This window comes from Microbulbifer litoralis (assembly GCF_023634065.1).
GTDB lineage: Bacteria > Pseudomonadota > Gammaproteobacteria > Pseudomonadales > Cellvibrionaceae > Microbulbifer > Microbulbifer litoralis.
The window spans coordinates 57,672-170,599 of record NZ_JALKCV010000012.1; the positions used below are offsets into that span (position 1 = coordinate 57,672).

Consider the following 112,928-nt stretch of genomic DNA (forward strand, 5'->3'; position numbering starts at 1 on the left):
ACACACCGTAGCGGAAGGCGTTCACCATATAGAGTACCGGATTCAGCTTGGACAACCCCTGGAAGAACGGCGACAGCAACTCGATGGAATAGAAAACGCCGCCGAGATAGGTCAGTGGTGTCAGCACGAATGTGGGGATGATCGAGATATCGTCAAAGCTGTTGGCATAGATCGCGTTGATAAAGCCCGCCAGGGAAAACAGCACCGCCGCCAGGAATACAATGGAAACGGTCAGGCCGATATGCTGAACCGTCAGGTTGGTAAAAAAGAGCGCGATCAGTGTTACCACGAACCCCACAATCAGGCCCCGCGCCACACCGCCCAGCACATAGCCGGCCATGATGATCCAATTGGGCGTGGGCGAGACCAGCAGCTCCTCGACATTGCGCTGGAACTTCGCGCTATAGAATGAAGACGCCACATTGGAGTAGGAGTTGGTGATCACCGCCATCATGATCAGCCCCGGCACGACAAACTCCATATAGGAGAAGCCGCCCATCTGGCCGATACGGCTGCCGATCAGCGAACCGAAAATGACGAAATAGAGCGACATGGTGATTACCGGCGGCACCAGTGTCTGCGGCCAGATGCGGGTGAAGCGGCGCACTTCACGGCGCAGGATGGTGGAGAAGGATGTCCAGATAGCGTCGGTGTTCACTGCTCGTCTCCCTCTGCGTCACGTTCATCCGCCAGCAGGGAGACGAACAGCTCCTCCAGGCGATTGGCGCGGTTGCGCATGCTGGTTACGGTGATTTCCTGCGCGGCCAGGCTGGTGAACAGGTCCGTCAATGACTGGCCCTTCTCCACCGTCACCTCCAGGCTGTGTTCGTCCAGCAGGCGGCCGTCGAAGTCGCCCAGGTCCGGGCAATCTTCCAGGGTGTTCGCGGTATCGAGAATAAAGACCTCGCGGCTCAGGGTTTTCAGCAGCGACTTGATGGAGGTGTTCTCGACGATATCGCCCTTGTCGATGATGGCGATATTGCGGCACAGGCTCTCCGCCTCTTCCAGGTAGTGGGTGGTCAGGATAATCGTGGTGCCCTGGCGGTTGATCTCCTCGAGGAAGGTCCACATGGAGCGGCGCAGCTCGATATCCACGCCGGCGGTGGGCTCATCCAGGATCAGCAGCCTGGGTTCGTGGATCAGCGCGCGGGCGATCATCAACCGGCGCTTCATGCCGCCGGACAGCATGCGCGCCTGCACATTGCGCTTGTCCCACAGCCCCAGCTGTTTCAGGTATTTTTCCGTGCGCTCTTCCGCCAGGTTGCGCGGCATGCCGTAGAAACCGCCCTGGGTGCAGACGATGTCGTACACCTTTTCAAACTGGCTGAAGTTGAACTCCTGCGGCACGACCCCCAGCATCTGTTTGGCTGCCGGGAAATTGCTGTCGATATCGATTCCGAAGATGGACACACTGCCGCCGGTTTTGCGCACCAGGGAGCAGATGATGCCGATGGTGGTGGACTTGCCGGCGCCGTTGGGGCCCAACAGGGCGAAGAAGTCCCCGGGCTGTACCTCGAAGCTGATGCCTTTCAGGGCCCGGAAGCCGTTGTCGTAGGTTTTTTCCAGATTCTGGATGGAGAGCGCTGCGGTCATTACTGCCTCCTGATACTGAGGGCGCTATTCAACTCGCTCGGCGGGGATATTTCAACCGGATGGACTGCAGGGAATGGAGCAGCCCCACGGGTAGCCCGGATGAAACGCAGCAGAATCCGGGAAGATCACTGCGGAAAATAAAAAAGCCGCTCGATGAGCGGCTTTTTTATTCTGGAGCGGGAAACCGGGTTCGAACCGGCGACCTCAACCTTGGCAAGGTTGCGCTCTACCAACTGAGCTATTCCCGCTTTTCTGGCAAGCCCGGCAGCGCAACGCTGCCGGGCTGTATTGGCATCCCCAAGGGGAGTCGAACCCCTGTTACCGCCGTGAAAGGGCGGTGTCCTAGGCCTCTAGACGATGGGGACAGAAAACTTGCACTTGGCCCCGATGAACCAATGCTGCCACACTGCCGGTGGCATCGCCAGTGGAAATTCCCCTGGCAACTCCCTGTAGTGCGCTTTCGCAGGCCTGTCTGCGCGCTCTACAAGAAGTAGAAACTGGAGCGGGAAACCGGGTTCGAACCGGCGACCTCAACCTTGGCAAGGTTGCGCTCTACCAACTGAGCTATTCCCGCAGTGGCGTCCCCTAGGGGAGTCGAACCCCTGTTACCGCCGTGAAAGGGCGGTGTCCTAGGCCTCTAGACGAAGGGGACCCCGGACTTCCCCCTGATCGCTGCGGCGCTTTGTTTTGCGCTCTGCGTCAGAAGTGGGGCGCATTCTATGTAGCACCCGGGGGGCTGTCAACACTTCGTTGAAAACTTTTTACGGTTTTTTTTCTTTTTAAGTCAGGCACTTACGAAATCCGGGGCGCCGCGGTGCGCGGCCGCTACTCCACCTCCTCGGCCCGCGCGCCGAGGTCGCCGAGGAATTCGCGGATTCGCTCCGCATTGGTGCCCAGGTCGCCCTTGCCCACCCGGGAACTGGAACGGATATCCACCCTGGCGCCGTCGCCCTCGGCCTGCACCCGCACCACCACGTCGCTGCTGAGGCCCAGCAGCGGGGTCCGGTCCACCGCCTCCAGGCGACCGCGCTCCGGGTCCTCGGCCACTATCCGCCAACCCAGCTCCCGGGCCACCTCCGCCGCCAGCTCGGTGGCACGGCTCACGGGCATGGACAACACCAGCGGTCGGATATCGTCGTACATATCGGCGTCGCGCTGCTGCCGCGCCACCGCCTCCCCCGCGTACTCGGCGCTGTTGTCGTCCCTGTGCCGCAGGGACAGTACCGCCCGGTATTGCGGCGGATCCTTCAGGTCGGTGGAGATATCGCTGATCGGCGGCGCATTCAGGTTGCCCTGCCCCATGGTCATCAGCGGTACCGCCACCGGTACCAGCCCCAGCACCGTGGCCCAGAGCGCCGCCCGGCGGGCATCCGCGTGGCGCTTCACCAGCCCCCAGATAAACACCGGCATACTCAGCAGCACCACGCCGAGCATCGCCAGGCCCGCAAGGCGGAACACCTGGAATACCGGGCCGAAATGCACCAGTTGCAGCCGCACTGCCAGCGCGGCGCAGAATATGATGGCCAGCAGCAACCACTGCGCCCGCACCAGCCAGCGGCTCCAGTGGACTGCGGCCCCGCTTTGCATCATTGTGCTCCCTGATCGCCCTCTTCCGGGTCCAGCTTTACGGATAGTGAATTAACACAGTAGCGCAATCCTGTCTCGGTGGGGCCGTCGGGGAAAACGTGCCCCAGGTGGCAGCCACAATTGGCACAGAGGATTTCCGTGCGGCGCATGCCCAGGCTGTTGTCCGGCTTCTCCTCCACGGCACTCTCGCGCGCCACCGTATCGAAACTGGGCCAGCCACAGCCCGACTCGAATTTGGAATCGGACTGGAACAACACTTCGCCACAGCAGCGGCAGCGGTAGGAGCCGTCCTCGAAGACATCCCAGTACTCGCCGCTGAAAGGGCGCTCGGTGCCCGCCTCCCGGCAAACCTGGAATTCTTCCGGGGTCAGCTTATCGCGCCAGTAGTTATCGTCTTTTTCTTTTGACATACTCTTGCTCCTTAATTTAAACGCCACCCTGTGGAAGCGGACCGGACCTGCACCCGGCGCTCCCGCGGTGCCCCAGGATTCACACCATGAAGGACATTCTCAAGTCGGAAAAACTCCACGGCGTCTGCTATGAAATCCGCGGCCCGGTCATGGCACAGGCCGCGCGTATGGAAGAGGAAGGCCACCGTATTCTCAAGCTGAATATCGGCAACCCGGCCCCCTTCGGCTTCGGCGCCCCCGACGAGATCATCCAGGATGTCATTCACAACCTGTCCCACGCCCAGGGCTATGTGGAATCCAAGGGCCTGTTCGCTGCGCGCAAGGCCATTATGCAGGAGTCGCAGACACTGGGCATTCCCGGCGTCGATATCGATGATATCTACCTCGGCAACGGCGTTTCCGAACTGATTGCGATGGCCACCCAGGCGCTGCTGAACACCGGCGACGAAGTGCTGCTGCCGATGCCCAACTACCCGCTGTGGACGGCGGCCACCAACCTCACCGGCGGCCACCCGGTCATGTACCGCTGTGACGAAGAGGCCGGCTGGCTGCCGGATATCGACGATATCAAGGCCAGGATCACGCCGCGCACCCGCGGTATCGTCGTGATCAACCCCAACAACCCCACCGGTGCCGTCTACCCCCGCGCGCTGCTGGAGGAGATCGTGGAGGTCGCGCGCCAGCACGACCTGGTGATCTTTGCCGACGAGATCTACAGCAAGATCCTCTACGACGATGCCGAGTTCACCCCCATGGCAAAGCTGGCCGAGGACGTGCTCTGCCTGAGTTTCAACGGCCTGTCCAAATCCTACCGACTGGCGGGGTTCCGCTCCGGCTGGATGACCGTGACCGGCGCCAAGCACCGCGCCAGGGGCTTTATCGAGGGCATGGAGATACTGTCGTCGATGCGCCTGTGCAGCAATGTGCCGGCCATGTTCGCGGTGCAGACGGCACTCGGCGGCTACCAGAGTATCCAGGACCTGGTGCTTCCCGGCGGGCGCCTGCGCCAGCAGCGCGACCTGGCCCACCGCATGCTGAACGACATCCCCGGTGTCAGCTGCGTCAAACCCCAGGGCGCCATCTACCTGTTCCCCAAACTGAACCTGGACCACCACAAAATACGGGACGACGAGCAGCTGGTGCTGGACTTCCTGCGCCAGGAGAAAGTGTTGCTGGTACACGGCCGCGGCTTCCACTGGGATGCGCCGGACCATATGCGCATCGTCTTCCTGCCGCGGGAAGACGACCTGTCCCACGCCATCGGCCGCCTGGGGCACTTCCTGGAGCGCTACTCCCAATAACGCCCAATAGAGAAAGCGATAAAAAATACCGTAAGCCGTATCATGCTCGACGATCTGCATATCCACGATTTTTACCGCGACGCCGGCAGGACCCTGCTGGCGCTGTTCAACCAGTTCCCGGCACCGGCCACCGTCTACGTGGAGGATATCGCCGGCCCGGACACCCCGGACGAATTCGGCCTGCACTCCCCGCGCCACCTGGCCTGCCTGGGCGCCATGAGCTGGCTGAAACAGTGCGGCTATATTCACTTCACCCAACTGGTGCGCCAGGAGGCGGTGGAGGAAGCGGCGCTGAGCCACCGCAGTTTTCTACTGCTGATCGCCAAGACCGAATCCGGGCACAGCAATGCGCAGCTGCTGGACGAGACAGTGCGCGGCGGTTCCTCACCGCAGATACAGGAATTGATGGAGCGGCTGATGCGGGAATTCGCGGCGCTGTAACCTCTGCCGATCCCCGAGGCACCCGGAGATTACCGGCGAAAACTCACATGCAGCATTTTCAGCGCCGCATCCGGATCCCGGTCCGGGAAATCCGGGCTCTGCGGCAACCGCGCCACCACCCTGAAGCCGCCATCCGCCCCCTCGATCAACGCGCGAAAATGCGCCTCGCTGTGCGCCGGTGAGTTCATCACCATCAGCAGTTCCGCCTCGTCCGCCAGGCACCGCGGCAGCAACTGCAACAATTTGCCGTAATTCTCACTGACATCGAAGCGTCCCTTCTGTCGCGTGGGCGGGTCGACCACCGCCAGCTGGAAAGGACCGCGGCGGTCGAAGCGGCCGAAATCGCGCAGCGCATCCAGTTTCAGGAACTTGATGCCCTTCAGGGGCAGGCTGTTGAAGGTATGGTTTTCGCGACCGCGGTTGAGCACGCCGCGATTGACATCGACATTGATAATGTCCAGCTCGCCGGCGGCGCGGGCGATGGCCGAGAAGGCGCAGGTAAACGCAAACAGGTTCAACAGTTTCAGGTTTTCCGTACCCGCGTGGGCCCGCACCTGCGCCTCCAGCCAGCGGCGCCCGGGTTCGATATCCAGGAAGAAACCCACATTCTGGCGCTCGAATGTCAGGGGGAAACGCAGTGCACCGCGGCGCGCCACCGGCGCCGCCACCGGCTGGCCGCAGGGCCACTCGATCGGCGCGCCCTGCCGGTAGCGTCGCTGGGCGGCAATACCGAGATAGCCGCGAGGCTCCGCCAGCCGCCAGAGCTGCTCGCAGAGTGCATCCTCACCCTCGTGCTCCGCGAAGAAAGTCACCAGCAGCACGGGATAGAACCGGTCCACACAGACCTGTTCCAATCCTTCGTATGTGCGGCCACGGCCGTGAAACAGGCGGCGGCTGTCGCTGCTGCCGTCACCGAGTTTTGCTTCCACCTGCGCCAGCAGGGAGTTCCAGTTCATCATGCCATTCCAAATTTGCGCACACTACGGCGTGTCGCCATTGCTGAGCGGGTAGAGAATCTCGTCCCGGTAACCGGTGACCACGCGGATAAAACCGCTCCACTGCGCATCCAGTTCCGCATCGCCGCTGTCCACCAGCAGCGGCCGGCCGCCGAGTTCGGTGATTTTGGTCTTGGTGGCGATGACGACCAGGTTGTCCCGCCCGACATCGCGCAACACTTTGGGGGAAAACTGCTGGTTGCCGCGGCCGATCAGGTGCCCCTGGCCGCCGATGGCGGTCAGCAGGATTTTTACCGGGCCGCCGTGTGCGGCAACGGCCTGTTCGATTTCCGGTGCATTGACGTCGGTCGCGACCAGTTGCCCGTCGCGCAACAGGTCCACTCCCAGCAGGGTGCCGTCACAGCCCAGCTCCTCCAGCACCGCCAGGGTGGTGGAACCGGGGCCGACGATATAGAGAGTGTCCGGTTCCAGCTCCTCGATCACCCCGGCGGCGATATCGGCTACTGCCAGCTCTTCCACCTCGCGCCCGGCATTCTTGACCGCCTGCAGGAAGTGGCCCTCCTCCGGCACCAGCAGTTCGCCGTAGTGACGCGTGCTGACGCGGCCCTCGCGGAAGGAGTTCTCGTCGATATCCCGCACTTCCCGCTCGCGCAGGTCCACCAGCTGCCCGGCCATCAGGCGTCGCAGCACTTCGCCGCCGGCCTTTGGGGAAATGGCGAAACAGGCCGAGTGCATTTTTACCCCGGCGGGAATACCCAACACCGGGAAGGCGTCGCCGAGGGCATTGACCATATTGCGTGCGGTGCCGTCGCCGCCGGCAAACACAATCAGGTCGGCGCCGGCATCGCGGATCGCCTGTGCGGCGCGCTCGCTGTCGGCCGGCGTCGATGGATCGGTGGCAGCCCTGCCCAGCACCGTGACGGCAAAACCCAGCTCCAAAGCCAGGTTTTCCCCCATTTCACCGGCAAAGCAGAGGATTTCCAGTTGATCCGAAAATGGCTTGAGCGCATTCAATGCGATGGCGGCACGTTTGTTCGATTGGGGTTCAATGCCCGCTTCCAGCGCCTGTTTGACGGTTTCAATTCCGTCGCTCCCCTTCAGCCCCGCGGGGCCGCCGATGCCAGACCAGGGATTGATGACCAATCCGAGTTTTGCGAGCTTCACTTCAACTCCCACTGGTAGGGTGCGCCGCGCGCACCGAAAAAATTCGGAACCCACCCCTGCCTCCTCCGGTGCGCACGGCGCACCCTGCGGCACGGGGCTCTTTGCCGGGGCTCAATCCAATCCCAGTATCGCCAGCTGTCGCCGCCCGGCCGCATCCAGCGCATTCCCGGCGATTGAAAAGTGGCAGAACTCCAGCCGCTGCGGGTAGTCGCGACGGAGCCGGTCGAAGGACTGGGCCATGGGGATTTCTCCAGCCACCGCGTTGCGCAGGCGCCGGTCGTCGTTGCGCGGATCGTAGATTTGCAATAGCAGATCGGCCATGGCGGCGAAGCCGCCGGGTGCGCCGGGCACCAGCCGGGTTTTGCCCCGGCTGCCCTTCTCTCCCGCTCTCTCTTCCGATGGCAGAGGGGCGCTTACGATTTGCGCGTTTTCCAGGGCTTCGCGGATCATGCGGGTTCCGGACAGTTTGCCATCGAGGCTGTAGCCCGCGATATGTGGCGTGCCGATGTCCACCAGCTCCAGCAGGGCGGTATCGATATCCGGTTCGTTTTCCCAGACATCCAGCACCGTCGTGAAATGTTTCCCCTTTCGCAGCAATTCCAGCAGGGCGGCATTATCGATCACCGCGCCGCGGCCGGCACTGATCAGTACCGCGCCGTCCTTTATATGCGCCAGTTGCTCGGCGCCGATCATGTGCAAGCTCGGGTGCGGCCCGCCCTTCACCAGCGGCGCGTGCAGGCAGATCACGTCCTGCTGCAGCACCCGCTGCAGATCCGCCGCATCCGGATTGTCCGGCAACCAGGGATCGTAAACGGCACAGGGTATTCCCAGCTCCCGCAGACGCCGCTGCAACAGGCCGCCGACATTGCCGCAACCGACGATGCCGAAACTGCGCCCGCGCCAGTCTGCCCCCAGCGACGCCAGCGCACAGAACACATACTCCACCACCGAGTTGGCGTTGCAGCCGGGTGCGGCGCTCCAGGTGATGTCCTGTCGCTCCAGCCAGGCGGTATCCAGGTGGTCGGTGCCGATGGTACAGCTGCCGACAAAGCGCACCGGTGTGCCGGCGAGCAGGCTTTCATCGACGGTGGTGACCGAGCGCACCAACAGGATATCCGCCCGCAACAGCTGTTCGCGGCCCAGGCTGCGGCCGTTTACGCGCTGGATCTCCCCCAGATCACCGAAGTATTCTTCCAGCGCCGGAATATTTTCGTCGGCGACAATGGTCAGTCCGGAATCCGTCACGCCATCTCCCTACTTTCTATAGTCCGTTCGATTTTAGCCTTGAGGCCACCGATACCGAATGCGTCCGCCAGCGCCTGCGCCACTGCCACATCGGCACCGCGCCAGGCCAGGCCGTCGCTGGCGATCCCCAGGTCGACATCCTCCACCAGCGAGGCGAGGCGTTTTGCCAGCGCGATCTGGTCGGCGTGCCCGGCCAGTTTTGCAGCCAGCCCACCGGCACCGCGCAGCTTCAGTTGCGCCACCCGCTCCGGCGCCTGCAGCAGCGCCTCGACACTGTCGAATTCCGCCAGCAACGCCGCGGCGGTCTTGGCGCCGACGCCGGGCACCCCGGGAATATCGTCACTGGTATCCCCCACCAGCGCCAGGTAATCGGCAATCTGCGCCGGGCGCACACCAAACTTGTGCCGGATGGCCGCGGCATCAGAGTGGTGGTCCGCGGCGAAATCCCACAGGGACAGGGCGCCGCGGTCCAGCAACTGGCCCAGGTCCTTGTCGCGGCTGATGACGATCGGCCGCTGCTGCCGGCACAGCCGGGTCAGGCTGGCGAGGATATCGTCCGCTTCATAGCGGTCGCTGGAAAAACTGGCGATACCCAGCACCTCCGCCATCTCCCGGCAGGCCGCCAACTGGTACGCCAGCGCCTCGTCCGGCAGTGCGCGGCTGCACTTGTAGTCCGGGTAGAAGTCGTTGCGGAAACAGCTGCCGAGGGATTCGTCGAAGGCGCAGGCGATATGCGTCGGTCGGCGCGCCAGCAGGTCCAGCAGGAAATTGGTGAAGCCGTACACCGCCTCGGTATCGTAGCCGTCAGCGCTCTGCCAGTTGGGCGGCAGCGCAAAGTAGTAGCGGAAAATATAGACGGAGGCATCCACCAGGAAGGTGGCGCCGCTGCCGGTGTCTACAGAGAAATGTTCACTGTTCACGACAGGTCCGCCAGTGGGTACAGCGCCCTGTCGAACGGTTGCGGGCGATCGAACTCCCGCGCCAGTGCCAGGGCGAAGGTGCGGGCGCGGTCGTTGACGCCGCGGTCGCAGTAGCCCAGCACCTGCTGCCAGATGGCGCGCCGGAAGCTGTCGCTGGGCCCCAGGCCACTGGCCAGGTTGTCGGCGCTGACCCGGAACCCGAGGCCGCAGGCGCGGGCGAAGATCCACTCCAGCGCCTGGGGTTTGATTTCCACCCGTTCAAACAGCTGTTGCTGCGCCTCGTCGCGGCCGTCCGGGGCGTACCAGTAGCCGTAGTCCGGCTGTTGCCGCCGAGCCGCGCCGGCCACACACCAGTGGGCCGCCTCGTGCAGGGCGCTGGCCGGGTAGTCACGGGTGAATTCGATGCGGTGAAAGCCGCGGCCCCCGCTGGCGGGGCGGTAGTAGGGCTCGTCAAAGCCGCCGCACAGCCGCGTATTCAGGCCGTCCGCCGCGCCGAAGCAACCGTCGAACACCCGCGCGATGCGGGCCGCGGGGGCCGGTTCGGTCAGCGGGCAACATTCACTGGGCAGGGCTGGCAAGGGCTTCTCCGCACTGTGGCAAAGGCGCGGACTATAGCAACGCCACCGCCCGGTTCAAAGCCCGCGTTTGGCGCACGGGAACAATGAAAAGTACGCCACCGATAACCAAGGGGTCTAAGACGCCAGTTGTATTTCGGTACTTCTGCATATACCTTTAGTGGCAGGGACACCGGAAAGGGCCCCGCCCTGCATCCGGGGTTCCCCAGGGGGGAACAAGCAGTAAAACGCCGCCCTGCACCATAACCGGCCCTGCAAGGAGGTGCTCCATGACCGACCACAGCTCCAGCAACGTGGTTGACCTCTTCACCGGCGAGCCGATCGAATCTTCTGCGAGCAAGCGCTTTATCCGCCTGTCGCCGGAGCTCGATGGCTTGGAAATGCTCTACTCCAACAACTCCAGCGGTTCAGATCTCTACAGTCTCAAAATCCTGTGCTGGGGGCTCAAGGCAAACGGCGAAATTGTCGGCCTGGTTCCCTGGCTGAACTCCATCGTGCCCTGCCCGGATATCCGCGACCCGCTCGACGGGCGCTTCGAGGGCTACTACGACCCGGGCATCGAGGAAATCTTCCACGAGCCCCCGATCCACAAAATCGTCGAACTGGAAACAGCGGCGGAATACTTCGAGTACGAGAACAGCAAGGCCGACGAGGTACTGCAGGAAATTCCCGATACCATCGGCACCCATGCGGTGTTTATGGACGAGCAGCGGGAGAACCTGACCCTGACGGAAGTGGTCAGCTGGCGGCTGTATGCCAGCGGTGAGATCCACGGCATGCTGATCGATCACGACATAGTGGAAACCACCCCGGTGCTGCCGGGCGACCTGTGCCTCTACCCGGCCCAGGAGGCGTCGGACTTCCGCTATTTCTTCCAGCACAACATCGCCAACAAGATCAAGGCCGAGGACCCGGAGGCTCTGGCGGCGATCGCGGCACTGGTGAGTTCTCCCTAGGGCTAGGGCAGCGCCATCGCGCGGGCGAACCCCAGCTTCGCCCGCGCGTTTCAGGATTCCGCCTTCCGGATCCAGAAAACAAACTCGTCGCTCTCCTCCGCGTGATCCACCAGCTCGTAGCCCAGAAACTGGCAGAACTTGGGGATATCCCGCTGGGTGGAGGGATCGGTGGCGAGGACCTGCAGCACGTCGCCGGGCGCGAGCTTGCGTACCGCAGCGTGCAACATCATGACGGGCTCCGGGCACAGCAGGCCGCGGGCATCCAGGGTGTGATCAGACTTCATGGCGCCATTTTCCGGGATTTCCGCTCTCCAGTCATCTGCAACTTTGCCTCACCAGTCGGCCAATATGCCCGGCAGCGAAAATAGAGACCACCGGCGAGGTCGCGGTAGAATCGGCGCAAACCCCAGTAGTGATCAAGAGTAACAGGATGATTTACGTTTTGATTGAGCGGGAGATTGCGCCGGATATGGAGAGCGCCTACGAAGAGACCGCGCGCAAGATACTGACGCACGCCTACCGCACCGTGGGCTTTGTGGAGGGCCAGACCTTTACCGAGAAGGGCAATCCACGGCGCCGCTTTACTCTCTCGCACTGGCAGTCGGAATTGCACTGGCAGGCCTGGTACACCAGCGAGGACCGGCGTGCGCAGATGTCGCTGCTGAAGCCGGTGTTGCTGGGGGAAGAGCGGATTACGATCCTGCAGGCGGCAGGATAAAACCCGCCACCGCATCCACCGCCGATTGCCAGTGCTGCTCGCGGGTAAAGCCACTGGCGCGCCTGGGTTTGAAATCGTGGTCGCCATCCTCCAGCCAGTGCCTGCGGATGGAATCCGGCAGGCCGTAACCCGCCACCTCTTCCGCATTCCCGAGCGGATCGCGGCTGCCCTGCACCACCAGCGCCGGGCACTCGAGCGCCAGCAGGTGCCCGGTGCGCAGTTTGTCCGGCTTGCCGCGCGGATGGAACGGGTAGCCCAGGCACACCAGCCCGGCGATGTCCCCGCTCCCGAACAGCTCATCCGCCAGCAGGCTGGCCACCCGGCCGCCCATGGACTTGCCGCCGATAAACAGCGGCACACCCGGCTCCGCCGCCTGCCCGACCCGCTCGCGGAAACAGTCCTGCAACTGCGGCATCGGATTCGGCGGGCGCCGGCTGCCGCCGCTGCGGCGCTGGGCCATATACGGGAACTCGAAGCGCAGTACCTCGATACCGCGTCCGCAGAGGCCGGCGCTGATGGCGTCCATGAACTCGCTGTCCATGGGCGCGCCGGCGCCGTGGGCAAACAGGAAACGCGCCCGCACACGGTCGGCGGGCGTATCGCGCAGGAAATCAGGCATCGTCCGGCAGGTCCTCCGCCAACACCAGGTTGACCGATTCCTCGCCGGGCTCGAACCAGATCACCACATCGCCGGCCTGCAGCTGCCGCCGCAGGCTGGCCACCTTGTCCCCGAGGCTCACCTCCCGCTCACCGTAATCGGTGCCGTCGCGGGTGGCGTACTCCTCCAGCAGGTTCTGCAGGGTATCGGGATCCAGTTGGTTTGAAGGGATGATCATATGACTGCTTTACAACAATATTTGCGGGAATGCCTGGGATCGCCGAGCGCCAGGCGTAGCCCGGATGAAGCGCAGCGGAATCCGGGATAGGATGCGGCTAGGCACCGGAATCCCGGATTCCGGCGCTACGCGCCTCCATCCGGGCTACAGGCTCACTGCCTACTGCTCACTGGCCGCGGGTTTGCGGAAACGCAGCGTCATACGGTCGCTCTCGCCGATGGCCAGGTACTTCTCCCGGTCCTTGTCTTTCAGTGCCAGGGTCGGCGGCAGGGTCCAGACGCCTTTGGGGTGATCGGCAGTGTCTTTCGGGTTGGCATTGATCTCACTGCTCTCCTCCAGCTCAAAGCCAGCCTTCTTCGCCACCTCGATCACATGGTCCTGGGTCACGTAGCCGCTCTCGATCATTACCTCGCGACTGGTGCCGGGCTTGGCGCGGTGCTCAACGACACCCAGCACACCGCCGGGCTTGAGGGCAGCGAAAAACTGATTGAACGCCTTCTGCTCGTTGTCGCCACGCATCCAGTTGTGCACATTGCGGAAAGTGACCACTGCATCGGCGCTACCGTCCGGGGCCACCTTCACGCCCGAGGCCGGGTCGAACTCGGTCAGGGTCACCTTGCCGTAGCTCTCCCGGTCGGCCGCCATCTTCTCCTTGAAGTTTTTCAGCGAGCGCTGGTAGTACTCCGCCTCGCTGTCCGCCGGAAAGTGCGCCGCGTAGAAAGTGCCCTGTTCTTTCAGGTAAGGCGCCAGGATCTCGGTGTACCAACCGCCGCCGGGGGCGATCTCCACCACCGCCATACCCGGCTCGATGCCGAGAAACTCGAGCGTCTCCGCCGGGTGGCGGTACTGATCCCGCTTCGCGTAGTCCGCGGTGCGTTGCGGCCCGGCAATTACCGATTGCAGGTCCACAGCCTCGCCAGCGGCCGCGGCATCCCCAGCGGTATCCCCCGCTGCATCCTGGACGGCCCCTTCGGTGACGTCGCTCCCCGTTTCGGCCGCGGTGTCCTTGGCAACATCGCCCTCCTGCGGGGAGCAGGCGGCCAGGGTGGTCGTACAGGCCAGTGCGGCCAACAGTTGTCTGATATTCATTCTTCTTTCCTCCTGTGAGTTTTTATTGGTCCAATCTGGATTCAACGCTGTCGATCTTATCCTGTAAAGACTGTTCGCGATCGGTGCGAGTTCCCAATTTCAGGCTGGTACTGATACGCGGCGCCCCCAGGGCATGCACCCGTTCATGGCAACGCTTCACCGCCGCCATCACCGCATCCCACTCGCCCTCGATATTGGTGCCGTAGGCGTGCATGTGATGCGACAGCCCCGCCTCTTCCAACACTTTCTGGCACTCGGCGATATATTCGCCAACCGAGACTCCGGCGCCGATGGGAATGACACACAGATCGGCATGGACTTTCATGATCGGACCTCCCGACGTTATCCGGTTGGCGGCGCCCCGTCAGCCTTGCGCGGCTGTTATCAGGCGGGCCGCCAGTGGCTACAATGCAGTGTAACCGCGACTTCCGCAGCAAAGGAACACTCAATGCAACAGCACCTCGTAATCTCCCTGATCAGCGACGACAAGCCCGGCGTGGTGGAAAGGCTCTCCGCCGTGGTGGCCGAAAACGGCGGCAACTGGGAAGACAGCCGCATGGCGCATTTCGCCGGCAAGTTCGCCGGCATACTGCGGGTCAGCGTTGCCGGCGAGGCCGCCCAGGGGCTCAGGGACGCACTGTCGGCGCTGGCAGCCGAGGGCTACAAACTCCAGGTCGAGGACACCAGCACCCTGGCCGCCGGCCCGCAACAGACCATCCGCCTCAAGCTGGTGGGCAACGACCGCCCCGGCATCGTGCGCGAAATCTCCCGCGCACTGGCCGCGCGCCAGTTGAACATGGAGCAGCTGGAAACCGGTTACGACAGCACCCCCTGGAGCGGCGAGCCTCTGTTTACCGCTGAGTGCACCATCAGCGTGGCCGAGGATATGGACCTGGACGGCCTGCGCGACGAACTGGACGAAATCGCCGACGAACTGGGCGTGGAAATCGACTGCGAAGAGGTCACCGCTACGCTGTAACCCCCGCCCCGATATCCCGTAGGAGCCTGCCCCGCAGGCGAAAAGGCTGGCCAATCGCCTGTAACGCCGGCCCCCAAACACAACCCACAGTAGCCCGGATGAAGCGCAGCGGAATCCGGGAACAGGCGCCCCCCTAACCCCGGATTCCGGCGCTGCGCGCCTTCATCCGGGCTACGCCCGTGCCACCACAAATATTCGCCTGCGTAGCCCGGATGAAGCGCAGCGGAATCCGGGTGCGCACACGCCCGTCCCTTTCGCCTGCAGGGCAGGCTCCTACATTGTGGCGAAACTATCACCACCATTGAAACCATAAAAAATTATTATGCCGCACAAAGCCGTCATATTCCGTCTGTACCCTAAAGCGCGCGGAAAAATATCAAAGCCGTGACAAAAAAATGACAGCGGGGTACGGGGACCCAATGGAAAAACTGACCGCCGAACGCGAGCGAATCATCGAGGAACTCGCGTCGGAAAAGCCCAGGCTGATGAACTATATCCGCAGGCGCGCGCGCAACGTATCGGAGACAGAAGATATCTACCAGGAGGCGATGGCCCGCCTGGCCCGGCAACTGCAAACCGGTGAACTGCCGGCCAACCCGGCCGGCTACCTGTACCGCATCGCCACCAATATCATCAACGACAATATGCGCCGCCGGCAGGAGCCGATGGAATCGGTGGACGAACTGGCCGACAGCCTCAGCTGCGAACAACCGCAACCGGACCAGCAACTGAACGACCAGCAATGCCTGGCGCTGTTTGTAAAGCAACTGAACGAACTGCCAACAACCACCAGGAACATCATCATCATGAGAAAGCTGGACGGCAAAACCAATGTGGAGATCGCCCGACACCTGGGGCTGTCCGCCAAAGCGGTGGAAAAACAGCTCAACCGGGCCCTCAAAGCCATCGAATCGAAAATGGCCCGCTACCTGGAACCCCGGGCCTGACCAAGTTCCCTGCAGACAAACCGACAATGACGATGAACACAGAACTTCCACTCAGCGCAAAAGAAATAGAGAAGATCTATGACTGGACCGTGCACGGCGGCGCGGAGAGAGCCGGTACCGGCACCCGCGAGCGCTACGAAAACTGGCTGCGGGAGAAGCCGGCCAGGATACGCAAGGCCCGGGAAGTGGAGAACATCTGGAACCACCCGGATTTCGAGAAGGCCGTGCGGCTGGTGGGCAGCAATACCAGTATCGAAGCGGCGCCGGTACAGCCGCAAACCGGCCAACTCCGGTGGTCCCTGGCCGCGGCGGCGACAGTGCTGGTCGCCCTGTCGATAACATTCATACAGCAACCGCTCCAGCCCAGCGACAACGACACCAATCGCGTCTACGCCACCGAGAGCCAGCAGACCAGCCGCACGGCCCTGGCCGACGGCAGCACCCTGGACCTCAGCGCCCGCTCGCGGGTATCGGTGAATTTCAGCGGGCGCGAACGCCGCATCCGGCTCTACGACGGCGAGGCCCGGTTCACCGTCGCCAGGGACAAACAGCGGCCCTTCGTGGTGGAATCCCGCCATGCCTCCATGAAAGCACTGGGCACCGTCTTCAATGTGGACCAGCGGGACGGCATCACCGAGCTCACCGTGCTCGAAGGTACCGTTGCCGTCCACCCGCTGGAACAACCGGGCCGCGAACTGCAGATCACCGCCGGCGAGCGCCTGCGTGTTTCCAGCAACGCCCTGGGCACCGTGCAGAAATTCAACCTGGCCGCCTACAGGAGCTGGCTGGAGGGGCTGGTCCAGGTGGAGGATATGCGCCTGGAGGAATTGCTGGCGGAATTCAACCGCTACTCCGCCAAACCCCTGGTCGCCGGCGACCACCAGACCCGCAACCTGCGCGTCAGCGGCACCTTCGACCTGAACAGGATAAAAACCAACCTGCAGATCCTCGCCACCCTGCACGGCCTGGAGATTTCCGAATCCGGCGAAGAAATCGTCCTGCGCAGCAACCGCAACCGGTAGCCCGGATGAAGCGCAGCGGAATCCGGGAACAGGCGGCCCCCCAACCCCGGATTCCGGCGCTGCGCGCCTTCATCCGGGCTACATCCGTGCCGCCATAGGTATTCGCCTGCATGCGGCTCCCGCATCAAAAATCCACCGCCACCCGCAACTGGTATCGCCGCCCCTCCCGGTAATCCAGAAACGTCTTGCCACCCTGGTCGTAGTGCCGCGCGCTGTCCAGCAGGTTCTCGACGGAAAAGGTCCCGTGCATACCGGCAAACAATGGCGTATTGAATGCCAGCGACAGGCTGTCGTACGGATCGCGGTAGACATCCGGCACGCCGTAGCTATTGCTGACGATATACAGCTCCCGCCCCGAGCGCTTGTACAACAGGGACACACTGCGATCGCTGTCCAGGTGCCGGTACTGTAACTGCAGGCTGCCCAGGTACGCCGGCTGCCCCTGCAGGGGCCGGGTCTCGGCCTCGCGTCGCAGGTCGGGGGGGATATCCACTTGCGAGTGCATGCCCGCGTAACTGGACTGCAGCTCCAGCTTGTGGGAATCGGCAAACACCCGTGCGAAATCCAGCTCCAGCTCGTAGCCGTACAGGCTTGCCGAGTCCGAGTTCAGGTAGCTGTAGATATTGAAGGCCCGGTTGTTGGATATCACCGGATCGAAAAACACACCCTCGATGGCGTTGTCGATGGTCTTGTAAAAACCGAGCAGCTTTGTATCCAGGCCCAGCTCGTCATCGCTGAACTGCCAGCGCAGATCCCAGTTCTGCGCCTCCGCCAGTTCCAGGTTGGGATTGCCGGTCACCTCGATGCGCAGGTCGGTATCCTCATAGCGCCGCGGCATCAGTTCATTGATTCCGGGCCACACCACCGTCTCGCTGTAGCCCAGGCGCAACTTGTGCCGCGGCGAGGGCTCGAGCCCCAGCGCCGCCGAGTAGAGATCCCGGCGGCCATCCAACAGCGACACCCGGCCCTGCGGCTGCCTGTCCCAGGCATCGGCCTCCACACGGTCGCCCTCGCGTCGCATGCCCAGCAAAAATTGCCAGCGTTCGCCGTAGCGGGCGTCCGCCAGCAGGTAGCTGGCCCGATTGCGGTGTTCGGCCGCGTAGAAATCGCCATCCAGCTCCGGCGGGCTCAGCGTGAACTTCATATCGTTGTCCAGCAGGAAACCGTCGGATCCCGGCGCGCCGATAATGGTCTCCGGCGTCAGGATGCCGGCGGGATTGTTCCGCTGCCGCAGCTCCCAGCTGGCATCGAGCGTCCCCTTGGCGATGAAAGTATATTCCAGCAGGTAGCCATCCTGCTGCGCGTCCAGTATGTCCGTGCCGGCTTTCAGGTCCACAGACCAGTCGTCCCGGAACCATTGATAGGAAGCGCTGACACCGGCACTCAGCGTCTCCTCACCCATATCCTCCCAGGCCACGCGAAAATTGTTGTAGCCGGGCTGGAACAGGTAGGAATAGGAAACACCGTTGCGGGCGTAGCGGTAGCTGACGTCGTAGGGGCGGGTATAGCGGGAGCGCGCAGAAGTCAGGTGCCAGTTTATGGCGATACTCTCTTCGGGGCCGACGAAGTGGCTGCCGTAAAACTGGCCCAGCGCCATCTGTTTTTCCGTCCAGTTGGACAGGCTGCGCAGGCTGTCCTCGCCATCGTATTCGCCGGAACGGTTGCGCTCGCGGGTCTCTATCTGCTCGGCGCGGTTGACGCTCTGCCGCAGCAGCAGGAAATTCGCCCCCAGGTGATGCCGCTCATCCAGCCCGTAGCCCAGCGCCAGCAGCCCGTTCAGGTTGATGATGTTGTCCAGGCGCCGGTGGCTGGCGTCCTCGGTGGCGAAAACGCTGCTCCCTTCCCCACCCTCCTGCTCCGGCGAGAGGGAGAAACGGTTCAATACCTGGGAAAACAACGACCGCTGGCGCCACTCGTTGCGGTAGCCCAGGGAACCGGTCACGCCCCAACTGTGCCGCCCCCGCTGCCAGGAGCGGCCGCCGCTCAGGTTGAAGAGACCATCCGCGCCCGCCTCGCCGAAATACAGGCCGTAATCGCGCGGGATCACCTCCCCCGCCGCCTCCCGCTGCGCCTCCGGCCAATCGTCCGGGCTGCCCAGGTGGGCGCTTTCCCCGATCAACCGGGGCAAGGCGCGGCCGCCGTCGTCATAGCCCAGCCAGTCGCGCTCGCCGGTATAGCCACGCAGCACCTTCTCCCCGGTGGTACCACTGCGGTAGCCGCCGCCGGATACCAGCGTCAGCGAGGTCTCCTCGGGAATGCGCCGCGTCTCGATATTCACCACCCCGGCACTGGCATTGCCCGGCGCATCGGCGAACACCGACTTGCGCAGGTCCACCTGGTTGAGGATATTCACCGGGAACACATCCATCGGCACCCGCTGGCCGGAGGGTTCCAGACTGGGAATGGCGGCGCCGTTCAGGCGCACCGACTGGTAGCGGCCCTTCATGCCGCGAATCACCGCGTAGCGTTCCTGCTCCATCTTTACGCCGGAGATCAGTTCCAGCGCCGAGGCCAGGTCGGTAATGCCGAGGGAATGGATACGGTCGAAATCCAGCGCCGCATCGGCGCCGCCCTTGTAACGGCCATAGCGGTTGCCACTGCCGCTGGTGGGCTGCCCTTCAAAGGCGCTGGCCTCCACCACGACCTCGGCAATCGATGGCCTCGCCACCGGTGCGGCAGGTGCCTGCCGGCCCTCCGGCCCGGCCCGGAAAACCACCAGCGTATCGCCGATCAACTGGTAATCCAGCCCCAGCGGCCCCAGCAGGTTCCGGGCGCGCTCCTCCAGCGGCCCGCACCCCGGCGGGGCCACCACCTTCTTGTTGCGCACCAGTGCCGGGTTGGTTACCAGGCGGTACCCGGATGACTGCGCCAACGTGTAAAGCGCGGACATCAGGTTCTGCCCCGGCTCCGGCGCACAGGGCGAGGCAAGCGCCGGCAGGGCCGCGAAAGGCCACAGGAACCGGCCGCACAGGGCCAGAGGACGCAGTGCAGAGGGAATATCCAGAAGAGACTCCGGGAACCGCTTATTGGGAGAATTTTGGTTTACGGCATCCGGATGGTCGCAAACACATATTGCGAAAAAATGACAAGGGCGCAGTCCAGTTTATCAAGGGCCTCATAATTGTATTAACAGCTATCCAGAATCCTTAAGCCCTGTATTCACCTCGTATCGTAGAGTCGTCATTCCGGACCCGATCCGGAATCCATGGTGCTGGGGGCACCTTCGCTGGATCCCGGATCGAGTCCGGGATGACGACTGCGACGGCAGGTTTTGGTCAAAACAATTTTTCGACAATTAATAATTGGTACTTTAGAGCCAGCAAAGCAGCGCGTAGCCCGGATGGAGGCGCGCAGCGCCGGAATCCGGGATTATGGTGCCGGGGTGCACCCAATCCCGGATTGCGCTGCGCTCCATCCGGGCTACTCCCGTCGACCCGGAAGCTCGAACCCGGAAACTTGAGAGATCAGAGCTCGGTGCCCGGCGCTTCGGTATCCAGGTCGGTAAAGATCTGCACACCACTGAAGTTGTAGGTGCCGATGGGATCGATGCCCAGCACACAGCTCAGGGTCTGCAGCGGCTCATCGTTGAACAGCACGGTGATCACCTTACTACCCTCATTCTTCCCAAAATCAACAACACCCTTGTAAGCACCCAACGGCGCCGGGCCACCATCCGGTGCTTCCAGGGAGGAAAAGTCAAGCTGACCATCATTCCATATAACCGCCTGCGAAATGGTGAAGCTTTGTAGTGTGCAGCTGGCAACACCATCGCCAGAAAACAATACCTCCGCTTCAATACCCTCAACCGGACCATTTTTATCCACACAGGTTGAGATAGATGCCTCTCCAGCAACATTGCGCTCTTCCTTCCGCTTAGTCAGCGGGCTTTCGAAGGTCAGATAACCCGACATGGTGCAAACCAGGCCGTCGACCTCCTGGGCCTGGGCGGCAGCCGCAGCAAACAGGGAGACACCGAGACAGGCGGCCACAAGGCCGAAAGCACGGAACAGGGATTTAACCGCACCTAAAACATCGACTAACTTATTCATTACAAGCTCCACTCAATGGAATCGGATAATTTGAAATTGATACAAAAGGCAACATCAGACATACGCCCGCAAGGAACAGCATTTACGGACGGCCGGCATATTAACTGTCCAATATTGCAAAGGTATGCTCCATTAAAACCGATTCGCTATCTAAAGCCGCCCGACAAATACAGTTAAAATATAAAAAACTGCCTATAGACTCGAAAGCCAGTCGATCGCGACATTTATTTTCAGGAGAAAAACGTAACCTGAGCAATAAAAAAAGCGCAGACCAGGCTGCGCATAGAAATGGGGGAGCGGGCAATGCAAGCTTCCGCCAGCCGTAACTCCCCCGTCCGATCAGGAGAGCGCTCCAATACGAAGCGAGTCTTATCCTGGAGCACTACAGCCGACACTCGCACAGTGAAAGGAATTCACACTACCCGCCTAACTAAAGACGCAGTCACAATGCAATGGCGACAAAAACCTTTACTCCGGCATACAAAAAAGCGCAGGCCAATGCCTGCGCTCAATAAAGGCCGGAGTTTCCAGCTTATAGTCAGACCGTATCAGTCACAGGCAGGCGCAGACCAGAAGGAAGCGCTGGTGAAGCCTGTAGCGGAAGTTTCGGCCGGCAGATCAGTGGCATTGCAATCGTAAGCCAGGGAGCTGAAGGAACCACTGCTATTCGCATCAATATCATCACAACCTACACCAGCGTAACCGCTGATATCGATATTGGTGAAGGAGCCCAGGGTACCTTCCTTGAGGCGGAAAACTTCATCTGTCTGAACCGCACCACTGGCCAGGGTGATGGAAGCATTGGTAACAGAACCGTTGGACTGCGGCTGGTTGCTGGGATCATTGGGGTTGCCAGCCAGCTCGAATGCGTAGCCGGCGCTGTCAAGATTGGAAGCGCCAGCACCGCCTTGCAGGATAGACAGGTTCTCGATGGAACCGTGGAAACCGGTATCCCAATCGACACTGTCATCTTCGTTGCAGGTCAGCCACAGGTTGTCCACTTCAGCATCGCCACCGAAGAACTCGATACCGTCATCGGCATTGTTGTGCACGTGTACGTTTTCGATAGTGGCGTTGGCATCGTCAACGGCGTACAGGGTCAGGCCGTTGATTTCGTTGCCATCTTCGATCACGTGGCCGCCTTCGGCAATCACCACGTACCGCAGGGTGCTGCTGCTGTAGCTGTCGGCCAGGCCACCGCCAAAGTAATGGCCCGCTGCAACCCCTTCCATCTCACAGCTACCGGTGTCGTTCGGGCAGTCGTTGCTCTGGCCGAAACCGGCGATCACCAAGCCGCCCCATTCGCCGGACTCGCTGTAGTTGTCATCCAGGGAAGAGAAGACGATCGGGTCCTGGGCGGTGCCCACGGCATCGATACTGGCGCCGCGGGAAATCAGCAGACCGGAATTGCTATCTACCGCACCCGCGATCTGTGCACCGGCCTCGATCTGCAGGACGGTGTGATCCACGGAAGACGGCGTGGCGCTGGCGCCGCTGCCGTTGCCGACTTCGACGATACCGGGCAGGGTCCATACGATCGAGACGGGGTTTTCACTTCCATAGAAAGTACTTTCTTTGGCCAGAACCACGGTATCATCTACCGCAATGTTGTTCGGGAGTTCACAGCCCAAATAATATGTATTGTTGAATGGAATAAAACCTATTGAGTCACCATTATTATTACACTCTGCGTCCCCACCCAGAGTGGTAACAGCCTGGGACGCCGAAGCCAGGGCCAACAGGCCCACAGTGGCAATTACTTTTTTCATTTCAATCTCCATAAATGAAAATGTGTTTAAGCAAACAGGATAAAAGTCCAAACCCGGAAACAACCTCCTTATCCCGGGCAGCATCCAAGCTACACAGGAAATATTTCACCGGCATTTAATGGAAATAATAAATAGTCATTTTTACCGCAGAAAACGATAAACAACAGTATAAAAAACTGCCTATAGACTTAGTGAAAACCCAATGTGCGACATTAAGTTTTTATTTAAAAATAGTTTCCGAAAAATGGCGCAGCCCGGATGGAGGCGCGCAGCGACGGAATCCGGAATTGGGGTGCCGAGCCGCACCTTTTCCCGGATTCCGCTGCGCTTCATCCAGGCTACGCTGATCGGCTCGCAACCTCGAAATCCGGAACTTTAGGGCGTAGCCCGGATGGAGGCGCGCAGCGACGGAATTCGGGATTGGGGTGCCGATCTGCACCTTTTCCCGGATTCCGCTGCGCTCCATCCAGGCTACGCTGATCGGCTCGCAATCTCGAAATCCGGAACTTTAGGGCGTAGCCTGGATGGAGGCGCGCAGCGCCGGAATCCGGGATTGGGGTACCGAGCTGCACCTTTTCCCGGATTCCACTGCGCTCCATCCAGGCTACGCTGATCGGCTCGCAATCTCGAAATCCGGAACTTGAGGACGTAGCCCGGATGGAGGCGCGCAGCGCCGGAATCCGGGATTGGCGTGCCGAGCCGCACCTTTTCCCGAATTCCGCTGCGCTTCATCCAGGCTACGCTGATCGGCTCGCAACCTCGAAATCCGGAACTTTAGGGCGTAGCCCGGATGGAGGCGCGCAGCGACGGAATTCGGGATTGGGGTGCCGATCTGCACCTTTTCCCGGATTCCGCTGCGCTCCATCCAGGCTACGCTGATCAGCTCGCAATCTCGAAATCCGGAACTTTAGGGCGTAGGCTGGATGGAGGCGCGCAGCGCCGGAATCCGGGATTGGAGTGCCGAGCCGCACCTTTTCCCGGATTCCACTGCGCTCCATCCGGGCTACGTTTATCGGCTCGCAACCTCGAAATCCGGAACTTTAGAGCGTAGCCCGGATGGAGGTGCGCAGCGCCGGAATCCGGGATTGGCGTGCCGAGCCGCACCTTTTCCCGGATTCCGCTGCGCTCCATCCAGGCTACGCTGATCGGCTCGCAATATTGAAGTAAGAAAGTTAAGTTATTTGAAAATAATTTCCGATATAAAAAAGCGCAGGAAAATCCTGCGCCAAATAGGGATCGGTGTTTTCGTTTATATACAGATTAAATCAGTCACAGGCAGGCGCAGACCAGAAGGAAGCGCTGGTGAGTCCTGTAGCGGAAGTTTCGGCCGACAGATCAGTCGGATCGCAATCGTAAGCCAGGGAACTGAAGGAACCGCTGCTAACATCGAAATTAATTCTTAATTTCACACAAAAAAGGGCCGACCAATGTCGACCCTTTTCCGGAAAATCAATAAAAGATCAATTCTCGGGGATACTTCTTCCCGTCTCGATCGGCACAAAGTAGTCCAGCGCGCCGAAATAGTTGGTTTCGAGGATAAACGCCGGATCTGCGGACTGGGAGCCGGAATAATCCATGGGCGCCTCACCCAGATTAATCAGGTTCGCATCCGGGTAAAGCTGACTTTCCCAACCGTCAAATACGGTTACGCCCTGGACATCTGTGTAATTGCTTATTGGTTCCCCACTCATAACCCAATCGAAGTAATATACATCCGCGTCGGCCAGGCTGGGGTTGGAAATATTATTCCTGTTACTGACCGCACCCTCGTTATTGACATGGGTCCTGGTTGCAAAAGTTCGGTCGATCTGTGCCACCAGACTCGGATCGCTGGAAATTTCCTTGCAGGCTAAGGCTACCTGGCTCAGGATCACCTCCTCGCCCAACAAGCTTTCGACGCTCGGGTCGACGGATATGCACTGATCAACCGTGAGATTTCCGAGAGAACTATCGGTTTGGCCTACGCTGGGGCCAACGACGCTGTTATACAGGAATGCACCGCTACCGTGGGATAGCTCTATCGCGGTACTGCCCACCTCAACCGGTTCGCACGGCAAAAACGGAAGAATACACAGATCCGAGCTCTCCGTTACATAGAGAGTCATATTGGCCAGGGTAGGCATGGAACGCGGCAGATCGTTTTCGTGGCCCTCATCGCCATTGACACCGCGAATCAACGGATATTGTTGCCAGTTTCCGTCTTCATCCTGGAACAGGGTATCGAAATAGGCGGGATCGTTACTGGCTGCCGCGCCGGCACCACGCAGGCCTTCGGCATAAACACCCTGCATATTGCCCCGATAGCCATGATTCCAGCGAATGGCACTGCCCGGCACCCTGTCGATATTGACTGAGCGCAGGTTTACCGTTCCCCCGTCAATATCGATCATCGCACCGCCCAGGTCGTCGGTACTCCAGGTATCGGCGCCCTCGAGATTAAGATTCTCGAGCTTGCCGCCGCGGCCAACGCTGTTCAGGTACAGCCGGCTGCCGTCGATACGCAGGTTCTCGACCTCCAGGTTACCGTGGTCATCGTCGTAACCGCCGTGATAGCCGAACTCGCCCTGGATATTGCAGACGCGGCTGCCGGGCTCGGCCATGGCATCCGGGCACTGGTTGTTCCGGGCAAAGCCATCCACGATCAGGTCACCGCCCAGCGCAATGGGGCCGGAGGCATCGGGATCGGTCTCTCCGTACAGCGCCTCGCCCCCAAGTGCCACCAGTTCACCGCCGCGGGTAATATGCAGGCCGCCCCTGTCGATCGTTTGGATAGAGGCGGAGGCCTCGATACCCAGTGTGACCGGGTCCGCTTTCATGGCTTCGACCTCGGCGGTATCGGTGATCTCCAGGTGCCCTTCGCCGACCCGCACCAGGCCGTTGAACAGCCAGACAGTATAAAGCGGATCGCGCGCCACCTCGTATTCGATTCCGTCATGTTCTACAACATCGATGACCTGCCCGTTGCTGTTCACCGCCTCCCGGTCCGCACCGGTATAGGTGGTCAGCACGAGATCCTCGGTCAGGGTGCCGCGAAGCCCGCAGACAGTGCGCCGTGGATAATAATCGAAGATTTCGTTGCCATCTTCATCTTCAACGTCAACCTTCTCGGGCCCCTCTATGACATAGTCCTCTTCCAGCACCCCCTTGAAATCGCACACCGCCGCCAGGCGGACGCCGACGGAATCGCTCCAGTCCAGGTACCAGTCGTCCTGGGAATCCCGCACCGAGCCCATATAGCCGACCCCCGCCTCCAGGTAGCCGGCGGCGGCGCCGGCCAGGGTGAAGTCGATGGCACCTTCGATGGCGGGAATATCCGGGCCGCTGGCGACGTAGTTGCTGTCCAGCACTGCAGCCACCTCGTAGACGCCGCTCGTGAGGGTGGCATTGGCAAAATCGAAGCCGCCGTCTTCGTCCTCCTGCGGCAGGGTGTTGTCACCGGCGTTGCAGTCCAGCACCACATTGTCGAAGTGGATCTGGCGCGGGTCCGTGTACTGCAGGTCGGCGGTGGCCTGGTGGTCGATATCCAGGCAGGTATTGAAGTCCGCCACCACCGAGTTGTACAACAGCAGGCCGGAGCCCTGTTCCAGCAGTATGGCGGTGTCGGCGCTGACGCTGCCCTTCATGGTAATACTGGCCAGTACCGGGCGCGAGCGCGGGTCCCGGTCGTGGTCTTCACTGGTGTTGCGGCCGTGCAGGGCGTGGCCGAGGCTGCTTTCGCTCGACTGCAGGATGGCGTACTGCAGGGTGCCGCGGTAGCCGCCGCTCCACTGCACCTGGTCGCCGGCGGAGCCGGAGACCAGCAGCCGGTCGATATTGACCGCACCGCCGCTCAGGGCCAGGCCGTCGCCGGCGGCGCCGGCGATATCCAGGTTATCGATCTGGCCGGCCGCGCTCACCTCGTTCAGGGTCAGTGCCGCCTGGCCGCTGCCGCCATTCAACAGGCGCAGGTACTGGATATCCACGAACCGGCCCCGCGCCAGCGCGCAGGTTTCCGCATCGGCACAGCTGTCCGCCAGGCCGTTGATGGTGATACCGCCCCAGTGGGCGCCCCGGTCCTGCGGCCTTATGTCCAGCTCCACCGGGTCCTTCACGGTACCGGCGACGGTAAGGCGCACACCGGGGTTCACCACCAGCGAGGCATCCGCCGGTAGCCGGAGCCGGGAGGTATCGTCCAGGATGACCTTCTGCGGCGCCGCCAGCAGTGCCCGCTGCTGGTCGGCATCCAGGGTGCCGAAGTCACTGCCCAGGGTCACCTCGCCCCGGATACGCCAGGCCACCCGCTCGCCGTTGATATCGTCGTCGAAATAGAAGTTTTCGGTAATTTCGCCCTGCAGTTCGCAGATGCTGTAGCTGTCGCCCTGACCGATACTGACGGTTTCCTCCAGCGGCGTGCCGACGCCGTAGCAGGGTTCGTAGGTGAGGCTGAAATCGTAGGGGCTACTGGGAGCATCGGCGCTGCCAGAAATGTCCTCGATACCCGTGGCGGTAATTTTCAGCCCCGGGTCCAGGTCCGGGTTTGTGGTGAAGAAGTTTTCCGCCGCGGCCAGGGTGTCGGCGGCGTAATCGCTGCCGTCCTCGGCGGCCGCGCTGGTGCTGTCGCAGTAGAAAATACTGTTGCTGACAGGCGAGACGCGGGTGATGCCGTCGTTCACCTGCAGGCAGCCGGAGAAGCCCTGGATAACCACATTATTCACGGCCACCTCGCCGCCGCCGCTGAGGCGAATGGCGTTACCCGCCTGCCGGTCTTTATCCACCAGGGTGAGTCCGTCCAGCGCCACGTTGCTGCCGCTCTCGCCGCGCAGGGCCGGCTCTTCATTATCGTGGTAGACAGTTCCCCCGATATTTCCGCTATAACCGCTGTGCCAGTGTACGGCACTACCGCTATTGCCAATGCTGCGAATACTGAAACCAATAGCGCCGCCGTTGAGTTCCAGGCCGGTCTTGGCGCTGTAGGCGGCGTGAGAGGCCCTGGCGCTACTGTTCTGCTGTGGATGCGGCGCATTGAGGGTAACGGCGGCAGACGGGGCAATGCCACTGGCCGGCTCACCGCCGGCCTCCATCGCCCAACCGCCGAAGCCGGTAGGGTCCTGCCTGGTACCGATTTCTTGGGTATCCATATCAGACGGAACGCCGCCGTAATAACCCCAGGAGCCCTCGATATTACAGAAGCTATCCGCACCGATATTGCTGCCGCAATCCGCGTGCGGGCCCACACCGTTGACCACCACTCCGGCCCACTCGCCGGTGCCGGTGTTGTTGTCATCGACGGATTCGATATGGCTGAACAAGTCGCCGTTGCGATGCACCACCACCAGGGCACCCTCGCGCGCGTAGAGTGTTAGTAGGCCCACCACCGGGTTCGGGAGAACCTCGACCCGATGCATGGTATCCGCCTTCCAATCCGCCAGGGTGGCGTAGCGCTTGCTCTCGCCGATTTCGTAGGTGCCATCCAGTACCCACACCAGCGGCTTGAAGTTGTGGCTACCCTTCAGGCGCACCTCACCGCGCTGGCCCACATCGGTATTCAGCAGGCAGGCCTGGATGGGCTCGCCGTCGACGGTGACGGGGTCCGTGGGCGTGCCCACGACACCGCCGACCGCTACCTCGCACTGTTGCAGGCTGATTTCCAGGGAGTCTTCCTGGGCGATATCGTCGGAAACCTCCCCCTCACAGGCGGCCAGCAACAGCGCGCCGGCGGCCAGCAACAGGCCGCGGGGAAGAAACAGGTTTTTTGCTTTGAGTGAAAACATTGGATCACCTGGTTGAATTGGTCTTGAAAGCTTTGCTTGCAGGAGCCTGCAAGCAGGCTCCTGCAGGGAGTTCTGAGGCTCCCGCGTTATCAGAAGTCGTAGCTGGCCTTGAGCTTGAATTTGCGCCCGGATTTATATTTCAGGTAGGGCACGCTAAATTCCTCGTACTCGTAGTCGTGTTCCGCATCCAGCAGGTTTTCCGCAGATGCGGAGACAGAGAGGCCGTTCAGGAACTCTTTTTTGTAGATCAGTTTCAGGTCGCCGTAGGGCTGCTCGTACACATCGCCGAGGGGCTCGGCTTTGCTGGTTGGCGGCGCCACGATCGCCAGTTCCTCGCCGGTCTGGTTGAATACCAGGGTCACCTCCTGACCGGTGTCCAGGTGGTCGTATCCCAGTTGCAGGTTGGCGATATAGTCCGGCTGGCCCTGCAGGGGCCGGTTGATTTCCCGCTCGAAGGAGCTGCCTCCATCCACAAGGTCAACGGAGGAGGTGATATCCGTGTAGTTGAACTGCACGAAGAGCTGGTGGCCGCCGTCCGCGCCCAGCGTGAATTCACGACGCATATCCAGCTCCACACCCTCCACTTCCGCCTCCAGCGCATTGCCAAAGGTATAGATATCGAAAACCTCACCGCTACCGTAAAAGCGGTTTTCGATGGCGTTGTCCAGTTGCTTGCGGAACAGCGCCAGGGTGATGGACTCGGTTTCCGAGGGATACCACTCCAGGCGCAGGTCCAGGTTCTCGATATCCGCCGGCTTGAGTTCCGGGTTGCCACGGTACTGCTCCAGGGTTTCGATATCGTTAAAGCGGCGCGGCAATACCTCGAAGACCTCCGGCCAGTTGACGGTTTCCGACCAGGCGGCGCGGAGCTGCCAGGCGTCGTTGAACATCCAGGTCAGGCCCAGGGAGGGGTTGGTGCGCTCCTTGTCCATCAGGTTGGTGAGGGGCTCCGGCGTAAACGCAAAAAGCTCGGCATCCAGTACAAAGGTCTCCTTGCGCACCCCCAGGTTGACCTTGAGCTTTTCCAGGATATTGGCCTCCACCACGCCGTAATGGGCATCGGTCTGCAACTCTGAAAGGTAGTCGTCGCCGACCAGGCCCACATCCGCTTCCGGTTTGATCGTTCCGTAACTGCCCACCCGCAGGAGCCAGCCTTCGTCATTCAATGAGCCGACGATATTCTCGGGAGTCAGAATCTCTCGCGGATCTGCCACACCCGAACTCTGCCAGCCACCGGCGTTGTGAAAACTGTAGCGCACGAAGTTTCCATCCCTGTCCCGCTGCAGGTCCTGCAGGCCGGCCTTGAACAACAGGGAGACACCGCCGAGATCTTCCACCGGCAGCGCCAGGTCCAGGCGGTAGCCATCGTTCTCCTCCGTCATATCCTCCCAAATGTTGTACTGACTACCAGCGCTATCGCTCAGCCGTACAGAGTCATCCATACTGTCCATAAAATAGGTATACAGGCTGGCATTGGGGCGGTCATATTCCGTCTCGGCCCCCATCACCTGCCACTCCAGTTCCAGGTTGCCCAGGTAGAGGGACCAGCCGCGGTCGGCGGAAATATCCAGGCTGTGGGAACCCCACAACTGGTGGCTGACAAGCTGCTCCTCGATCCACTCGGAGCGCTGCCTGGTTGCGCGATCTGTATCCACGTTCTCGCGCAGGCCGGATTCCTCCCCCCTGCGCAGGCGTTCGGCGGCTTCCGCGGCAAAATCCTGGCCAGCTGCTTCGAATGCGACCAGTGAGGTTTCCAGTTCACTGGAACTGGTGGTATGGCGCAGGGCGATATTGTTGAGGCCGAGCTGGTGATTATCGGTAATATCCCACTGCAGGTTGAGCATGGCGCTGAGGTCTATTACATGGTTGGTATCCAGCGTTTCGTTCTCGCTGTCCAGGCGCAATTCTGTCTCTCCCGAGGCTAACTCAACGCCACGGAAACGGGTGTTTTCCTTGATATTGCTGCTCCACTTGTTCGCATAGCGCACCGCGCCGATCACGCCCAGGTTTTGCCGGCCCAGCTCCCAGCTGTCACCGCCACTGAAACTTAAACTGGAATCCAGTTCCGCCTCGCCGAAGTAAATGGCGCTATGGGGCACCGCCTCGCCCAGAGCTTCCACTTCGTCTGTGTTGTAGCCTTCGGTTACCTCGCCGGTCTGCTTGAGGTCCAGATAGTAGTCCACGGTGGGCCTGAGACTTTCCGGCAACTCGCGGGTGCCGTCGTCCATGCCCAGCCAGTCCCGGTCGCCCTCGGTGCTGCTCATCAGCAGGTCGTCACCGTGGCTGTCGCCGCGGCTGGCGGAGTAGGACACCTTGAAGAAGCCCTCGTCCGGGATATCCTTGGTGCGCATATCGATATGGCCGGCAGTGGCAATCAGGGGGACATCGGCCGTGGCGTTTTTCTGCAGGCTGAGGCTCTGCATGATGCCGGCGGGGAAGATATCGAAAGGCAGGTCCCGGCGGCCCGGATCGGTGCTGGGCAGGGAGGCGCCGTTGAATTCAACCGACTGGTAGCGGCCTTTCATGCCGCGCACCACGGCAAAGCGATCGTCTTCCATGGAAACCCCCACCACGCGCTTGAGGGCGGAACTGACCATGGAATCGTCGAAGCGGGCAATCTGGGTGAAGTCGATGCTGTCCACCACCGAGGAGGAGATGCGTTCCAGCGCGATGGGGTTGCTTTCCAGGTAGCGGCCCACCACCTGCACTTCCTCGATGGAAGCACTTGCCGGCACCTCCGCCGCGGTATCCACCGCGCTCATCTGCACATCCACTGCCAGGTTCATCTTGGGCAGCACGCGCAGGGCGGCCAGGCGGCTGGAGCGGTATTCTTCGCGGTCCAGTTGCAATTCGTAGACGCCCGGCGGGAGTTGCAGTTCGAAGTTGCCGTCGCGGTCGGTCACGGCCTGCTCGTCGCCGCCGACAACCCTTACCGTGACATTGCGCAGCGGGGCTGCGTTGTCCTTGCCGACCACGGTGCCCTGGATCAGGCCCGGGGCCAGGTTGTCGCCCTCGCCGGGGGCGATCATTACCGCATCCCCCGCGCTGGCGTCGAAGCGGGCGAGGTCGATGCGCTGCAGGGATTTGGTGGATTCGCCACTGGCGGAGGCGTGGTTGACGGTGATCACCGCCGCTTCATCGGCGGAAACGGAAAATTCATAGGGAATGGCTTCGCCGTCGATGCGCACCTGCAACTGGTGGCGGCCGCCGCCGACTTCGTCGTACCAGAAGCTTTCGCCCATCGCGCTGCTGCCGATGGATTCGCCATCCAGCAGCACTTCCGCCACCGCCGCCGGTTTGCCGTCGACAAACGCATCCAGCTTGATGGCCGCCGCCTGCCCCTGGCTGGCCACGGCCATGCCGATGGCGCTGCAGAGCAGCCGCTTTGAAACAGTCAATCCCATGTTGTCCCCCGCTCTAAGGCTAAGAAAATAAAAAGAAACATTGATGTCAGCGGCCGGTGTCGATCCCGGCCGTCTAAAAACAGGTACACCAGTGCCACGGGCACTTCCCGTAGCGGACGCTTTAAATGACGGAGGAAAAAGGCGATGGCGACAGGGGCAAGATGAAGCTTTGGTGAAGGTTTTATGGCGGAATGGATCCGGCCACTGAGTCCGGGGGTTTCAGGGTGATTTATTGGCTCTGGTGCCTGCGGCACTGGATCCCGGATCGAGTCCGGGATGACGGGTCTGGGGACTGGATAACATGCGGCAGGAACCGGAGAACTCCCAACCTCCCACTTCGTCATTCCGGACCTGATCCGGAATCCAGTGAGGGGCCCGGTGCGGGACGAAGAGTCGACTATGGTGGTGCCCGCGGCTCTGGGGCGCGGCGGCCTGCAGAGTCGCCAACGGCGCGTTATAATGCGCCGCCCTACTGTTCAGCCCGCCCGGCGGGCGGCCCGAAGACGCCCGATGTTCAAGATTGTTCTCTACCAACCGGAAATCGCCCCCAATACCGGCAATATCATCCGCCTCTGCGCCAATACCGGCGCGGAGCTGCACCTGATCGAGCCGCTGGGGTTCGCAATGGACGACAAGCGGCTGCGCCGCGCGGGGCTGGATTACAGCGAGTACAGCCGCGTGCTGCGCCACCGGGACTGGGCGGCGTTTGTGGACGCGGAGCAGCCGGCGCGAGTGCTGGCGCTGTCTACCAAGGGCAGCCGCAGCCACGCGGCAATGGATTACCGGCCCGGCGACGCCGTCGTCTTCGGCCCCGAGACCCGCGGCCTGCCGGCGGACTTCCTGCAACAGGTGGGCCCGGACCACACACTGCGCATCCCGATGCGCCCCGAGAGCCGCAGCATCAACCTGTCCAATGCGGCCGCGATAGTCATTTACGAGGCCTGGCGGCAACTGGAATTCGCCGGCGCCCGCTGATCGAGAGCTGACTCACCATGCTTGCACCCATCGGACTCTTTTACGGTTCCAGCACCTGCTACACGGAGATGGCGGCGGAGAAGATCCGCGAGCGCATCGGCACCGAGTGGATCGATATCCACAATGTGGCCGAGGACGATATCGCCCTGGCGGCGCAGTACGACTTCCTGATCTTCGGCATTCCCACCTGGGACTACGGCGAGCTGCAGGAAGACTGGGACGATGTCTGGGACGACCTGGCGCAACTGAACCTGGATGGCAAGACGGTGGCCCTCTACGGCCTGGGCGACCAGGAGGGCTACCCGCAGTGGTTCCAGGACGCGCTCGGCTACCTGCACGCGCAACTGCTGGCCTGCGGCGCCCGCGCGGTGGGCTACTGGCCCGCCGAGGGCTACGAGTTCGAGGCGTCCAAGGGGCTGACCGAAGACGGCGCGCAGTTTGTGGGCCTGGCGCTGGACGACGAGAACGAGTTCGACCTGAGCGACGAGCGCATCGACAAATGGTGCATGCAGGTGATGCGCGAATTCGGCCTGCAGAAATAGCGGGCCGCCCGGGTGAGCGACGAGAAATTTCACGCGGAGATCCAGTGGCGCGACGACGGCCAGCCGCTGTCGCCTGCGTTTGACGATATCTATTTCTCCAGTGAGTCCGGCCTGGACGAGAGCCGCTACGTCTTCCTGCAGCAGAACGAGCTGCCGCAGCGCTTCGCCGCGCTCGCGGCCGGCGATACCTTCACCATCGGCGAAACCGGCTTCGGCACCGGCCTGAATTTTCTCGCCGCCTGGGATTTGTGGCGGCAGTCGGCCCCGACCGGCGCGCACCTGCATTTTGTCTCGGTGGAAAAATTCCCGCTGCGCCGGCACGACCTGGAGCGCGCCCTGGCGCTGTGGCCGCAACTGCAACCGCTGGCCCGGCAATTGCTGCAGCAGTACCCGCCCTTTACCGCCCGCGGTGTACACCGGCTGCACTTCGGCCCCGTGCAACTGACGCTGGCCATCGGCGAGGCCAGCGAGGCCTTTGCCGGCCTGCGCCTGGGCGATGACCACCGCGATCGCAATGTCGCTGCCTGGTTCCTGGACGGCTTCGCCCCGGCCAAGAACCCGGACATGTGGACGCCGGCATTGTTCGACAATATCGCCGCACTGAGCCGGCCCGGTGCCAGCTTCGCCACCTTTACCTGTGCCGGAATCGTGAAACGCGGCTTGAAAAAGGCCGGCTTTGCGCTGGAGAAAGTGCCCGGGTTCGGGCGCAAGCGGGAGATGTTGCGGGGGCGGTTACAGGAAACCCTGGCAACCGCCCCCGCCGCGACGCCCTGGCACCTGCCGCCGGAATCCGGGGCAGACGCAGATCGCCGATCGATCGCCGTTATCGGCGCCGGTATCGCCGGCGCCACCTGCGCCCGCGCCCTGGCCGAACGCGGCCACAAGGTCGCCGTCTACGAACAGGGCCCCCACCCCGCCGGCGGCGCCTCGGGCAATGACCGGGGCATCCTCTATGCAAAGCTCTCCCCCAGGCCGGGCCCCAACGGCGATTTCAACCTGCACGCACTGATGTTTGCCCAGCGCTACTACCGCCAGCGCAGTCCACAGGCCGTGCATTTCGACGGGCTGCTGCAGTTGGCGCAGTCGGAAAAAGAGCAGGCGTTGCAGGGGCAGATTGGCGGGTTGCTGCAACGGCATGGCGCCGGGGCGCTGGCGCGGACTGTGGATGCCATCGAGGCGGGCGAGATTGCCGGGCTGCCGCTGGATTTTGGCGGGCTGTATTTTCCGCAGTCGGGATGGCTGGAGCCACGGCGGGTTTGCGCCGCGTTGCTGGCGCACGAAAATATCGAGCTGCGCTGCGATACGCGAATCGAAAGCCTGGAACGGGGCGGGGAAGGCTGGCAACTGCGCAGTGTTCGCGGGGAGGACTTCCGTGCCGATGCGGTGGTCATCTGCACCGCCAACGCCATCCGCCAGCTCCCGCAGACCAGTGCCCTGCCCCTGCGCCCCATCCGCGGCCAGGTCTCCGGCGCGACGGCCACCGCGTATTCCGGCCAGCTGAAAACCGCCCTCTGCGGCGACGGCTACCTGACCCCGGGCGCCGGCGGCCGGCACAGCTTCGGCGCCAGCTTCAAGCTGAAGGAAACGGATACGGAGCTGCGCGAGGAGGAGCACCGGGACAACCTGGACACCCTGGCGGCCATGGTGCCGGCGGTGGCCGCGGGGTTTGCCGGCCAGCATCTGGGCGGCCGCGCCGCGCTGCGGGCGGCAACGCCGGATTACCTGCCGATGGCCGGGCCGGTGCCGGACTGGGATGCCCTCGACACCACTTACGCCGGGCTGCGCCGGAACCGCAAGCTGCTGATCCCGCAGCGGGCCGCCTGCCGGCCGAACCTGTTTGTGCTGGGCGGACTGGGCTCGCGGGGCTTTACCTATGCGCCGCTGGCGGCGGAGGTGCTGGCGGCGTGGATTGGCGGCGAAGTGTTGCCGGTGCCGGCAGAGCTGGCCAAAGCACTGCATCCGGCGCGGTTTGCGATCCGGGACCTGGGTAAAAACCGTTAACTCCCGGATTCCGCTGCGCTTCATCCGGGCTACATTCTACGGTTTCGCCGGGGCCAGCAACGCCGCACTGCCGGAACCGCAGGCCACGATCGATTTCATCGCCGCCTCCACCGAGACATCGGGCAGTATCTCCACGCAGTTGGCGGGCACGTGGTAGACAAAACCGGAGGTGGGCACCGGTGCGGTGGGGACGTAGACGGTGTAGTCGCCGTTGTCGTGGCGGGAGGTGACGATGGCGGTGACGGAGAGCGGTGTCTCCGGGCCGTGGATGCGCACCCGCGCCACCGGCCCGGCCAGCACGCCCTCGCCGGCGCCGCTGCCGATAAACTGCAGCACCAGGTCCTTGATGGTGTTGTAACCCGGCGCCAGCCGGCCCAGCCAGTGGTCCAGGTGCCGGTGCGCCCAGCGGCCGACGCTGGTCTTTACCAACAGGCCAATCAGGAAGCAGCCCCCCAGGATCAGCGCTATCACCACCAGCCGCGCGAGGGTATCCTTGAATTCCGTGTGTGCCTCCAGCCAGGTCACCACCGGTGCCAGCAGGTCGCTGATCTGGCCAAACAGCCACTGGAACAACAGGATAAAGATGGCGATGGGCAATACCACCGCCAGGCCCCCCAACAGGGTCAAGGTGACAAATGTTTTTACTCGGGTCATGGTCTTATCTGATGCAAAGCCTGCAAATACAAAAATGGAGTTTACTGCTGCTCGCCCTGCTGCTGCCTGAACTGGCGGCCTCGGAGCCACTGGCGAACACGCCCTACGAGATACTGGAGCAGCGCCAGCGCCCCGGCGATCATTTCACCCAGGGATTGTATTTCGATGGCGAGCGCTGGTGGGAGAGCAGCGGCCGTTACCGGCAGTCCTGGCTGGCCGAGTATACCGACCCCACCGACAATCCCCTACGCCGCAAATGGCTGGCTGCGAACCGCTTCGCAGAGGGGCTGACGGTGTTGGGCGACAAACTCTACCTGCTCACTTACCGGGCCGGGGAGTTACAGCTCTACAAGCGCAGCGACCTGTCCCCGCTGGGCAAAATCCGCTACCGGGGGGAAGGCTGGGGCCTCACCAGCGACGGCGAACAATTGATCATGAGCAACGGCAGCGACGAACTGACCTTCCGCGACCCGAAAACCTTCGAGGTGCGGCGCCGCCTGAAAGTGCACGGCGGCGACCGCCAGTGGTCACAGTTGAATGAACTGGAATACGCCCACGGGCTGGTCTGGGCCAATATCTGGCAGGACACGCTGATTGTCGCCATAGACCCACAGACCGGCGCGGTGCGGCAGCAGATCGACCTGGAACCACTCCAACCCGACTCAAACCACCCGGACGTGGTCGCCAACGGCATCGCCTGGGACAGGGATCGGAATGGGCTCTGGGTCACGGGGAAGTATTGGCCGGCGCTGCACCTGATCCGGCCGGAGGGATTTGGCAGCGGGCCGTGAGGGCCGGAATGCCGGGCAGGATTCCCACCCTCCGATGCGTCATTCCGGACTCGATCCGAAATCCAGTGAAGGGGCCCTGATCCTGGATCCCGGATCGAGTCCGGGATGACGAGTACGTGGCTTGGAAAGGATGCAGTGGAAACCGCAAGGCTCCCCACTTCCCGCTTCGTCATTCCGGACCTGATCCGGAATCCAGTGAGAGGGCCCCGGTCCTGGATCCCGGATCGAGTCCGGGATGACGAGTACGTGACCTGGATAGAAGGCGACTGAAACCGGAGGACTCCCAACCTCCCGCTTCGTCATTCCGGACCTGATCCGGAATCCAGTGAAGGGGCCCCCGGTCCGCGATGACAGGATGGGTGCAGCGGAATCGGAAGTTACCCCCGATAGAAGTCAATCACCGTCAACACCCCACCCCCGCGCACGAGATCCAGCGCCGCGCCGCTGATCTGCAGGCGGAAACCGCGGCCCATATGTTGGAGTTCGACACCCTCGACCCCCGCGGCACCGCTGTACAGCATCGCGTGATCACCGCGCTCGCCGCGCCACTGGACGCCCTCGACCTTCTCCATGCCGGGCAGGTCGAGGGTGAGTGTCTGCAGGTCGGCCGGCAGCGGGCGCAGCTCCAGCCGGGCAATGCCGCTGGCGGTGGCAATGGAAAATGCCAGTTGGTGTTCCGGCGCGGGCTGCCAGCCCAGGTGGGTGTCGGCCAGGGCCGACTGGACCAGTGTCTGCGGGGGAGTGGTCACGCATCCTGCGGTCCCCAGGGTTCCCGATACCAACAGCAAAGACAAAATTATTGAAGTGCGCATAGCCTTATCCTTGGTCTATGACTGTGGTGCGGCCGATTATAGGCGCACCGGATTCAGCCATGGACTTAATCCCTGCCATTTTTGTGAAATATTTCCGTCAAATCAATGGTCGGAAATGCCAGATCCCTGCCCGATTCTGCACGCCCCGGGCCTGATATACTCCGCCCCCATGACTTCTCCCCAACATATTCTCGAACACGTTTTCGGCTACACCGAGTTCCGCGGCCCCCAGCAACAGGTGATCGACACCCTGATGGCGGGCAGTGACGCCCTGGTGCTGATGCCCACCGGTGGCGGCAAATCCCTCTGTTACCAGATCCCTGGCCTGGCGCGGCCCGGCTGCGGCGTGGTGATCTCGCCGCTGATCGCACTGATGCAGGACCAGGTGGAGGCACTGCAGGCCGCCGGCGTGCGCGCCGCCTTCCTGAACTCGTCGCTGCCGTTCCACGAGGCCCAGGATATCGAGACGGCACTGCTGCACGGCGAACTGGACCTGCTCTACCTGGCGCCGGAGCGGCTGCTGCAACCGCGCACCCTGGGGCTGCTGGCGCAGGCGCAGCTGTCACTGTTCGCGATCGACGAGGCCCACTGTGTCTCCCAGTGGGGCCACGACTTCCGCGCCGATTACCTGCAACTGAACTGCCTGCACGAGCAGTTCCCGAACGTGCCGCGCATCGCCCTGACCGCCACCGCCGACGAGCGCACCCGCGGCGAGATCGCCCGGCGCCTGGACCTGGAATCGGCCCAGCACTTCGTCAGCAGCTTCGATCGGCCCAACATCCAGTACCGCATCGCGCAGAAGAACAACCCGCGCCGCCAGTTGCTGCAGTTCCTGCGTGACGAGCAGCAGGGCAACGCCGGTATCGTCTACTGCCTGTCCCGCAGCAAGGTGGAAAACACCGCCGAGTGGCTGTGCCAGCAGGGTTTTGACGCCGTGGCCTACCACGCCGGCCTGCCGGCGAACGTGCGCGCGGAACACCAGCGGCGCTTCCTGCGCGAGGACGGCGTCATTGTCGTCGCCACCATCGCCTTCGGCATGGGTATCGACAAACCGGACGTGCGCTTCGTCGCCCACCTGGACCTGCCCAAGAGCGTGGAGGCCTACTACCAGGAAACCGGCCGCGCGGGGCGCGACGGCGAACCGTCCACGGCGCTGCTGCTGTACGGCCTGGAAGATGTGGTCAAGCTGGGCCAGATGGCGGCCATGTCCGAGGGCAGCGAGGAGCACAAGCGCGCCGAGCGCAACCGCCTCAACGCCATGCTGGGCCTGTGCGAAATCACCAGTTGCCGTCGCCGCGCGCTGCTGCGCTACTTCGCCGAGGAACTGGCGGAGGACTGCGGCAACTGCGACACCTGCCTGGAACCGCCGCAGACCTGGGACGGCACCCAGGCCGCGGCCAAGCTGCTGTCCTGCGTCTACCGCACCGGCCAGCGCTTCGGCGCCGCCCATGTGATCGACGTGCTGCGCGGCTCGGAGAACGAGAAGGTGCGCAAGTTCAACCACGACCAGGTCTCCACCTACGGTATCGGCAAGGAGCTGTCCGCCAACGAGTGGCGCGGGGTCGTGCGCCAGTTGGTGGTGCGCGGCTACCTGGAAGTGGAGGGCGAGTTCCAGGGCCTGCGCCTGACCGAATCCTGCCGCCCGCTGCTGCGCGGCGAGGAACCCATCGAGCTGCGCAAGCTGCCGGCGCAGGCCAAGGGGGCCGGTGCCGAACCCAAGCGCGGCGCGCCGGCGGAGATACTGCCCGCCGACGAACCCCTGTGGGAGGCCCTGCGCGCCTGCCGCAAACGCATCGCCGACGAACAGGGTGTGCCGCCCTATGTGGTCTTCCACGATGCCACCCTGCGCGGCATGGTCAGTGCCAGGCCGCAGACTGCGGACCAGTTGCTGGCGGTCTCCGGTGTCGGCGACAGCAAGCTGGAGCGCTTCGGGGAGGATTTCCTGGCGGTATTGCGGGAGTTCGACACCGCCACAAATGGTTAATATATTTAACACCTATGACCGAACACGCTGTCTGTTCCGGGTTGTGTTGATGTCTCCCGTTACCCCCGGATTCCGCTGCGCTCCATCCGGGCTACGCCGGATTTCATCCCGGAATAACCGAATCATAATTCAACTATTGTAAATTTTATTAACCGCCCCTAGACTCACCTCAAATACAACAAAAAACGATTGCGAGAGGTGAACCATGGCTGACAACGATCCCTTCGCCGGTCTGACGAGCGCCGAGCTCGACGCCCACTGGATGCCGTTTACCGGCAACCGCCACTTCAAGGCCGACCCGCGGCTGTTCGTCAGCGCCGAGGGCATGCACTACACCACCGCCGACGGCCGCTCGGTGCTGGACGGCTTCTCCGGCCTCTGGTGCACGAACGCCGGCCACGGCCGCAGGGAGATTGCCGATGCGGTGGCGGCACAACTCACCGGCCTGGACTATTCACCGGCCTTCCAGTTCGGCCACCCGCTGGCGTTCAAGCTGGCCAAACGCCTGGTCGACATGGCCCCCGGCGACCTGAACCGGGTCTTCTTCTGTAACTCCGGCTCCGAGGCCGCGGACACGGCGCTCAAAATCGCCCGCGCCTACTGGCGCGCCCGCGGCCGGCCGGAGAAAACCCGCCTGGTGGGCCGCGCCCAGGGTTACCACGGCGTCAACTTCGGCGGTATCTCCGTCGGCGGCATGGTGGGCAATCGCAAGCACTTCGGCCCGGCACTGGATGTCGATCACCTGCCCCACACACTGCTGCCGGAAAACCGCTTCTCCCGTGGGCTGCCGGAACACGGCGGCGAGGCGATGGCCGAGCGGCTGCTGGATATCATCAACCTGCAGGGCGCGGAGAATATCGCCGCGGTGATGGTGGAACCCTTCGCCGGTTCCGCCGGCGTGATACTGCCGCCGAAAGGCTACCTGCGACGCCTGCGCGAGATCTGCGACCAGCACGGGATACTGCTGATCTTCGACGAGGTGATTACCGGTTTCGGCCGCACCGGTTCCGCCTTTGCCGCGCAGGAATTCGGCGTCTTGCCGGACCTGCTGACCACCGCCAAGGGCATTTCCAACGGCGCCGTGCCACTGGGGGCGGTCTTCGCCCGCGACGGCATCTACGATGCCTTTATGCAGGGCCCGGAACACATCCCGGAACTGGCCCACGGCTACACCTACTCCGCCCACCCGGTGGCCTGCGCCGCGGCCATGGCGACACTGGATATCTATGAGGGCGAACAGCTGTTCGAGCGGGTCGCGCAGATGGCACCGCTATTCGAAGACGCCCTGCATGAACTGGCGGAATGCCCGCATGTCGTGGATATCCGCAACTACGGCCTGGCCGGAGCCATACAACTGCAACCGCGCGACGGCGAGCCCTCGAAGCGGGCCATGGAAGTGGTGCTGGAGGCCTATCAACGCGGCCTGCTGCTGCGCTGGACCGGCGACACCATCGCCGTGGCGCCACCGTTTATTATCGAGCGGGAGCAGATAGAGCAGATTGCGGAAACCCTGGCGGATATCCTCCAGGTTATCGATTAACGCCGCTACAGTTCGTCATCCCGGGCTTGCCCCGGGATCCAGTGATGCACCCGGTGAACCGGTTTCTGGCAAAAAGCCATCACCGACACCATGAGCACCGCCCTGGATACCGGCCTCCGCCGGTATGACGAACAACGCATTGACAGCGACATAGCAATTACAGAACCGGGGCAATCCCCAGACACGAAATACCGGGAGCACAACAATGAACACCATCGGCCACCTGATCAACGGCGAAATACTTGCCCAGGATCCCCGCCAGCAGGATCTCGTCAACCCGTCCACCAACGAAGTTACCGGCAGGGTTTCCCTGGCCAGCAAAGCCACCGTGGAAGAAGCCATCAACGCCGCCGAAGCCGCCTACCCCGCCTGGCGCGACACCCCGCCGATCAAACGCGCACGGGTCATGTTCCGCCTCAAGGACCTGCTGGAACAGAATGCCGACAAGATCTGCGAGCTGATTACTCGCGAACACGGCAAGGTATTGAACGACGCCCTGGGCGAGCTGCAACGCGGTATCGAGAATGTCGAGTACGCCTGCGGCGTGCCGGAACTCCTGAAAGGCGAGCACAGCAAAAACGTCGGCCCCGCCATCGATTCCTGGAGCGAGTTCCAGCCGCTGGGCGTCTGCGCCGGTATTACCCCGTTCAATTTCCCGGCCATGGTACCGCTGTGGATGTGGCCGATGGCCGTGGCCTGCGGCAACACCTTTGTGTTGAAACCGTCCGAACGCGATCCCAGCTCGGCGCTGTTTATTGCCGAGCTGGGCCTGGAAGCCGGCCTGCCCGCCGGTGTACTGAATGTGGTCAACGGCGATAAGGAAGCCGTGGATACCCTGCTCCACGACAGGCGCATCCAGGCGGTGAGCTTTGTCGGCTCCACGCCGATTGCCGAATACGTCTACACCACCGGCACTGCCAGCGGCAAACGTGTGCAGGCCTTCGGCGGGGCCAAGAACCACGCGCTCGTGATGCCGGACGCCGACATGGACAACGCCGTCAGCGCACTGATGGGCGCCGCCTACGGTTCCTGCGGCGAACGCTGCATGGCCATTTCCGTGGCCGTGGCCGTCGGCGATGCCACCGCCGATACACTGATCGAAAAGCTGAAGGCGCGCATCGCCGAACTGAAAATCGGCGACGGCATGGACAACAACAACGATATGGGCCCGGTAGTCACCCGCGCGCAGCTGGAGAAAATCGAGGGTTATATCGCCACCGGTGTCGAGGAAGGCGCGGAGCTGGTGGTGGACGGCCGCGACCTGGAAGTGGCCGGCTTCGAAAACGGCAACTATCTCGGTGCCAGCCTGTTCGACCGGGTCAGGGAGGGTATGGTCATCCACACCGACGAGATTTTCGGCCCGGTGCTGTGCGTGATGCGCGTGGACACCATGCAGGAAGGCATGGACATCATCGATGCGCACGAATACGGCAACGGCACCTGCATCTTCACCCGCGACGGTGAGGCCGCACGCTACTTCAGCGACCATATCAAGGTGGGCATGGTGGGTATCAATGTGCCGCTGCCGGTGCCGGTGGCCTACCACAGCTTCGGCGGCTGGAAGCGCTCCCTGTTCGGCGACCTGCACGCCTATGGCCCGGATTCGGTGCGCTTCTACAGCAAGCGCAAGACCGTCACCCAGCGCTGGCCGGCGAGCGGCGTACGCGAGGGCGCGCAGTTCAATTTTCCCAGTAATGGGTGATTGAGCGTAGGGTGCGCCGTGCGCACCGAAATAATCGGGGCCAATCCCGCTTGAGCTTGGTGCGCACAGCGCACCCTACCCCTCCGCCCGTGTTCGGAAAATCTAGACCAGCTCCCAACCATCGTGCGTCGCGGCCCGGTAGACGGCATCGATCACCCTCTGGTTCGCAACCGACGCCTCCAGGCTGAAAACGTCCACATCCCCACCGGCTGCGGCACTGGCAAAAGCCTCCGCCTGCAGTCGGTACTGGCGGGTGTTACCGAAACGGAAAATGCGAGCTTCGGAGTGATCCGCATTGTGCAGGATAACGCGGTCATCGCCGTAAATACGGGAATTGAACGGCGTCTCGACCTCGATAAAGCCTTTGTCGCCATGGAAGACCATGGACTGCCGAGCGGCCATCTGCGTGGAGACATAGAAACTCATTTCAAAATTGCCGCAATCCGCCTTGACGCTGGCATAAATGTCGGTGCCAAATTCCGGGTCGCGCTCCACCACCGCCTGCACGCGGGCGGGCTCTGTGCCGGTCACAAAGCGCGTCGCCACCACGGGGTAGACACCGATATCCGGCAGCGCACCGCCGCCCAGTTCCGGCCGGTTGCGCATATTGTCCGGGTCGACATTGTGATAGCAGAAAGCGCCCTGCACATGGCGCAGGCGACCGATCGCGCCGCTGCGCAACAGTTCGCGCACCTTGAGCCACTGGGGATGGTAGGTCACCATAAAGGCTTCCGACACCAGCACACCGTTGCGATCGCGCGCCTCGATCACGCGGGCGATATCGTCGGCGTTCAGTGCCAGCGGCTTTTCCACCAGCACATGCTTGCCGGCATCCGCCGCCTTTATCGCCCACGCCACATGCTGCGACGTGGGCAGCGGAATATAGACACCGTCCACTTCCGGCGAGGCGAGCAGCGCCTCGTAGGAGGAAAACGACTCCGCAATACCGAAGCGCCCGGCAACGGCTTTTGCCCGCGCCCCATCGCGGCTGGCAATCGCCGTAACAACGCCGTTCTCCGCATCCATCAGCTCCGGAATCACAAGCGACCGGCCGATCTTGGCGGTGGATAGAATACCCCAGCGGAACATGCAAACCTCCTGCTTCGTAACCGAATATCGGCTGCAGATTCTACGCCACCGCGCGGGAAAGGACGAGGTGGCGCCCCGTCCCGGTCACTCCAGTCAATAGCGGAAACGCATCCCCAACGAGTATGTGCGCTCACGGGCAAAGGTATCCCGCGGGTACAGGTACTCGTCGTTGCCACCACCGCCGCCGAAGTAGTCGCTGTAGACGGAATCTGTCAGGTTGGTGGCCTCGAGCAGGAAGCTCAGGTTCTCGTTCCAGTGGTAGTTCAGGGCCAGGTCGAGCGAATCCGTCTCCGTGACAACCACCGAGCTGCCCGGCTGGTCGCCGGCCTCGTTGAAGCTCAGGTAATAATCACTGCGCCAGTTATAAGCCAGCCGTGCGGAAAAGTCGTATTTTTCATACAGCAGGATCAGGTTGTAGGACTCATCCGAAACATTGGCCAGGTTCTGCATCTCGGTGTTGCCGTCGGCATCGGGCGGGGATTCGGTCTCGCCGTCCATAAAGGTCGCGTTGGCCTGGATACCGAAGCCGGACCAGAAACCCGGCAGGTTATCGAAGAATTGCGTATAGGCCAGCTCGACCCCTTCCAGGGAACCGGAGCCGGTGTTCTGGGGGCGGGTAACTTCATAGGGCACGTTATCGCGCAGCTCCTCTGAGGCGTAGAGCTGGATATAGCCGTCGATGTCGCGATAGAACAGGCCCGCGCTGAGCGAGCTGGCGTCACCGAAGTACCACTCCAGGCTCACATCCAGGTTGCTGGATTCAACCGATTCCAGCTCCGGGTTGCCTCCGCTACCAGTACCAAAGTCCGGCTGGGTCGGGGTCGGCTGGAAATAGGCCGTGGACGGATTCAGGTCGGCAAAACCCGGGCGGGTGATCGTCTCACTGAGTGCGCCGCGCAGGTACAGGTCTTCACGCAGACTGAGGCGCGCGCTGGCACTGGGTAGGATCTTGGTGGTACTGTTTTCCGAATCCACGGACTGAAACACCGTTTCCCCGCCCTGCTGGATGGCGCTGGTACCGCGCAGGGTAGAATCCAGGCGCACCAGGCGCGCACCGAACTGGCCATCCAACGGCATACCACCGAGCTCGGTTTCATAGTTGCCCTTCACATACGCCGCATAGTTGTCCTCGTCATTATCGAAAAACAACTCGGGAATATATTCCGGTCCACCGGGCAGCGGATCGTAGCCCATGGCTGCGCGGATTTCAGAGCGGTGGGCCAGCAGGTATTCGCGGTTGGGGGTCAACCACTGTGTGGTATTCAGGTCCACCACATCGTCCAGGAAACCCGATGGGGTCATATCTTCCAAGCCGGGAAAATCCGTGAGAAATACCGGATTGTCCGGATCGCCCGGAAGACCACCGGTATCTGCCGACTGGTTGAACGCATTGCGCTGGCTAAGGCGTATACCGAAATCCACAGAGGTCATCACACCCTGGTCAAAGACATAGCGGGAATCGGTTTTCCAACTGATTTCCTCACCTTCCTGGCGACTGCGCTGGTCGAAGAACTGGTTCAACAAATACTGCGAGGGATCGCTCAGGTCGTAGGCCGTACCGTCAGCATTTTCGATGATGATATCCGACGCACCTGTGCCATTCTTGGAAAAGTCATAGGTAATACGCGGAGCGAAAAAGGCCAGATCGAGAATAAAGCCCTCGCTGTCCGCCTCACTGGCGGTATAGGCCAGGTCGCTCCTTACGGTCAGCCGGTCGAAGTTCCACTCGCCACCGAAGGCAACCTGGGTGGTATCGGAACTGTTGACGAATGCCTGGTTGCTGGTGATGGTACCCGGCGAATCGTCGCGTACATATTCCTGAGCCACATTGGTGCCGGGCTTGTATTCTGTGACATAACCCAACTGCCCGCCCCAGGATGGGATCGGCACCCAGAAATTTAATTGTGAGTCCTGCTCATAACCGACGTGGAAAAATTCTGCGTAATACTCGCTGTTGTCGTTGGGACTCCACTGAAAAGCACCGTTGTAGGAGGTGCGATTCCGATCACCATAGCGAAAATAGGATCCAATCACATTGGGAATCAGCGTCGGCTCACCGGGGTTCGGTGGCTCGTTGGTATTGGGGTTGGTGATCTCAGTGGCGAAAGGCGCGGTGACAAAGTTCACCTGGTCCATATAGCCGCGATCCTGGTAGGACATGCTGAACATGGCCCCGAAATCACTACCACCACTGCTCCAGTTATTGTTCATGGTGACACTGCCCACCGGATCGGTGGACTCGGCCTGCTCGCTATAGACCTCCCGCAGGCCACCGGCAATGGTAAAGCCGTCGTCAAAATCAAACGGACGACGCAGGTGCACATCGATCACACCGGCGATGCCGCCCTCGACATCCTGCGAACTCGCGGATTTCTTTACATCCACCCGCTGCAACAGGTCCGCCGGTATATCCGACAGGGATACACCGCGACCGGTAGTCGTGAAAATATTGCGGCCATTGAGGGTGGTGACCACATTGGGCAAGCCACGCACCAGCACCGTGGAGGCCTCGCCATTGGCGCGGGCAATCTGCACCCCGGTCACGCGCTGCAGGGCTTCCGCCACGCTGTTATCCGGCAGCTTGCCGATATCTTCTGCAACAATGGAATCCACCACCTGCTGGGCATCCATTTTGATCGCCTGGGCGCTCTGCAGACTACCCCGCACCCCGCGGACCACCACCTCTTCCAGTGCCGGATCTGTTTCACTCGGCCGCGGCACCTCGCCGTTGCCCTGGGCGTGTGCCTCGACGCCGAGCGTCGCCAACAGCGCTATGGACAGACTCAGTTTCTTCTGCTTGAACATCGTTTTCTCCCATCTTTGGTTTTTATGCTTCTAATCAGGATTTCGGGAACAACAGAGTGACGAACACGAATCATCGCGACAGCGTAGAAAACTGGCAATCTGTTGACACCTGAAATAAAAGTGCCGGAAACGGCATTCGAGCTTGGGATGGCGAAGGCGAGAAGAATGGTATGGCTCGCATCATACTGACACGACAGCCACCGGTAGTGATGCCAACGGACACACCGCAAAAACGCTGTATTCTCATCGCTATCTCATTGATTATTTTGACGCTTGGTTCAACAAACCTGTTGAGCGCTTCTTATATTTTCGGGAGCTGATACAGCGGCGTCCGTTACTACCCTGAAGACCCACAACCCCTTATTTGTATTACTATTATGCATATTTTCGGCAATAAACCATAGAAAAAACGCTTAAAAATCACTTTTTATTATACTTTATGACTATTGAATCAAATTATTACTGCAAACAAACCGCAACTTTCCCGATCCCGCCTGAAGCAGTATTTCCCAAACACCCCAATTTGCCGATAACGGCCCGAAACAGAATCGACAACCGGCGCCTCCACTCGCTGCAACCGGGACACAGATTTTCACCAGATACAAAAAAGGCAGCCCGAAGACTGCCTAACTGTGAGACGCACTGAAGGGATCGATTAGAAGGAGTAGCGAGCACCCAGTGCGAAGGTGCGGCTGTAGATTGAACTACCAAAGTTGTAAAGAGTGGGATCTTCGTAGTAGCTCTGATATTCCTCATCAGTAAGATTGGTGGCGTCGAAGGTGACTACCATGTTGTCCGTCAAGTCATAACTGGCCTGGAAATCCATACTGGTTTCTGCCTTCCGATACACACCAATAGGATTGGCAAAACTGGCCGCCTCATGATTGTTGAGGAAGTCATCACGCCAGACGTAGGACAATCGCATATCCAGGGCATTTTTATCGTATGCCAGAACAACACTATACGAAGAATCAGATACACCAAAAATAGGAGCATCCGTCATTCCAATCTGTTTTCCTTCGTCATTGTAATCCGGCACTTTTTGGCTGGAATCCAACGCCGTGTAACTTGCCTGAATACCAAAGCCATCCAGCATATCAGGCAGATTTGACGGGAAATAGGTCAGCCCCACCTCCAAACCTTCCAACACCCCGTCGGAGCTATTATCCGGCTGAGAAAGAATATAAATAGATTCCTCATCTTCCGTCGGTGCCTGATGCATTATGAGATTCTTGGAATCGTAGACGAAACCCTCAATATCTCGACGGAACAAAGTTCCATATAAAGCACTTGAGTCCGCAAAATACCACTCCAGTGAGAGGTCCAGGTTCTGGGACTCTACCGGCTGCAGATCCGGGTTACCGCCAGTAGCGGTTCCGTTGGTTCTGGTGGTACTCGGAGAATAATAGATCCAGGAGTTCAGCTGAGAGAACTCTGGACGTCGCAGCGTCTCAGTATAAGAGAATCGAGCCATCAAATCATCGGTGATGTGATAGCGGACCATCAGGCTAGGCAGCAGCTTGCTGTTACTTGCATCGGCTGAAGATCGAGGCGCAGAACCATCATCATTGAGATTATCCACGTCATAGAAACTCATATCACGGGACGTGGTTATATAGCGCAACCCAAGCTGGCCATCGACAACACCTGCATCAAAATCCGTCTGCACATAGGCGGATGTAGTATCCTCATCAATAGCAAAAGTGGTCAGCAACTCCTCAGTAGGCAAGCTGTAAATATCGCGGACATCACTAATGTTGTCGTGGAGATAGTAGCCGTTGGCTACCGCCCATGAGGTCGGTACATTCGCTCGACCATCGAAGAAACCATTATTGATACTGATCAGGTTTCCACCAAACTGGTCCAGAGACAGCCCGTCTACGATACCCTCTTGTGTTCGAGCAGCATCCGCAGCAGAACGCGCTTCATGGCGCAGACCAAACTCCAATAGATGGAAAGCCCCCCAATCCAAATCCAGCTCGCCATCCAGAGTGAAGGTGATGGCGTCGCTCTCCCGGCTACTGCCGTTGTCATAGAAGTTGGCAACCGCATACTGGGAAGAATCCGTCAGGTCGCTTTCATCGACATCAGTCGTGTTCGGATTATCATAGTAAGCCCAGGACGGCATACCGTTGCCGGTATTGAAGTCCAACCCAACACCATAGGCTCCACGGTTAAAACGCATCGCTGCAAAGTCATCCTCGAACTCGCTGTCCTGATAGAGCAACTCGGAGGAAAGACGGAAACTGTCACTAATATCCCAGTTACCGCCCAGAGCATAGACGAAGCTATCAGTCTTACCTACTGTAAGATCACCGCTGGTAAAGCCCGCCGCATCCGCAACGTCTCGAGCTTTAACAACATTTGAGCCTTCATATAGTTCTACATCTCCACCCATTGGCAGATGTGAATTATCTGTTCCCCACCAGTCCGCATAGCTGAACAGCAGAGAATTGAAAGACTCGTTACGATAGCCGTTGTAGAAGGCTTCAAACAGATACTCGGAGGAGTCGTTGGGAGCCCACTGCAAAGAGACATTTACAGCCGGACGCTCACGTTTACCCGTGAAGTCACTGGCAAAGATTGCATCCCGACCCAGGATGTAGGGGACCTCTTCACCATTGATGCTCAATGTAGAGCCGGCACTGTTCGGTAGACCACTTTCAAGACCCGGTGTCCAGATCGGGTCTTCAGCAACATTCGGGTGGTTTAGAAACAGACGCTCGTAGGGAAGCAGACCTTCGGGTGCATCAGCCGTTACAAACGGGACTACGGCCCCCGGAGTTACACTCTGGTCCCGGTAAGTTGTTTCCGCGTAGGATAAATTCACCAGTGCCCCGAATCTGCCGGCCTCGGTTTCCCAGCTGTTGGAGAACAATCCACTCAGTACCGGATCAGTGGAATCAGACTGCTCTTGATAGATCCCACGAGCGGCAAATACAGCTTTGCTGCCATCGAAATCGAACGGGCGATGAGTCCGAATATCAATCTGACCGGCAATACCACTGGAAATCTGGGATGCATTACGGGTCTTGTAGACATCCACTCCAGCCAGGAGGCTTGCAGGGATGTCTGCCAATGCGACGTATCGGCCTGAAGCAGTAAAGAGCTGGCGACCATTGACCGTGGTAGTAACGTCATCGAGGCCGCGTATAGCCACTTTGGAGACTTCGCCTGAGCCGCGATCTGTTACCTGCACCCCAGACACTCTCTGCAATGCTTCCGCAACATTGTTATCGGGGAACTTACCAATGTCCTCAGCGACAATAGAGTCAACGATCTGCATTTTCTGCTGTTTGATCTCGATCGCTTTTTCCAAGCTGGCACGGACACCGGTAACGACAACCTCTTCGAGCGCCTGATCACTCTGGGTCTGCGCGATAACCTGCGCACTACCCACAGCCGTAACCATGGCGATAGAGGAACTCAGCAATCGTTGCTTGAACATAATCATCTCCCATCTGGGTGTTATTATTTTGCTGCCGAATTTTCAGGGCCCGGTCGTACAGCACCTGGCCCGGTGAACACCGCGCTAAACGTCAGCGGGCGCTGTTGCCAGACTCGATTCCACCCACGGGTTGCGCAAAGCGTTCGGGATGTGGAAGGAGTCGTGGCGGTAAGAACCGGAATTGCTTGTCGAGAGCAGAGGGTTCTTGTTCGGAATCGGGCTGGTGCCGGCATTTCGGGTGTCGGCCGGGGAGGAGTAGCGCTGCCGTCCACGGAGGCCCGCCTGGGGCGTCGCGGCAGAGGAGCACTGTAAACGCGGTTCTCTCATCGCTCTATCCTCTCTCTACTTATTATTTTGGCGCGCTTTTCAACTCAAGTCGATGCGCACTCTCAATTTTGTATTCGGGTAGATCAGGGAGAACCTGTCTCTACGCCTATTTGTATTATGAATCGGCATATTATCCAGCAAATTTTCGCTAGTCAACGCCCAATAAGTCCATTTTGTTATACTTTATGATCAAAATAGATACAATTTATTGATTTCCTCCCTTTCCCGCCATTCTTCTTACCCGCCCTGACAGCCGGACTCAAAAGCTCTTCGCAGTCGGACATCCAGGTCGGCTTTGGCCTGTTAGCGGCCGATTGGCAGGGTTTTATCGCGCGATACCGGCCTTGATTCGCGTTAAGAAGTGCCGTCTAAGGTGTCTGCCAGAACATAATATTATTGTAATACCATAACTCTATTGGCAAGATGGCCATTCCCTTGGCATTGATGCCGCTTTCCAGCCGTACCAGACAGCGGTCAGCACCCGGCCTCACTAGGGTGAATTTGTCTTCCGGGTGACTGCTGGGGATTAAAAAGTCAAAAAATAAAGATAATGATGAGGGAGGCTTTCGATGAAAGTTGCCGCGACAATCGGCAGGCTTACGCTTGCGCTCAGTATTTTTCTACCGCTCTACGGATGTGACGGAGATTCCTCGTCACCACCGGAGACGTACACACTGGAAGGCCCTCCAGAGGAGGAGGTCCCGGGTCCCGACCCGCAGCCCGAACGGGAAAAAGTCCCCGACACAGCCAATCCCACCGCAAACGCCAGCGACATCCAGTACAACGATATGCCCGTTCACGACCCATCGGTCATCCGCGATGGCGACGGTAGCTACTATGTCTTCGGCTCTCATCTCGCCGCCGCGAAGTCCAGCGACCTGATGACCTGGGAAACCGTCGCAGACGGTATAACCGCAGACACAGTCGACGAAAACATCCTGTTCACCACCTACTCCAGCGAAATCGCCGAAGGTATCGAGTGGGTGGGTGGCCACAAGGGCTCCTGGGCCGCGGACGTGATCCAGCTCGGTGACGGCCGTTACTACTTCTACTACAACCACTGCGCCAACCCCGAAAGCGAAGCCGGCGATTGCAATGCGCCGCGCTCCTACCTGGGCGTCGCCGTCTCCGATTCGATCGAGGGCCCCTACACCGACCTGGGCATTTTCCTGCGTTCCGGCATGACCGCCGAAGAAGTTGCCGCGGGCTACGGTCCCGAAGGCATCGAGAGCTACGACCCCAGCATCCACCCCAATACCATCGACCCGGACGTCTTCTACGATAACGACGGCAAGCTGTGGATGACCTACGGCTCCTATTCCGGCGGTATCTTTATCCTGGAGATGGACGAGTCCACCGGTATGCCCGTGGCCGGCCAGGGCTACGGCAAGCACCTCACCGGCGGCGACCACAGCGCCATCGAGGGCAGCTACATGCTGTACAGCCCGGAGAGTGACTACTACTACCTGTTCATGTCCTTCGGCGGCTTCGTTTCCACCGATGGCTACAACATCCGCGTGGCGCGTTCGCGCAATCCGGATGGCCCCTTCCTGGATGCGAAGGGCAACGATATGGCCGAGGCCCGCGGCAACTGGGACAGCATCGAGCCCTACGGCGTGAAACTGATGGGCGGGTTTGAATTCGAATCCCACGTCGGCGACCCGATCGCGAGCCGCGGCTACCTGTCACCGGGCCACAACTCTGCCTACTACGATGCGGAGACTGGCAAACACCTGCTGTTCACCCACACCCGCTTCCCCGATCGCGGTGAGCAACACTCGGTGCGAGTCCACGAACTGTATGTCAATGCCGATGGCTGGCTGGTGGCCTCCCCCCAGCGCTATGCGCCGATCGAGGGCGACAACATTGTCGACAGCAACGACCTGAACGGCACCTACAAATTCATCAACCACGGCAAGGACATCAATCGCGAGGCCAAGCGGACCCAGTACATCACCCTCAATGACGACGGCAGTGTCAGCGGCGAGATCACCGGCAACTATGTGCACGATGTGGACATCCCTCGACAGATTCACTTCAGCCTGGAAATCGACGGAGCCACCGTGGAATACGAAGGCGTGACCCAGTGGCAATGGAACGCGCAGGCGGAAAAACTGGTGCCGGTATTCACCGCCGTTTCCGGCAGTGGCGAATCCATCTGGGGCCTGAGAATGGACGACCGAGGGGATTCTGCCACGCTGGGTGCCATTACCGCGGACCTGGGCCTGCCGCAGAGCACCACGGACAGCCAGGTCAATCTGCCCACCCGCACCACCCGCGGGGGAACCATCGAGTGGCTGAGCAGCAACGACCAGGTGATCAAGCCCAGCGGCCGCGTCATTCGCCCGAACGTGGGCGACGGGGACCAGACGGTGACGCTGACCGCCAACGTCAGCCTGAACGGCATCACCACCAGTGCCAACTTCACGGTCACGGTACCGGAGCGCCAGCTGTACAACCGCACCGCCTGGTATCCGTTTGAAGACGACCTGGCGGAATCCGCCGGGCGCTTTGCCGCCGGCACCGCCACCGGCAGCCTGATCTCCGATGAAAACGGCAGTGTCGCCTTCGCCGCCGGCCACGACGGCCGGGCATTGCAGCTGGACGGCAGCAACGGGGTGGAACTGCCGGGTGGACTGATCGATAGCTACGAGTACACGGTATCCTTCTGGGCCAACCCCACGGTGATTACGGCCTTCAGCACCACCTTCTTCGGCGCAGTAAACGAGCAAACCGACAATAACGGCAATGACTTCTCCAACAACTGGTTAAGCTTTGTTCCCCAAGGCTGGGACGGCAACACCATGCTCTGGGGTGGTAGTGAACTCTATTTTGATGGCACCGCAGGCGAGAGGATTCCGGAGGGTGATTGGAGCCATATGGCCTTCGCGGTGGACAACGGCTTGGTGAATGTCTACCTGAATGGTGAACTGAAGTTCTCTGCCGGCAACATCACCGATTACTTCTCAGAAAACACCGGCAAGTTTGCGCTGGGTGTCAACTACTGGGACCAGCCCTTCAACGGCCTGATCGACGAGTTCAAGGTCTACGAGAGCGCGCTGACTGCGGAGGAAGTCCGCTTCCTGGATATCGAAAACAAAAGCGACGCAGAGCTGCTGGCCTCCGCCGCGGCGATCCTGGACCCGGGCGACCTATCCGCCGTCAGCGAGGACCTGGCACTGCCGGTAACCGGCCCCTACGCCGCGGCCATCCGCTGGACCTCGTCCGATCCCGCCGCCATTACCATCGACGGCGACACCGGGGTGGTCACCCGTCCGCAGGGCGCGGATGCCCTGGTTACCCTGACCGCGGAGCTGCGCCTGAATGGCGCACAGGCGACCAGGACCTTCGAGGCAACGGTGCTATCCAACGACCTGCCCTCCCCGGTCGCCAGCTACGGCTTCGAGCAGACGCTGGGCGAAGCCACCGGTAACTTCGGTTCCGGTACCACCGTCGGTGCCACGATCGACGAGCCAGCGGAAAGCAGTATCGCCTACGCTGAGGGTGTTGTGGGCCAGGCCGCGGTATTTGACGGCCGGACCGGTGTGGTTCTGCCGGACGACCTGATTGGCGACCACAATTACAGCTTCACGCTGTGGCTGAACCCGTCCGCACTGACGGACTTCACCACCACCTTTTTCGGCTGGGCGACCGACAGCAGTTGGATCAGCCTGGTGCCCCAGGGGGGCGAGGGTGAGACCAAGCTGTGGTCCGGCACCGCCTGGTACGATGCCAACACCGGTGAACTGATTTCCGCACACACCTGGACCCATCTGGCGGTTACCGTCAAAGGCGGCGAAACCCGGGTGTTCATCAACGGCGAGGAAAAATTCAGCGGCAGCAACTTCCCGGACATCTTCGGTGCAGTGGAAACCAGCCATTTCGCGCTGGGCGTCAACTATTGGGATATCCCCTACGACGGCATGATGGACGAGCTGAAGATCTACGGGGATGCGGTTCCGGCAACGGATATCCTCAAGCTCTATGAGGCGGAATTGCTGGCGGAGGACTGATGTTCAATAAACAATGGTATCGATAACCTGATTTGTGAACGAATGGGCGGCCTTCGGGCCGCCCATTTTCGTTCTGTACTACACTGCGGCGGGTTAACCCGCGACCTTGCGCCAGTTACCATGCCGTATGGCTGGCGCCCTTCGGCAGCATACAGCGTTTTCGGACAACCCAAATCTCGGGAGAAGTCATGAGCAACATATTCCTTATCGGTGCCACCGGCGGTATCGGTTCCCGGCTCGGCCCCATGCTGGTCGCCGCGGGCCACACTGTCACCGGCCTGCATCGCAAGCCGGAACAGGCGGACGTCCTGCAGGGAAAAGGCATTGAACCCTATCAGGGCGACCTGATGGCGATGACGGCCGCCGATTTCACTGAAGCCACCAAGGGGCACGATATCATCGTCTTTTCCGCCGGCGCGGCGGGCAGTGGCCCGGACCGTACCACCGCAATCGATGGCCGGGGGCCGGTCAAATTGCTCGAGGCCGCCAGGGCCAACGGCATATCGCGCCTGTACCTGGTTTCGGCGTTTATGGATGCCCGCCGGGACAAACCGCAGAAGGAGGGATTCGAGCATTACATAAAGAATAAACGGCAGGCAGACAATGCGGTCGCGGCCTCGGATCTCGACTGGGTGATTGTCCGGCCGGGTACCCTGGTGAGCGAGGATGGCGACGGTCGGGTGAATGCCGGCCTGGCAATACCCTATGGCACCGTAGCCCGTGGCAACGTGGCCGCTGCCCTGGCCTGCCTGATTGAGACGCCCGAAATAAAACGGGAAATTATCGAGCTGACAGATGGCGACACCCCGGTTGGGGATGCCGTGCGCTCGTTCATACGGTAACGGCTTCAAACCGATGTCGCCCCGGCATCCGGGGCGGAACCCGTTGAAACAGGGGATGGCAGAACCATCCCCCGCACCGGCATTTTACTGCAGCGCCGGTGTATCCCAATTCACCCAGCGGCCGCGATCGACACTGAAATTGCCATCGGTGCGCACCACATTGGTATTCGCAGAGCCGCTGCCGATCAGGAAGCGGTCGACGAAGTCATCCAGCTCCGCCTGCTGTGAGGACGGAAACTGGCAGTGACTGTGCCCACCGACCTGCGACACTCCCATATGGTCGGGAATACCCAGCGCGTGCCAGATCTCCCGCGCCACCACCGAGGCGGTGTAGGTACTCTCGTTGCCGAGCCACTCCATATCGGTATTTTCAATCACCAGCAGCGCCCTCGGAGCGACCAGCCCCATGACCTCGTGATGGTCGAACGGCAAGCGTGTGGCGGCGTTGGAAAACTGCGAAAAGGAATCGCGGAACCAGACGTTCTCCGTCACTATCTGGCTCAGCGTCTGCACATTCTGGCCGGCGGCCCGCTGCGCATCCGATACCCGCCAGGCGGCGGCGCCACCGGAGCCGGATTCCTGCGGGATGGTCAGGTCGATACGTTCGTCCAGTGCACCCGCGATCAACGCACCCTTGCCGTTGCGGGAACAGCCGGTGACCCCCAGGCGCGAGGGATCGATATCGCTTCCCGGAGTCTGCTCCAGCGCATCGATCAGGCGGCTTACGCCCCAGGCCCAGGCACTCATGGCACCGGCGGAATGGCTACTGCCGTACAGCTGGTAAAACTTGCCCTGCCCGCGCGACCCTCCATCCAACTGCTCCGCAATCTCGCTGTTGGGGAAATTGATGACCGCGACGCCGCGATTGCGCAGGGCATCGTTGTTGAGATTGGAACCCCCCATACCGATCATCGCCGGATAGGGCGGCTGGCCCGTGGTGGGCAGGCTGATGGAGGCATTGAAGGAGATCGAGTTGCCGCCGGCGGAGACGTTCACGGTAATACCGGAACCGTTGCCGGAGCCACTGACGCTGGCGGTCTCCGGCGCGGGCTTCTCGCCCAGTTCGTAGTGCTGGGCCTGGGCGCTGATCTCGGCGCGCCGGCAGGTCCATTCATCGCGGGAGGTGATATCCGTACCGCTCATCGAGCGGAAGGGATCCGGCAGGCTGCCGATATCCGGCAGCTGGCTGTAGGAAGGCATGGATGGCACAGCGCAGTCCCGCCCGGAGTTTTCGCCACCGGAAGAACCGCCGGAACCGGACGAACTGCTGCCGGACGAGGAACTGCTCGAGGAAGAGCCGCCTCCGGACACGGCTCCGAAGCCGATATAGCCACTGCAGTGCAACCATTCGCTATTGGAGCCACCACCACAGCTGTCGTTGCCCCAGGCGCCGGTGTTGACAGCCTGGTCCTCGGCCTGCCGCGTTTCGCCGTTTACCTGGATATAGTCCACCTGCACATCCCGGTCCGTGCCGTTGTCGTTGGTAAACTCCAGTGTAATCTCTCCACCCAGGGCGCTCGTTGCCGTGTAGTCCTGCATGTTGCCGGCCAGGGTCCAGGTCTCCAGGGCGGTGCCGCCGACAGCGAGAGTGACAGACTCCTGGCCACTGGTGCCGCGGGCCCTGACGAGGAAGGAATTGCCACCGCTGCCGGAGCCCGAGGAGCTGCTGCTGGAACCGGAACTGCTGGAACTGGAGGAGGAGCCGCCCGGCGGCGTGCCACTGCCGGTGCAGACGGGCAATTCAAAGCTGCCATCGTGGGTACCCTGGAAACCGAAACCGGCACTCTGCCCCACTGCCAGATTGCCGTTCCAACTACAGCAATTGCTGAACGACGGCGTCACAGTGTCGCCACCGCTGACCTCAACATTCCAGCTACTGGTCACATTGGCCGGCTCGCCAAAATCCAGAACGACTTCCCATTCCGCGATGGCAGCGGGGCCATCGTTGGTGACAGTAACGTCCAGTTGATAGCCACTGCTCCAGATATTGGAGGGCGTTACCGTACAGCTATAGGAGGCCCAGGCCTGCCCAACCGGAAACAGGCAGGCCATTACAAGAAAAAATCGGTGTAGGCTTTTCATCATCGTATCTCCACTGGGGTGACTCCCCGACAGCGGCTCAATGCGCCGGAAAAACAACCGCTACCGGAGGAGTCTGCCCGTTTGATTCTTATGTTTTCCTGGCCCGGATATTTCACCAGGCCGCTTAGTATTCAGCGTAATTTTATGTTTTCGTTAATGTTTTCAGGGATCTCCGCGGGGACAGATTGTCACCGGCCAATGCTGGCCACGCCCTCGCTTGATCTCTGCACGCTCAGCGCGATCATCGTGGCTCCTGTGAAATATCCGGGCTAGTGGCCCATGCGGAAAGTTGTGTAACTGTTCGCGTCGCCAAAGCGTCCAGCTCTGCGTTGAGAAAGCTTGAAATAGAACCACTATTCCTGCGCTTTCTCGCCTTGATCTGAACACTTTGGCTGTGCTCCTTAGTCACCAAACTTTCCGCATGGACCACTAGGGCGCCACCGCCCTGCCGGTCGCCGGGTCGATCCTGCCGGGACACAATCCCCTTGCAGACAGGTTGGCGGAAATCTGGGAAACGGCGTTGTTGGTGCTGGTATAACCGTCGTGCATCAGGATCACCTGGCCATCCTGCAGCTGGTTTGCCGCATTGACGATCGACGAGGTACTGGCACCGTTCCAGTCCTGTGAATCCACATCCCAGGTCACGAGCCCCATGCCCAGGTCCTGCGCGGCCTGCTGTATGGTGCCGTTCACCTCGCCGTAGGGGGGCCGATACAGTGTCGGTGTGGGAGCGCCTGCATTCTGTATCGCCTGGCTGGCCTGGCTGAGCTCACTGTATACCTGCTGGTAGCTGTAGCCGCTCATGTGTGGGTGGGTATAGCTGTGGTTCTGGACCTCCCCGACACTCAACTGCTGCGACATCAGGTGCGCATTGCTGTCGACATTCGCCCCCCAGTTGAACCAGGTCACCGGTGTCAGGTCGTGCTGTTGCAACAGGCCCACCAGGGTAGCGGTATTGGAATTGGGGCCGTCGTCAAAGGTGATTCCCACATAGCCGCTGCAACTGGCCCCGCCACCGGAAGAGCCATCGCAGTTGCCGCTGAAACAATCGCCGGTATCACCGAAGCCGATCACGCCGTTGCAGTGCATGGTTTCGGCATAAGAGCCCCCTCCGCACTCACCGTTGGCATAGGTCGCGGTGTTGTACTCCATATCCTCGGCCTGGCGGGTTTCACCGTTTACATAGACGGAGTCCAGAATCACATCGCGGTTGCCGCCATCGTTGTCGAACTCCACCTGGATATCGCCGGCAGCACTGCCGGAATAAGTGTAATCGGCACTGCTGGTGGAAAGATTCCAGTCGGCGACAACCGTTCCGCCGATGCGAAGGTTGATATGCTCGCCGCCGGCTGCCCCGCGGGCACGCACGACAATATCCGTCGCGGAGGGGGCGCCACTGCCGCCGGAGCTGCCGCCACTGCTTCCCACCGTAATATTGGAACTGCCGCTGCTCTGGTAGCCTTCGGTCGCCAGCACCATGTAGTCGTGGTTGCCCAGGTTCATGCCGTAGCTGGCCCAGGCATCGAAGTGATTGCCGGTGGTGATGGTGCCGCCGGTCCGCTTCTGCTGGCGCACGCTCCAGTACTGGTAGAAGGTGGCGGTGCCGTCGATGGAGGGCTGGTTGACCCGCTGGGTGCGGTAGATATCGTAGGAACCGCCATCGCTGGTCACGGTGCCGAAATAGGTGCCGCTTTCACCGGGCCGGTAGCTGCCCCAGTTTTCGACAATGTAGTACTCCACCAGCGGATTTCTCGTCCAGCCGTACAGGGCCAGGTAGCCGTTGCCGGATGGATTGAAGGTGCCGGAGTAGTTGACGCTCCTGCGCCCGCCGGGATTCCAGCCCTTGCCGCCGACCCAGTTGCCGGTGTTGCTCCAGGAGGAGCTGTAGTTGCCGCCGGAGCCCAGCGTCATGGATACCGTGCCGGGTGCATCGGTCCAGAAAGAGTAAAAATACCCGTTGCTGGTCCCCGTCTGGTTTGAGGTCAGGGTCTGGGCACCGGCCCAGGCCGGCAGCAGGACGGCGAGACACAAAATGGTCGCGGCGATACGCCCGCCGCACCTGCGTATTTTTTCGGGGTTGATCGATTTCATGGAGTCCATCTCCTGTTCAAATTGGGTTTCGAAAAAGTGCGTTGCACCGTACCGCGGCAGCCCTCAGGCGATATACAGCGGTCAACCCGCCCTGTCAGCACAGCCCTCCCGGTCCGGGAAGCCGGACAGGACAGGGATAAGGCAAGCGGCAGGGAGCAGCGCTGGAATTGCGTTACGGACTTGTTCCGGAACAGTTTCGCCGGAAGATTTTTTCTGCGCGCGAGGAGCTACGCATCCGCCCGGCGGGCGGCGAACAGGCGACAGGGGTGATTAGCGTGAATAGAGTTCTCATCAGACCGCTTCTCCATAGCTGTTTGTCATTATTTTCAGGTCCGAGAAGTCCCGCCCTGTGCACAATGCGGGAACCGCCCTCTCTTTACGCCAACATGTTAGCGCTAACAAAATGAATAGGGATGCGGACAATGTCAAGCGGTCAGTGCAAGGTTTGCGTCAAAACCATCTTATCTCGGCTCCCCACGAGAGCCTGGGAGTAAAACGGTGGAGTTCGATCGAGGGGAGTGAATAGCGTCGGGGCGGGAAAGTCACACGAGCCCCCACCTGGCAGCACCTTCCAAAACCCTGCCAGGTCGGGGCAACGCGAGTGCCGCTTAGTCAGCCGCCTCCGCAATATTGGTCAAGGCCTGGTACGTATTCAGCCCGACAACGACGGCACCACCTACCGAGTAGATGGCCACCAGGCCGGTGCCGCCGACCACAGCGCCCGGGCCCGTGTCTGTCAGGGCCACAAGCCCCGGCCTGATAACGCCACTCATGGGAATCACGCAGCTGCAGTAATTCTGGATGGAGGCGGGCTCGTAATAGTGCTCGCCGCCACTTTCCACATGGGGAATATTCAGGCTGTAGCCCAGCTGGATACACCCCTCCAGCGACTTCATGATCGGATATACGACCCGAAGGGCCTCCCCGGGGAAATACCAGATGGCCGGCAGGTTGAACATCGTGAATGTCAGTTTGGCACCCCACAGCCCGACCTTCGCCTCCTGCACCTCGTCGCTGGTACTGGCGGACTGGTAGAACGGGTAGGTACATGCTCCCGACACCAGGTTCAGGGCCTCCCTCACGCCATTGATTGCCGGTTGCCTGGCAAAATCGTTTACCGCGGCCAGTGAGAAATTCAGCCCGAAGACCGCGTCGTTGATCAGGCCGAAAATGCCCTGCAGGAGTTGCGGCAGCTTCTCTGTCGACACGTCCTGTACCTGTCCGGCCACTACCAGGCTGCTTTGACCACAGGAGGACGAAAGGCTGCTCCAGTCAATGGGGGCCCCGCCATACAACTGGTCCGGCGTAAGCTGGCTCATGACACACAGCGCCTCGTCGCTGAACGGTTGCGCCGGCGGATTCGGTACCGGCTCGCCGTTCAGGACGTCCACACCGGTCTCCACCGACTTGTAGGTAGCCGTTACCGGTATCGCAGCGACGAGTGCGCACAGGTCCAGCAGTGTCAGCGGGGAACCGGCCACCTTCTGGTACATTTTGCTGACCAGCGGCACATTCCACTCCGAGGTACATACCGTCTTGAAAGTGCGCAAGCCGTCGTCCAGGACATCGATGGCTTCCAGAATCACGCTCTTGACCGCATCCAGCCCTTCCTCGATGATCTCGTCGCCGATGGTCGCCACCAGGTCGTTCAGGGGAATATCCTTGATATTCTGGTCGACAAACAACTGCCCAAGGGTCTGGGCCAGCTCTTCGGATATGGTCCCCTCTCCATTGCCCGCTTGCTCGTCGAGACTCGCCGCCAGGCTCGTGGTGAAGCTCTCGGCATTTTCCTGGTAGGCGGGCGGGATGGTCCCCGCCGGGCTGCCCACGGAACCGGCATACTGGGCCTGGTTCACCAGCTGGTCCTGCAACCAGTTGCTGTGCGGGCTACCCGTATCCGCCACGCCGGTTTCTGCAGCCACCTGTTGCTGCAGACCGCCCATCGTGGTTGAAGCCCCGGCTCCCAGTAGCTGATTCCAGTCCTGCTGGAAATTGGCAATGGCCTCGTCAAAGAACGCACTCACTTTCTCTTCCGATGACTGGGCCAGGCTATCCAGGTAGTCCAGGTACTTGGTAAACAGGATCCGGATGGCATCGTGGGTGTTGAGAATATCCGACCAGTCAAACAGGGTTCCCAGCCACTCGAACAGTGTGCGGAAGGCGGTGCCAATGGACTCCAGGCAACCCTGGATTACATCCACGACCTGCTGGGCAATCTCGACCACATAGGAAAACACGGTTTCGACACCGTCGACCACGAACTTGACCACCACATTCAATGCATTCGAGACCTTTGACACCAGTACGCAGCGCAGCTCGGTGATTTCCTGGCGAATCGCGTTCCACAGGGTGCCCCAGGTCCACCCCTCCGCACTCTGGCCCTGGGCGCATGCACTCGATGCCACTTCGGAAGCCTCCAGCCACCGGAAACTGGCCCGCCCGTCCTCGAAGTGGATGACCCAGTGATGGTCATCGATAGCGGAAAGGTCGAGCTGGTTCGGAAGCGGCGCTCCCTCCCGGACAGGAACCGCACCGGAACCCCGTGTCCTTTGCGTGAGCACACCGGAACCGGCCTGGTCCAGGCCGGTATTGATGTAATCGGCACATTGGTAGATCGCCTGGGATACCGCCAGTATCGTGTCTTCGTCCGCGATCACCACTTTCTGGCCGGTCACCCTGGTATGGGCCCCGGAGAGAATCGAGGCCAGGGCTTCGGGCGTATCCGGTTTGCTAAGCGCATCGGCGATATAGGTTTCCGACTGCACCATCACGTCGGGAAGCCCGTCCGACGACAGGGTCAGGCTGGGCGTACTCAGGGCCAGGGTCAGGCGGGCAACAGTAAGGCATCCCGCGGCATTGGTCTCGCATACAACCGCCTGGTCAGGGTTCAGCTGGTAGGAACGGCCGTTGATCACTGCGCTCAGGTAATCGGTCGCGGTGATTCGGACCGGCTTGTGGGGGACCGGGGAATCGTTCCCGTAATCGTCGACATCCAGGACCTGCACACGCGTCGTGTACGAGGAGAAATTGACTACCTCCGATTCATAATCAATCGAAACCGGGGCCAGCCGCCAATCGGTACTCTCCATGTCCTGCCAGATATGGAAAAGTTCCCGGCCATTCTCACTGATGGCAAAGAGGTGTGGATAACCATTGGAGTCCCGGCACACGGTCAGCTGTTCCCGGCCGTTCAGCAATGCACCGCCCAATGGCAGCAATTGTGTCCATTCGGTGGTGTTTTCCGCATCGCGCACCGAGTAAAACAGGCCACCTCCGGGCGATACCGTAAAGACCATCGGATTGGAACCGATCTCCTCGGGATACTGTGATACGCCGAGTGCCGCAGACGCCGGCCCATCCAGCACAGTGAAGCTGCCATCCGGCCCCAGTACCGCTGCAGAGCCGTTCGGTAACGATGCGGCGACAGAAAGCAACAGGCCATTGTCATACTCGACCGAGAAGTTATCGATACCGGTATTATTGTTTTGATGCGCTTCACCTCTGGTACTGACAACCTCCCACGACGATCCGAACCCCAGGAAAATAACGGTATCATTCCCCGAATGCCCGGTGACCGATTCCGGCATGGTCCCGAATGCCACATCCTGGATCTGTTCGTCAGAGTTGATTGACACGAGCGAACTCAGAAGCGGTATATATAAACGATTTCTGCCCTCCCACTGGTAAATCAGCGCAAAGGATACCTCTTCCGCATTCCATATTCCGCTGCGTATTTTCCTGAAACTCATGCCGGAATTGAATACAATACCGGCCGTCAAATCCTGCCACGCAGGGTTGTCCGGCAAAGGGCCGGACGACACTACCCGGTAGATCTTGCTGGACCCGATAAGGTAGATATAGAGACTGTTGCCAAGGGTCACGACGGAAAAGTCGACGATCGATACCGGGGTTTCCAGTCGCGAAGCCTTCCAACTGGTCAGAGAGGACTCATCGCTGACAATCTGGTAAAGGGCGCCATCGTTGCCAATGGTAAAAACATACAGGCGACCGCTATCATCCGATACCGACTCTATTTTTGATGCACCGGCAACCGGCGCACTCTCCAACATATTCTCCATCAGGCGGGACTGGATATCGTAGCGCAGGTTATAATCCTGTTCTGTCATGGATATATTCTCCTTATTTCCATTATTAGAAAAAATGCGGAATAACTATCCCCTTACAGCACACTCAATACCAGAGTCGGGGCAGCAAACAGGAAGATAATGGCACATCGATAATCGGGTGGGAGAATATCGCGACGCCGCAAACAGCGGCACGCCGTTAGCTTAATATTTACGAAAACGCATTCGAACAGGTTTTCCGAAAATACGAATAACGCTGATAAACCCTGTATCCAGTTCGTAGAGTCGTCTTTCCGGACTCGATCCGGAATGACGACTGCGATGGGTGGTTTTGGCCAAAACAGTTTTGAGACAACTGACAAGTCGATTCAAGGGGGAACTCAGAGGACATCCGGCTCCACGATATTCACGGCACCTCCATCGTCATATTGGCACGCGGCTCCCCCACAGACAGCATACCGGTTCCGCCCCCGCTGCTTGGCCAGGTAGAGAGCGGAATCCGCCGCCTCGAACAGCTGCATCGGCAGACTGAAGTGGTTGCCCTCGAGGCTTGCCACACCGATGCTGGTGGTCAGGGCCACGCCGTTCGGGTGCAGCTCCGCGATGGTGCCCACCAGCCGCTTCGCCAGCACCACTGCCTGCTCTCCGTTTGTGCGCGGCAGCAGTATCACAAACTCCTCGCCGCCATAGCGGCAGGCCGTGACCGGCTTGCGGATCTGCCGCCGGATAAGCTGCCCGACAGCCTCAATCACGGAATCGCCCCTGCGGTGGCCGTAGCGGTCGTTGATCTCCTTGAAGTGATCCAGGTCTATCACCAGCAAGGAAAGCTGGGTCCCGGAACGCGCGGCGAAACTGAATTCGCGCGACAGCTGCTCCTCAAAGAAGCGGCGGTTATACAGGCTCGAGAGTTCATCGATATAGCCCCGCTTGCGAATCAGCCGCACGCGCGCACCCAGTGCCAGCGAAAGCAACACCATTTCAATCAGCGCCGCCACCTGGAAGGCGTTGTGGGTAAAGCCATTGTGTGGCAGCAGGCCAAAGGTTTTCAGGATATAGATGATGACACTGGCAATCAGCGTTGCCCACCCCATCATGAAATAGCGGGCGGAAACCGATCCGCGTATTACACTGACCGTACCCATCGCAAACAGCAGCAAACCGACGAGCAGCGCAAATACCGTAAAGGCCGTGACTACCGGCCGGTAACCAACCAGTGGCGCGACGGCAAGCATCGGGATCAGCATAAACTGTATCGCCCGTGCGATCCGGTCTATACGCGGTGCCAACTGGGCCGCCGTGCAGACTTCCCGGGCAAAGCGGGTGGCGAATACCAGGGAGAGCGCGAGCAACACAATCAGGCTCCAGTTGCCGAGCCATGGATTGTCGGGCCAGGCGAAGTGGAAAGCCACACCGTTGATCACCGCAAAGTAGAGACCGTAGCTGAGTGCATAGCCCATGTAGTAGACATAGGCCCTGTCCCGCACGGCAATAAACAGGAACAGGTTGTAGAGCACCAGCACCAGGAAGCCGCCATAGTAGATACCGAGCAGAAACTGCTCCACGCTCATCCGCGCCAGGAAGGCACTCTCACTGCTGACAGCCAGGCCAATATTCAATGCCCCCTGGGTCTCGTAGCGCAGGTAGTAGGTCCGCTCACTCGCCGGCGGTAGCGCTACCGGGAAAACGAAATCCCGCAGTACCAGTGGGCGGCTGGAGAAGGCACGCCGGTCGCCGGTGGATATATGCCGCCAGCCACCGCGGCCATCCGGCGCCCAGAAATCCAGGTAATCGATCAGCGGGTAGTCCTGGCGGACCAGTAGCGAAAGGGGGTTGTCCGTCGGGTTGCGCAGGGTGAATGCCACCCAGTAAGTGGAGGAGGTATAACCGAAATTGGCCGCCGCCCGGTTCCACGGCTGCAACCTGTCACCAAACTCCGGGGAGCGTACCTGGCCGAAATCCAGCTTCCCCTGCGGATCCTCCAGCAGGCGCAGCCGGGGTATCAGGGAAGTCGGTTGCAGATCCGGGGAAACCGTCAGGGTCCCCGCCTGTGCCCAACCGCACAGGCAAAGCAGAAGTATTCCCCACAAGATATAAGCCAGCTTCATCCCTTAAAGCCCGTGTGATCGTACAGCGGTTATCCTTGAGGCTCTGCTTCCCTGCGCGGCCGATTGGCGTCAATATTACCACAGGCAACATCGGCGACTGGTGCTTATTAGTGGTCATCACAGACCGCGGAGCTGTCCTTCAGAAAAAAAGTGACATTTTTCCGGCTGACGTCTACTACTGCCAGAAACTACTCAGGGAGGGGGATCGGGGAGGAGAGCCGGCGGGGTCCCGCCGGACCCGGAACCTGCATCGCGCAGGCCCCGGGTGTACGGGATCAGCAGATTACTTCAGGCTGACCACCAGTACAGATTTGGCCGGGATCTCCAGCACCAGGTTTCCGCTGTCGGCACTGGCATTGTAGCCGGCCGGCTCCACGGAATCGGGGTCGTCGAATGTATTGCGCGCATCCATCGCACCCGCCGTCAGCAGTTGCCCCGTCGCCCCGCTGATCTCGGCACCTTTCACATCGACCGCCACCTGCTGCGCGGCCCCGGGGTCCAGGTTGACCAGCGACAGGTACAACTGGCCGTCTTTACCGCGGGCGGCCGACGCACTGACCGCGGGCAACGTCTTGCCGCCCTGCTGGTAACTGTGCAGGTTGCCGATTTCCAGCGGCAGCGAGGTCGCATCCTGGAACACCTTGTACATGCCGTAGGTGTGGTAGGTCGGGGTAAGGACCATCTCTTCCCCGTCTGTGAGGATCATCGCCTGCAGGACATTCACCATCTGCGCAATGTTGGTCATACGCACGCGATCCGCGTGGCGGTGGAAGATATTGAAATTGAGCGCGGCGACCAGTGCATCCCGCAGGGTATTCTGCTGGTAGAGGAATCCGGGTTCCCTGCCCTCTTCCGGGTTGTACCAGGTGCCCCACTCGTCCACGTAAAAACCGATTTCGTTTTCCGGGTCGTTCTTGTCCAACACTTTCTTGTTGTTGCGGATGAACTCATCCATGCGCAGCGTCTGCCACAGGGTCGAGGCCCACTGGTCCTCACCGAAACCGGTGGACTCGCCCTTGTCATCCCATTCGCCGGTGGGCAGGGTATAGAAATGGAAGCTGATGCCATCCATCTGTCGCTGGATATTCTTGCTCAGCACATCGGTCCACTCGGTGTCCGCCGTGTGGCCGCCGCTGGCGACAAATTTTGGTTCACTGCCGCGAGGGGTTTTCAGGAAGGTGGCGAAGTGATTGTAGAGATCGGAATAGTACTCCGGGCGCATATGGCCACCGCAGCCCCAGGCCTCATTGCCGACCCCGAAGTAGGCCACATCCCAGGGTTCCTCGCGACCGTTCCTGCGGCGCTCTTCCACGACCGCGGATTGACTGTCGCCAGTCATATACTCCAGCCACTCGGCCATCTCCCGCGGATTGCCGGTGCCCAGGTTGCCGTTGACATAGGCATCGGCACCGAGCAACTCCACCAGCTCGAAAAATTCGTGGGTACCGAAAGCGTTGTCCTCGGGCACGCCGCCCCAGTGGGTGTTGACCCGGACCGGGCGCGCATCGCGCGGACCGATACCATCGCGCCAGCGATACTCATCGGCGAAGCAACCGCCGGGCCAGCGAACCAGCGGCACCCGGATATCCCGCAGTGCCTCGATCACATCGGTGCGAAAACCGTGAATATTATCGATATCGGAGTCTTCCCCGACCCAGATACCGCCGTAGATACCGCGGCCCAGGTGCTCGGCAAACTGTCCGTAAATATCGCGGTTGATGGTCGCACCGGGCCTGGTGCTGTCGATTTCGATACGGGTCATGGGCTCCTGCGCCTGCGACGCCATGGATAGGCAACAGGCACCAGCTGCCAGCCAGTTTGTCAGTTTTTTGCTCATGCTTTTCTCTCGCTTTATTGATTATTGATTATTGAAAAAGGAGCCAGTGGAAAACGTAGCGAGCGGGTGGCTGGTGGTGACCGCCGGAGCAGAGGAAGCGGAGTGTACTCTAGTACATGAGCATTCCGAGCACCGCCGGACGCCGCCAGGCGCACGCGCAGTAGTTTTACGCAGGCTCCGTTAAAAAAAAGGTGGTATACATCACAGATGCAACCACCCAAGCCCGATAGGAAACAGACGCGAACAACAAACCATCAATACCGGTATGGCAGGCGAAAGAGCAATCCTCTGTACCCTGTCGCCAGCGCGGCCCGCTCTTGCCGGTGACTTCTTTTACCCTCTCGCGGGAATCCTGCGCAGCTGGAATTTCTGGCAATCACTGTCCGCCGCGGGTGCCTGGGCGAATTCCGTGCCTTCGGCCAACCCGCAGTGCGCCAGGTCCAGGCTGTGCTTGCTCTCGCGGTTGACGATACGCAGGCTGCCGTCGGCCAGCGGCTCCATGCGCCACTGGCTGCTGGTGCCGTCGCAACTACCCGGCACTGCGGCCGCGCCGGGCACTACCGCACCATCGGCAATGGTCATGCACTGGTCCCCGGAGCGCAGGTTTACAAAGCCCTGCTCCACCGGTTCGGCGCGCCAGCGCTGGCAGTGACTGCCGTTCCAGGCGCCCTGGTCGATGGCGTCGCCACTGCAGCTCTGCAACACTCGGCCACTTTGCACGCTGGCGATGGCAACCTCTTCCGCCGGCTGCAGGCGCCACTGGTCACAACCGTCATAGCTGCAATTGGCAGCCGCCAGCGGTTGGCCGGTCTGGCGGTTGACCAGTTCCACCCAGCCGTTTTCATCCTGTTTCAGTTCCCAGCGCTGGGCTGCGGTATTGGCCCAGGGAGCGAGCTGGTTCTCGGCACCAAGGAAGTTGCCGGAGTCCACATCGGCCAGGCGATAGGCACCGTCGGCGGTGTTGTCCAGCACCCAGCGGGTACCATCTTCACCGCAGGCTCCGAGTCCTGAACCCGCCAGGCATTCCTCACCTTTGCCGTTGACCAGTTGCCACCGGGCCCCCTGGACCTGAACGGTCAGCGGGCCGTTTTCGCCGGATGGCAGTTTCTGCGGTTCGCCTTCCGGCACCGGCTCACCAAAGTTCGGGGTGCCGTCCTCATTCCAGGTAAACTTCTGTGCGCGCACCGAGCGGGTCGCGCTGCAGCCATCGGTCTCTTTCGAATTGCCGTGATAGACAATCCAGTCCTCGGTGCCGTCCGGCGAGGTGAAGAAACCGTTGTGGCCCGGGCCATAGACGCCATTGCCACGCTGGAATACCGGCTCCGGGTATTTGCTCCAGTGGTCCGGGTTCATCGGATCGTCGCCGGTCAGTTCCTTCATCGCCAGTTTGTAGTCCGGCGTATCACAGTAGCTGGCGGAGTAGATCAGGAAGGTGCGGCCGTCCTTCTCCAGGATCTCGGCGCCTTCGTTGACCTTGCGACCGCTTTTTTCCCACTCGGCTTCCGGGCGGGTCAGCACCACCCGCGGACCCTCGATGGTCCAGGGGTTGGTCATCTTCGAAATCCAGTTCAGCTGTTCGTCACCGACCCACTCGGACCACAGCAGGTACAGCTGGCCATCGTGCTCAAGGTAGGAACCGTCGATATTCCAGCTATCCGGCATCGGCGAACCCTTGTAGACGTAGGGGCCCATCGGATCGTCGCCGACACTCTCCAGTACCGACAGGTGCTGGTGATCCAGGGTTCCGTGCTGGCCGGAGGTGTACATCAGGTACCAGCGCGGGCCATTGGGGCCGTCCAGGCGGTGGAACTCAAACGCCCAGAAGTTGCAGCAGCGGGACGGGTCGGTGTCGGACCAGATATTGACCGGCGCCGCAGTGGCCAGGCCATCCAGGGTGGGCGACTTGCGCATGACCAGCTGGGAAGTCCAGGTGGTCGTGGTCAGGTAGTAGTTGCCGTCGTAATACTCCAGCCACGGGTCGGCACCGTTGCTGAACAGCGGGTTGGCGAACATGCCCGCGGGCAGTTCGGCCTTGTCCCGGCCGGCCTCGGCCACCGGCGCTTTCGCTTTCTCCGGTGCGGCCGTTTCGTCGGCGGGCTTGCAGGCGCTCAATGTGGCCACTGCCACGCCGGCGGCAATGGCGCCCATCCATTTTCTGTTCAGTGCTCTTTTCATGACTCATTTACCTCGTTCGGCAGGCTACATCTGCCTGTGCCCGGCAAGGGCGGTTACTGGTTGTTCCCGCCCCGACCACTTCTGCGATATTTATCCGGTATCCGCAACACGGGCAGGACGCAGACAGCCCATGCGGCGATGATCATTCGTTGCTGGCCAGCTTCGCGGCCGGAAATTTCATGACGAAGCCGCCGTGGCCGCGCATGTCCACCGCAACGGCACTGCCGGTTTCCACTTCGCTGCGGGCGAAGGTGCGCGGCGTGTCGCCATCGGTTATCTGCTCACCCACGCGCGGGTCGATAAAGGACAGGTCCAGCTGCAGTTCCCTGCGCTCTTTGCCACCATTGATGCCGGCGACAAACCAGGTGTCGCCACTGCGGCGCGCGATAACGGCGAACTCGCCCGGGAAGCCATCCAGCAGGTGGCTCTCGTCCCAGACCACAGGAATGTCGGACAGATACTCGCGCACATACCCCGGCACCTGCGCCATGCCCTCGTCGGTTTCGGCAATGTGCTGGAGGCCGGACTGGAACAGCACCGGCAGCGCCAGCTCAAAGCCGTTGCTGGTGCGGCGTTCGATATTCGGGATTTCGGAAAACACCGTGGGGGTAAAATCCATCGGGTCGAAGACATTGCGGGTAAACGGCAACATCGCCATATGCGAGGCGGCCAGGTCTGCCGATTCCTGCGTGAAGGTGATCATCTCGAACCCGTGTACGGCTTCCGCGGTCATCAGGTTGGGATAGGTGCGCTGCAGCCCACGCGGCAACGTGGCACCGTGGAAATTGACCAGAAGGTGATAATCGGCAGCATCCGCGAGAATATCGCGATAATAGGCGATCATCGATTGGCCATCGCCGGCGAAGAAGTCCACCTTGATCCCGGCAATGCCCATCTCCTGAAGGCGCGCGAATTCGGCGCGGCGCTGCTTGCGGCTCAGCAGCGCGCCCTTGGGCGTGTATTCGGTTTGGTTCCAGGCACCGGAGGAGTTGTACCACAGTAGCAGGCGCACATTCTTTTGTGCCGCATAGTCTGCCAGCTCGGCAACTCGGTCGTAGCCGATGTTCTGGTCCCAGTTCACATCCACCAGGATGTAGGGCCAGCCCATCTCGGCGGCGTAGTCGATAAAGCGTTTCTGGGTATCGTAGTTGACCGAGGAATCTTTCAGCAGCGCCCAGCTCCAGCTGGCGAATCCCGGCTTCACCCAGGGCATCGGCGCAATGGCGGGTTCCGCCAGGTCGGTGCCCAGGGTGGATTGGACAACCGTGGCCAGGTCGCCGATGGCGATGATGCGCCAGGGGGATTCCAGCGGCAGCTCGGCTTCGGCCATCAGGGCCCCGTCGGTGAATTTCTCCGGCGCCATCGGATAGCCGATGCGGTACTCGCCTTCCGGCGACTCCGCCTGCAGGCGGGAGGCGTGGTAGCGGCCGTCCATATCCGCCTCGCTGACCAGGGCCCAGCCACCGCCGGTGTGGAAGAGCGCGGGGAACACCCAGCCGGCCGGGGACGGCGAGGCCTCGCCCACCGGGACATCCATCCGGTAATGCTCTTCATAGGACGGGTTGGTGTTGGCGAAGCCGGTCTGCGCCTCGGCCACCGGCTGCAGCCAGGCGCGACTCTGCGGGGCAAAGGCAAAGCTGGTGGTTTCCTCGACAACCGTCTGCACCTGTCCCGCTTCACCCGGCACCCGGTAACGGAAGGCCACACCGTCGGCGCTGACCCGCAGCACGATTTCCAGCATCTGCCCATCCGCATTCTCCACCTGGAAAACCCGCTGGTTGCTGCGGTAGGCAATCTCGCGCTGCTTGCCCTGGCGCAGCACATAGTCTTCGGCAATCTGGGTGGCGGTACTGGCAGTCAGTTTGCGCAGGCCGGAACTCAGGTCCCGGTCCTCCAGTTGCAGACCCATGCTGGACTCTTCCAGCACCACCGTCCTGTCGCGGCTCACCCGGTAGTAGAGCTCGCCGTCCGACAGCCCCAGGGTCACCACAATGCGCCCGTCGGCGCTGCGTAGTTTGTAGCTCTGCCCGGCACCACAGGCGGTGAGGCAGAGCGACAGTATTGCCAGCAACAGAATCCGTTTCATAAATTGCAACCATTCAATCGAGTGTACATTTCACGCGCCGCCACCCGCTTTGTCGCAGGTGGTGGCGCGACGGGCGCTCACCCCGTGAAATGAACACGTTCTATTCCACAGGGTCCACACCTTCCGACGTCATGATCACCCGCTGGAGGGTGCCGTCCGGGTTGTAGTTCAGGTCATCGATGGCAACAGAGCGACGGAAGCTGCCACCTTTCGGTGTGGCGCCGTTATGGTATATGAAGTAGGAGTTGCCTTTGTAGTCGATGATCGACTGGTGGTTGGTATTCGAGTTGCCCGCCAGTTCGTTGAGAATGCCCTTGTACTCCCAGGGCCCCTCGATGGACTTGCTCATGGCGTAGGCGGTTTTCTCCGGGAAGCCCATGGCGTAACTCAGGTAGTAGTATTCGCCGTGCTTGTGTACGTACAGGGCCTCGGTGAAATCCGGCAGGTCCAGGTCATGGATGGGGCCATCCAGCTCCACCATGTTGTCTTTCAGGCGGGCCCAGCGGGGCTTGGTGTTGCCCCAGAACAGGTAGGCCTCGCCGTCGTCATCGACAAATACCGCCGGATCCAGGTCGTCCCAGTCGATATCGGTATCGGTGGTCATGTCGTTGCTGACCAGCGCCTCGCCCAGGGCATCCCTGAACGGGCCGGTGGGGCTGTCGGAAACCGCCACACCGATGGCGAAGCCCGGTTTGCTCTCATCGTGGCGCACGGTGGTGTAAAAGTAGAACTTACCACCCTTCTCCACCACGTGGCCGGCCCAGGCATCCCCCTTGGCCCACTCGAAATCATCCACCGCCAGCGGCGAACCGTGGTTTTTCCAGTTCACCATATCGGTGGAGGAAAACACCAGCCACTTGGTCATCTTGTAGAAGTCTTTGTTGTCCTTGGCCTCGTCATGGCCGGTGTACAGGTAGACGGTATCGTCGTATACCATCGCGGCCGGGTCGGCGGTCAGTACATCGGTGATGATCGGGTTGTCGGCCTGTGCGGCAAATGGCAGGAGCGCGGACAGGGCCAGGCCGGCGAGGCCGTATTTCTTCGTGTTGCTCATCGTTGTCAGACTCTTTTCAATCACTGAATTTTTCCGGTTGCGAATTCGCCACAATCAGTCATCCTGCTGCTGGCGGAAATCGGGCATACCGCGCTCGTCCCAGTAGAGTTCACGCACCCGCGTGTGGCGGTTGGGGTCGCTCAGGGGACTGCCCTTGAGTTCGCGATAATTGCGCGCGTGGTAAACCACCAGGTCGGTCTCGCCGTCTTCGGCAACGGTAAAGCTGTTGTGCCCCGGCCCGAAACGCTGCAGGGCGGCATTGGTGGAGAACACGGGCTGCGGTGACTTGTGCCAGGATTGCGTGTCCATCAGTTCCGCGTCCACATCCGCCCACAACAGCCCCATGGCATAGTTGTGGTCGGTGGCACTGGCGGAGTAGCTGATGAAGACACGGCCGTTTCTTTTCAGGACTGCCGGCCCCTCGTTGACCTTGTGGCCGATGGTTTCCCAATCGAGTGTGGGTTCCGACAGGGTGATCACCGGCAGCCTGATTTCGGTGGGGGAAGCCATCTCCGCCATCAGCAGCGCAGAGCCGCGCGAGCCCTCGGCATCGTACTGTGCCCAGACGAGATAGCGCTTGTCCCGGTGGGTAAAACTGGTGGCATCGAGGGAGAAGCTGTCCACGGGGGTGGCGATGCGGCCCATCTCCTGCCACTGCCCCTGCTGTGGATTGGCGGTGTCGTTTCGCAGCGCGTACATGCGGATTTTCCACGGATCCCCTGCCTCGCCGGCGGCGAAGTATATGTACCAGGCGCCGTCGATGCGGTGCAGTTCCGGCGCCCAGATATGGGCACTCATGGGGCCACTCATGTGTTTGCGCCAGACGACCTCCGCCTCTGCCCCGGCGAGGCCGGCAATGGTGGTGGCCCGGCGCAGCTCTATGCGATCGTATTCCGGTGCGGTGGCGATAAAATAGTAATAGCCATCGGTGTGGCGGAAGACCCAGGGGTCGGCCCGCTGCGCTATCAGGTAGGAAGGGTCGCTCCCGGATTTGCCCCCGGCCATTACCGCGGTCGAAATCAGGAAGGCACAGCTGCACGCCAGCGCGACGGATACAGCCCTTGCAGTCAATCCAAACATTGTCATCGCCATCGTTATTCTTGTGATTGTGTCGCCGTCTCAGCGGCGCTCTATCGTGCAACCGGAATTTCCTCCGGTTGCTGTATTTTTAACGATATTATTATAATACCAATAGCGTCACAACCCCGTCATATGGGCGACTGTGGCCGCGATAATGAGAGCCGTTTTCCCGGCAGCTATATATAAGAAGAGAGAAGTTTCTATGTTTCGCTATGCGCCCTCCCCCGTTCGCGCCGGCGCCGCTGCGCTGGCCAGCCTGATCCTGAGCGCCTGCAGCCACGCCGAGCCCCAGCCTCCCCGCCAGGTCAGCATCCACGACCCGGTGATGGCCCAGGAGGGCGACAGCTACTACCTGTTCAGCACCGGCCCGGGGATCACCATCTACCGCTCCGACAACCTGGTGGACTGGGAGAAATCCGGCCGCGCCTTCGCCGGCGAGCCGGATTGGGCGCGCGAGGTGGTACCGGGGTTCGCCGGCCACCTGTGGGCACCGGACATCATCTCGCGCCACGGCCGCTTCTACCTCTACTACTCCGTCTCCGCCTTCGGCAAGAACACCTCCGCCATGGGTGTGACCGTCAATGAGACCCTGGACCCGGACGCCCCCAACTACCAGTGGAAAGACCAGGGAGTCGTCATCCAGTCTGTCCCCCACCGGGACAACTGGAATGCAATCGACCCGAATATCGTGCTGGACGACGACGGCACCGCCTGGATGAGTTTCGGTTCCTTCTGGGGCGGCCTGAAACTGGTGAAGCTGGACGATACCTGGACAGCGCCGGCCGAACCGCAGGAGTGGCACACCCTGGCCCGCGGCGAGCGCCCGCCCTTCACGCCCGCCGACCAGGCCGGGCCGGAGGAGATCGAAGCGCCGTTCATTTTCAGGAAACACGGTTACTACTACCTCTTTGTGTCCCGCGGCCTCTGCTGCCGGGGCGACGACAGCACCTACCGCCTGACCGTGGGCCGCGCCCGGGAGGTCACCGGACCCTACCTGGACAAAGACGGCAGGGATATGGCGGACGGCGGCGGCACCCCCCTGATCTCCGGCAACGAACGCTGGCCCGGCCTGGGGCACAACAGCGCCTACACCTTCGACGGCGAGGACTACCTGGTGCTGCACGCCTATGAATCCGCCGACAACGGCCTGCAGAAACTGAAGATCCTGGACCTGAAATGGGATGACGGACTCTGGCCGGTCGTGGATCCGGCACAGCTGGACAGTTACCGCAGCCGGCTGGTGGAACAACTCCCGGAATAAACCCTGTCCCTGCAGGAGCCTGCCCGCAGGGATATCCGACAACGATGGGCAGGTCGCCCGCCCCGCCCGTCCCACGGAGCACTGCAACAATGAAAAAACTGATCCCCGCTCTGACACTCAGCCTGCTTGCGGTCGCCGGCTGCAGTGAGCCCCGGCCACCGTCGGCCACCGGCGCGCCGGTGGAGAAATTCCCGCTCGGCGATATCCGCCTGCTGGACAGCCCGTTCAAGCACGCCCAGGACAAAAACATCGACTACATCCTGGCCATGGACCCGGACCGGCTGCTGGCACCCTACTTGCGCGAAGCCGGCCTGGAACCCAGGGCGGACAGCTACGGCAACTGGGAAAACACCGGCCTCGACGGCCATATCGGCGGCCACTACCTGACCGCCCTCAGCCTCGCCTACGCCGCCACCGGCAATGAGGAAGCCAGGGTGCGGCTCGATTACATGCTGGATGAATTACAGCGTGCACAGCGGAAAAATGGCGACGGTTACCTGGGCGGTATTCCCGGCGGCGCCGCCATGTGGCGGCAGATCGCGAACGGCGAGATAGACGCGGGCCTGTTTTCGCTCAACGACAAGTGGGTGCCGCTCTACAATATCCACAAGACCTACGCCGGCCTGCGCGATGCCTGGCTGCACGCCGGCAGCGAACAGGCGCGGGATATGCTGGTCGAGCTGGCGGACTGGGGCGTGCGGCTGATCGCCAACCTGTCCGACGAACAGTTACAGGACATGCTGCGCAGTGAGCACGGCGGGCTGAATGAAGTCTACGCAGACGTAGCCGAAATTACCGGCGACGACCAATACCTGGCAGTGGCCCGCCGGTTGTCCCACCGGGAAATCCTGCAGCCGCTGGAGGCGCACCGCGATGCCCTCACCGGCCTGCACGCCAATACCCAGATCCCGAAAGTCATCGGTTACAAGCGCGTGGGCGACCTGGCCCATGACGCCCGGTGGCAGGACGCCGCCGAATACTTCTGGCAAGAGGTGGTGAACAAGCGCACCGTCGCCATCGGCGGCAACAGCGTGCGCGAGCACTTCCACGCGCTGGACGACTTCTCTTCGATGGTGGAAGACGTGGAGGGGCCGGAGACCTGCAACACCTACAACATGCTCAAGCTGACGGAAATGCTCTATCACAGCAGTCCGGAGCCGCGTTATGTACGCTACTACGAACGAGCCCTGTACAACCATATCCTCTCTTCCCAGAACCCGGATACCGGCGGGCTGGTGTACTTCACCCCCATGCGCCCACAGCACTACCGCGTCTATTCACAGCCGGAAAAAGCCATGTGGTGCTGTGTGGGCTCAGGTATCGAGAACCACAGCAAATACGGCGAGATGATCTACGCCCACCGCGGCAACGAGCTGTTCGTCAACCTGTTTATCCCGTCGAAACTGCAGTGGCGCGAGCGCGGGCTCACAGTCACCCAGCGCAACCGCTTCCCGGATGCGGAAAACACCACACTGGAAATCGAAGGTGACGCCACGGCGACGCTGCACCTGCGCTATCCGGCCTGGGTATCGGAGGGCGACCTCAAGGTGCGCATCAATGGCAATACATTCCAACACAACGCCAAACCGGGCAGCTATGTTTCCATCGAGCGCCACTGGCAGGAAGGCGACCGCATTGAGATAGCCCTGCCAATGCACGCCGAGCTGGAACAGATGCCGGACCGGTCCGACTACTTCGCCCTGCTCTACGGCCCGGTGGTGCTGGCGGCCAAAACCGATCCGCTCGCAGACGAGCAGCTGGATTTCTTTGCCGACGACAGCCGCATGGGCCATATCGCCAGCGGCCCCATGTGTTCGCTGGAATCCGCACCGCTGTTTGTCAGTGAAGACCAGGGTTTCATTCACAACCTGGAACGGCTGCCCGGCAACCAGCTGCGCTTCGCCGCACCAGAAGCCCTGCGCAGCGAGGGCCAACAGGCGCTGGAACTGATTCCGTTTTTCCGCCTGCACGAATCCCGCTATATGCTCTACTGGCCGGTCACCACCCCGGAAAAACTGGCCGGGCGCCGCCGCGCCGAGGCGGAAGCCGATCGCACGCGCCTGGCCCTGGCGAAAGTGACCATCGACAGCATCGCCCCCGGCGAACAGCAACCGGAATCCGATCACTTCTTTGCCGGCGGCAATACCGAGGCAGGCATCCACAAGGGCCGCCACTGGCGCCACGCCAGCGACTGGTTCAGCTACCAGCTCAGGGACCCACAGCGGGAAGCACAGACATTGCGCATCACCTACTACGGGCTGGATAGCGGGCGCGAGTTCGACATCCTGCTGAACGGCGAGAAACTGGCGGATGTGGCACTCGACGGCGGCCGGGGCGATGCGTTTTATACCGTGGACTACACCCTGCCGGCAGCCCTGCGGCAGCGCGAGGACACCGCGCTGGAACTGCGTTTTGAAGCGGAGCCCGGCTCCGTGGCCGGCGGCATCTACGGTATCCGGTTGCTGCGGAAATAGTACCGCCCCGAAATCCCCCGGTAACGGCTCCACCTGTCCGGTGAGCCGTGATTCAATCCGGGGGAGCCTTCGGCGTGTCGGGGCACCGGGCGTTACTGGAATGACACTGCTGGAATTCTACTGAAGGGCCCCGGCCAAAGATAACGCCGAAGCCTCAAGCCGCTGCACTCTGCGAGCAGCACACTAGTGGTCCATGCGGAAAGTTGTGTAACTGTTCGCGTCGCCAAAGCGCCCAGCTCTGCGTTGAGGAAGCTTGAAATAGAACCACTATTCCTGCGCTTTCTCGCCTTGATCTGAACACTTTGGCTGTGCTCCTTAGTCACCAAACTTTCCGCATGGACCACTAGCTCACATAGGGTAACCGGGTATCACAAGCGTGCCTTCATCAATCCCATGGCGGCCATAAAATTAAAAGCCCACTCTCTCCACCCGGGGTAAGACTGAAATCTTGGAATATCCAAGAAAAAACCCGCCCTATCCATTACTTCGGCCGACTCAAGCACTTTACGAGCCCAGTTCCCACAATTAACGCCATGAGAAGCGCCCCAGCTATCCGGAGTCCCGGAGGAAGGTTGCCCAAAAAACTGATATCTATAAGGACTGTTTTGGTAGGCATCGTATCCGGGGTTTTGCGTAGAAGCACTGGCATCAAAACCGATCAGCGCAAGTGCTTCATTCAAAACTTCGACAGGTCTTCTCCATGACTTCGAGTTAAACGGACGACCAACCTTATCCACAATATTCGAAGTTCCCGAATCGTTTCCCAAAATACGAACTTTTGTCTTCAATGGGTGATTCCCGGCGCTGCCTTTTATCAGATTCTTCTGCGGAGCCCTGCCCTCATAAGCTGAATGAGGAAGTGGCACAAGATCTGCTACAACGTTCTGATAAATACCGTCAACCATATATTCGACAGCAATCAAAGAGTGCCCGGCCTGGCCAGTGCTGGTTACTATCACTGAAATTGCCCCGAATGAATCATCAATCGAGATTGAGTGATCAAGAGTACTCGTAGTCATTTCATATCTTCCTTAATACCAATGTTTTATCTTAAACCTTTATTTCATCCTGGCTTCCCTGAAACAGGCTGTCTATCCACTCAGGGATTTCCAACAACATATGGCTTTTCCAGATCAGCTTATCACACCTATCGTGACCTGATTATGTACAGCGGATCTCATCCCGCCTCCACAGTGGGCAGCCCCAGGCACGGTGGCAACAACCGCCAGCATGCAGAACGAAAGAAGCTTGCGATAGTCGTCGAGGCTAAACTGTTTCTGCTTCCACCTACCCAAACACCACTCCAGCTCCTGTCCTAAAAGTGATCAGCTCGACTGACATGAGACATATAGCCGGCACGGATGCCAAGAGCCATACGGATCCGTGTAAATCGTGCAGATAGCCCACCACTGAGCACACCCAGCACACTTGAAAATGTTAAACATTCTCATTAGCATTGCGTCGTTCTATAACGACGACCAATGGGACTGCCGGATGGATACCACACACAACCCGACGCTTTTCACCCGCCGCGGGCTCGCCGCAGCCATCGCCTGCGCCGCCATCGCGCCGTTGAGCCACGGCCAGGACAGTGAAAACCGCGACGAATCGATCGAGGAGATCGTCGTCACCAGCCGCTACACCACCAACGACCGGCTGGATACCGCCACCGGCCTGGGCCTGACACTGTACGAGACACCCCAGTCCGTCAGCGTGGTCACCGCCCAGCGCATCAGCGACCAGGACCTGCACTCCCTGACCGATGTGGTGAACAACGCCGCCGGCGTGTCCGCCCGCGCCCAGGACAGCACCCGCCACACCTACTCCGCGCGCGGCTTTGCGATCAACAACTACCAGGTGGACGGCATTCCCATCTACTGGCAGGCCGGTGGCAACGCCGGCGAAACCCAGTCCGACATGAGCCTGTACGAGCGGGTGGAAATCGTGCGCGGCGCCACCGGCCTGCTGACCGGTGCCGGCAATCCGTCGGCCTCCATCAACCTGGTGCGCAAGCACGCCGACAGCCGGGAGTTCACCGGCTCGTTCGACGTCTCCGCCGGCCGCTGGAACACCTACGGCGCCACCGCCGATATCAGCACGCCGCTCAATGAATCCGGCTCCATCCGCGGCCGCTTCGTCAGCCATTATCGAGACGGCGAGTCCTTCCGCGACCTGGCCGAAGAGAATACAACCGTGTTCTACGGCGTGATCGACGCCGACCTGACGGAAAACACCCTGCTGCGCATCGGTGCCAGCCGCCAGGAAAACGAGCCCACCGCGTCCACCTGGGGCGGCCTGCCCACCTGGTATGCGGACGGCAGCCGCACCGACTGGGACCGCAGCAAAACCATCGCCGCGGACTGGACCACCTGGTCCTCCACCGTGGAGCACACCTACCTGGACCTGATACACGAATTCGGCGGCTGGAAGGCCAAGTTCAGCGTCAACAACAACGTCAACGCCTCCGACCAGAAATTGCTGTACCTGTCGGGAACGCCCGATGCGGAAACCGGCCTGGGCATGGGCGCATCGCCGCGCAACGCGGCCACCGAACGCGACCAGACCAGCGTCAGCTTCCAGTTAAGTGGCGCCTATACACTGCTGGACCGCGAACACGAGCTGACCTTCGGTTTGGTGGACCACGAAGACGACAGCTTCGCCACCTCGCGCACGCGCAGCAATATCGCCGAGGTAGGCAACTTCAACCAGTGGGACGGCAGTTATCCCGAAGCGACCTGGGGCGAGAACAACGTCGATATCGACCTGACCACCGAACAGTTCGGTGTCTACGCCGCGACCCGCCTCTCCATTACCGACGATTTCAAGGTGATTGCCGGCGGTCGTCTGGCCGACTGGGAACAGAGCGGTCTCAATTACGGTTCTCCGCGCAATTTCGGCGACGACGATGTATTCATCCCCTACACCGGCGCGCTCTACACCATCGACGACCAGCACACCGTCTACGCCAGCTATACGGAGATTTTCGAACCGCAGAACCTGCAGGACCGCAACGGCGACTTCCTCGATCCGCTCACCGGCGAGAGCACGGAACTGGGCCTGAAAAGCCTGTTCTTCGACGGCGCCCTGCAAACCACCGTGTCCGTGTTCGATATCCTGCAGGACAACCTGGGCCAGCCCGACGGCAACTTCCCGGTACCGGGTATCGAAAACAGCCAGGCCTACTACGCCGCCGAGGGCGCCAACAGCCAGGGCTACGAACTGGAAGTGGTGGGCGAACTGATGCCGGGCTGGGACCTGAGCTTCAGCTACACCAACTTCGACGCGGAAGATGCCGACGGCAACGCGGTCAATACCAACCAGCCCAGCGAACTGCTGAAACTCTTCACTACCTACCGCTTCTCCGGCGAGCTGGACGGCCTCACCCTGGCCGGCGGCGTCAACTGGCAGGGCCGCAACTACACCGATACCACCAATCCTGCTACCGGCCAACCGGAACGCCTGCAGCAGGATGCCTACAGCCTGGTGAGCCTGATGGCCCGCTACCAGTTTACCGAGCAGCTCTCGGGCCAGCTCAATGTGGACAACCTGCTGGACGAGGAATACTACAGCCAGATCGGTTTCTACAACCAGCTGGAGTACGGCGAACCGCGCAACTTCAACGCATCGTTGAACTACCGGTTCTGATCACGACATGGCCCCGCTCTACGGGGCTTTCGTCTTCCAGCTCCGGTTTCGCAGTTGATCAATTCAGGAAATGGGCACAGAGCCGGGTGCCCCCCTGAAATCGGAACTTTCTGTAACCACCAGTCGAGCGGTCACTCTATGGATTTACACGGTTGGCGCCTCGCCTCACTGATCGGCGCCGCGCTGCTGGGCGGCTACCTGCTGGCCTCCGCCGCGGGTATTTTTCTCGGCAGCACCCTGCCCGTGCCGCGCAGTGAGGCCACGCTGATCGGCCATCTCTCGAGCTTCGCCATCTACACCGGTGCCATCGTCTGGGTATTCCACCTGCGCCGGCCGGCTGTGGCCTGGCTGGTTCTGTCACTGGCCAGCGCCGCACTGGCACTGGCCGGGCTGGCACTGCGGGGATATGCATGACAACGCAAAACGCCTCGGCCGAAACGCCGGTCAAGGCCGGCTTCCGCCAGACCATGGCCTGGCTGCACACCTGGGCCGGACTGACCCTCGGCTGGCTGCTGTTCTTTATTTTCGCAACCGGCACCGCCGGTTATTTCGATACCGAGATCGACCGCTGGATGCAGCCGGAACTGCCGCCGGCACAGATCGAACGCGACGCCCACAAGACATCCGCGGTACTGCTGGAACAACTCCGGGCCAATGCGCCCGGCGCCGACCAGTGGCTGTTGGCCCTGCCCATCGACCGCCGGCAACCCTACGCGAGAATTTTCTGGCGCGGCGCGGATACCGGCGCCGGTGCCAGCGCAGAGCGGGACAACCGGCTCGTCGACCTGCACAGTGGCAAAACCCTGGAAGGGCGCGACACCGGCGGCGGCCTGCAGCTCTACCGGATGCACTGGCTGCTGCACTACATGTCGCGCAGCTACTCCGACTGGATCATCAGCTTCGCCACCCTGTTCATGTTTGTGGGGCTGGTGACCGGCGTCATCATTCACAAAAAGATCTTCAAGGACTTTTTCACCTTCCGCCCGAAAAAGGGACAGCGCTCCTGGCTGGACGCGCACAATGTACTCAGCGTGATCACCCTGCCCTTCCAGTTCATGATCACTTACTCCGGCCTGATTTTCATGGGCTTTTCGTTTATCCCCCTGATCGTCGCCGGCCAGTACGGCGCAGACGGGCGCGGGGATTTTTACAACGAAGTCTTCAGCCCACCGGGCCTGGTGGAAGAGGCCGGCGAGCCGGCGCCGCTCATCCCCCTGGCACCACTGATCGATGAGGCCGGGCGCCACTGGGGCGAAGGGCGTATCCGCAGCATCGATATTCGCCATCCCGGCGACAGCAATGCACGCGTCGTAATCTCCGAAGATGCCGCCGACTCCGTTGCCGCCGGTGCCGGGCGCCTGGTGTTCGACGGTGTCAGCGGCGCGCTGCTGCACAGTGCCCCGTCCGCCTCCTCTCCCGCCATGGGCGTGCGCGATGTATTTATCGGTCTGCACGAGGGACTGTTTGCACCGCCATTGATGCGCTGGCTGTACTTTCTCTCCGGCCTGCTGGGGGCCGGCATGGTGGCCACCGGCCTGGTGATCTGGGCCGTGAAACGCCGCCAACAGGCCGACCGGAAAAACGGCCGGGCGCCGCGCGGACTGCTGCTGGTGGAAAAACTCAATGTGGGCACCGTGGCCGGATTGCCGGTGGCCATCGCGGCCTACTTCTGGGCCAACCGGCTGCTGCCGGTGGCCATGCCCACCCGCGCGGCATGGGAAGCCCATGCGATGTTCCTCACCTGGCTGGCGCTGCTGGTCCACGCCGCCCTGCGCCCCCGCACACGCGCCTGGCGGGAACAGTTCGCGCTGGCCGCGTTGGCCTATGCCGCCATACCGCTGCTCAACGCCCTGACCACCGAACGCCACCTGGGCCAGAGCCTCGCCGCCGGTGACTGGGTTTTCGCCGGCTTCGACCTGACCGTGCTGGCGCTCGGTATCCTGTTCGGCTGGGCGGCCTGGCTTGCGGGCAGGAAACAGCCGGCTGCGGGAAGAACCGCCCCGGCCTATCCCGGCACCGCACTGGGAGATGCATCGTGACTGCCGTTCCGCTGCTGGCCCAGTGCCTGCTGTCACTGGCCGCCTTCTCCTGCCTGTGCCTGGCCACGCCGCGCAATGCCCGGCAACTCAGCCACCCGCGCTGGCGCGCGCCGCTGTACTGGGGCGGCTGGCTGTTGCTGGGCACCGCCGCGATTACCGCAGTGACTACCGGGGGCTGGGGCCCGGGCCTGGCGGCACTGTTCGGCGCCCTGACGCTGGCCGCATTTATCGTGATCGGTCTGGCGACCTATCGGCCGGGAGGGCTGGTTCACCTTCTGGTCGCAGGGATGATTGGCGGGGCCTGGCTGCTGGGCAAACTGCTGCTCAGCGCTGCAGCGCCGGATTTTCCCTACTGAACTCCAAATCCTGCAAGTAGGAGCCTGCCCGCAGGCGAACAGGAACGGAGCCCCAACCATTCCCCTGCGGGGCTGCTCCTACCCCTCCCCTTCTGCCTGCCTCTTATGGCGCAATTTTCATCACCACAACCGATACATTGACAAGCCTGCGGGATAGGCGTAATTGTATTATGTTAGCGCTACCAGCCTGTAGTGACTGACAACAATAAATAATCAGCGCCACAGGGGCGCTCCCGGAGCCGTACTGACGGGATCGCCGGCGCAGAAAGCAAGCGATGAGAGGAACAATAATGTTTATAAGAAACAGGCTCGCCCACGTGATTATCGCCTCGATGGCTTCGACGCTCGGCAGCCAGCAGCTGCTCGCACAGGAAGCGCCCGCCAGCGAAAGCGACAGCCCGTCCCTCGAGGAAATCCAGGTCACCGGCTACCGGGAAGCGCTGCTGAATTCCACCGCGGCCAAAAGAAACTCCGTCGGCTTCAAGGATGAGGTGTTCGCCGACGATATGGGCAAGATGCCCAGCCAGAACCTGGCCGAATCCCTGGCGCAGATCCCCGGGGTCAAGATCAGCCGCGCCGTGAGTGGCGAGGGCCAGCGCATCGCCGTGCGCGGCCTCGGACCCGCCTTTACCAAGATCGCGCTCAACGGCAATTCCATCGGCATCGCCTCCATGGGAAACATCAACCAAAGTGGCAACGGCGGCCAGCTTGCGGGCCGCGAGGTGGACTTGGATATCTTCCCCACTGAACTGTTCGGCAGCCTGACAGTGGAAAAGACGGCCACCGCGCGACAACTGGAGGGCGGCGTCACCGGCTATGTGAACATGCGCACCATGCGTGCCTCCGACCTGGGCGATGGCCACAACACCCGCTTCGCACTGGAGAGCGACTACCGCGCATCCAACGGCGAAACCAGCCCCAAAGGCGCCTTTACCTACAGCTTCAACAATGACCAGTTCGGCGCACTGGTTACCGTGGTCAGCAAGGATGCCAACCGCCATGTGGACGGCTATGAGACCGTAGGCAACAACGCCCAGTTCGGCTGCCTAATCACCGACCAACCCGGCAGCGTGGACTGTCGCGATCCGGGCACCAGCGCCACCTTCCGCTTTACCGATGTGGCCTCCGCCGACTACGCCGCCGCTCACGACGGCGTCAGCGAAGGCGATATCATCGACATCCACGACAGCGCCGGCCTCTCGGAGGCGCAGCTCAACAGCGTCGGCATGCCCTATATCGGCCGCGTAATGACGACCCAGGGGCAGAAGGAATCCCTGTCCTCGCTGCTGTCTTTCCAGTTCCGCCCCAACGACGATATGGAGGCATCGCTGGATATCGTCCACGCCGATTCCAAGGCCGATTTCGTGCGCACCGAGGTGATGCACTTCTATCGCCGCAACTACGACACGCCGTATATCCCCGGGGATTTCCAGCTGGTGGACAACGGCAACGGCAGCCGCCTGCAGAGCGGCACCTTCTACGGCAACCGCGCCTGGATCGGCTCGCGGGATTACGATGAGGACCTGAGCTACCTTTCGGTAATGCCCAGTTTCGACTGGCAGATCAGCGATACCTGGAAGCTGAACGTCTCGGCGAGCAAATCCGAATCCGAATTCGAGCGCGACAACCCCTACGGGCTTTTCTTCACCGGGGAAGGCACCATGACCTTCGTCGACGACGGCGACGTACCCACCATCGAACACACCGGTTTCGGCAACTTCCAGGATTACACCATGGCGGACGCGGACTATTTCCGTATCGGCCACGAGGACCGCGAAACCGAAACCCGCGGTTTTCACGCGGAGCTGGAGTGGGGTGAAAATGCCGATATCAACGGCATCATCTTCGGTATCGCCTCCGACGAGATATCGTCCGAGCACCGCTTCTATGATATTGGCTCAGACCTGAATGAATACCTGGCAGCCAACGGCGCCGGCGATGTCCGGGCGAACCTGGGCGACTATATCCGCTCCATCGATATGGGCGAAAACATCGACGGGTACAACGGTTTCGACCGCGTCGGCGACCTGGACTGGGACGCGTTCAAATCCGCCATCAACTACGCGGGCATGAACCTGCAGCCGGATACCGTTACCGAAATTTCCGAGGAGGTAACCGCCTTCTTCGTGGAAACCAACCTGGAAACGGAAGTCGCCGGGCATACGCTGCGCACCAACGGCGGTGTCCGCTACGTGGATACCGACCAGTACGTGGCCACCGAGAGCGGCGCCACCAACGAGAGCTACGCCAAGATACTGCCTTCGCTGAGTGCGGTGCTGGATGCCAGCGAGGATATCAAGCTGCGTTTCAGTACCTCCCGCAGCCTGACCCGCGCCAACCCGGCGGACATGTTCCCCAACTCCGCCTGGGCCGGCTCCGGTATTGACTCGGTCAACACCGGCAACCCCAATCTGCAACCGTTCGAATCCACCAATATCGATATCGGCGGCGAGTGGTATTTCGATGAGCTGGGCTACGTGGGCCTGACCTACTTCACCAAGGATGTCACCGGCTTTACCGCCACCTCGACCATCCCGGTCAATTTTCAGGAACTGGACGAATGGGGTATCGACACCAGCGATCTCAGTCAGACCCAGAGAGACCAGCTCTCCATCTGCTCGCCGGACTGTATCGTCACCGTGAACACCACGGAAAATATCAACGGCGCCACCGAGGTAGACGGCTGGGAAGCCGTGTGGGTACAGCCACTGGATTTCCTGCTGCCCGGTCTCGGCTTCAATACCAGCGCCACCTTTATCGAGGCGGTCAACGAAAACGGCGATGAAATATCGGGCGTGTCGGATTCGTACAGCGGCACCGCCTACTACGAAAACGACGTCATGCAGGTACGGATGACTTACTACCACCAGCAGGGAGCGCACCAGTTCGACTCCTGGGGCGCACCGGTCACCGGCAGGGATCGCAGCCAGCTCGACCTGTCGGCCAGCTACCTGCTGCCCTACCTGCCGGACAACAACCTCAGCGTCACCTTCGACGCTTACAACCTGACCAACGAAACCATTTCCAGCTATATGGAGCTGGACAACAGCCAGACTTTCAACAGCTACTCCCCGGGTGCCACCTATACGCTGGGCATCCGCGGGAATTTCTAGTTCAAGTTTCGGCGTTGAAAAAAGCGGGGCGTTCGCAAAGAGCCGGTAGCCGCGAGCGGATTCTGTTTGCGGGCCCCGCCGACTGTAGGACTTGCCACAACGCGCCCGGAAAGCGGGCGGTTGTGGCTTCCTTGCTTTTTTATTTTGCTTTTTTAATAAGGGAGCGATGCGCTTCAACGATCGACCCGCTGGGACTCGCGGTGCTCCGCAAGCCTCCCGGCGGCGACCATTGCGCCCACTTCACCCGAGCGGCCGGCGAGGGACGGCGGCACGATAAAGCCCTCCGGCGAGACTTCCGACAGCGCGGTATAGCCATTCAGCAATTCCGCAAAGCGGCTGCGGATCATTGGAAACAGTTGCCGCCGGGCCATGACACCGCCGCCGAGAATGATCCGCTCCGGCGCGTAGCTCAGGGTCAGGTTCACACACAGGCCGGCGAGATACTCCGCCTGCAGTGCCCAGGCCGGGTGATCCGGCGGCAGCGATTCGCCCCTGCGGCCCCAGCGGGCCTCGATGGCCGGCCCCGAGGCCAACCCTTCCAGGCAATCACCGTGATAACGGCAGTTGCCGCCAAAGTGGCTGTCATCGACTGCGCGGGGCACCAGCATATGGCCGACTTCCGGGTGCATGGCGCCGTTAAGGGGCCTGCCGTCCGCCACCACCCCGGCGCCGATACCGGTGCCGATGGTCACATAGACGAAGTTCCGCAATCCCCGCGCGGCACCAAACGCGCCCTCCCCCAGTGCCGCACCGTTGACATCCGTATCGAATGCGATCGGCACGCCCAAAGCGCGGGAGAGGGTGCCCACCACATCGGTGTGGGACCAGTGGGGTTTGGGTGTGGTGGTGACATGGCCGTAAAATCCGGACGCCCTGTGCAGGTCCACAGGGCCGAAGCTGGCCATGCCGACTGCAGACAGGGCACCGTATTCGGCTTCGCCCTCGCGGAAAAAATCGATGACCCGCGCAAAGGTGTCTGCAGGCGTGGTGGTGGGAAAACTGCTTCTGGCCCAGGCTTCCCCCGGCGACGGCCCGATCACACAATTGAACCGGGTACCGCCGCCCTCGATGCCGCCGAGCAGGCGTTTTACCGGCAACGCAGCCGTAGCCGAATCCTTCCTGTTCATCGCATGAGTATCCTTGCAGCATACGCTTGGGCCAAAGCCGTTCATCGATACTATATTACGGTATTTCGGCGGGCAAGATCGCGGCCCGGAATACCAACCAGGGCCCTGACCCGTTTACAGCCAGCACCTTCAGTGCGACACCAGCCTCACAAACGCCTCCATGCCGTTGCCGGAAGAAACGCGGACAGTAATCTCGCCGGGCTGTTTGCGGCGCGAACGCACAACCGCCACCAGCCTGCCGTGATGGGTACTGTGGGACAGGTCCTGGAAACTCTCCCGCGATACCGGATTGCCGTTGCCGATACCGATCAAATCCGCCGGCCCGGAAACTTCGAACGAGAGTTTCCGGTCCAAATCCCGGAGATACACCGGCCGGCCGTTTTTGTCGCGGAGTTGCGCCGTCAGGTAGACCAGGTCCCGGCCGTCCGCGGAAAACTGCCCGCGGTCGGCGGTCAGCTCGATCGCCGCCGCGCCACTGGTCGTCGCCAGCACCCTTCGCTCCGCGGGAATATATTCCCCATCCACCTGCCGGTAACCGACCGCCACCAGCTCGCCCGGTTGGTAATTGACGGTAAAATGTCGCTGCCATTTATTGCCCTGCGCATTGTCCCGCACACCCAGGCTTCTGCCGTTCAGGAACAACTGCACCCGGTCGTAGACCGAGTAGATACGGACATCCAGCGGTTGCTGTTCGTGGCCCGGCCAGGTCCAGCTGGGGTGGATATCCGGGTGCACCCAGAAATCGTAGCGCTCCGGAGTGGCCGCGTCGCGGTAGCTGGGCTCCGGGCTCTGCACAAACAGCGACAGGCGGTTTTTGCCGGTCTGCCACAAGACGTCGCGGTAGTAGCCCAGCGGGCGCTTGTAGCCGAGCGCATCGATTTCGCCGCAGAAAGCCAGCTGCCAGGGATAGGACCCAATCCCCTGCCAGTCGGGCCCGTAGCCGCTCCAGCCGATGCCCGCATCGCCCAGGTAATCCCAGCCGGTCCAGACAAAGTCGCCGATCACGAACGGGTATTTCTCCACAGTGGACCAGTACTCGAACGCATCGCGGGGATAGGTTTCCGAGCCGTACATGATGCGCCGCGGGTTGCGCTTCCGGTCGCTGAGATAGTGGTCTTTCTCGTAGTTGTAGCCCACCACATCGAAACTGTTCAGGAAGGGATCGGCTTTTTTGCCGGAAGTGTTGGCGCCGATGGTGGTCGGGCGGGAGCTGTCCAGTGCGTGGACAAAGTCGACCAGCGCTTTTGCCGTATCCGCGCCCAGCGGCTCGTTCTGCTCCGGGATCTCGTTGCCCAGGCTCCACAGGATCACACTCGGGTGATTGAAGTCCCGCGCGATAAAGTTGCCCAGGTCGCGCCGCCAGTCGCGCTTGAAATGCGACGAGTAGTCGTTGTCGTGGTCCCATTTCCTGCGGTTCCAGGCATCGAAGGCCTCGTCGATCACCAGCAACCCGAGCCTGTCCGCCGCGTCCAGGAAGGCGCGGGACGGCGGGTTGTGGGAAGTGCGCACGGCGTTGTAGCCGGCCGCCAGGATCCGCTCCACCTTGCGCTCTTCCGCGCGGCCGTAGGCAGCGGCGCCCAGCATGTAGTTGTCGTGGTGCAGGTTCATCCCGCGCAGCAGCGTCGGCTCGCCGTTGATACTGAACCCGGTTTCGCTGTCGAAGCGGAGCTCGCGCACGCCGAACGATATCTCACTGCTACTGGAATTTTCACCGTAGGCGAGTTCCTGTTGCAGTCGATACCGGTAAGGTGAAGCCGGCGACCACAGGTTGGCCCGCGCCAGCGGGATATCCTGCTGCACCCGCTGCTCGCCGGCATCCAGGGTCAGTTTCCGCTCCGCCCGGGCCACGATTTTTCCGCTGGCGTCGATAACCCGGTAGCGCAGTGTCGCCCGCACTGGCCCCGGCGCGCGAACATCGAGGCCGGTATTCACGGCGATGCGGGCGGCATCGCCGCGGCGCGACGTGACAACCCGCGTGCCCCAGTGCTGGAAATCCACCGGATTCCGCACCAGCAGGGCAACCGGGCGGTAAATACCCGAACCCGAATACCAGCGGCTGTTGCGGCCGTTGTTGTCGACCCGCACGGCGAGGGTGTTGCGCCCGCCGAAGCGGATCTCCGGCGTCAGCTCCACGGCAAACGACATATAACCGTTGTGCTGGCCGCCGACGCGCACACCGTTCAGGTAGATCTCCGAGTTCAGGTAAATCCCGCCGAATTCCACCAGCAGGCGCTTGCCGGACAGGAACTCGGGCACGTAAAAGGATTTCCGGTACCAACCCACACCGGCGCGGGCATAGCCGGTATCGTAGGCGTCTTCGGAATCGGCGGAAAACGGCGACTCCCCCGGCGGGCTCTCGATGGACCAATCGTGGGGAATCTGTACCTCGCGCCAGGTCGAGGCATCGGCCTTTTGCAGTTCGATATCGCCGTAGTGAAACTGCCAGCCGAAGGCGAAGCCGTCCGCATCCGGCAGTTTCTCCGACGCCGCGCAACCGCTGCCGAGCAACAGGCAGGTGAAAAAGCAGTGGAGCAAAAGCGCTCTATTCATCGCCCATCTGGCCTTCATCCCCGATCCCTCAGACGCGGCCGCCGTCGACGATCAGTTGCTGGCCGGTAATTGCCCGCGATGCGCGCGAGGCCAGGAACAGCGCCGACTCCACCAGGTCTTCACCCTGGATGGCAAACTTCAGGCTCTGCTCGGCCAGGCACTCCGCCAGCGCTTCCTCAGTCACCCACAGGCGCTTCTGGCGCTCGGTCATGATCCAGCCGGGAATCAGCGCGTTGACGCGGATATTCTTCTCGCCGAGCTCCCGCGCCGCGGTGCGGGTGAGGCCGACAATGGCGGTCTTGGCGGTGACATAGGCCGGGTAGCCGGTCAGCGCCAGGTGCGAGGAGTTGGAGCCCACATTGATGATGCTGCCGGCACCGGCCCTGGCCATCTCCCGCGACGCCCACTGGATGGCGAAGAACTGCGGGCGCAGGTTGGTGTTCATCAGGTCGTCCCACTGCCCGGGGTTCAGGCTGTCGATGGTGTGGCGGGTGTCCCGCGCGGCGTTGTTGACCAGCACATCCAGGCCACCCAGTTCGCGCGCCGCTTCCGCCATGGCGGATTCCAGCGCGGCCAGGTCGCGGATATCGCAGGCGCTGAAATGCGGGCGCTGGCCGCCCTGGGCCTCGATCTCGTCGCACAGTTTCTGTGCCGGTGCCTCGCGCAGCGAGACGAAAGCGACCCGCGCCCCCTGCAGGGCGAAAGCCGCGGTCAGGTAGGCGCCGATACCCGAACCGCCGCCGGTGATAAAAACCTTTTTTCCCTCAAGATCGCGGTAGCGGGTGACCCCGGCCAACTCGCCGCTGGCGAAAACCGCATCGAAATCATCAATTTCCTGCTGATTTTGGGACATGTCTCATCTCTCTTTTTTTATGGATCTCAAATTCCGGCGTGCACAGTGATTGGCCGGCAGGCCGCCCCCACTCCCGGATTCCGCTGCGCTTCATCCGGGCTACTCCTGTCGATCCACAATCTCGAACGCCGAAACTTGAGCGTGGATTAACGGGTAACGCTCTGTGGCGCCCAAGGTAACTTATCGCAGGGCGCTTGAGAATAGTCATATTTATAATATATATTTATTCGAACGGCGCGGTAAAGCGGTAGCGACCCGGCCAACCCCGCCGTTCGCATCAAAATAAAACCGGGAAAAACAATAAACGGAACGAGAGAGAAAAGATGAAAACGACATACCCACAGACCGCCGTCAGCCAGGCGGCGCTGATGTTCGCCCTGGGTGTCGCCACACCCGCAGCCCTGGCGCAAGACGACCAGGGCGACGACGCCACCGCCAGTCTGGAAGAAATCACCGTCACCGGCAGCTACCAGTCCAGCCTGCGCTCGGCACTGGACCAGAAGCGCGATGCCAGTGGCATCATCGAGGCCATCTCCGCCGACGACATCGGCCAGCTGCCGGATATCTCCATTACCGAGAGCCTGGCGCGCCTGCCGGGCCTGGCCCAGGATCGCGACCGCGGCAACGGCAGCCAGATTTCCATCCGCGGCATGGGCGGCCAGCTGGGCTTCACCACCCTCAACGGCCGCGAAGTGGCGACGGTGGAGGAAGACCGCAATATCCGCTACGACCAGTTCCCGTCCGAGCTGATCAACGCCGCCCAGGTGTACAAGACACCGGAGGCCAGCCTGGCCGAGGGCGGCGTATCCGGCACCGTCAACCTGCAGACAGTCAAACCCCTCGACCACGATGAACGCGTGGTGTCCCTGAACCTGCGCGGTTCCCTGTACGAGCTGGCCAGCGGCATCGACGACGCCGACAACGACGGCATGGGCAGCCGCTACAGCGTCGCCTATATCGACCAGTTCAACGACAATACCCTGGGCGTGGCCGTGGGTCTCTCCGGGCAGAAGCAGCCCATCGGCACCCAGCGCGCGGAGCTCTGGAACTACGGCGACACCTTCCACAACACCCAGTGGAACGACGCCCGCGGCAAAAACTACAATGCGCCCTGGGGCGGCTCGGCACTGGTGCGCGGCGGGACCGACGAACGCCTCGGCAGCATGGCGGTGATCACCTGGGAACCCAGCGACAGCTTCAGCCTCAACTACGACTTCTTCTACTCGCGGCTGGATATCGACGAGGAGCAGCGCGGTTTCGATTTCCAGATCGATTCCGACTACGCCCGCCAGTGGGAGGTGTTCGATTCCACCCCGAGCCAGTACACCAATGTGGAAGACGGCTCCGAAGACCTGCTCAGCGGCCGCGTGGGCCTCAGCTCCCTGCGCAACCTCAACGAGCAGTTCACCCAGACCGACGAGCTGATGAGCCACGGTATCAACCTGGAGTGGAATACCGAGTCCTGGATTTTTTCCACCGATCTGTCCCAGTCTTCCGCCGATCGCAGCCGCCGCTGGATGACGGTGCGCACCGTCAACACTTCCGACGATCTCTACGGCACCTTTGGCGCGACCTCCGATGATCGCATGACCTTCGAGCTGGACCCGGGCATCAGCCTCACCGATCCCAGCCAGAACCTGGTCGACAATATCGAGGTGCGGCCGCTGGCCGAGGGCGAGGACGATATCGCCGCGCTGGCACTGAACGCCGAATACCTGATCGACGGCAGCGTCTTCTCGTCCTTCGCTTTCGGCACCCGCTATTCCGAGCGGGAAAAATCCCTGGACGCGCAGATCTGGCAGCAGTACGTCAGCGACAATGCCGGCGAGGCCATCCCCAGCGAACTGATCGAAGAGGCCGGCGCCGACGACTACTGGAACGGCCTGCCCCAGTACCTGACCCTCGACCGCCAGGGAATCATCGACCATTACTTCGGTGGCCTCGCCAACCCGGATGTGGGCGACAACGACGACCTGCTGGCCAGCTGGAAAGTCACCGAGGACATCACCGCTGCCTACGCCCAGTTGAATATCGACTCGGAAGTGTCCGGCATACCGGTGTCCGGCAACCTGGGCCTGCGTTGGGTGCGCACCGATACCGGTACCCACGGCCACCGGGTGACGCCGGAAATCTGGTACGAGGAGGGCGGCGAGTGGTACTCGATTCCCGCCCAGGCGCAGCCGGTCCGCACCAAAAACCGCTACACCGACGTGCTGCCCAGCCTGAACCTGAACTTCGGTATCACCGAGGACAGCCAGGTGCGCTTTGCCCTCGCCAAGACCATCGCCCGCGCGCCGCTGGATTTCCTCAGCCCGGCACTGGACCTGGGCCAGGACCAGTGGGGAGCCAACCCGGGGGAATCCGGCTCCGGCAATCCCTACCTGGAACCCTTCCGCGCGGACCAGGCGGACCTCACCTACGAGTGGTATTTCGCCGACGACAGCAGCCTGGCAACCACCCTGTTCTACAAGGACATGGAATCCTATATCGCCCGCGCCGCCGGTGCCGACACCGTCGAGTACGAAGGCACCGAGTACAGCGTTTCCATGCCGGTCAACGGCAGCGGCGGTTATATCCGCGGCTACGAGCTGATGTACCAGCAGCCGCTGAGCTTCCTGCCCGGCTTCCTGGACGGCCTCGGCGTCTACGCCAACTACGCCTATACCGAGTCCAATATCGAACAGGGCACACCGCTCTACGCCACGCCCTTCGGCCTCACCGGCCTGTCGGAACACGTGGGCACCGCCACCCTGTGGTACTACCGCAACGGTTTCGAGAGCCGCTTTTCCTACAGCTACCGCAGTGACTTCCAGCGCGACGTCAACCGCGTGCAGGGCGAGGAGGGGGTCAACGCGGCCGAGGGCTATGTGGACCTGAGCCTGTCCTACGAGGCCACCGAAAACGTCAAGCTGATGTTCCAGGTGCAGAACCTCACCGACGAGCCCTACAAGGTCTACGGCCTGGAATCCAACAACGAGGCCCACGTCAACAAGTACGAGGAGTTCGGCCGCCGCTTCACCTTCGGCGTCAACTGGAAACTGTAATTTCCACCGCCGGCCGGGATGGTTCCCGGCCGGCTTCCCCTATTGCAGCAACAACGAAAAACCCATGCGCAAACAGATTTTTCCCCCGCTGCCGGGCCTGGTACTGCCGCTGGCCGCCTGCCTGTCCGCCCACGCCGAACAGGCGCCGGTTTTCTATACCGGTGCCGATCTCTCCTACGTCAACGAAATGGAAGACTGCGGTGCCAGCTTCCGCACAAACGGTGCGAAAGCGGACCCGTTCCGGATTTTTGCCGACGCCGGCGCCAACCTGGTGCGGGTGCGCCTCTGGCACAATCCGGACTGGACCGACTACTCCGGCTTCGACGACGCGGCAAAAACCCTCCGCCGCGCCAAACGGGCCGGCCTGCCCGTACTGCTGGATTTCCACTACTCCGATACCTGGGCCGATCCCGACAAGCAGTATGTGCCGGCCGCCTGGAAACATCTGCTCGGGGACACGCCGGCACTCGGGGACGCCCTCTACGACTATACCTTCCGCACCCTGGAGGCGCTGCAGCGCCGGGACCTGGTGCCGGAGATGGTGCAGGTGGGCAACGAGACCAACAGCGAAATACTGCAGGCCCGGGAAAGCATGCAGAGCGAGTCCATCGACTGGGCCCGCAACAGCGCGCTGCTGGATCGCGGCCTGCAGGCGGTGGCGGATTTCAACCGCAAGTACGACAGGCATGTGCAACGTATGCTGCATATCGCACAGCCGGAAAACGCCCTGAACTGGTTTCCCGAAGCCGACCGGCACCTGCAGCAGGATTACGAACTGATCGGTCTCAGCTACTACGGCAAGTGGTCCGAGTACGGTGTCGACTCCCTGGGCGATGCCATCGCGCAGCTGCGTCAACGCTTCGACAAAGAAGTGATGGTAGTGGAAACCGCCTACCCCTGGACGCTGCAGAATTTCGACAGCGCCGGCAACCTGCTGGGAGAAGACAGTTTGCTGCCCGGCTACCCGGCCACACCGGAGGGGCAGCGACGCTATCTCGACGACCTGGCGGACACGGTAAAAAATGCCGGCGGCGCGGGCGTCGTCTATTGGGAGCCCGCCTGGGTCAGCACCGAGTGCAAGACCCGCTGGGGCACCGGCTCCCACTGGGAGAACGCGGGCATGTTCGATCCGGCCAACGGCAATGATACGCTGCCGGCCATGGAGTTTTTCTCGCGCGACAAAACCGGGCGCACACCCTAAAGCCGATCAGTTAAACAGCTGAAGGCTTGGAAGACGAAATTGCACCGGGTTTCGGTTGGTTTCGGGGCGGCCCTGCTACCGGGTGCAGCCTTGCGAGACACGGGCTAGGCGCCCCCCCGTATATACATCCCTGTAGGCTTGTCTGCGAGGTCCCTCTCGCAGACAGTCTCGCAAGGCTGCACCCGGCATCAGGGCCTTTGCGGCGACAATGTGGCTTAACTGACTGACATTAGGAACACGCCCGCGCAAGAGTCGGTTGCGGGCAACCCCGAAACCTGGGTCGACCGGGATATCCATACCGTAGCGACAATAATATTGAGAGAAAAAAATGAAGCATTACACACTGAAAGGCGGCGCGCTCGCCGGCATGCTGTTCCTGGCCGCCTGCGGCCAGTCCGGACCGGAAGCGGTAGCGACAGGCGCGGGGGCAGGCGCAGGTGAGGAGACCAGTGAAAATATCCAGGCCGTCGGCCAGCGGCAGAAACTGAACCGCGACTGGCAATTTATCCGCTCGGACAAACCCCTGACCCGGGAGCAGGCGCTGCAGTCCGGCGACTGGCAATCCATCAGCCTGCCCCACACCCCGCGCATCGAGCCGCGCATCGTCAACGACCAGTGGCAGGGCGACGCCTGGTACCGGCGCGACCTGCCCTATCGCAGTGAATGGGATGGCAAGCGGGTTTATATCGATTTCGAGGGCGCCATGAACGCCGCCGGGATCTGGCTGAACGGGGAAAAGATCGGCAGCCACCTGGGTGGCTACCTGCCCTTCAGCCTGGACCTGACCGATCACCTGCAGGCAGGCGACAACCAGCTGCTGGTGCGCCTGGACAACCGCGACAACCCCGTCACCGGCCCCAAGCCGATGGCGACGCTGGACTTCAATATGTACGGCGGCCTCTACCGTAACGTCTGGCTGCGCGCGGAAAACCCACTGCATATCACCGACCCGGTCAACGCCGGCGAAGTCGCCTCCGGCGGTATTTTCGTGCGCTACCCGCAGGTTTCCCGCGAGGCGGCACAGATCCAGGTGCAGACGCACCTCGACAACGGCGACGGCGTGCAATCGCTGCGCGTGGAGCACCGGCTGTTGGACGGCGACGATGTCGTGGCCCGCTCCGAGCAGCAATGGAGCGGTGCCGGGGAGCAGACGGTCACCGACTGGCAGACCTTTGCCGTCGCGCAACCGAAACTCTGGTCGCCGTCCTCGCCGAATCTCTACCGGCTGCAGACCCGGGTGCTCGCCGGCGGGCAACTGATGGATGAGGAAAACACCCGCATCGGTATCCGCGAGTTCCGCCTGCGCGATGGCGAACTCTATATCAACGGCGAGAAAACCTTCCTGCGCGGCGTCAACCGCCACCAGGAATATCCGTATGTGGGCTACGCCCTGTCCGACGCCGCCCAGTACCGGGACGCAGCGCGGATCAAGGCGGCCGGCTTCGACTATGTGCGCCTGTCCCACTACCCGCACTCGAAAGCCTTTATGCGCGCCGCCGATGAACTGGGGCTGGTGCTGCTGGATGCGATTCTCGGCTGGCAGTATTTCAACGATACGCCCGAGTTCCGGGACCATGTGGTGCAGACCTGCCGCGACCTGGTGCGCCGCGACCGCAACCACCCGTCGGTGCTGGCCTGGGAGTGCTCCCTGAACGAGTCGGCGATGCCGAAGCCGTTTATCGACCGGTTGCACACCGCCGTGCACGAGGAATTCCCCGGCGACAATGTCTGGTCCGCCGGCTGGATGCCCTACGGTTACGATATCTACCTGCAGGCGCGCCAGCACCGGCTGGAACATTACGAGGAGCCCGACAAGCCCTATATCGTTTCCGAATACGGCGACTGGGAGTACTACGCCATGAACGCCGGCCTGAACCAGGACAGCTGGGGCGACCTGCTGCAGGCGGACCGCTCCAGCCGCCAGCTACTCGGCGACGGCGAGAAGCGCCTGCAACAGCAGGCCCTGAACGTCATGGAAGCCCACGACGACAACTTCAATACCCCCGCCTTCGCCGACGGCTACTGGGTGATGTTCGACTACAACCGCGGCTACGCCGACGACCTGGAGGCCTCGGGGCTGATGAGCCTCGAGCGGCTGCCGAAATTCAGTTATTACTTCTACCAGAGCCAGCGCGATGCCGACGATTTCGCCGGGCCGCTGGCCGGCGGCTATATGGTGCATATCGCCAGTCACTGGCAACCGGGTTCCAGCCCCGCTTTCTATGTATTCAGCAACGCCGACGAAGTGGAGATACGACTGAACGGCAAGCCGCTCGAACGCACCGCACCCAACTCACGCTTCACCAACCTCAAACACCCGCCCTTCCGTTTCGACCTGGGCGAATTTGCCCCCGGGACCCTGGAAGCCGTGGCTTTTGCCGGCGGCGAGGAAGTGGCGAGGCATCAACTGGTAACCGCAGGCGAAGCGACACAGATCGAACTGGAAGTGGACACGGCCGGTGAGGCACCGGTGGCGGGCGAAAAGGATCTGCTGTTTGTGCACGCGCGGCTGCTCGACAGAGACGGCAACCGCACTCACATCAACGGGACTGCAATCGACTTCAAGGTATCGGGAGACGCGACACTGGTATCGCCCGCCAGCCTCGACAGCGAAGACGGTGTCGCCAGTGCCCTGGTCCGCCTGGGCAGCGATCTGGAAAGCGTGCACCTGAGTGCGAACGCACCACAACTGGCAGGCGCGGAAACCGCACTGGTAACCAACTGAACGGTGTTTGTTTGCGGCGGGCGGAAAAAAACCGGCGGAACGACTCCCGCCGGTTTTCTGGCGGGCCCGATTATGCCGGAGGGATCAGGCGCTCGAGGCAATCCTGTTTTCGATCAGCGCAAGCGCCTCCTCCACCAGGCCGCGCATCAGCGAGCGCGCCTGCTTCGCCCTGCCCTTGCGGATCGCGTCGTACACCCTGGTATGCTCCGTGACGCTGGCCATGGCCACCCCCTTCAATTTATTGGTGTGGCGGATACTCGCGCGCAGCGCGGTGGCGCTGAACGGGCGCAACTGGACGAAAAAACGGTTTTTACTGGCCAACAGGATGGCCCCGTGAAAGGCGATATCGGATTCCAGCGGATCGTCCAGGCCATCTTCCGCATCCGCCATGCGCTGCAGCGCTTCGCCGATCAGCGCAACCTCGGGGGAACCGGAATGGCCGGCGGCCAGGGCGGCCGCCTCCGGCTCGATGGCCAGGCGCATCTGGATGAAATCCCGCAACAGCTCCAGGCTCGGGCGGCTGGCGAGAATCCAGCCGAGCACATCGGTATCGAACAGGTTCCACTGGGTATCCGGCAGGACACGGATCCCCTGGCGTGGTCGCGAAGACAACAACCCCTTGGCAGCGAGCGTCTTGACCGCCTCGCGGGTGGCACTGCGGGAAACATTGAACATCTCCGACAGCTCCGCCTCCGACGGCAGGGCTTTACCCGGCGAGTATTTGCCCTGCAGTATTCCCATTCCCAGCGTATGTGCCACCTGCTGGGTGAGATTGCGGTTGGCGTTTACTTCCATACAGCCTTTCCTCGGTCCTCGTCAGTGGGGTCTTTCAATAGGGCGAATCATATAGCGATACTCCCCCCGAGGCGACTACTTCTCCGGTTGCGGTCGCCGGCGGCCGGTGCCCCCGCAAACGGGAGGCTGCGGGCCTGTCGATGCTTGCCATGCCAATAAGACATATTTATCATATAAAAAATACAAAACGAGAAACCGCGCGGAAAACCCGTCGCAGTCGAGCCTGATTCATGAAGAAAAACGATCCCTCCAAAAACAGACAGCGCCGCAGCCAGCTGAGCTACGGCAAGCAGGACAAAGACGGTTTCATTCACCGCTCCTGGATGAAGGCCCAGGGCTACCCCGACCACTGCTTCGACGGCCGCCCGATCATCGGCCTCTGCAATACCTGGTCTGAAATCACCCCCTGCAACTCCGGCCTGCGCGAGCTGGCAGAATACGTCAAGCGCGGCATCTGGGAGGCCGGCGGCGTGCCGCTGGAATTCCCGGTCACCAGCCTCGGTGAAACCCAGATGCGCCCCACCGCCATGCTGTTCCGCAACCTGCTGGCAATGGACGTGGAGGAATCCATCCGCGGCAATCCCATCGACGGCGTGGTGCTGCTGGGCGGTTGCGACAAAACCACGCCGGGGCAGTTGATGGGCGCGGCCAGCGTCAACCTGCCGACCCTGGTGGTCTCCTCCGGGGCCATGCTGAACGGCAAGTTCCGCGGCCGCGATATCGGCTCCGGCACCGATGTGTGGAAATTCTCCGAGGCGGTGCGCGCCGGCGAAATGAGCCAGGAAGACTTTATCGCCGCCGAGGGGGCCATGTCCCGTTCCCGCGGTGTGTGCATGACCATGGGCACCGCGTCCACGGTTTCCAACCTGACCGAGGCCATGGGCCTGTGCCTGCCGTACAACGGCTCGCTGCCGGCGGTGGATGCCCGCCGCCAGGCGATGGCGCATATGAGCGGTCGCGCGATAGTGCGCTTGGTGGAAGAGGATATCCGTCTCAAGGATATCGTCAGCCGGGATTCCCTGATCAACGCTATCAAGGTCAACGCCGCGCTGGGCGGCTCCACCAATTCGGTCATGCACCTGCTGGCGCTGGCCGGGCGCCTGGAAATCGCGCTGGAACTGGAGGACTTCGACCGCTACAGCCGCGACCTGCCACTGATCGCCGACCTGATGCCGTCCGGCCGTTTCCTGATGGAAGACTACCACTACGCCGGCGGCCTGCCGGCGGTGATGAAAAAGATCGCCCCGCACCTGGCACTCGACGCCGCCACCGTCAGCGGCAAGACCCTGGGCGAACAGATCGAGCCCGCGGAGTGCTACAACGACGAAGTGATCCGCGACCTGGACAACCCGGTGCGCGACAACTCCGGCATCTGGGTACTGCGCGGCAACCTCTGCCCCCAGGGCGCCATCATCAAACCCAACGCGGCCAGCCCGGAACTGCTCAAGCACACCGGGCGCGCGGTGGTGTTCGAGAATATCGAGGACTACCACGCACGCAAGGACCTGCCGGAACTGGATATCGACGAACACTGCATCATGGTGCTCAAGGGCTGCGGCCCCAAGGGCTATCCGGGTATGCCGGAAGTCGGCAATATGGCGCTGCCGAAAAAACTGCTGGAAAAAGGCGTCAAGGATATGCTGCGCATTTCCGATGCGCGCATGAGCGGCACCGCCTTCGGCTCGGTGATCCTGCACGTGGCACCGGAGGCCCAGGCCGGCGGACCGCTGGCGGTAGTGCGCAACGGCGACCTGATCGAATTCGACGGCGAGGCGCGCAGCCTGAACCTGAAGATCCCCGACGGGGAACTGCACGCGCGGCTCGCGGAATGGCAGGCCAACAAACCGGAATCCCCCTATCAGCGCGGTTACGCCAGGCTCTATATCGATACAGTGCTGCAGGCCGACCGGGGCGCCGACCTGGATTTCCTGGTGGGAGGCTCCGGCGATGAAGTTTCCCGGGAGTCCCACTGATGTCCGCGATAACTGGAAACAGCGGCGGCCTGCTGGCGGTGGACTGGGGCACCAGCAGTTTTCGCCTGTCGGTGCTTGATGCGGCGGGCAATGTGCAGCAGCAAAGCCATTCCGATCGCGGTGTGGCGCAGATGCCGCGGGAGCAACTGCTGCCCTACCTGTGCGGGGAAATTGCCGCGCTGCCGGAAAATGCACGCTTACTGCCGGTCATTATCTGCGGTATGGCCGGCTCCACCATCGGCCTGCAGGAAGTCCCCTACCACCGCTGCCCGGTGGATCCACAGCAGCTGGCCGACGCCCTGGCGCGGCTGGACAGCGCGGAACTGAATGCCTCCATCGTACCCGGTCTCTGCGCTCGCAACGGGCGAGGCGAACTGGAAGTCATGCGCGGCGAGGAGACACAGATCGCCGGCTGGCTGGCGCAGGCGAGCGAGGCGGAACTTGGATCCAGCTGGCTGTGCCTGCCCGGCACCCACAGCAAATGGGTCGAAATCAAACAGGGCCGCGTGCAGGGCTTCCGCACCGCCATGACCGGCGAGCTATACGCACTGCTGGGCAAGCACAGCGTGCTGGTGCAGGGAGAACAGGAATTTTCCGTCGAGGCCTTTGCCGCGGGACGCGCCGCCGCGGACGACAACCTCAGTGTCGACCTTTTCACCGCGCGCACAAGAGTGCTCGACCAACGCCTCCTCCCCCAACACTCCGCCGCCTACCTTTCCGGCCTGCTGATCGGCGCCGAGATTCGCGCACAGCGCGACGCCCTGGATAGCGTTGCCGGAGTACACCTGATCGGCGACCGGCGTATCACCGACCTGTACCAACGGGCACTGGCCGGCGAAGATATCGAGAGCCACCGGCACGACGGCGCCGAACTGGCATTGAAAGGCCTGTGGCAACTCTACCTGCGGAGTAACAGCAATGACTGAACAACCGATAGCAACCTACCCGCCGATGGTCGCCATCCTGCGCGGCGTCACCCCGGAAGAAATCATTCCGGTGGCCGAGGCGGTTTACCGGGGCGGCTTCCGCTATATCGAGGTGCCACTCAACTCCCCGCAGCCACTGGAGAGTATTGCCCGACTGGTGGAACACTTCGGCGATCGCGCCTGCTGCGGCGCCGGTACCGTAACCGGCGAACAGCAGGTGGAAGAACTGGCGGCCGTCGGTGCGCAACTGATCGTCTCCCCCAACTGCGATCCACTGGTGATTCGCAGCAGCCTCAAGCGCGGCATGGTATCCATGCCCGGCGTACTGAGCCCCACCGAGGCCTTTTCGGCCATCGCCGCCGGCGCCAGCTTCCTGAAACTCTTCCCCGCCGCCAGCCAGGGGCCCGATTATGTCAAGAACCTGAAAGCCGTTCTGCCCCGGCACATTCGCCTGCTGGCAGTGGGCGGCATCAACCTGGACAACATGGCGGAATTTTTCCGCGCCGGAATCGAAGGATTCGGCATCGGCGGCGACCTCTACAAACCCGGGCGCGCGGTCGATGATGTCTCCAAACTGGCCGGGGCCTATATGGAAAAATTCGCGGAGCTGCACAGCGACGGATAAACGTTAAAAAATCGGGCCAATTCAATAATAACGAGGTAACTCATGGCGATGACGACTCTGGACCTGGCGGTATTCGCCAGCTACTGCATACTGCTGCTCGGTTTTGCCTGGTGGATCTCCCGGGAAAAAGCCGGCCACCAGCGCGATACTTCCGACTATTTCCTGGCCAGTAATTCGCTGCCCTGGTGGGCCATCGGCACTTCGCTGATTGCGTCCAATATCTCTGCGGAGCAGATTATCGGCATGACCGGCTCCGGCTATGCCATCGGTCTCGCCATCGCCTCCTATGAATGGATGGCGGCGATCACGCTGATCGTCATCGGCAAGTATTTCCTGCCCACCTTCCTGGAAAAGAAAATCTACACCATGCCCCAGTTCCTGGAGCAGCGCTTCGACCACCGGGTGCAGATGGTGATGGCCTTTTTCTGGCTGGCGGTCTACACCTTCGTCAACCTGACCGCCGTGCTCTACCTGGGCGCGCTGGCGATCAAGACCATCACCGGCGTGGAGATGTTCTACGGCATGCTGTTCCTGGCGCTGTTCTCCGCCGCCTACTCCCTGTACGGCGGCCTCAAGGCAGTGGCCTTTACCGACATCATCCAGGTGGTACTGCTGCTGTTCGGCGGCATGCTGGTAAGCTACCTGGCGCTGGACGCCATCGCCGACGGTCGGGGACCGATTACCGGCTTCGGTATCCTGCTCGAGCAGGTGCCGCAGAGTTTCGACATGATCCTGGAACCGGACAACGAAGACTATGCCAGCCTGCCCGGCATCTCGGTGCTGGTCGGCGGCCTGTGGGTCATCAACCTGTCCTACTGGGGCTTCAACCAGTACATCACCCAGCGCACGCTGGCCGCGAAAAGCCTGCGCGAGGCGCAGAAAGGCATCGCCCTGGCCGCCTACCTGAAACTGTTGATGCCGCTGCTGGTGGTACTGCCGGGCATCGCCGCGCTGGTGCTGGTCCCCGACCTGGAAAAACCGGACCAGGCCTACCCGGAACTGATGAAACTGGTTCCCGCCGGACTGCTGGGGCTGACCTTTGCCGCACTGGTGGCCGCCATCGCCTCATCGCTGAGTTCCATGGCCAACAGTGTCTCCACCATTTTCACCATGGATATCTACCGGCAACTGCGCGGGGGAGAGCTTTCACAGAAACACCTGGTACTGGTGGGCCGGCTGGCCGCGCTGACGGCCATGGTGGTGGCGATGGTGATCGCCCAGCCGCTGCTGGGCGAGATGGACCAGGCATTTCAGTATATCCAGGAGTTCACCGGCTTCTTCACCCCCGGTGTGGTGGCCATCTTCCTGCTCGGTTTCTTCTACAAAAAAGCCGACGCCATGTCGGCGCTGGTAGCGGGCATCGGTTCCGTGGCGCTGTCAGTGCTGGCGCGGATATTCTGGCCGGAACTGCCGTTTATGGACCGGGTGGGTTTGATATTCGTGGCCTGCCTGCTGCTCGGCATGCTGGTGGCCGGCAAGGAAAAAAGCCCGAAGGCGATTCACGTCGGCGAGGTGGATTACTCCACCAGCAGCGGCTTCAATATCTCCGCGCTCTGTATCGTGCTGATACTGGTGGCTCTCTACTACACCTGGTGGTAGATCAATAATTTCTTCTGCTCGCGTATGCCCCTGCTTGCAGGGGCTTTTTTATGCGCGGCAGACTTTCCGGTGCGCACGGCGCACCCTACAACACCTCTCGTCGTCATGCCGGACCTGATCCGGTATCCAGGGAACGGGGCCGCGATACTGGATACCGGCTTTCGCCGGTATGACGACGGCTCCTACCCCACTGCTGCCTGCAATTCCTCCTCGAGCTTGCCGCTCTCGACCGAGCGGGGCTTGTGGAAGCCTCCGAGGCCCAGATAAACCACCGGTGTCAGGTAGAGGGTAAACAGCGCGGCCAGGCCGAGGCCGCCGAACATGACCCAGCCGATGGCGGCGCGGGCTTCGGCGCCGGGGCCGCTGCTGAGGATCAGTGGCAGGCCGCCGAGCACGGTGGAGAGCATGGTCATGGCAATCGGTCGCAGGCGCACCTGTGCCGCTTCGGTGACGGCGTCGTAGACGCTGTGGCCGCGGTCGCGCAGCTGGTCGGCGAACTCCACCAGCAGGATGCCGTTCTTGGCCATCAGCCCGATCAGCATCACCAGCCCGATCTGCGAGAAAATGTTGACCGTGGTGCCGGTAAAAAACAGCGCGTAGACCGCCGCCGCCAGGCCGAAGGGCACGGTGGTCATCACAATCACGGCACTGCTGATACCCTCGAACTGCGCGCACAGCACCAGGAACACCACCAGCGCGGCGATGGCGTAGGTCATGGCCACTTCGCGCGAACTTTCCTCCAATGTGTCCGCCTCGCCCAGGAACACGATGCCGATATCGTTCGGCAATATTTCATCGGCCAGGTTGCGCAGTTCGTCGACGGCGCTGGCCAGCGGATAGCCGGGCTCCAGGCCCGCGTCGATTTCGATCGCGCGGCGCTGGCCGTGGCGGTCCAGTTCGGCGGCGACACTTTCCTCGCGCAGCGTGACCATGCTCGACAGCGGCAGCAGATCGCCGCGATCGCTTTTCACGTAGAGATTGACCAGGTCTTCCGGCGAGGAGACGGTGGTATTGGCGGCCTCCAGCATCACCGGCACCGCCTCGTCGCCCACATTCAGGTCCACCACATCCAGGCCGTCGACCACCGCGCGCAGCGTGGTGGCAATATTCTCCAACGGCACACCCAGGTCCGCCGCGCGTCGGCGGTCGATCTCGATCGACAGCTGCGGCTGCGTGGGCCGGTAGCTGATATCCGGCTGGCCCAGGTGCGGCAGCCGGTCCTCGATCGCGCGCTTCATCTGCCGGGCGGCGTGGTAAATGCGGGGATAATCGTTGCCCACCAGCGCCACCTCGATACCGCCACCGCCGCCGCGCAGGGACAGGCTGTTGGGGCTGCTGACGCGGATGCGCGCGCCGGGGATTTCCTCCAGCGGGGCGAGGATTTCCTCCGTCAGCGCCTGCTGCGACACGGAGCGGTCTTCCCAGTCCGCCAGCGGCAGCGTGACGCGGGCCCGGTTCGGGTCGTAGCGGCCGACCTCGGTCTGGATATCGGTGGCATCGCCGCGCGCCACCAGCGGCCGCACGACATTTTCAATATGCTCGGCCTGGCGACCGATATAGTTCTGGCCCACGCCGTCGGGGCCGGTGGCATCCACGCGGATCACGCCGCGGTCCTCCGACGGCAGCAGTTCCTTGCCCAGCCCCTGGTAGAGGAAACCGGCCCCCACCGCCAGCAGCAGTGCCACGGCAAAACTCAACCAGCCGTGACGCAGGCAGGCCACCAGGCTGCGCCGGTAACCGGCGCCGATGCGCGCGCCGATTCCGGCCAGGCGTTCGTACAACCGGTTCCCGCCTGCATCGCGGTCGTCCCGGGTGATTCTGGCGGTGAGCATCGGCACCAGCGTCAGCGCCACGATCGAGGACAGCGCCACCGCCGTGGCCAGCACCAGGCCGAATTCGCGGAACATGCGCCCGGCGGTGCTCGGCAGCAGTGCGATGGGAATAAACACACTGACCAGCACCGCGGTGGTGGCCAGCACCGCAAAAATCACCTGGCGCGTGCCGAGCACTGCGGCGGCGCGCGCGCCCATGCCCTGGCCGCGCAGGCGTTGGATATTCTCCAGCACCACGATTGCATCATCCACCACCAGGCCGGTGGCCAGCACGATCGCCAGCAGCGTGAGAATATTGATGGAAAAACCCATCATCCAGATGCCCGCCAGCGTGCCCACCAGCGCGATCGGAATTGCCGTGCTGGGCACCAGCGTCGTGCGCAGGTTGCCGAAAAACAGCCAGATGGCCGCAATCACGATCAGCACCGTGTAACACAGGCTGGTAACCACTTCCTTCACCGAACCGCGAATAAACACGGCGCGGTCCTCGGTGACGGTGATCGTGAGATTGTCGAAACGTCGGTTGAGGCTGTCCACCGCGCGGCGCACGCCGTCGCTGATCTCGATGGTGTTGCTCTGCGCCTGGCGCACCACGCCCAGGCCGATCACCGGCCGGTCGTTCAGGTACACCAGCGACTGCACATCCTCGGGGCCGAAGGACACGTGCGCGACATCGCCGATGCGCACGTCGCCGCTGATGATCACATCCCGCACCTGCTCCTCGGTGACCGTGGACGCATCGGCGCGCACCAGCAACTGCTGGTCCACCGACTGAAAACTGCCGGACGGCACATCCAGCGGCGCCTCCTCGAGCACGTCGGCCACATCGCTGACGGACAGGCCGAAACTCGTCAGGCGCAGCGGGTCCAGCACCACGCGCAGCACCCGCTGGCGCTGGCCGAAAATGGGCACGTCGGCGACGCCGGGAATCGAGATCAACGCGGGAATAATGTCTTTCTCGATCGTGTGGGTCAGCTCCTCGTCGCGCTGCTCGTCGCTGGTGACGGCCAGGTAGATGACAGGCTCCGGCTGGTCCGCGGCCTTGACCACCGTCAGTTGCTCCACATCGTCCGGCAGGTCGCGCTGGGCCTGGCTGACCGCTTCGCGCACATCGGACGCGGCCGTGTCCAGATCGATACTCGAATTGAACTCGATATGGATGCGGAAATTGTTTTCCTCACTGGAGGATTCGATATGCTTGATGCCGGACACCCGCGCCACCGCGCCCTCGACGATGCTGGTCACCTCCGAGTCCATGGTCTCCGGCGAGGCGCCCGGCATTTCGCCGCGCACCGATACGATCGGCACATCCACATCCGGCAGCTCGCGCACCTCCACCGCGCTGAACGCGGCAATACCGGCAATCGCAATCAGCAGGTTCAGAACAAGAACCAACACCGGCCGGCGGATGGCCAGTGACGCCAGGTCGCTGCGATGGACGTCCGCGGCACTTTTCTGTGCGTCGTCACTCATCGGCATACAACCCCGTGATATTGGCGACCGGCAGGCCCTCGCGCATGCGCTGGGTGCCCTCGGTCACCACCGACATGCCCTCCGGCAGATCCGAATCCACCAGGATGGCCCCCTGCAGGCGCTGTACCACGGTGGCCGGCACGCGCCTGACCCTTTTGTCTTCCACCGCCCAGACAAAGGCGCCGTCGTTGCCCCACTGCAGCGCCACCTCCGGCACCAGCGGATAGCGCCCGGAAACCAGCCCCAGCGTGACGCGGAAACTCATGCCCGGGCGCAGCAGATCCCCGCCGTTATCCACCTGCGCGCGCACGGCAAAGGTGCGGGTCTGGGGATCGACACGGCTGTCGATATCGGTCACCTCGCCGGTGTGCCTGGCGCTGCCGTTGGCCCAGGTGGCCACGTCAATCGACTGCCCTTCCTCTATCTGGCCGAGAAACAGTTCCGGCACCTGGAAAGTGACCAGCAGGGTGCTGCGGTCATCGATGGTGGTGATCGCCGTGGAGGGCGTTACCTGGGCACCGGGGTCCAGGTCGCCGAGGCCGAGGTAACCGTCGAACGGCGCCTCGATGGAGCGGTGGTCCAGCGCCACCTGCGCCCGCTCCAGACTGAGCCGCGCGCGCTCGACCGCACTGCGCGCATCGTCCAGCGCATTCTCGGTCACGGTGCCGGCATCCCTGGTGCGCTCGTAGCGGCCGTACAGCCGCCTGGCATCCTCCAGCGCCACGCGCGCCATATCCACGGCCAGGCGCTGGTCGCGGTCGTCCAGTTGCACAATGGTCTGGCCGGCCTTCACCCTGTCGCCGGCCTCGAAGGAAACTGCCACAACCTCGCCGCTAACTTCGGGATAGAGGGTCACACTCTTGCCCGCCCGCGATGTGCCGACGGCCTCGATGCGCACGGTGCGCGGCTGCCAGGCCACCGCCTCCATGACTACCGGTTCGGCCACGGCCATTTCTGGTTTCGGGGCGACCTCACTCTCCGCCTCGCAGCCGGCGAGGAGGCCCAGGGTCAGTAATACGGCGCCAATACCCGTGAGTCGGTAGTGGTCAATGCGCCCTGCAATAGCTGGTTTCAAAGTGTCTCCAGTCAACGGTTGTGGTCATACCAATGGTGATGCCACACAGCTTACTGGTTCGCATTTGCGATTGCCATGGAGGTTAAACGTCAAGAACCGTAAAGATGGTGCACCTTTTCGGGGGACAGATTTTCAAGGGACAGACGCACCGGGTTGCGTCACCCAGGCGGATGCGGAAGTGCGTGCAATCACCCTGGTTCCAAAGTCGAACCCGCGGCCAGCCGCAACGCGCTGCCACCGCTCAATGGGACCCCGATCGCAGCAACCCTTCGGCCAGGGACCGGAACACATCCACCACCCTTTCGAATACAGCGCGGGGTTCGTCCGCAGCCGCGATCCAGAGCGCGGCGTTCAGCGCTGCGCCATTCAGTAACCGGGCGGCGGCCTCCGCGTCCACTGGCCGGACCGTGCCTTCGTCGATCAGCCCCTGGATCGTCTCCATGGTCGTGCGCAGGCAGGCGTTCTGGTTGGGCCACTGCGACGGATCCCCCAGCACCGCCGGCCCGTCCAACAGCATGATGCGCTGGATTTCCGGCTCCAGGGCCATCTCCATGTAGGCGATGCTCTCGTCCATGAATCCCTGCCAGGTGTTGCCCGCCTTGTCCCTCGCCGCGCGCATGCGGACAAGCATTTCCGCGTCCATCTGGTCGACCACGGCCTGCAGCAGGCCCTTCTTGTCGCCGAAGTTGTGGTAGAGCGCGCCCCGCGTCAGCCCGGCCTCGGCGGTCAGGTCATCCATGGATGACGCCGCATAACCCTTGGCCGCAAAGGCCTGGCGGGCCGCCTGGATCAGCTTGGCCCGGGTCTCTTCCACCATCTGGGCGCGTCGTTTCGCGGCCATTTTGCTTCCCCTATCAATAGAATACGTTGCGTATGCCTATTGACATACACAGCGTATGTCAGAATATACTGACATACGGTTCGTATCTTAATAGGGATGCCGAGCCTGTGGAAGGACGGACACGCCCTATCGGGCGGCCGGCCTCTCGAAACATTTCTCCAACAACCGGAACTGAAACCATGACCAAGCGCGACGCTATTTTCCCTGCCGGCCGGCAGGCGCTCTACGACATCAACCGCTACTCTGCGGCCATCCGCTCCGGCGATCTCCTGTTTGTCTCCGGCCAGGTCGGCAGCCGCGAGGACGGCTCACCGGAGCCCGATTTCCAACAGCAGGTCCAACTGGCCTTCGACAACCTCGCCGCCGTACTGAAAGCCGCCAACTGCACCTTCGACGACATCGTGGACGTCACCACCTTCCACACCGACCCGGAAGCGCAATGGAATGCCTTTGATGCGGTGCGGGAGAAGATCTTCGGCGAGCCGCCCTACACCAACTGGACCGCCGTGGGCGTGAACTGGCTGGCGGGCTTCGACTTCGAGATCAAGGTCATCGCCCGTATTCCATCGAGTGCGTGACGGCACCCTTTTACCTACCGAAAACGATCAAACCAGACGCAGGAGTATCCGGAATGAACGTTTTTATCATCGGCATCACAGGCGGCATCGGCCGCCTGCTGGCCCACAAACTGCAGGCACGGGGCGACCGGGTCCGCGGCCTCGTCCGCCGCCGAGAACAGCAGGCCGAGTTCCAGCAACAAGGCGTGGACGTACAGGTCTCAGACCTCGCAAGCATGACCCCACAAGCACTGGCCGACGGCTTCAACCATGCCGACGCCGTCGTCTTCACGGCGGGCTCGAACGGCGGCCGGCGGGAAATCACCAAAGCCATCGATGGCGACGGCGTGGAAAAGGCCATCGACGCCGCCCACCTCGCCGGCGTCCGCCGCTTCGCCCTGGTATCCGTGCTCCCGGAATCCTGGCGGGAAAGGACGCTGGGCGACGAGGTCGAGTACTACTTCGCCGTCAAGAAAGGCGCGGATGTGATGGTCAGCCGCAGCGACCTGGACTGGCTGATCCTGCGCCCATCGCTGCTGGTGGATGACCCCGGTATGGGTACTGTTTCACTGGGGCCCGCGGAATTTCATGACCAGATTGCCCGCGATGATGTTGCCAGCACGCTTGTTGAACTGCTTCATGAGCCGGGTATCAGCCGGCGGATTCTGGAGCTCAATACGGGGGCGGTGCCGATTGGAGAGGCGGTGAGATCTCAGGCGATGGTGCATCGTTGTTGAAAATCCGATCGGGTTGGTGAGAAGTCCATTGAATCGTATGAGCGCTATTGATTTTCGATGGGCTCATTCGACCGTTCTGTGAAAATCCGCAAATCACTTGAGAAAAGCTCGCCCCCAACCCCGGGGCGTGCCACGCCCTGCCAGAGTCGCGATACATTCCAGTGATTCCTACCGCGACCCTTGCACCTGATCAAAAATCATGCAGAAACCGCAAAATGACCAAAGAGGGGCTGACATTTCGGCCCCGGCGACCGATATCCTGGGGGTATGCCGGAAAGCTCCTGAAACTTTTTTGAAATCAATGTTTTGGGCGAACCCGGAGAAACCGGGATATCAGTCGTCGGGATTGATTACGAAAAATAATACGATGGTTCCAATATCGCGGAAGCCTTGACGTGACGGGGGACTGCAGACATTCTTGTCGTTAATTTCAGCTTTGGATATGTTTCGAGGTGATATCGGTCGTGGGGACCACGATATAACTGTTAGAAATGACAATAAAACCACTACGGGAAGGAAGTGATGGTGGAAGAAAAAGCATTACATGATGTGCTTCTGGGTTTTCTGCATAAAATTGAATCTCTGCATGAGACTATGCCGTTATTGATGGCGATGATGTATATATCCAGAAGAATGACTCGTGTTCAAAAGGCAAAATTCCTAACAGAGCACGGTGAAATAATCGAAGAAAACGAAGAGTTTAAAAGGTATAGGTTATCAATTGAGAACGAGAGAATGGTGTCTCGTCTTGAGAAAAAGCATGAGAGAGCGAATACCGCATCTGATATGCTCCCAAGCAAGTTTTTGATTTCATATGTAAGTGAGTATGATGCTTTTTTGGGCTCTCTTATCAAAAGAATACTTGAGTTAAAACCAGAACTTTTAAATTCTGGAGATAAAAATATTTCCTTTTCTTTGCTAAAGGAGCTCGGGTCAGTAGATGCTGCCTTTAAGCACGTAATAGAAAAAGAGGTTGAGTCTGTTCTCCGAGACAGTCACGCTGAGCATTTCAAATGGTTAGAAAAGATTTGTAATGTTCCGCTAACTAAAGGTTTGGAATCTTGGAGCTCGTTTATTGAGTTAACGGAAAGGAGAAATCTGTTCGTTCATTGTGATGGTGTTATTTCAGCACAATATATGGCCAATTGCAGATTGCATAACTGTTCTTTATCCGAAGAAGATAAGGTTGGAGTACGCCTAACTGCTGATAAGGTGTATCTTGATGCCTCGTTTGAATGCCTTTATGAGATTGCAGTGAAGCTTACACAAGTTCTATGGCGAAAATTATTTCCTCAAGAACTCGATGGTGCGGATAGCAGCTTAATTAATGTTTCATTCAGCCTGATACACGAAGGACAATACTCCCTAGCTCAAAAAATTCTTGATTTTGGTACTGAAACTATCAAAAGACATGCAAGTGACTCTAATAGAAGGATTTTAATTATAAATCGGGCACAATCATATTACCATGATAACAATAAAACCAAGGCTAATGAGATATTAGACAAAGAAGACTGGTCATCTTGTGCCGATCATTTTCAGCTGTGTGTCAACGTATTAAAAGAGGACTTTGATGCTGCCGAAAGCTTAATGAAGCGAATTGGAGATAATGGGCAGATCAAAGAGGCTGACTACTTAGACTGGCCAGTCTTTAGAGAGTTTAGAAAGATTGATTCATTTAAATCTACCTTTGAGGAAATTTTTGCTAAGCCTCCTGTAAATATATCTGAACTAGTAAAAAGTGTTGAGCCAGAGGAAGCTCTTGATGGATTAAAAGAGGAGCTGGAGGCTGAATTCAGTTCGTGATTTCTAACAAATTGCTGCACACGGAAAAATTACTCGCTACGCTCCTAATTTTCCGGTGACCAAGGCGTTAGGCAAGTGACCAAAGTCATGGAGAGATATAAATACAATATTTTTGGTAGGGAAGTCCTGATTGAAAGAAGCCAAAATCGCTGGGCTACTTTCTACCAGGGTTCTGAAGGCAAGCGCCGAAATGCCGGAATATTTGTTCCACCTGAAATCACGGAAACTGAGTTAACTCAATTTTTATCAGATCTCTGTCATGAGTGGGCATCTGAAAGGTACCCATCTGTGGTCCGCGTTAGTTAAAATAAGTGAATTGGCATTCGTAGGGCATCCTGCCTAACAAACGCAAGCAGTATGCTCCGGCCCTTCGGGCCTCCGCGGGACGCCCAACGCTATGCACATTTTGTGCGGGTCGCTGCGCTCCCAGTTTCGCACAAAATGTGCATAGCATTGGTCGCCCCTGTTGC

At 61.3% G+C, this 112,928-nt stretch carries 75 protein-coding genes and 4 tRNA genes (1 of these 79 only partly in view); 34 read left to right on the top strand and 45 right to left on the bottom strand.

Features of this window, described 5'->3' with window-relative positions; genetic code table 11:
* The 8 genes from MWN76_RS16320 to msrB form a co-directional block, all read right to left on the bottom strand.
* Positions 1-658 carry the 5' portion of an ABC transporter permease gene (locus MWN76_RS16320; RefSeq protein WP_250463202.1) on the bottom strand. Its footprint begins 116 nt before the window's first position, so only the first 658 of its 774 coding nucleotides appear in the window; it begins with the start codon at positions 656-658; the stop codon falls past the left edge of the window.
* Positions 655-1,593, bottom strand: a complete 939-nt coding sequence (locus MWN76_RS16325) for an ABC transporter ATP-binding protein (protein ID WP_250463205.1) — start codon at positions 1,591-1,593, stop codon at positions 655-657. The genes MWN76_RS16320 and MWN76_RS16325 overlap by 4 nt, the downstream gene beginning before the upstream one ends.
* Before the next feature lie 172 nt (positions 1,594-1,765).
* Positions 1,766-1,841 (bottom strand) — tRNA-Gly (locus tag MWN76_RS16330).
* Positions 1,842-1,882: 41 nt separating this feature from the next.
* A tRNA-Glu gene (locus tag MWN76_RS16335) sits at positions 1,883-1,958 on the bottom strand.
* 133 nt (positions 1,959-2,091) lie between these two features.
* Positions 2,092-2,167 (bottom strand) — tRNA-Gly (locus MWN76_RS16340).
* Between the two features lie 2 nt (positions 2,168-2,169).
* A tRNA-Glu gene (locus MWN76_RS16345) sits at positions 2,170-2,245 on the bottom strand.
* 173 nt (positions 2,246-2,418) lie between these two features.
* Positions 2,419-3,183, bottom strand: coding sequence for a DUF1499 domain-containing protein (locus MWN76_RS16350; protein WP_250463208.1), 765 nt, complete (start codon positions 3,181-3,183; stop codon positions 2,419-2,421).
* Entirely contained in the window at positions 3,180-3,590 is a 411-nt protein-coding gene (msrB, locus tag MWN76_RS16355) for a peptide-methionine (R)-S-oxide reductase MsrB (protein ID WP_250463211.1), read from the bottom strand. The genes MWN76_RS16350 and msrB overlap by 4 nt, the downstream gene beginning before the upstream one ends.
* Positions 3,591-3,676: 86 nt before the next feature.
* Here msrB and MWN76_RS16360 point away from each other — a divergent pair, with 86 nt between their 5' ends.
* The gene (locus MWN76_RS16360; RefSeq protein ID WP_250463214.1) at positions 3,677-4,891 is read left to right on the top strand and encodes a pyridoxal phosphate-dependent aminotransferase; all 1,215 of its coding nucleotides are present in this window, start codon (positions 3,677-3,679) and stop codon (positions 4,889-4,891) included.
* 42 nt (positions 4,892-4,933) lie between these two features.
* A complete protein-coding gene (locus MWN76_RS16365; RefSeq protein WP_250463218.1) occupies positions 4,934-5,332 on the top strand; it encodes a hypothetical protein in 399 nt (132 codons plus the stop codon).
* Between the two features lie 29 nt (positions 5,333-5,361).
* Here MWN76_RS16365 and MWN76_RS16370 read toward each other — a convergent pair whose 3' ends face one another.
* The 5 genes from MWN76_RS16370 to MWN76_RS16390 form a co-directional block, all read right to left on the bottom strand.
* Positions 5,362-6,288 carry a class I SAM-dependent methyltransferase gene (locus MWN76_RS16370; protein WP_250463221.1) on the bottom strand — a complete coding sequence of 309 codons (927 nt, stop codon included), beginning with the start codon at positions 6,286-6,288 and terminating at the stop codon, positions 5,362-5,364.
* 24 nt (positions 6,289-6,312) lie between these two features.
* Positions 6,313-7,452 carry an ATP-NAD kinase family protein gene (locus MWN76_RS16375; protein WP_250463225.1) on the bottom strand — a complete coding sequence of 380 codons (1,140 nt, stop codon included), beginning with the start codon at positions 7,450-7,452 and terminating at the stop codon, positions 6,313-6,315.
* A gap of 111 nt (positions 7,453-7,563) precedes the next feature.
* Positions 7,564-8,697 (bottom strand): 4-phosphoerythronate dehydrogenase, encoded by a 1,134-nt coding sequence (locus MWN76_RS16380; protein WP_250463228.1) that lies wholly within the window; start codon positions 8,695-8,697, stop codon positions 7,564-7,566.
* Positions 8,694-9,617, bottom strand: a complete 924-nt coding sequence (locus MWN76_RS16385) for a 5'-3' exonuclease (RefSeq protein WP_250463232.1) — start codon at positions 9,615-9,617, stop codon at positions 8,694-8,696. The genes MWN76_RS16380 and MWN76_RS16385 overlap by 4 nt, the downstream gene beginning before the upstream one ends.
* Complete coding sequence (locus MWN76_RS16390; protein WP_250463235.1) at positions 9,614-10,195, bottom strand: elongation factor P hydroxylase; 582 nt, start codon at positions 10,193-10,195, stop codon at positions 9,614-9,616. Before MWN76_RS16390 ends, MWN76_RS16385 begins: the two co-directional genes overlap by 4 nt.
* A gap of 266 nt (positions 10,196-10,461) precedes the next feature.
* On the opposite strand from MWN76_RS16390, the gene MWN76_RS16395 reads away from it, so the two are divergent.
* The gene (locus MWN76_RS16395) at positions 10,462-11,148 is read left to right on the top strand and encodes a hypothetical protein (RefSeq protein ID WP_250463238.1); all 687 of its coding nucleotides are present in this window, start codon (positions 10,462-10,464) and stop codon (positions 11,146-11,148) included.
* Between the two features lie 50 nt (positions 11,149-11,198).
* Here the strand turns inward: MWN76_RS16395 and tusA are convergent, their stop codons facing one another.
* Entirely contained in the window at positions 11,199-11,432 is a 234-nt protein-coding gene (tusA, locus tag MWN76_RS16400; protein ID WP_250463240.1) for a sulfurtransferase TusA, read from the bottom strand.
* A 146-nt stretch (positions 11,433-11,578) separates the two neighbouring features.
* On the opposite strand from tusA, the gene MWN76_RS16405 reads away from it, so the two are divergent.
* Complete coding sequence (locus tag MWN76_RS16405; protein ID WP_250463241.1) at positions 11,579-11,866, top strand: antibiotic biosynthesis monooxygenase family protein; 288 nt, start codon at positions 11,579-11,581, stop codon at positions 11,864-11,866.
* On the opposite strand, the gene MWN76_RS16410 is transcribed toward MWN76_RS16405, so the two are convergent.
* The 4 genes from MWN76_RS16410 to MWN76_RS16425 all read right to left on the bottom strand — a co-directional run bounded on the left by MWN76_RS16410 (position 11,841) and on the right by MWN76_RS16425 (position 14,116).
* A complete protein-coding gene (locus MWN76_RS16410; protein WP_250463243.1) occupies positions 11,841-12,485 on the bottom strand; it encodes an alpha/beta family hydrolase in 645 nt (214 codons plus the stop codon). The genes MWN76_RS16405 and MWN76_RS16410 overlap by 26 nt on opposite strands.
* Positions 12,478-12,702 carry a YheU family protein gene (locus MWN76_RS16415; RefSeq protein WP_250463245.1) on the bottom strand — a complete coding sequence of 75 codons (225 nt, stop codon included), beginning with the start codon at positions 12,700-12,702 and terminating at the stop codon, positions 12,478-12,480. Before MWN76_RS16415 ends, MWN76_RS16410 begins: the two co-directional genes overlap by 8 nt.
* A 159-nt stretch (positions 12,703-12,861) precedes the next feature.
* Positions 12,862-13,791 (bottom strand): class I SAM-dependent methyltransferase, encoded by a 930-nt coding sequence (locus MWN76_RS16420; protein ID WP_250463247.1) that lies wholly within the window; start codon positions 13,789-13,791, stop codon positions 12,862-12,864.
* Between the two features lie 22 nt (positions 13,792-13,813).
* Positions 13,814-14,116 (bottom strand): MTH1187 family thiamine-binding protein, encoded by a 303-nt coding sequence (locus MWN76_RS16425; RefSeq protein WP_250463249.1) that lies wholly within the window; start codon positions 14,114-14,116, stop codon positions 13,814-13,816.
* Positions 14,117-14,239: 123 nt separating this feature from the next.
* Here MWN76_RS16425 and MWN76_RS16430 point away from each other — a divergent pair, with 123 nt between their 5' ends.
* The 3 genes from MWN76_RS16430 to MWN76_RS16440 all read left to right on the top strand — a co-directional run bounded on the left by MWN76_RS16430 (position 14,240) and on the right by MWN76_RS16440 (position 16,739).
* Entirely contained in the window at positions 14,240-14,770 is a 531-nt protein-coding gene (locus tag MWN76_RS16430; protein ID WP_250463251.1) for a glycine cleavage system transcriptional repressor, read from the top strand.
* A gap of 419 nt (positions 14,771-15,189) precedes the next feature.
* Complete coding sequence (locus tag MWN76_RS16435) at positions 15,190-15,717, top strand: RNA polymerase sigma factor (RefSeq protein WP_250463253.1); 528 nt, start codon at positions 15,190-15,192, stop codon at positions 15,715-15,717.
* A 32-nt stretch (positions 15,718-15,749) separates the two neighbouring features.
* Complete coding sequence (locus MWN76_RS16440; RefSeq protein WP_250463255.1) at positions 15,750-16,739, top strand: FecR family protein; 990 nt, start codon at positions 15,750-15,752, stop codon at positions 16,737-16,739.
* 124 nt (positions 16,740-16,863) lie between these two features.
* Here MWN76_RS16440 and MWN76_RS16445 read toward each other — a convergent pair whose 3' ends face one another.
* From MWN76_RS16445 to MWN76_RS16465, 5 genes are all read right to left on the bottom strand, one after another.
* Positions 16,864-19,629: a TonB-dependent receptor gene (locus MWN76_RS16445; protein WP_250463258.1), complete on the bottom strand. Its 2,766-nt coding sequence runs from the start codon at positions 19,627-19,629 to the stop codon at positions 16,864-16,866.
* Positions 19,630-20,203: 574 nt separating this feature from the next.
* Entirely contained in the window at positions 20,204-20,788 is a 585-nt protein-coding gene (locus MWN76_RS16450) for a hypothetical protein (protein ID WP_250463261.1), read from the bottom strand.
* A gap of 548 nt (positions 20,789-21,336) precedes the next feature.
* The gene (locus tag MWN76_RS16455; protein WP_250463264.1) at positions 21,337-22,377 is read right to left on the bottom strand and encodes a hypothetical protein; all 1,041 of its coding nucleotides are present in this window, start codon (positions 22,375-22,377) and stop codon (positions 21,337-21,339) included.
* Between the two features lie 1,640 nt (positions 22,378-24,017).
* Positions 24,018-28,307 carry a hypothetical protein gene (locus MWN76_RS16460; RefSeq protein ID WP_250463267.1) on the bottom strand — a complete coding sequence of 1,430 codons (4,290 nt, stop codon included), beginning with the start codon at positions 28,305-28,307 and terminating at the stop codon, positions 24,018-24,020.
* 89 nt (positions 28,308-28,396) lie between these two features.
* Positions 28,397-31,705 carry a TonB-dependent receptor gene (locus MWN76_RS16465; protein ID WP_250463269.1) on the bottom strand — a complete coding sequence of 1,103 codons (3,309 nt, stop codon included), beginning with the start codon at positions 31,703-31,705 and terminating at the stop codon, positions 28,397-28,399.
* A gap of 516 nt (positions 31,706-32,221) precedes the next feature.
* On the opposite strand from MWN76_RS16465, the gene trmL reads away from it, so the two are divergent.
* The 3 genes from trmL to mnmC are packed head-to-tail and all read left to right on the top strand — an operon-like array spanning position 32,222 to position 35,229.
* Positions 32,222-32,686 carry a tRNA (uridine(34)/cytosine(34)/5-carboxymethylaminomethyluridine(34)-2'-O)-methyltransferase TrmL gene (gene trmL / locus MWN76_RS16470; protein ID WP_250463272.1) on the top strand — a complete coding sequence of 155 codons (465 nt, stop codon included), beginning with the start codon at positions 32,222-32,224 and terminating at the stop codon, positions 32,684-32,686.
* Between the two features lie 17 nt (positions 32,687-32,703).
* Entirely contained in the window at positions 32,704-33,228 is a 525-nt protein-coding gene (gene fldB, locus MWN76_RS16475; protein ID WP_250463275.1) for a flavodoxin FldB, read from the top strand.
* 12 nt (positions 33,229-33,240) lie between these two features.
* Positions 33,241-35,229, top strand: a complete 1,989-nt coding sequence (gene mnmC / locus MWN76_RS16480; protein ID WP_250463278.1) for a bifunctional tRNA (5-methylaminomethyl-2-thiouridine)(34)-methyltransferase MnmC2/FAD-dependent 5-carboxymethylaminomethyl-2-thiouridine(34) oxidoreductase MnmC1 — start codon at positions 33,241-33,243, stop codon at positions 35,227-35,229.
* A gap of 36 nt (positions 35,230-35,265) precedes the next feature.
* Here the strand turns inward: mnmC and MWN76_RS16485 are convergent, their stop codons facing one another.
* Positions 35,266-35,883, bottom strand: coding sequence for a DUF502 domain-containing protein (locus MWN76_RS16485; protein WP_250463281.1), 618 nt, complete (start codon positions 35,881-35,883; stop codon positions 35,266-35,268).
* Between the two features lie 11 nt (positions 35,884-35,894).
* Here MWN76_RS16485 and MWN76_RS16490 point away from each other — a divergent pair, with 11 nt between their 5' ends.
* On the top strand, positions 35,895-36,674 hold the full coding sequence (locus tag MWN76_RS16490) for a glutaminyl-peptide cyclotransferase (protein ID WP_250463284.1): 780 nt from the start codon (positions 35,895-35,897) through the stop codon (positions 36,672-36,674).
* 377 nt (positions 36,675-37,051) lie between these two features.
* On the opposite strand, the gene MWN76_RS16495 is transcribed toward MWN76_RS16490, so the two are convergent.
* Entirely contained in the window at positions 37,052-37,423 is a 372-nt protein-coding gene (locus tag MWN76_RS16495) for a hypothetical protein (RefSeq protein WP_250463287.1), read from the bottom strand.
* 232 nt (positions 37,424-37,655) lie between these two features.
* On the opposite strand from MWN76_RS16495, the gene recQ reads away from it, so the two are divergent.
* The 3 genes from recQ (at position 37,656) to MWN76_RS16510 (ending at position 42,712) form a co-directional block, all read left to right on the top strand.
* On the top strand, positions 37,656-39,470 hold the full coding sequence (recQ, locus tag MWN76_RS16500; RefSeq protein ID WP_250463290.1) for a DNA helicase RecQ: 1,815 nt from the start codon (positions 37,656-37,658) through the stop codon (positions 39,468-39,470).
* A gap of 205 nt (positions 39,471-39,675) precedes the next feature.
* The gene (gene aptA, locus MWN76_RS16505) at positions 39,676-41,010 is read left to right on the top strand and encodes an omega-aminotransferase AptA (protein ID WP_250463293.1); all 1,335 of its coding nucleotides are present in this window, start codon (positions 39,676-39,678) and stop codon (positions 41,008-41,010) included.
* Positions 41,011-41,215: 205 nt separating this feature from the next.
* Positions 41,216-42,712 (top strand): CoA-acylating methylmalonate-semialdehyde dehydrogenase, encoded by a 1,497-nt coding sequence (locus MWN76_RS16510; protein ID WP_250463295.1) that lies wholly within the window; start codon positions 41,216-41,218, stop codon positions 42,710-42,712.
* A gap of 102 nt (positions 42,713-42,814) precedes the next feature.
* Here the strand turns inward: MWN76_RS16510 and MWN76_RS16515 are convergent, their stop codons facing one another.
* The 3 genes from MWN76_RS16515 to MWN76_RS16525 form a co-directional block, all read right to left on the bottom strand.
* Positions 42,815-43,801: a Gfo/Idh/MocA family protein gene (locus tag MWN76_RS16515; protein ID WP_250463297.1), complete on the bottom strand. Its 987-nt coding sequence runs from the start codon at positions 43,799-43,801 to the stop codon at positions 42,815-42,817.
* Between the two features lie 93 nt (positions 43,802-43,894).
* Positions 43,895-46,606: a TonB-dependent receptor gene (locus MWN76_RS16520; RefSeq protein WP_250463299.1), complete on the bottom strand. Its 2,712-nt coding sequence runs from the start codon at positions 46,604-46,606 to the stop codon at positions 43,895-43,897.
* 655 nt (positions 46,607-47,261) lie between these two features.
* Positions 47,262-50,054 carry a TonB-dependent receptor gene (locus tag MWN76_RS16525; protein WP_250463300.1) on the bottom strand — a complete coding sequence of 931 codons (2,793 nt, stop codon included), beginning with the start codon at positions 50,052-50,054 and terminating at the stop codon, positions 47,262-47,264.
* Between the two features lie 896 nt (positions 50,055-50,950).
* Here MWN76_RS16525 and MWN76_RS16530 point away from each other — a divergent pair.
* A complete protein-coding gene (locus MWN76_RS16530) occupies positions 50,951-54,394 on the top strand; it encodes a LamG-like jellyroll fold domain-containing protein (RefSeq protein ID WP_250463303.1) in 3,444 nt (1,147 codons plus the stop codon).
* 188 nt (positions 54,395-54,582) lie between these two features.
* Complete coding sequence (locus tag MWN76_RS16535) at positions 54,583-55,236, top strand: SDR family oxidoreductase (RefSeq protein ID WP_250463305.1); 654 nt, start codon at positions 54,583-54,585, stop codon at positions 55,234-55,236.
* A gap of 84 nt (positions 55,237-55,320) precedes the next feature.
* Here the strand turns inward: MWN76_RS16535 and MWN76_RS16540 are convergent, their stop codons facing one another.
* The 9 genes from MWN76_RS16540 to MWN76_RS16580 form a co-directional block, all read right to left on the bottom strand.
* A complete protein-coding gene (locus tag MWN76_RS16540; RefSeq protein ID WP_250463307.1) occupies positions 55,321-57,321 on the bottom strand; it encodes a glucuronyl esterase domain-containing protein in 2,001 nt (666 codons plus the stop codon).
* A gap of 426 nt (positions 57,322-57,747) precedes the next feature.
* A complete protein-coding gene (locus tag MWN76_RS16545; RefSeq protein ID WP_250463309.1) occupies positions 57,748-59,409 on the bottom strand; it encodes a glycoside hydrolase family 11 protein in 1,662 nt (553 codons plus the stop codon).
* 608 nt (positions 59,410-60,017) lie between these two features.
* On the bottom strand, positions 60,018-63,536 hold the full coding sequence (locus tag MWN76_RS16550) for a PLL family lectin (protein ID WP_250463312.1): 3,519 nt from the start codon (positions 63,534-63,536) through the stop codon (positions 60,018-60,020).
* A gap of 338 nt (positions 63,537-63,874) precedes the next feature.
* On the bottom strand, positions 63,875-65,599 hold the full coding sequence (locus MWN76_RS16555; protein ID WP_250463315.1) for a diguanylate cyclase: 1,725 nt from the start codon (positions 65,597-65,599) through the stop codon (positions 63,875-63,877).
* A gap of 283 nt (positions 65,600-65,882) precedes the next feature.
* Positions 65,883-67,436, bottom strand: a complete 1,554-nt coding sequence (locus MWN76_RS16560) for an alpha-N-arabinofuranosidase (RefSeq protein ID WP_284500622.1) — start codon at positions 67,434-67,436, stop codon at positions 65,883-65,885.
* Between the two features lie 333 nt (positions 67,437-67,769).
* Positions 67,770-69,611, bottom strand: coding sequence for a family 43 glycosylhydrolase (locus tag MWN76_RS16565; RefSeq protein ID WP_250463318.1), 1,842 nt, complete (start codon positions 69,609-69,611; stop codon positions 67,770-67,772).
* Positions 69,612-69,753: 142 nt separating this feature from the next.
* Positions 69,754-71,697, bottom strand: a complete 1,944-nt coding sequence (locus MWN76_RS16570) for a glycoside hydrolase family 97 protein (protein ID WP_250463322.1) — start codon at positions 71,695-71,697, stop codon at positions 69,754-69,756.
* A gap of 100 nt (positions 71,698-71,797) precedes the next feature.
* Positions 71,798-72,751 carry a glycoside hydrolase family 43 protein gene (locus tag MWN76_RS16575; RefSeq protein ID WP_250463325.1) on the bottom strand — a complete coding sequence of 318 codons (954 nt, stop codon included), beginning with the start codon at positions 72,749-72,751 and terminating at the stop codon, positions 71,798-71,800.
* 54 nt (positions 72,752-72,805) lie between these two features.
* Positions 72,806-73,831 carry a glycoside hydrolase family 43 protein gene (locus MWN76_RS16580; protein ID WP_250463328.1) on the bottom strand — a complete coding sequence of 342 codons (1,026 nt, stop codon included), beginning with the start codon at positions 73,829-73,831 and terminating at the stop codon, positions 72,806-72,808.
* A gap of 202 nt (positions 73,832-74,033) precedes the next feature.
* Between MWN76_RS16580 and MWN76_RS16585 the strand changes: the two genes are divergently transcribed.
* Both MWN76_RS16585 and MWN76_RS16590 read left to right on the top strand, forming a co-directional pair.
* Entirely contained in the window at positions 74,034-75,092 is a 1,059-nt protein-coding gene (locus MWN76_RS16585) for an arabinan endo-1,5-alpha-L-arabinosidase (protein ID WP_250463331.1), read from the top strand.
* A gap of 89 nt (positions 75,093-75,181) precedes the next feature.
* Positions 75,182-77,566, top strand: a complete 2,385-nt coding sequence (locus tag MWN76_RS16590) for a glycoside hydrolase family 127 protein (protein ID WP_250463334.1) — start codon at positions 75,182-75,184, stop codon at positions 77,564-77,566.
* 368 nt (positions 77,567-77,934) lie between these two features.
* Here the strand turns inward: MWN76_RS16590 and MWN76_RS16595 are convergent, their stop codons facing one another.
* On the bottom strand, positions 77,935-78,585 hold the full coding sequence (locus MWN76_RS16595; protein ID WP_250463337.1) for a hypothetical protein: 651 nt from the start codon (positions 78,583-78,585) through the stop codon (positions 77,935-77,937).
* Between the two features lie 475 nt (positions 78,586-79,060).
* On the opposite strand from MWN76_RS16595, the gene MWN76_RS16600 reads away from it, so the two are divergent.
* The 5 genes from MWN76_RS16600 (at position 79,061) to MWN76_RS16620 (ending at position 86,719) form a co-directional block, all read left to right on the top strand.
* Positions 79,061-81,211: a TonB-dependent siderophore receptor gene (locus tag MWN76_RS16600; protein ID WP_250463340.1), complete on the top strand. Its 2,151-nt coding sequence runs from the start codon at positions 79,061-79,063 to the stop codon at positions 81,209-81,211.
* Between the two features lie 138 nt (positions 81,212-81,349).
* Positions 81,350-81,625, top strand: a complete 276-nt coding sequence (locus MWN76_RS16605) for a DUF3649 domain-containing protein (protein ID WP_250463343.1) — start codon at positions 81,350-81,352, stop codon at positions 81,623-81,625.
* Positions 81,622-83,250: a PepSY-associated TM helix domain-containing protein gene (locus tag MWN76_RS16610; RefSeq protein ID WP_250463345.1), complete on the top strand. Its 1,629-nt coding sequence runs from the start codon at positions 81,622-81,624 to the stop codon at positions 83,248-83,250. The genes MWN76_RS16605 and MWN76_RS16610 overlap by 4 nt, the downstream gene beginning before the upstream one ends.
* Positions 83,247-83,606: a DUF3325 domain-containing protein gene (locus tag MWN76_RS16615; protein ID WP_250463348.1), complete on the top strand. Its 360-nt coding sequence runs from the start codon at positions 83,247-83,249 to the stop codon at positions 83,604-83,606. Before MWN76_RS16610 ends, MWN76_RS16615 begins: the two co-directional genes overlap by 4 nt.
* Positions 83,607-83,896: 290 nt before the next feature.
* Positions 83,897-86,719, top strand: a complete 2,823-nt coding sequence (locus MWN76_RS16620; RefSeq protein WP_250463351.1) for a TonB-dependent receptor — start codon at positions 83,897-83,899, stop codon at positions 86,717-86,719.
* 173 nt (positions 86,720-86,892) lie between these two features.
* Here MWN76_RS16620 and MWN76_RS16625 read toward each other — a convergent pair whose 3' ends face one another.
* The 3 genes from MWN76_RS16625 to MWN76_RS16635 form a co-directional block, all read right to left on the bottom strand.
* Complete coding sequence (locus tag MWN76_RS16625; protein WP_250463354.1) at positions 86,893-87,846, bottom strand: ROK family protein; 954 nt, start codon at positions 87,844-87,846, stop codon at positions 86,893-86,895.
* A 129-nt stretch (positions 87,847-87,975) separates the two neighbouring features.
* Complete coding sequence (locus MWN76_RS16630) at positions 87,976-90,396, bottom strand: glycoside hydrolase family 2 TIM barrel-domain containing protein (protein WP_250463356.1); 2,421 nt, start codon at positions 90,394-90,396, stop codon at positions 87,976-87,978.
* Positions 90,397-90,424: 28 nt separating this feature from the next.
* Positions 90,425-91,249: an SDR family NAD(P)-dependent oxidoreductase gene (locus MWN76_RS16635; protein WP_250463358.1), complete on the bottom strand. Its 825-nt coding sequence runs from the start codon at positions 91,247-91,249 to the stop codon at positions 90,425-90,427.
* Positions 91,250-91,572: 323 nt separating this feature from the next.
* Between MWN76_RS16635 and MWN76_RS16640 the strand changes: the two genes are divergently transcribed.
* The 3 genes from MWN76_RS16640 (at position 91,573) to MWN76_RS16650 (ending at position 98,219) form a co-directional block, all read left to right on the top strand.
* Positions 91,573-94,293, top strand: coding sequence for a TonB-dependent receptor (locus MWN76_RS16640; protein ID WP_250463360.1), 2,721 nt, complete (start codon positions 91,573-91,575; stop codon positions 94,291-94,293).
* 64 nt (positions 94,294-94,357) lie between these two features.
* The gene (locus MWN76_RS16645; RefSeq protein WP_250463362.1) at positions 94,358-95,494 is read left to right on the top strand and encodes a glycoside hydrolase family 53 protein; all 1,137 of its coding nucleotides are present in this window, start codon (positions 94,358-94,360) and stop codon (positions 95,492-95,494) included.
* 328 nt (positions 95,495-95,822) lie between these two features.
* Positions 95,823-98,219 carry a glycoside hydrolase family 2 TIM barrel-domain containing protein gene (locus MWN76_RS16650; protein ID WP_250463364.1) on the top strand — a complete coding sequence of 799 codons (2,397 nt, stop codon included), beginning with the start codon at positions 95,823-95,825 and terminating at the stop codon, positions 98,217-98,219.
* An 84-nt stretch (positions 98,220-98,303) separates the two neighbouring features.
* On the opposite strand, the gene MWN76_RS16655 is transcribed toward MWN76_RS16650, so the two are convergent.
* Positions 98,304-99,014, bottom strand: a complete 711-nt coding sequence (locus MWN76_RS16655; RefSeq protein ID WP_250463366.1) for a FadR/GntR family transcriptional regulator — start codon at positions 99,012-99,014, stop codon at positions 98,304-98,306.
* A gap of 230 nt (positions 99,015-99,244) precedes the next feature.
* Here MWN76_RS16655 and MWN76_RS16660 point away from each other — a divergent pair, with 230 nt between their 5' ends.
* The 4 genes from MWN76_RS16660 to MWN76_RS16675 are packed head-to-tail and all read left to right on the top strand — an operon-like array spanning position 99,245 to position 104,137.
* The gene (locus MWN76_RS16660) at positions 99,245-100,987 is read left to right on the top strand and encodes an IlvD/Edd family dehydratase (protein WP_250463367.1); all 1,743 of its coding nucleotides are present in this window, start codon (positions 99,245-99,247) and stop codon (positions 100,985-100,987) included.
* A complete protein-coding gene (locus MWN76_RS16665; RefSeq protein ID WP_250463369.1) occupies positions 100,987-101,913 on the top strand; it encodes a 2-dehydro-3-deoxygalactonokinase in 927 nt (308 codons plus the stop codon). Before MWN76_RS16660 ends, MWN76_RS16665 begins: the two co-directional genes overlap by 1 nt.
* Complete coding sequence (locus MWN76_RS16670) at positions 101,906-102,538, top strand: 2-dehydro-3-deoxy-6-phosphogalactonate aldolase (protein WP_250463371.1); 633 nt, start codon at positions 101,906-101,908, stop codon at positions 102,536-102,538. The genes MWN76_RS16665 and MWN76_RS16670 overlap by 8 nt, the downstream gene beginning before the upstream one ends.
* A 42-nt stretch (positions 102,539-102,580) precedes the next feature.
* Positions 102,581-104,137, top strand: a complete 1,557-nt coding sequence (locus MWN76_RS16675) for a sodium/sugar symporter (protein WP_250463373.1) — start codon at positions 102,581-102,583, stop codon at positions 104,135-104,137.
* Positions 104,138-104,319: 182 nt separating this feature from the next.
* On the opposite strand, the gene MWN76_RS16680 is transcribed toward MWN76_RS16675, so the two are convergent.
* The 3 genes from MWN76_RS16680 to MWN76_RS16690 form a co-directional block, all read right to left on the bottom strand.
* Positions 104,320-107,442: an efflux RND transporter permease subunit gene (locus MWN76_RS16680; RefSeq protein WP_250463375.1), complete on the bottom strand. Its 3,123-nt coding sequence runs from the start codon at positions 107,440-107,442 to the stop codon at positions 104,320-104,322.
* The gene (locus tag MWN76_RS16685; protein ID WP_250463378.1) at positions 107,435-108,517 is read right to left on the bottom strand and encodes an efflux RND transporter periplasmic adaptor subunit; all 1,083 of its coding nucleotides are present in this window, start codon (positions 108,515-108,517) and stop codon (positions 107,435-107,437) included. Before MWN76_RS16685 ends, MWN76_RS16680 begins: the two co-directional genes overlap by 8 nt.
* Positions 108,518-108,758: 241 nt before the next feature.
* Positions 108,759-109,358: a TetR/AcrR family transcriptional regulator gene (locus MWN76_RS16690; protein WP_250463380.1), complete on the bottom strand. Its 600-nt coding sequence runs from the start codon at positions 109,356-109,358 to the stop codon at positions 108,759-108,761.
* Between the two features lie 179 nt (positions 109,359-109,537).
* On the opposite strand from MWN76_RS16690, the gene MWN76_RS16695 reads away from it, so the two are divergent.
* From MWN76_RS16695 to MWN76_RS21315, 4 genes are all read left to right on the top strand, one after another.
* Entirely contained in the window at positions 109,538-109,936 is a 399-nt protein-coding gene (locus MWN76_RS16695; protein WP_250463382.1) for a RidA family protein, read from the top strand.
* A gap of 53 nt (positions 109,937-109,989) precedes the next feature.
* Positions 109,990-110,652 (top strand): NAD(P)H-binding protein, encoded by a 663-nt coding sequence (locus MWN76_RS16700; RefSeq protein WP_250463384.1) that lies wholly within the window; start codon positions 109,990-109,992, stop codon positions 110,650-110,652.
* A gap of 522 nt (positions 110,653-111,174) precedes the next feature.
* Positions 111,175-112,458, top strand: coding sequence for a hypothetical protein (locus MWN76_RS16705; protein ID WP_250463386.1), 1,284 nt, complete (start codon positions 111,175-111,177; stop codon positions 112,456-112,458).
* Positions 112,459-112,545: 87 nt separating this feature from the next.
* On the top strand, positions 112,546-112,764 hold the full coding sequence (locus MWN76_RS21315; RefSeq protein ID WP_425606628.1) for a DUF7661 family protein: 219 nt from the start codon (positions 112,546-112,548) through the stop codon (positions 112,762-112,764).
* Positions 112,765-112,928 lie beyond the last annotated feature (164 nt).

Coding starts and splice junctions, on each gene's coding strand:
- MWN76_RS16540 (WP_250463307.1), bottom strand. CDS start 57,321: ATGATGAAAAGCCTACACCGATTTTTTCTTGTAATGGCCTGCCTGTTT.
- MWN76_RS16575 (WP_250463325.1), bottom strand. CDS start 72,751: ATGAGCAACACGAAGAAATACGGCCTCGCCGGCCTGGCCCTGTCCGCG.
- MWN76_RS16635 (WP_250463358.1), bottom strand. CDS start 91,249: ATGTCCCAAAATCAGCAGGAAATTGATGATTTCGATGCGGTTTTCGCC.
- MWN76_RS16530 (WP_250463303.1), top strand. CDS start 50,951: ATGAAAGTTGCCGCGACAATCGGCAGGCTTACGCTTGCGCTCAGTATT.
- MWN76_RS16360 (WP_250463214.1), top strand. CDS start 3,677: ATGAAGGACATTCTCAAGTCGGAAAAACTCCACGGCGTCTGCTATGAA.
- MWN76_RS16485 (WP_250463281.1), bottom strand. CDS start 35,883: ATGACCCGAGTAAAAACATTTGTCACCTTGACCCTGTTGGGGGGCCTG.
- MWN76_RS16695 (WP_250463382.1), top strand. CDS start 109,538: ATGACCAAGCGCGACGCTATTTTCCCTGCCGGCCGGCAGGCGCTCTAC.
- MWN76_RS16610 (WP_250463345.1), top strand. CDS start 81,622: ATGACAACGCAAAACGCCTCGGCCGAAACGCCGGTCAAGGCCGGCTTC.
- MWN76_RS16425 (WP_250463249.1), bottom strand. CDS start 14,116: ATGAAAGTCCATGCCGATCTGTGTGTCATTCCCATCGGCGCCGGAGTC.
- MWN76_RS16580 (WP_250463328.1), bottom strand. CDS start 73,831: ATGTTTGGATTGACTGCAAGGGCTGTATCCGTCGCGCTGGCGTGCAGC.
- MWN76_RS16325 (WP_250463205.1), bottom strand. CDS start 1,593: ATGACCGCAGCGCTCTCCATCCAGAATCTGGAAAAAACCTACGACAAC.
- MWN76_RS16520 (WP_250463299.1), bottom strand. CDS start 46,606: ATGTTCAAGCAGAAGAAACTGAGTCTGTCCATAGCGCTGTTGGCGACG.
- MWN76_RS16645 (WP_250463362.1), top strand. CDS start 94,358: ATGCGCAAACAGATTTTTCCCCCGCTGCCGGGCCTGGTACTGCCGCTG.
- aptA (WP_250463293.1), top strand. CDS start 39,676: ATGGCTGACAACGATCCCTTCGCCGGTCTGACGAGCGCCGAGCTCGAC.
- recQ (WP_250463290.1), top strand. CDS start 37,656: ATGACTTCTCCCCAACATATTCTCGAACACGTTTTCGGCTACACCGAG.
- MWN76_RS16565 (WP_250463318.1), bottom strand. CDS start 69,611: ATGAAAAGAGCACTGAACAGAAAATGGATGGGCGCCATTGCCGCCGGC.
- MWN76_RS16660 (WP_250463367.1), top strand. CDS start 99,245: ATGAAGAAAAACGATCCCTCCAAAAACAGACAGCGCCGCAGCCAGCTG.
- MWN76_RS16440 (WP_250463255.1), top strand. CDS start 15,750: ATGAACACAGAACTTCCACTCAGCGCAAAAGAAATAGAGAAGATCTAT.
- trmL (WP_250463272.1), top strand. CDS start 32,222: ATGTTCAAGATTGTTCTCTACCAACCGGAAATCGCCCCCAATACCGGC.
- MWN76_RS16545 (WP_250463309.1), bottom strand. CDS start 59,409: ATGAAATCGATCAACCCCGAAAAAATACGCAGGTGCGGCGGGCGTATC.
- MWN76_RS16410 (WP_250463243.1), bottom strand. CDS start 12,485: ATGCCTGATTTCCTGCGCGATACGCCCGCCGACCGTGTGCGGGCGCGT.
- MWN76_RS16460 (WP_250463267.1), bottom strand. CDS start 28,307: ATGTTTTCACTCAAAGCAAAAAACCTGTTTCTTCCCCGCGGCCTGTTG.
- MWN76_RS16690 (WP_250463380.1), bottom strand. CDS start 109,358: ATGGCCGCGAAACGACGCGCCCAGATGGTGGAAGAGACCCGGGCCAAG.
- MWN76_RS16420 (WP_250463247.1), bottom strand. CDS start 13,791: ATGAATATCAGACAACTGTTGGCCGCACTGGCCTGTACGACCACCCTG.
- MWN76_RS16555 (WP_250463315.1), bottom strand. CDS start 65,599: ATGAAGCTGGCTTATATCTTGTGGGGAATACTTCTGCTTTGCCTGTGC.
- tusA (WP_250463240.1), bottom strand. CDS start 11,432: ATGAAGTCTGATCACACCCTGGATGCCCGCGGCCTGCTGTGCCCGGAG.
- MWN76_RS16620 (WP_250463351.1), top strand. CDS start 83,897: ATGTTTATAAGAAACAGGCTCGCCCACGTGATTATCGCCTCGATGGCT.
- fldB (WP_250463275.1), top strand. CDS start 32,704: ATGCTTGCACCCATCGGACTCTTTTACGGTTCCAGCACCTGCTACACG.
- MWN76_RS16370 (WP_250463221.1), bottom strand. CDS start 6,288: ATGAACTGGAACTCCCTGCTGGCGCAGGTGGAAGCAAAACTCGGTGAC.
- MWN76_RS16515 (WP_250463297.1), bottom strand. CDS start 43,801: ATGTTCCGCTGGGGTATTCTATCCACCGCCAAGATCGGCCGGTCGCTT.
- MWN76_RS16510 (WP_250463295.1), top strand. CDS start 41,216: ATGAACACCATCGGCCACCTGATCAACGGCGAAATACTTGCCCAGGAT.
- MWN76_RS16640 (WP_250463360.1), top strand. CDS start 91,573: ATGAAAACGACATACCCACAGACCGCCGTCAGCCAGGCGGCGCTGATG.
- MWN76_RS16535 (WP_250463305.1), top strand. CDS start 54,583: ATGAGCAACATATTCCTTATCGGTGCCACCGGCGGTATCGGTTCCCGG.
- MWN76_RS16525 (WP_250463300.1), bottom strand. CDS start 50,054: ATGTTCAAGCAACGATTGCTGAGTTCCTCTATCGCCATGGTTACGGCT.
- MWN76_RS16445 (WP_250463258.1), bottom strand. CDS start 19,629: ATGTCCGCGCTTTACACGTTGGCGCAGTCATCCGGGTACCGCCTGGTA.
- MWN76_RS16430 (WP_250463251.1), top strand. CDS start 14,240: ATGCAACAGCACCTCGTAATCTCCCTGATCAGCGACGACAAGCCCGGC.
- MWN76_RS16365 (WP_250463218.1), top strand. CDS start 4,934: ATGCTCGACGATCTGCATATCCACGATTTTTACCGCGACGCCGGCAGG.
- MWN76_RS16450 (WP_250463261.1), bottom strand. CDS start 20,788: ATGAATAAGTTAGTCGATGTTTTAGGTGCGGTTAAATCCCTGTTCCGT.
- MWN76_RS16630 (WP_250463356.1), bottom strand. CDS start 90,396: ATGAATAGAGCGCTTTTGCTCCACTGCTTTTTCACCTGCCTGTTGCTC.
- MWN76_RS16570 (WP_250463322.1), bottom strand. CDS start 71,697: ATGAAACGGATTCTGTTGCTGGCAATACTGTCGCTCTGCCTCACCGCC.
- MWN76_RS16600 (WP_250463340.1), top strand. CDS start 79,061: ATGGATACCACACACAACCCGACGCTTTTCACCCGCCGCGGGCTCGCC.
- MWN76_RS16560 (WP_284500622.1), bottom strand. CDS start 67,436: ATGAGCAAAAAACTGACAAACTGGCTGGCAGCTGGTGCCTGTTGCCTA.
- msrB (WP_250463211.1), bottom strand. CDS start 3,590: ATGTCAAAAGAAAAAGACGATAACTACTGGCGCGATAAGCTGACCCCG.
- MWN76_RS16675 (WP_250463373.1), top strand. CDS start 102,581: ATGGCGATGACGACTCTGGACCTGGCGGTATTCGCCAGCTACTGCATA.
- MWN76_RS16650 (WP_250463364.1), top strand. CDS start 95,823: ATGAAGCATTACACACTGAAAGGCGGCGCGCTCGCCGGCATGCTGTTC.
- MWN76_RS16590 (WP_250463334.1), top strand. CDS start 75,182: ATGAAAAAACTGATCCCCGCTCTGACACTCAGCCTGCTTGCGGTCGCC.
- MWN76_RS16595 (WP_250463337.1), bottom strand. CDS start 78,585: ATGACTACGAGTACTCTTGATCACTCAATCTCGATTGATGATTCATTC.
- MWN76_RS16625 (WP_250463354.1), bottom strand. CDS start 87,846: ATGAACAGGAAGGATTCGGCTACGGCTGCGTTGCCGGTAAAACGCCTG.
- MWN76_RS21315 (WP_425606628.1), top strand. CDS start 112,546: ATGGAGAGATATAAATACAATATTTTTGGTAGGGAAGTCCTGATTGAA.
- MWN76_RS16655 (WP_250463366.1), bottom strand. CDS start 99,014: ATGGAAGTAAACGCCAACCGCAATCTCACCCAGCAGGTGGCACATACG.
- MWN76_RS16435 (WP_250463253.1), top strand. CDS start 15,190: ATGGAAAAACTGACCGCCGAACGCGAGCGAATCATCGAGGAACTCGCG.
- MWN76_RS16585 (WP_250463331.1), top strand. CDS start 74,034: ATGTTTCGCTATGCGCCCTCCCCCGTTCGCGCCGGCGCCGCTGCGCTG.
- MWN76_RS16405 (WP_250463241.1), top strand. CDS start 11,579: ATGATTTACGTTTTGATTGAGCGGGAGATTGCGCCGGATATGGAGAGC.
- MWN76_RS16680 (WP_250463375.1), bottom strand. CDS start 107,442: ATGAGTGACGACGCACAGAAAAGTGCCGCGGACGTCCATCGCAGCGAC.
- MWN76_RS16670 (WP_250463371.1), top strand. CDS start 101,906: ATGACTGAACAACCGATAGCAACCTACCCGCCGATGGTCGCCATCCTG.
- MWN76_RS16705 (WP_250463386.1), top strand. CDS start 111,175: ATGGTGGAAGAAAAAGCATTACATGATGTGCTTCTGGGTTTTCTGCAT.
- MWN76_RS16490 (WP_250463284.1), top strand. CDS start 35,895: ATGCAAAGCCTGCAAATACAAAAATGGAGTTTACTGCTGCTCGCCCTG.
- MWN76_RS16665 (WP_250463369.1), top strand. CDS start 100,987: ATGTCCGCGATAACTGGAAACAGCGGCGGCCTGCTGGCGGTGGACTGG.
- MWN76_RS16605 (WP_250463343.1), top strand. CDS start 81,350: ATGGATTTACACGGTTGGCGCCTCGCCTCACTGATCGGCGCCGCGCTG.
- MWN76_RS16350 (WP_250463208.1), bottom strand. CDS start 3,183: ATGATGCAAAGCGGGGCCGCAGTCCACTGGAGCCGCTGGCTGGTGCGG.
- MWN76_RS16550 (WP_250463312.1), bottom strand. CDS start 63,536: ATGACAGAACAGGATTATAACCTGCGCTACGATATCCAGTCCCGCCTG.
- MWN76_RS16395 (WP_250463238.1), top strand. CDS start 10,462: ATGACCGACCACAGCTCCAGCAACGTGGTTGACCTCTTCACCGGCGAG.
- MWN76_RS16415 (WP_250463245.1), bottom strand. CDS start 12,702: ATGATCATCCCTTCAAACCAACTGGATCCCGATACCCTGCAGAACCTG.
- MWN76_RS16700 (WP_250463384.1), top strand. CDS start 109,990: ATGAACGTTTTTATCATCGGCATCACAGGCGGCATCGGCCGCCTGCTG.